Below are 111,254 nucleotides of genomic sequence, written 5' to 3'. Positions count from 1 at the left end.
TTGCGCCCAGATACTCGTCGAGATAGCGGCCCTTGCCGGTATTCCCATAAGCCGTCGACATCCGCGTGCCGTCGCTCTGGATGGTCAGACGCGGCGGCTGCGGGCTGGTATCGACGGTGTAGAGTACCAGATCGGGAAATTCGTCCTCGATCCGCGCCGGCTGGTATTCCGCCGTGCGTGGTATTGATTGGTCGCGGGCGTATAGCCGCAGCCAGGTGTTCAGCAGGTCGCGCTGCTTGATAGATTTGACGACCGACGGTCCCGCGCTTTTAAATTCCAAAACGGCAATTCCTACGCGATCTAAATCGCGAGATGATGCGCCTGAGGGGAAAATATTGTGTGAAAGCGCGCCGGATTGCAGCAAAACACCGTTAACGATGGCTTGCCGGGCGCGAGATTACGGTTGAGCGCGGCTCGTGGCCCGCCGAGCCGCGCCGGCGGCACCATTCGACTTATGGCGCATCCGGAACCGCAGCGCGCGGTTGGGCGTGGCAGCATTCCACCTTGCCTAATCCATCGCGTTGACGGCATATTCCGGCCGGAGGCGGCGGGTTCGGGACGGTTTCCAGGACGTCCAGGAGAGCCTGCCCGAACAGGGAAAAATTGGCCGCGCGCGAGTGACTTCGCGGAGACGGCTGAGGGGGAAATTTGTTTGGCTGAGTTCATTCTCGAGACCCACGGATTGACCAAGGAATTCGCGGGTTTCTTCGCCGTTCGCGATGTCGCCCTCAAGGTACGTCGCGGTAGTATTCATGCGTTGATCGGGCCGAACGGCGCCGGCAAGACGACGTGCTTCAACCTCTTGACCAAGTTCCTGAAGCCTTCTGCCGGGCAGATCCTGTACAAGGGACAGGACATTACCGCGATGGCGCCGGCCGATGTTGCCCGGCTCGGGCTGGTGCGTTCGTTCCAGATTTCGGCGGTGTTTCCGCACCTGACCGCGCTGGAGAACGTTCGTGTCGCGTTACAGCGCCAGCATGGCAGCTCGTTCGATTTCTGGCGCTCCAAGCGCGTGCTCGACCGATTCAACGGCCGCGCCCTCGACCTGCTGAACGACGTGGGCTTGAGCGAGTTCGCCAATACACCGGCGGTCGAGATGCCCTATGGACGCAAGCGCGCGCTGGAGATTGCAACGACGCTGGCGCTTGATCCCGAGATGATGCTGCTCGACGAGCCGATGGCGGGCATGGGTCATGAAGACATCGACAAGATCGCAGCCCTGATCAAGCGCATCTCGGCGAGGCACACCATCCTGATGGTCGAACATAATCTCTCCGTGGTCGCCAACCTGTCCGATATCATCACGGTGCTGACGCGCGGTCAGGTACTGGCGCAAGGCAATTACGCCGAATTGTCCAAGGACGAGCGCGTCAAGGAAGCCTATCTGGGGGCCGGTCATGCCTGAGTTGAAAATGGCCGAAGCCGCCGCCAAACCGGCGGGCGCGGAGATTCTTTCCGTGTCCGACCTGCAGGCCTGGTACGGCGAATCCCACATCCTTCACGGCATCAACTTCAATGTGAAGGCGGGCGAGGTGGTCACGCTGCTCGGCCGCAACGGCGCCGGCAAGACCACGACGCTGAAGTCGGTGATGGGAATTATCGGCAAGCGTACCGGTTCGATCCGTTTCAACGGTCAGGACATCACGCGCGCTTCGTCGGACAGGATCGCGCGCCTGGGCGTCGCATTCTGTCCTGAGGAGCGGGGCATTTTCGCAAGCCTCGACGTGCGCGAAAACCTGCTGCTGCCGCCGATCGTGCGCAGTGGCGGGCTGTCGCTCGACCAGATCTTCGAATTGTTTCCGAATCTGAAGGAGCGCCTCAACAGCCAGGGCACCAAGCTCTCGGGCGGCGAGCAGCAGATGCTGGCGATCGCCAGAATCCTGCGCACCGGGGCGCGCTTTCTGATGCTGGACGAGCCGACCGAAGGTCTGGCGCCCGTCATCATCCAGCAGATTGGTCACACCATCGCGCGGCTGAAGTCGCAAGGCTTCACCATCCTGCTCGTCGAGCAGAATTTCCGCTTCGCCTCGACGGTGGCCGACCGCTACTACATCGTCGAGCACGGCAAGGTTATCGACGGTTTTGCGAATTCGGAGCTGTCGGCCAATATGGACAAGCTCCACACCTATCTCGGCGTTTAATCAGTACTGCACTCTGGATTAATGGAGATACTATGAAACATCGGATTTCAGCTCTCTTCCTCGGCACCGCTCTGGCGCTGGCCGCAGGCGGCGGCGCCATGGCGCAAGACAAGACCGTCAAGATCGGCGTGCTCACCGACAATTCCGGCCTTTACTCCGACCTCGGCGGCGCCGGCTCCACGGTCGCCGCCCAGATGGCAGTTGAGGATTCCGGCCTCGCGGCCAAGGGTTGGAAGATCGACATCGTTTCCGCCGACCACCAGAACAAGCCCGACATCGGCACCACCATTGCGCGTCAATGGATCGACGTCGAGAAGGTCGATATCTTCGTGGATGTGCTGAACTCCGGCGTGGCGCTGGCGGTCAACAATCTGGTGAAGGAAAAGAACGCTGTCATGATCAATACCGGCGCAGCGACGTCGGACCTCACCAATGCACAGTGCTCGCCGAACACGATTCACTGGGTCTACGACACCTACATGCTCGCAAACAGCACGGGGCAGGCGCTGGTGAAGGCCGGTGGCGACACCTGGTACTTCCTGACCGCGGACTACGCTTTCGGCCACGCGCTGGAACGCGACACCGCCGCGGTCGTCGTGAAGTCGGGCGGCAAGGTAATCGGCACTGTCAGGCATCCCCTGAATTCGTCGGATTTCTCCTCGTTCCTGCTGCAGGCGCAGGCTTCCAAGGCGAAGATCATCGGCATGGCTAACGCCGGCGGCGATACCACCAACACGATCAAGCAGGCGTCGGAATTCGGCATCGTGGCGGGCGGACAGAAGCTGGCCGGGCTGTTGCTGTTCATCAATGACGTCCACTCCCTCGGGCTCAGAGTGGCGCAGGGACTGAACTTCACTGAGACGTTTTACTGGGACTTGAACGACGGCACCCGCGCGTTCTCCAAACGCTTCTCCGAGCGCATGAAGAACAAGGCGATGCCGTCCATGGTGCAGGCCGGCGTGTATTCGGGCCTGATCCACTATTTCAAGACGATCGATGCCATGGGCGGCAATCCGCATGACGGCGTCAAGGTGGTGGCGAAAATGAAGGAAACGCCGACCGATGATCCGCTGTTTGGCAAGGGCACGATCCGCCCCGACGGCCGCAAGCTTCATCCGGCCTACCTGTTTGAGGTCAAGAAGCCTTCCGAATCCAAGGGACCGTGGGACTATTACAAGCTGGTTGGAACGACCCCCGCAGATCAGGCATTCCGGCCACTGTCGGAAAGCGTCTGCCCACTGGTAAAGAAATAATACGATCGCCCGCCGGCACTCGTGCCGGCGGGCGCCTTCTCGCGTCACAACGCGATTTGCGTCACAACGAGATCGAGTGCGAAGCCGATGCAAGCTCTTTACGCCCAGCTTTTGGTGGGGTTGATCAACGGGTCGTTCTACGCGCTGCTCAGTCTCGGGCTGGCGGTGATCTTCGGCATGCTCAACATCATCAATTTCGCCCACGGTGCGCTCTACATGATGGGCGCGTTCTGCGCGTATTTTCTGTTGAACATCGCCGGCATCGGCTATTGGCCGGCGCTGATCATCGCGCCCATAGCGGTCGGCATTTTCGGCATGATCCTGGAACGGACCATGCTGCAATGGCTCGCCGGCCTCGATCATCTCTATGGGTTGCTGCTGACATTCGGATTGGCGCTGATTATCCAGGGCATCTTTCAGAATTATTTCGGTTCGTCGGGGCTGCCCTATGCGATTCCCAGCGAACTGCAGGGCGGCATGAACCTCGGATTCATGTTCCTGCCGATTTACCGCGGCTGGGTGGTTGTCTTCTCGCTCGTGGTCTGCCTTGCCACCTGGTTCCTGATCGAGAAGACCCGGCTCGGCGCCAATCTGCGTGCGGCGACGGAAAATCCGACCCTGGTGCGCGCGTTCGGCATCAACGTGCCCAGGATGATCACGCTGACCTATGGACTTGGCGTTGGCCTCGCGGCGCTGGCCGGCGTGTTGTCGGCTCCGATCAACCAGGTGCGGCCGTTGATGGGCGCGGACCTGATCATCGTAGTGTTCGCAGTGGTGGTGATCGGCGGCATGGGATCGATCATGGGATCGATCATCACCGGATTTGCGCTCGGCGTGATCGAGGGACTGACCAAGTATTTTTATCCCGAAGCTTCCAACACCGTGGTGTTCGTCCTGATGGTGCTGGTGTTGCTGTTGAAGCCAGCGGGACTGACGGGACGGGCAGCCTGACATGAGCGCATTGACTGACGATACACTGCCGGTAACGCCCCGTGCGATGCGCGACGAGATGCTTATGTTCGCGGCGATGGCGGTGCTGCTGGGTGTTGTGCCGCTGACGGGCATCTACCCGTTCTTCGTGATGCAGGCGCTGTGCTTCGCACTGCTCGCCTGCGCGTTCAACCTCTTGATCGGCTATGGCGGCCTGCTGTCGTTCGGCCATGCGATGTTCCTGGGAACCGCGGGCTACTGCTCAGCGCATGCGCTCAAGGTCTGGGGCGTTACGCCCGAGCTCGGCATTGTGATCGGCACCGCCGGTGCTGCCGCGCTCTCCGTCGTAACCGGCTTCATCTCCATTCGGCGGCAGGGTATCTACTTTGCGATGATCACACTGGCGCTCTCGCAGCTCCTGTATTTCATCTATCTGCAGGCGCCGTTCACGCATGGCGAGGACGGCATCCAAGGCATTCCGCAGGGCTACCTGTTTGGAATATTCAATCTCTCCAAGCCTACGGTGCTCTATTACGTGGTGCTCGCCGGATTCCTCGGCGGCTTCCTCCTGATCTATCGCACCATCAACTCGCCATTCGGCGAGGTCCTGAAGGCGATCCGCGAGAACGAGCCGCGCGCGATCTCGCTGGGCTACAAGACCGACCAGTACAAGCTGCTCGCTTTCATCCTCTCGGGGACCATCGCGGGCTTTGCCGGCTCGCTGAAGGTGTTCGTGGCGCAGAACGCCTCGCTCACCGACGTGCACTGGACGATGTCGGGCGAAATCGTGCTGATGACGCTGGTCGGCGGCCTCGGCACGGTGTTCGGCCCAGTCGTCGGGGCGTTCGTTATCATCGCCATGCAGCAATATCTGGCCGGTTTCGGCCAATGGGTGACGGTGATCCAGGGCGTCATCTTCGTGGCCTGTGTGTTGACGTTCCGCCGCGGCATCATCGGCGAGATCGCGCATTATTTCCGTCGATCTCTCTAAAAACGGCGGGTTTTAGCGCAGCTTTCAGCTCCACAAAGCGGTGGAGGACCCGGTTCCCGGGACACGCCGTCGCGCGCTTTTCCCTCGAATAGTCTATGACAGTTTTGTGACAGGTCGCTCCGCGGCTGTTTCTGAACGACGGAAAAAAACCCATGCTGCGCTGGTTTCGTGCCTTTTTGCCCAAAGAGGAGCGGTTTTTCGATTTATTTGCCAGCCACGCCCAGACGGTCGTGCAGGGCGCGCTGGCGTTGCAGGACATGATGCGCGGCGGCGAGGAGACGCCGGTATTCTGCCAGCGCGTCAATCAGTTCGAAAACGACGCCGACGGCATCACCCGCGAGGTCCTGACCGCGGTCCGCCGCACCTTCATTACACCGTTCGACCGCGGCGACATCAAGAACCTGATCACGTCGATGGACGACGCGATCGACCAGATGCAGCAGACCGCGAAGGCAGTGGTGCTGTTCGAGGTCCGAACGTTTGAGCCTCCGATGCGCGAGATAGCCACGCTGTTGGTCGAGTGCGCCAATCTGGTCAGCCGCGCGCTTCCCCTGATGAAGTCGATCGGGAGTAACGTCGCAATGCTGACCGCCATGACGGAGGAAATCGGAAAACTGGAGGGCCGTATCGACGATCTCCACGACATCGGGTTGAAGGAGCTGTTTCTAAAGCACCGCAACGGCAATTCGATGGATTTCGTCGTCGGCGCCGAGATCTACAAGCATCTCGAAAAGGTATCTGATCGCTTCGACGACGTCGCCAACGAGATCAACTCGATCGTGATCGAACAGGTATAGGGCAGGACCAATTCAGTGGATGCCACCCTGGCTTTTCCAATTCTGGTCTTCTTGATTGGCGTCGCGTTGTTGTTCGATTTCCTCAACGGCCTGCACGACGCTGCCAACTCGATCGCCACGATTGTATCGACCCGCGTGTTGCGGCCGCATTATGCGGTGTTCTGGGCGGCCTTCTTCAATTTCATCGCCTTCCTCTTCTTTGGGCTGCACGTCGCCAATACGATCGGCAAGGGAATCATCGAACCGGACGTCGTCGATGCGGCTGTGATCTTCGCTGCGCTAATCGGCGCGATCGTCTGGAACCTGATTACCTGGGGGCTCGGCATTCCATCGTCGAGTTCGCACGCGTTGATCGGCGGACTGGTCGGCGCCGGCGTGGCGAAGGCCGGGATTTCGGCCGCGGTCTGGAGCGGGCTGTCCAAGACGCTCTTGGCGATCGTGTTGTCGCCGCTGGTTGGATTCCTGTTGGCGCTGGTTCTGGTCGCAATCGTGTCGTGGCTGTCGGTGCGCTCGACACCGTTTGCGGTCGATCGCGCCTTCCGCATCCTGCAGTTCGTTTCGGCGTCGTTCTATTCGCTCGGCCATGGCGGCAACGATGCGCAGAAGACCATGGGCATCATCGCGGTGCTTTTGTATTCGCAGGGCTACCTCGGGGCGGATTTTGCCATCCCGTTCTGGGTCGTGATTTCCTGCCAGGCGGCGATGGGGCTCGGCACGTTGATGGGGGGCTGGCGGATCGTCCGCACCATGGGACTGCGGATCACCAAGCTGACACCGATGCAGGGCTTTTGCGCCGAAACCGGTGGAGCTGCGACCCTGTTCATGGCCACCTATCTCGGTGTTCCCGTATCAACGACTCACACCATTACCGGCTCGATCGTCGGGGTCGGCGCGGCGCGGCGCGTCTCGGCGGTCCGCTGGAACGTGGCGAGCTCGATCGTTTACGCCTGGGTAATCACCATTCCGGCGTCCGCGATTATCGCCGCGCTAACCTATTGGGCGGTGTTGTTGCTACGCTGATCCGGTGACCAGCTTGAGCCCGACAATACCGGCGACGATCAGTCCGATGCAGGCGAGGCGGGCGGCGGTCGCAGGCTCGCCGAACAGCGCGATGCCCAGGATTGCTGTTCCAACCGCGCCGATGCCGGTCCATACCGCGTAGGCGGTTCCGATCGGCAGAGCTTTCAAGGCAAGACCCAGCAGGAGGATACTGCCTGCCATGCAGGCGAGCGTCAGGACGGATGGAACGAGCCGTGTAAATCCCTCGGTATATTTGAGGCCGATCGCCCAACCCACTTCCATGAGACCGGCGACGAACAACACGATCCAAGCCATAACAACCCTCCGAACCAGGCAGGGTCGTCCCCGCGGATGAGCTGTGAAATCGGAAGGTCGTCCTTCCGCAGCCGATATGGGACTGGCCAGCAGCGTCCGCAACCACCAAATGAGGCTTGATTAGCCCGGTTTTCCCTGCCAAACGCTCGAGCCTCATGTCCGACATTGCCGTCACCGCCGAATCGCCGTCCCGCTCGCCGCTCTCAGATGAAGTGGCGCGGCGGCGCACGTTTGCGATCATCTCCCACCCGGATGCCGGCAAGACCACGCTGACCGAAAAGCTCCTGCTGTTCGGCGGCGCTATCAATCTGGCGGGGCAGGTCAAGGCCAAGGGCGAGCGGCGCAACACCCGTTCCGACTGGATGAAGATCGAGCGCGAGCGCGGCATTTCGGTCGTGACCTCGGTGATGACGTTCGAATTCGAAGGCCTCGTCTTCAACCTGCTGGACACGCCGGGCCACGAAGACTTCTCGGAAGACACCTACCGCACGCTGACCGCTGTCGATTCTGCCGTCATGGTGATCGACGCCGCCAAGGGCATCGAGGCGCGCACCCGAAAACTGTTCGAGGTGTGCCGGCTGCGCGACATTCCGATCATCACCTTTATCAACAAGATGGACCGCGAGAGCCGCGACACGTTCGAACTGCTGGATGAGATCGAGAAGACTCTGGCGCTCGACACCACGCCGATGACCTGGCCGGTCGGCCGCGGCCGCGATTTCCTCGGCACCTACGACGTCGTGAACGGCGGCGTGCGCCTGCTCGAAGGTGGCGGTGCCAAGACCGGCGCGACTGAGCAGATCGATATCGCCGATCTCGCCGGCCGCAACCCCAATCTCGACGTCGCCGAGATCAAGGATGAGCTCGCCCTGGTGTCGGAAGCCTGCAAGCCGTTCGAGCTGGAGGCGTTTCGCGAGGGCCACCTGACACCGGTCTATTTCGGCAGCGCGCTGCGCAATTTCGGCGTCGGCGACTTGCTGGAAGGTCTTGGCAAGTTCGCGCCAGCGCCCCGCGCGCAGGACAGCAATTTGCGCAAGGTCGAAGCCGCCGAACCGCGCATGAGCGCCTTCGTGTTCAAGATCCAGGCCAATATGGATCCGAACCACCGCGACCGTATCGCGTTCGCGCGGCTGTGCTCCGGCAAGCTCAGCCGCGGCATGAAGGCGAAGCTGGTGCGGACCGGCAAAAACATGTCGCTGTCCTCGCCGCAGTTCTTCTTCGCACAGGACCGCTCGGTGGCCGATGAAGCCTTTGCCGGCGATGTCGTCGGCATTCCGAACCACGGCACTTTGCGGATCGGCGACACGCTGACCGAAGGCGAGGACATCACCTTCGTTGGCGTCCCGAGTTTCGCGCCGGAAATCGTCCGCCGCGTGCGGCTGACGGATGCGATGAAGGCGAAGAAGCTGAAAGAGGCGCTGCAGCAGATGTCGGAGGAGGGCGTGGTGCAGGTGTTCCGGCCCCGCGACGGCGCACCGGCGCTGGTCGGCGTCGTCGGTCCGCTGCAGCTCGACGTGCTGAAGGCGCGGTTAGACGCGGAATATTCGCTGCCGGTGGAATTCGAGGTTTCGGAATTCCAGCTCGCTCGCTGGGTCTCGTCCGACGACCGCAAGAAGCTCGATGCTTTCATCGCGGCAAACGGTTCGGGCATCGCCGACGACGTCGACGGCGATCCCGTGTTCATGGCCAAGAATGAGTTTTACCTGGGCTATACCAGGGAGCGGGCCGAAGGCATCAACTTCTCCAACGTCAAGGACGTGAAGAAGAAGGCGTAGGCGGACTCGCTTTTGCGCCAGCCCTCCGCTGTCGTCCTCCGCGAAAGCGGGAGACCCAGTACGCCGCGGCCTCTTCGTCTATCGCTACCGTCTCTGGAATACTGGGTCACCCGCCTTCGCGGGTGACGACGGTAGGCTGTGGCTGATCCTCGCCCACATATGCATCCAGTGGATGCCTGCATGCATTCCGAGTCCGGAAAAATCGCTTGCGCCGCGATGTGGCCTGCAGAAGTATCCACTGGATGCTTATGAACAAGGGGAGACCGCCCATGTATGATCTCGCAACCTATTCCCGTTCCGGCCCGGTCGGCACCATCGTGATCGACGACGGCAAGGCCAATGTGATGTCGCTTGCCATGCTCAACGCCCTGCATGCGGCATTCGACCAGGCGGAAAAGGACAAGACCGTGGTGATCCTGAAGGCCCGCGGCAAGCATTTTTCAGGGGGATTCGACCTCAACGTCTTCGCCAAGGGCAGCGCCCAAGACCAGTATCTGATGGTGAAAGCGGGCGCGGAACTGGCCTTGCGCATCCTGTCGTTCCCGACGCCGGTGGTGGCGGCCTGCCAGGGCAACGCCTATCCGATGGGAGCCTTCCTCATCATGTCCAGCGACCACCGCATTGCCGCCGAGGGCGACTACCGGATCGGCATGAACGAGGTCGCGATCGGGCTCACGGTGCCGCGTTTCGCGATCGAGATCGCACGGCAGCGGCTGACGCCGGCCTATTTCAGCAGGGCGGTGATGACCGGGGAGATGTTCGGCCCTGCGGAAGCGGTGACCGCCGGCTTCTTTGACCGCGTCGTTCCGGCGGATGCGTTGGAGCACAGTGCCGCGGAGACCGCGCAGGCGCTCGCCACGATCAACATGGCCGCCCATACCGCCACCAAGGCGCGGGCGCGCGGGGCGGTGATCAAGATGATCCGCGATATGATCGACGAGGACATCACGCCGCAGTATGGCGAGGACCGTGTTGCCAGGCGGGCATCTGCCTGACGGAACGCTTCGGCCGCCCGGCATGGCGTTGCGTCTTACATCTTTGTATGAAGGGGACATGACCGCAAAGCCGCGCCGGGCGACCTACCGCCACGGCAATCTGAAATCCGCAGCGCTGAAGGCCGCCACCCGTATGGTGGCCAACGGCGGCCATGAGCAGTTGAGCCTGCGCGAGGTCGCGGAGGCCGTCGGCGTCGCGCATCGCTCGCTGTACAATCATTTCGCTGACCGCGAAGCGCTGCTCGACGCGGTCGCGGCCGAGGCCTACACGCGGCTCGCCGCCATCCTCGTCAAGGCGGAGACGCCACAGGACTACACCGCGAAATATGTCCGCTTCGCGCTCGCCAACCGCGCACTTTATGCCCTGATGGCCAGCCGCCCGCACGCCACCATGAAGCACAATCCGCCGCTGCAGGCCGCGGTTCATAAGGTCATCGCCCAGGCCATGCGGATATTCTGCCAGGACATCGAGAGCCCGGCCGAGCGTCGCCGCGCGGTGATGAAGGTCTACATTACGCTCTATGGCGGCATCTCGCTCTATACAGCCGGCGTGCTCGACCAGCCCAGCGAGAAAGCCCTGATTGCGGAACTATCCGCCATGAACGCAGGGATGTGAACACCGTCCGCCTTGATACGGGACGAAGCGCACATCAGTTTAGTCGGGTTGCCTTTCAGGACCTCGGGCCGCATGTTCCGGTGCATCATCGTCTGCCTGATCACCACATTCGTCGGGATGAGCGCCGCCGACGCCCAGTCGCGGCGCCAGATCGACGCCACGCCATTTTCCCACGCGCCCTGCAGCGTGCTCGACGGCCAGCCGTGCACGCCGTCATTTTGCAGCGTGTTTAACGAAGGTCCCTGTATTCCCGAGATCGATTATCCCTTCGGCCAGAATCTGCAACTCACGATCGAAAGCGTGCCGCCACAGGATCAGGCCGCGAAATACCGGAAGCCGGATCATGATCTCGATACGATCGGCGATCTCTTTGCGGCGTTGCGCTCCTGCTGGTCGCCGCCGCCAGCCGACATTGCGCGGCCGGGCATGCAGATGTCGGTTCGGTTCAGCTTCAAGCGCTCCGGCGAGATCATCGCGGCGCCCCGCGTGACCTATGCCACGGCAGGCGTCCCGGCAGATACCCGCGCCACCTATTTGAAAGCGATCAACGCTTCGCTTGCAGGCTGCACGCCGCTCAAGTTCACGTCCGGACTTGGCGGCGCGCTCGCCGGGCGGCCGATCGCGATCCGCTACGTCGACAACCGCGATCTAGGCAAACAGGCGGAGAAGCCGTGACGGCGGCCGCGTGGCGCATTGCGCACCAAGCCGTTAAAATGATACCCGGATAATCAGAGAAAACCAGCCGCGCAACGGGAGGCACGTCATGGGACTGCTGGTGTTGATCCTGGGCCTGATCCTGTTCTTAGGCGTCCATACGCTCACCACGCAGCGCAAGCTGCGCGCGCAGGTGATCTCCGCAACGGGCGAGGGCGGCTACAAGATCGGATACGCGCTGGCCTCGTTCCTTGGGCTTGCGCTGATCATCTGGGGCTTTGCGAAGTATCGTGCGACGGGCTGGATCGACGTCTGGTATCCGCCGGTGGCGCTCAAGCACATCGCGGTCGCCCTGATGTTGCCTGCGATCATCATGGTGGTCGCGTCCTACATCCGCGGCCGGATCTATACGACGCTGAAGCATCCGATGCTGACGGGCATCAAGCTGTGGGCAGCGTCGCATCTGCTCGCCAATGGCGACCTCGGTTCGATCATCCTGTTCGGCTCGTTTCTCGCATGGGCGGTGTATGACCGCATTTCGCTGAAATACCGTTCCGACGCCGGCGCCCCGCCGATTCCCGTCGGCGGTCCCGGCAACGATTTGATCGCGATCGCGGTCGGTCTCGTCGCCTATCTGGCGCTCGCCTTCGCGTTCCATCCGGTCGCGATCGGCGTCCCCGTGGTTGGAGCCTAATATGTCTGTGCAATCTGCCATCAAGCGCAAAACGGCGCCGGACATCCGTGCGCGCAAGAACGGCGAGCCGATCGTGATGCTGACGTCCTACCATGCGCATACCGCGGCGCTGGTCGATCGATACTGCGACGTCATCCTGGTCGGCGATTCCCTCGGCAACGTCATGCACGGTTTCGAGACCACGGTGCCGGTGACGCTCGATATGATGATCCTGCAGGGCCATGCGGTGATGCGCGGCTCGAAGCATGCCCTCGTGGTGGTAGACATGCCGTTCGGCTCCTATGAGGCCTCGAAGGAGCAGGCGTTTCATTCCGCGGCGCGGATATTGAAGGAAACCCACTGTGGCGCGGTGAAGCTCGAAGGCGGCGTGCGCATGGCGGAAACCGTCGCGTTCCTGTCCGAGCGCGGCGTGCCGGTCATGGGCCACATCGGACTGACGCCGCAGTCGATCAACACGCTCGGTTCGTTTCGCGCGCAGGGCCGCGACGAGGGCAGTTGGGAACCGATCCTGAAAGACGCCCAGGCGATCTCGGATGCCGGTGCGTTTTCGGTCGTGGTCGAAGCGGTCGCCGAGCCGCTCGCGCGCAAGATCACGGAAACCGTTGCCATTCCGACCATTGGCATCGGCGCCAGTGCGGCCTGCGACGGCCAGGTGCTGGTGCTCGAGGACATGCTGGGCCTGTCGCCGCGGACGCCGAAATTCGTGCGCCGCTATGGCAATCTCGGCCCCGCCATCGAAGCGGCGATCCAGGGCTACGCCAGCGACGTGCGCTCGCGCGCCTTCCCGGGACCCGAGCACGTTTACGAGATGAAGAAGAGCTGAGCGGGCCACGCCATGGACTGGTCGCAGCACTCCATTCCGGCGATGCGGTTCGAATCGCGCTTTGGCGATCGAATCGTCCCAGTCTTTTGTGAACGGCCCAAGAGCATTCCGGCGATGGTGGCCGAAGCGGTTGCGGCCAACCCGGACGGCGAGGCGCTGGTCTGCGGCGATACGCGAATGACATGGCGCGAAGTGGCGCAGCAGTCCGCGCAAATCGCAGCAGGGTTTCAAAAACTCGGCCTGCAGCGCGGCGACCGCGTCGCGCTACTGCTCGGCAACAGAATCGAATTCGTGCTGACGATGCTGGGTGCGGCCCATGCCGGGCTGGTGACAGTGCTGCTTTCGATCCGCCAGCAAAAGCCCGAGATAGCCTATGTGCTCACCGATTGCGGGGCAAAGCTCCTGATCCACGAGGCCTCGCTGGCCGACCGCGTGCCCGATGCGGGCGATATCCCTGAAGTCATGCATCGGATCGAAGTCGACGACGATCCGGCGCTCTCGCGTTTTTCCGAACTCGCTGACAACGCGCCGCTGGTCGCACCAATCGAGGTCGGCGAAGAGGACACTGCCATGATCCTCTATACGTCGGGTACCACGGGGCGGCCAAAGGGCGCGATGCTTGCCCATTGCACCATCATTCATTCGGCCATGGTGTTCGTCTCGTGCCTGAAGCTCACTGCGGCGGATCGATCGATCGCCGCAGTGCCGCTCGGGCATGTCACTGGCGTAGTCGCCAACGTCATGACCATGGTCCGTTGCGCCGGCGCGCTGATCATCATGGCGGAGTTCAAGGCCGCGGAATATTTGAAGCTCGCCGCGCGCGAGCGCGTCACCTACACCGTGATGGTGCCGGCGATGTACAATCTCTGCCTGTTGCAGCCGGATTTCGACAGCTACGATCTGTCGAGCTGGCGGATCGGCGGCTTTGGCGGCGCGCCGATGCCGATCGCCACGATTGAGAAGCTCGATGCCAAGATCCCCGACCTGAAGCTGATGAATTGCTACGGCGCGACAGAAACCACGTCGCCTTCGACCATGATGCCGGGCGAATTGACCGCAAGCCATATCGACAGTGTCGGCTTGCCTTGTCCCGGCGCGCAGATCGTCGTGATGGATGCCGAGGGCCGCGAATTGCCGCGCTGCGAGATCGGCGAAATCTGGATTCACGGCGGCTCCGTCATCAAGGGCTACTGGAACAATCCGAAGGCGACGGCGGAGAGTTTTACCGCCGGCTTCTGGCATTCCGGCGATCTCGGCTCGATCGACGAAGAGAATTTTGTCCGCGTGTTCGATCGGCAGAAGGACATGATCAACCGCGGCGGGCTCAAGATCTATTCCGCCGAGGTCGAGTCGGTGCTTTCAGGCCATCCCGATGTGGTCGAGAGCGCGATCATCGCAAAACCGTGCCCGGTGCTAGGCGAGCGCGTGCATGCCGTCATCGTGACGCGGAATGCCGTTAGCGGCGAAGCGCTGCGCGCCTGGTGCGCCGAACGGCTGTCGGACTACAAGGTGCCGGAAACCATGGATCTGCGGACCGACCCATTGCCTCGCAATGCCAACGGCAAGGTGATGAAGCGGCAGCTCCGCGAGGCTTTCACGGCGGCCTGAGCGGCGGCTTAGAGCTTCGGCGCGCTGCCTTTGGGCATCGCGCTCTCGCTATTACCGGCGGCGAGCGCGGCACTGTCGATCGCGGCGGCGCTGACGAGTTGCTTGACGTCCAGCAGAGTGAATTGCGCGATACCGACACGGTCGGCCAGCGTGCCCGGAACGAGCTGCACGCTCAACACGCCATCGCAATTCGCGCCCTTGGCCTCGGTCAGCATGGCGCCCGGTTCCTTGGCTTTGGCCTGCGCGCGCTTGACGACCGCCACGCAACTGCCGCGCACGGTGTCGCCGTTGAGCTTGACGGCGGCCCTTGGGTCGAGCGGCTTGCCGATCGCCTCGAGCGCGGTCGCTTCCTTGTACTTGCCGCCGACCGACATGATCGAGCCCTTGCGGTAGATGTAGTACAGATGCTGGTCACCGACGATGGTCGGCACGCCGTATTTGCCCATGATCTCCTTGATCATGTCCGCTTTCGACGGCTGCTGATCCGGTGCGAAGGTCAGGTTGCGGGCGACGAAATAGGCGCGGTTGGCGCTCGCGGGCGAGGAGAAGCTGGTTGAGAGCATCTCGCCGTTCTGTTTCGAACCGGCAGGGAGGCTGAAACTCAACGCCGAGACATAGCTGGCACCGCCGAACTTCTGCTGCTGGATATCGGTCTTGGTGTCGGTACGGCCTTTGAACAGGGAATCAAAGGTGGCGCGCGCGAATTCGGCGTTCGATTCGGTCGAGATGCCCAAAATGTCGGGGCGCAGCTTGCCCGAGAATGCCGTCTCCGGCGCCTTCGGCTTGAAGTCTTCGGCTAGTGACGCTGCGGCCAGGGATACCAGGCCGATGGCAAGCACCATCGAAACCAGCGCGTGGCGAGGCATGAAACACCTGAAAAATTCGGGTACGGATCGACAATTGAAAGCGGCCGGGATTACGCCAAACTTTGAACCGCGATGTCAACATTGGCAGCCGATTTCGGAGGCGGTTGGGAGTCGTTGTTAACGCTTTGATCCGCCTCGCTTTGCCTTGCCACCGCCATATCGATAGGCTACGCCCCGGCGATGCGGGGATCGGGCGCGCGATACTGCTGCCCAAGTTGCGGTTCCTCGGGGATGGGATACCTTTAAGTGTCTGAATTATTTGATGAAGTAGACGAGGAGGTTCGTCGCGAGCAGCTCAAAAGGCTGTGGGACCGGTATTCGCTTCTGATCATCGCCGGCCTGATTTTAATCATCGCCGCCGTGGGCGGCTGGCGCGGCTACCAGTATCTGGAGGCCAAGAAGGCGGCCGAGGCGGGGGCGGCGTTCGACAAGGCGGTCGAGCTTTCGGAAGCCAACAAGCACGCCGAGGCTGAAGCCGCGTTCGCCGATCTCGTTGCGAAGGCGCCGTTCGGCTATCGCGTGCTGGCGCGGTTGCGCCTGGCGGCAGAGGTTGCCAACCGCGATCCGCAGGCGGCGACAAAGATGTTCGACGAGATCGCGGCTGACCGCAGCGTCGGCGTTGCCGAGCAGGATCTAGCGCGGATTCGCGCGGCCCAGTTGTTGTTGGAAAGCACCAGCTATCCCAACATGAAAGAACGCCTCGAAGCCGCTGCTGCGCCGGGCTCGACCTTTCGCCATACCGCGCGCGAATTGCTGGCGCTGTCGGCCTGGCGTGCCAATGATGCCGCAGCGACGCGGCAATGGCTGGATATGATCGCCAATGACGGCGAAACGCCGCCGAGCCTGCGCTCGCGTGCCGAGGCCTTGCAAGCTCTGCTTCCGCCAGTCGCCAAGAGCTGACGGAGAACGAGTTGAGTGGGAAACCGACCATGCGCCGCCCGCAACGTTTGATCGCAGCCGCCATTCTCGTCGCGCTTTCCGGCGCACTGGCAGGCTGCGGCGGTGGCGGCTTGGGTAACTTCGATCCCACCGACATGCTCGACTTCCTCGACACCAAGAAGAAATTGCCCGGTGAGCGCAAGCCGGTGTTCCCCGAAGGTGTGCCGGGCCTTGAGCAGGGCGTGCCGAAGGATCTCTACAGGGGCGCCAACCAACAGGTTAATGACCCGAACGCGCAGGCTGCCGCTGCGGCGGCTCCTCCGCCGGAAGAACCGAAATCGAAGCGTGGCGCGAAATCCAAGGGCAAGCAGGCTGCCGCACCCGCCGCTGCGGACCCTGACGCCGCTCCCGAGGAAGAGGGCAGCACCGCCGCTGCGCCGCCGGCGCCCAAGCCGGCCAGGATCGCGCGCAAGCGCACCACGGCTCCGCCCGATCAATCGGCCGCGCCCGCGCAATCCTCGCAACAATCGGCTTTCCCGGCTCCAATGCCGAGCGGCAGCTTCTCGCGCTAATTTGTTGTTTTCGTTCGATTGACACGTCCTTCAAAAAGGGCGTTTGGATCAATTATGTCCTTTACGATCGCCATCATCGGCCGACCCAACGTTGGCAAGTCGACGCTGTTCAACCGGCTGGTCGGGCAGAAGCTCGCGCTGGTGGACGACGAGCCCGGCGTCACCCGCGACCGCCGCGAGGGAAGCGCGCGTCTCGGCGATCTCGAATTCACCGTGATCGACACCGCAGGCCTCGACGAGGGCGCCAAGGGCTCGCTCACGGCACGAATGCAGGAGCAGACCGAAACCGCGATCAGCCTGGCCGATGCGCTGATGTTCGTGATCGACGCCCGCGCGGGCCTGACGCCGAACGATCGCGCCTTTGCCGATTTCGCACGCCGCGCCAATAAGCCGGTGGTGCTGGTCGCCAACAAGAGCGAGGGCAAGCACGGCGAAATCGGCGCGATGGAATCCTACGCGTTGGGGCTCGGCGATCCCGTGCAGATTTCGGCCGAGCACGGCGAGGGCATGAGCGATCTCTACGACGCGCTCGCCGCACTGATGCCCGAGCCAGCGGAAGAGCGGGAAGAGTTCGACGACGACGATGTTATATCCGACGAGGATCTCGCCCTGCGTCCGATCCGCGTCGCCATCGTCGGCCGCCCCAACGCCGGCAAATCTACGCTAATCAATCATCTGCTCGGCGAGGAGAGGTTGTTGACCAGCGCCGAGGCGGGCACCACGCGCGATTCCATTTCGGTGGAGATCACCTGGCAGGGACGCGATTTTCGCGTGTTCGATACAGCGGGCTTAAGGCGGCGCTCGCGGATCGAGGAGAAGCTAGAGAAGCTGTCGGTGGCTGACGCACTGCGCGCGGTGCGCTTTGCCGAAGTCGTCGTGCTGACGATGGATGCGCAGAACCGGTTCGAGGAACAGGATTTGCGCATCGCCGATCTGATCGAACGCGAGGGGCGGGCGATCGTGCTCGCGGTCAACAAATGGGATTTGATGGAGCGCAAGCCGCATCTGATTTCGGCGCTGCGCAGCGATGCCGATCACTGGCTGCCGCAGGTGAAAGGTGTCCCCATCGTCGCAGTATCCGGCCTGATGGGCGAGGGCATCGATCGCCTGATGACGGCGATCCAGGACGCCTACGCAGTCTGGAACAAGCGCGTGCCCACGGCCGCGCTCAATCGCTGGTTCGAGCAGGCAGTCGATACCAACCCGCCGCCCGCAGTGTCGGGCCGCCGGCTGAAGCTGAACTATATCACGCAGACCAAGGGACGTCCGCCGAGCTTCGTGCTGTTCTGCTCGCGGGCGGATGCCGTGCCGCAATCCTATTTGCGCTACCTCACCAACAGCCTGCGCGAAGCGTTCGAGCTGCCGGGTACGCCGATCCGCATTACGCTGCGCGAAAAGGCCAATCCGTTCGCGCACAAGCGCAAGCGGCCCTCATGACCGAACAGGCGTCCACCGCTGCTGCCGACGATACGCCGCCGGTGCGCAGTGGCGCGGCAGCCTTTATCTTCGTCACCATCCTGCTCGACATGCTCGCGCTCGGCCTGATCCTGCCGATCCTGCCCAAGATCGTGGAGAGTTTTGTCGACAACGACACCGCGACGGCCGCGCAGATATTTGGCTTGTTCGGCACCGCCTGGGCGCTGATGCAGTTCCTGTTCTCGCCGATCCTTGGCGCGCTCTCCGACCGGTTCGGCCGTCGGCCGGTGATACTGCTATCGAATTTCGGGCTAGCGCTGGATTACGTGTTGATGGCGCTGGCGCCGTCGCTGACCTGGCTGTTTATCGGGCGAGTGATCTCAGGCATCACCTCGGCCAGCATCTCCACGGCCTTTGCCTATATCGCCGATGTGACGCCGCCCGAACGGCGCGCCGCGGTGTTCGGCAAGATCGGCGCCGCCTTCGGCGCCGGATTCATTCTCGGCCCCGCCATCGGCGGCCTGCTCGGCGGCATGGATCCGCGTCTGCCGTTCTGGGTCGCGGCGGGCCTGAGCTTTGCGAACGCGCTATACGGCTGGCTGATCCTCCCGGAGTCGCTGCCGCAGGATCGGCGCGCGCCGTTCCACTGGAAGCGCGCCAGTCCACTCGGCGCGCTGCACTTGCTGCGTTCTAACCGGATTCTCGCGGGATTGTCGCTGGCGAATTTCTTTGGCCAGGTCGCGCATGTGGTGCTGCCGTCCACCTTCGTGCTCTACGCCACCTATCGGTATGGTTGGGACACGACAACAGTGGGGCTCACGCTCGCGTTGGTGGGCGTCTGCGCCATGGTGGTGCAGGGTGCGGGCGTTGGGCCGATCGTCACGCGTCTTGGCGAACGCCGCGCGCTGCTGCTCGGGTTTGCCTGCGGCGGGCTGGGATTCTTCATCTATGGCGCGGCCCCGACCGGACCGTTGTTCTGGACTGGCATTCCCGTCATGGCGCTGTGGGGCGTGGCAGGCGCGGCGATCCAGGCCCTGACGACGCAGCTCGTTGCGCCGGATCAGCAGGGCCAGTTGCAGGGAGCGACCAACAGCGTCAACAGCATCGCCCAGATGGCGGGTCCGTTTCTGTTCACGCTGACCTTTGCCTATTTCATCAGCGATCAGGCGCCGGTGAAAATGCCGGGCGCGCCGTTCCTGGTCGCAGCGGCACTGTTGGGGCTTGCGCTTGCGATCGCGTGGCGAACGTTGGCGATGACGCCCAAGCGCTGAATTGTAGGGTGGGCAAAGCGTAGCGTGCCCACCACTTCTAGCACCAAACTGGAGAGATGGTGGGCACGGCGCTAACGCGCCTTTGCCCACCTTACGCGATCCGCTACGCCGTCACTTCTTCACCAGCGGACACTCGCTGGCTTCGAGCGGCTTGGCGGCATCTTCCGCCGAGATCGTGGCGATCTGCTTGTAGTAGTCCCACGGGCCCTTCGACTCTTCCGGCTTCTTCACCTCGAACAGATAGGCCGGAATGAGACGGCGGCCGTCGGCGCGCAGCGGGCCCTTGCCGAACAGCGGATCGTCGGTCGGCAATTCCTTCATCTTGGCGACGACCTTGGCGCCGTCACGCGGATTGCTGCCGAGCGCTTCCATCGCCTTCAGGTAATGCAAGATCTCTGCATAGAGGCCGGCGACGGTCATCGAGGGCATCGAGCCCTTCGGCGAGAGCTTCTGGAAGCGCTTCGACCATTCGCGGGTATTGTCGTTGAGATCCCAGTAGAAGGATTCCGTGAAGGTCAGGCCCTGCGCCGTCTTCAGGCCGAGCGCATGCACGTCGTTGATGAAGAGCAGCAGCGCGGCGAGCCTCTGGCCACCTGCGACGATGCCGAATTCGGAGGCTTGCTTGATCGAGTTGGTAGTGTCGCCACCGGCATTGGCTAGGCCGATGACCTTGGCCTTCGAGGACTGCGCTTGCAGCAGGAAGGAGGAGAAGTCCGAGGTGTTGAGCGGATGCCTGACCGCGCCCAAAACCTTGCCGCCGGTCTGGGTGACGACATTGCCGGTGTCACGCTCCAGCGCATGGCCGAAGGCGTAGTCGGCAGTTAGGAAGAACCAGGTGTCACCGCCGGCCTTGGTCAGCGCCTTGCCCGTGCCGTTGGCGAGCATGTAAGTATCGTAGGTGAAGGAGATGGTGTTGGGATTGCAGGCCTTGCCGGTGAGGTCGGCGGTGGCGGCGCCCGAGTTGAGCAGCACCGAGTTCTTTTCCTTCACCAGATTGCTCACGGCGAGCGCAACGCCTGAGTTCGGCGTATCCGCGATCGCGTCCACCTTGTCGGCGTCGATCCATTGCCGTGCGATATTCACGCCGATATCGGGCTTGTTCTGGTGATCGCCGCTCACCACCTCGATCTTCCAGCCCTTCTTGGTAAGGCCGGAATCCTCGACCGCCATCTTGACCGCCGCCACCGAATTGGGACCGCCGATGTCGGCATAGAGGCTCGACATGTCGTTCAACACGCCGATCTTGACGGTCTTGTCCTGGGCCAGTGCTGGCGTCGCGAGGGCGAGTGCGGCAAGCGCCACGGAAGCGGCGAAGCGCCGCGCAATGCTAGTCGTCATGGTATTCCTCCAGAAAGGTTGTTCGCCGGCTCTCTTTTCGGAACCTGCCAGCAGCTTTGCGATAGTCCTTCTCGGAACCGCACGCAATGCACCTAACGTTGAGCGTCTCCGACGTCAGCTTGAACTTCTCATTTCGTAAAACCATTCCTTAACGAAGGTTCCATCTTTCCTGAACACCTGGATGGGGTCATGCGATCGCAGACATAGGGCAACCGTCGTTAGCGAGCTTCACGCAATGCACGCTGTTGGCGATTCATGTCTGAACAAGCGGCTGAATGGATTGCCTTCCGCCTTCACTAAAGCTTGGCGGACAAGTCGCTCCGCTTACAATGCGAGAGTTCGTAAGATGCTCAAGCCGGCGGATGAAAACTCATCAGCGTGCGCGTCCTGTAGTCGTAGAGCTTGCCTGTCTCGGTCCACTCCGGCGCGCACATCGGCACGATGAATTCCGCCGCCTGCTCGGGCGTGTCCAGCGTCATCGGATCTTCGCCGGGAAACACGCTGGCGCGCATGCGGGTGCGGATCGGGCCGGGGCTGAACAGGTTGACGCGGAGTTTCGTGCTCGCGGTCTCGTTGGCCCAGGAGCGCACCAGCGTGTCCAGCGCCGCCTTCGAGGCCGCGTAGGGACCCAGATAGGCGTTCGCCTTGCTGGCGGCGCCGGAGGTCACGAACACGGCGCGGCCGGCGTCCGAAATCTTGAGCAGCGGATCCATGCAGCGGATGAGCTGGAAGTTAGCGGTCACGTTTACGGCGAATACATCGTTCCAGGGCTTCAGCTCGATATGACCAAGCGGCGAGGAAGGGCCTGCGACGCCGGCATTGCCGACGAGAATGTCGAGCTTGCCATGACGCTCATGCAGCGCCGCGCCGAGCCGCGCGATGCCGTCGAAATCGGTGAGACTGAGCGGCACCAGCGTGGCGCTGCCGCTCTCCTTCCTGATCTCGTCGTCGAGTTCCTCAAGGCCGCCTTGCGTACGTGCAACAGCGACGATATGCGCGCCGGCGCGGGCGAGCGCGCGCGCCGTGGCATAGCCGATGCCGCGGGAGGCGCCCGTGACGAGCGCAATGCGCGAGGCGAGGGGTTTGGTCATGTCGTGCCACTTTCGTCATGCCCGGACAAAAGCGCGGAGCGCGTCTTCGCGCTAGACGTCCCGGGCATCCACGTCTTTGCGGCGGGTTTTACAGACGTGGATGGCCGGGACAAGCCCGGCCATGACGGAAAAATGGATTATTGGCCGCGCCTCAGCTCGCTTCCGCCAGCAGCGACAACTGCCGGGGCTGGGGCTCGACCTGAGTCTGGTCGGTAAGGTGCGTCGGATAGGCACCGGTGAAGCAATGGTCCGAGAATTTCGGATTGGCCGGGTCGCGCCCCGGCTCGCCCATCGCGCGGTACAGGCCGTCGATCGACAGGAACGCCAGCGAATCCGCGCCGATGATGTCGCGCATCTCTTCCAGCGTATGGGTGGCCGCGAGAAGTCCGCCGCGGTCCGGCAGGTCGATGCCGTAATAGTCGGGATAGAGGATCGGCGGCGAGGCGAGCCGGAAATGCACTTCGCGCGCACCGGCGTCGCGCATCATGCGCACGATCTTCTTCGAGGTGGTGCCGCGCACCAGCGAGTCGTCGATCAGGATGATCCGCTTGCCTTCGATCGCGGCGCGGTTGGCCGAATGCTTCATGCGCACACCGAGCTCGCGCACGCTCTGGGTCGGCTGGATGAAGGTGCGGCCGACATAGTGGTTGCGGATGATGCCGAGTTCGAACGGAACGCCGGAATACTGGCTGTAGCCGACCGCCGCCGGTACGCCGGAGTCCGGCACCGGCACCACGACGTCGACCTCGACATGGCTTTCGCGGGCAAGCTGCGCGCCGAAGGCCTTTCTGACCTCATAGACCGAACGGCCGCCGACGATCGAATCCGGCCGTGAGAAGTAGATGTATTCGAAGATGCAGGGCCGGGGCGGCTTTGGCGGGAACGGCTTGTGGCTGTTGGCGCCCTTCTCGTCGAATACGATGATTTCGCCGGGCTCGATGTCGCGGACATATTTGGCGCCGATCATGTCGAGCGCACAGGTTTCCGAGGTCAGGATCGGACGACCGTCGAGATCGCCGAGCACCAGCGGTCGGATGCCGAGCGGATCGCGCGCGCCGATCAGCTTCTTGTTTGTCAGGGCCACCAGCGAATAGGCGCCCTCGATCGCGCGCAGCGCCTCGATGAAACGGTCGATGAAACGGTTGCGCTTGGACTGCGCAACCAGATGCAGGATGACCTCGGTATCGGTGGTCGACTGCATCATGGCGCCGCCCTTCACCAACTCGCGGCGCAGCGTCAGGCCATTGGTGAGGTTGCCGTTATGGCTGACCGCGAAACCACCGGCATTGAGCTCGGCGAATAGCGGCTGCACGTTGCGCAGGATGGTCGCGCCGGTGGTGGAATAGCGGACATGACCGACCGCCATGCTGCCGGGCAGGCGCTCGATCACCTCGCGGCGGGAGAAGGTATCGCCGACCAGGCCAAGGCGGCGTTCAGAGTGGAAGCGGCTGCCGTCGAAGGAGACGATGCCTGCGGCTTCCTGGCCGCGATGCTGGAGGGCGTGTAGTCCGAGCGCCGTGATGGCGGCGGCCTCCGGGTGGTCGAAAATGCCGAACACGCCGCATTCCTCGCGTAGCGTGTCGCCTTCGAGATCGTCCTGCAACTCGATGCCAAGATTTAGATCGAGTTGGCCGGCGGGATCGGAAGGGTTTTGCATCGCGTCCATCGCCTCTCTATTTTGGCCAGAAATTAGCGGCCCGCGGGTTTCTCGATCAGCTTTTTAAGGCTGTCGCGGGCAGGTTTACTGTAGCCATCGCCGGATGCAGGCGCTGCCTGGTCGGCGTCAGTTTGATCGTCTTCCGGTTTATTCTTCTTGAATCTCTTTAAGATGGTGTTCTCGGGGTCGTCAGGCAAGAGCGACATTAACCAATCCCCGGTTCCCTGCAGCACCACCCGGGATTTTGCACCGGTGATCCAGTCCGGCCGCTGCTTGTCCGGGACCAGCCAGCTAAAGAACAGAAAGGCGACCACCACGATCAAAAGGCCGCGACCCAACCCAAACAGGAATCCAAGCGTGCGATCAAGCGCGCCGATGCGAGAATCCAGGATCATGTCCGAAATCCGCACCGTGATGACGGAGACCACGATCAGGGTGCCGATGAAGGTGCCGGCAACGACCACCACGGCCGCGATCGTCTCGCTGCCGAAATAGTCCCTGGCAGATGGCATCAACTTCGAGAAGGCATACAGCGTCACCAGCGCCGCCGCGCCCCAGGCCGCGATCGACAGGATTTCGCGCATGAAGCCGCGCACCATGGCGAGCAGCCCCGAAATCAGCATCACTCCGAGCAGGACGAGATCGAGTATCGTTATCGGCATCGGCTGGTCAGGTCCGCTCGTAAGTCCTTAGGCAGCGAATCGGCGGCTTGGCGTTCACCCCAAGTGAGGGGCAGACGGCGCATCCCGCAAGGCCGGAAATCGTGCATCCCGCCCGCCTTTCGCGCGCGTTGTATAGCGGCGAGGGGCGGGCGCGTCACGCCGCTTTAGCTGTTTTCACGACGGAATCGCGCCGGTGTGGCATTTTTCTCTGCCGCACCCTCGCGACTGGCATCCCGGTTGCCGCCCCCGGTGTTTCTTGGGCTGCCGCGCGCCGCGATTTCGGCCACCAGGCTGGTTAGTCCGCCGATGCTGTTCAGCGCAAGCCCGCTATCGCCGCCGACCTCTCCGCGCGCCGATTCGGGCAGAACGGCGCGGCCAAAACCCAGTTTCGCGGCCTCCTTCAATCGGGCGGAGGTCTGCGCCACCGGCCGGACTGCGCCGGAGAGCGAAATCTCGCCGAAATAGACCGCATCAGTCGGTAACGGCGCGTTTACCAACGAGGATACCAGTGCGGCTGCTGCCGCGAGGTCGGCCGCGGGCTCCTGGATCCGCAAGCCCCCCGCCACGTTCAGATAGACGTCGTAGCCGGACAATTTAACCCCGCAATGGGCTTCCAGTACCGCCAGCACCATCGACAGCCGGCTCGGATCCCAACCCACCACGGCCCGCCTGGGGGTGCCGAGCGTGGTCGGCGCCACCAACGCCTGCAATTCCACCAGCACCGGCCGGGTGCCTTCGATGCCGGCAAAAACTGCCGTTCCCGGGCTGCCCAGATCGCGTTCAGAGAGGAACAATTCCGAGGGGTTGGAGACTTCGCGAAGGCCGAGGCCCGTCATCTCGAACACGCCGATTTCATCGGTCGGACCAAAGCGATTCTTCATCGCGCGCAGAATGCGGAAATGCTGCGAGCCTTCGCCCTCGAACGACAGCACGGCGTCGACCATGTGCTCGACCACGCGGGGGCCTGCGATCTGACCATCTTTGGTGACGTGGCCGACCAGAATGATCGCAGCACCGGTCTTCTTGGCGAAACGAATGAGCGCCTGTGCCGAGGCGCGGACCTGCGTCACCGTTCCCGGCGCCGACTCCACCGTGTCGGTCCACATGGTCTGGATCGAATCGATCACGATCAGCCGCGGCACCGCGCCTTCAGACAGAGTCGAGACGATGTCCTCGACGGAGGTTTCGGCGGCGAGTTGCACCGGCGCATCGGCCAATCCGAGCCGCTCGGCGCGCAGCCGCACCTGCGCCACGGCCTCTTCGCCCGAAATATAGACCGCGCGGTGGCCTGCGCGCGCCAGCATGCTGGTGGCCTGCGTGAGCAGCGTCGATTTGCCGATGCCGGGATCGCCGCCGACCAGAAGCACCGAGCCACGGACAAAGCCGCCGCCGGTGACACGATCAAGCTCGGTCATTCCGGAGGACAGGCGAGGGGCGTCGTTGCTTTTTCCGGTCAGCGATTCCAGCGCAAACGTCCGGCCCCGGCGCTTCGAACGGATCGATACCGGCACGCTTCCGGTCGTGTCCTCCTCGGCCAGCGTGTTCCACTCACCGCAGGACTCGCACTTGCCCTGCCAGCGATTATACGCCGCGCCGCAATTCTGGCAGACGAAGGAGAGGGTGGATTTGGCCATGGAGGGGAAATAGCAGTCTCGGTGGAACGGGCGGCGACTCATAGCATGAAAAGAAGCCGAGGGGCGCGATGAGTGCCAAGGCATCCATCGCGCGATTCAGGCCGTCATGGAGCGACATTCGCACACGTCCAGATGATGACCGGTTGCTCGAGACCACGAATGAGCTGTGCCGGCTGCTCGACAAGCAACGCGAAGTCGGCGCTCGAATGGCTCGATTCGGCCCGGGCCTGCCGCACCAGTACGTCGCTGACGACGATGGCGCATCCAAATTCGCGGGTAAGCGACTCAAGCCGGCTCGCCGCATTCACGGTGGTGCCGATCACGGCGAATTCGAGCCGGTTGAGGCCGATATCCCCCAGCACGACCTGGCCATAGTGCAATCCGACGCTGACCTGGATCGGCGGCTCGTTGCGATCGTGCCGTTCTCTGTTCAATTCGGCGATCGAGGTGATCATGCCCCGCGCGCAACGCAAGGCGTTCAGCGCGTCGGAATCGCCGGCGAACGGCGTGCCGAACGTCGCCATCAGGCCATCGCCGAGGTATTTGTCGAGCGTTCCGCCGTGCTGGAACACTTGCCTTTCCATTCGCTCATGAAATTGCCGCAGCGTGTCGATGACCTCTTTCGGGTCTCGTCCATCGGCGTAGGCGGTGAATCCCACGATATCGGCAAACAACACCGCGACGTCTTGGGTGCGAACCCGTGTCAGCGGCTCGTCATTGCCCGACAATTCATCGACGACATTGGGTGAAAAATAACGTGCCAGGTTGGCGCGCTCGCGTTCGATCCCGGCGTGGCTGATCAGCAGGGCGTTGGAGCGGCGTACCGCCAGCGCCAACGTCATGGCGACGATCAGGAATACCGTGATTTCCTGGAATCGCACGGGAATGCCGATCGCTGCGGGGTTGATGATGTCGAACATCCTGACGTCGGAGCCGACGGCGGCCCGCACGCGTTCCGAGAGCTCCGCATGGGTTTCGGGCTGCAGATAGGCCCAGCCGACGCCGATCGCCCATACGGCCGAGGTCCAGAATCCCATCGCGAATACCGTTCGCCACGAATAGGCAAGGGTCCCGGTTGCCAGGAAGACAAAGAAATAGATGAAAGTCTCGAAACGGAATTGCATGCCGACCGGCCAGTTCTCGGCACTGAACGGATTGGGCACGACGGTGAGGAAAGTAAGTAATGCAAGATCGCAAAAGATCAGGAAAAGCTCCGGCCGCGAACGGCCCACTTTGCCGACCTTGAGCTGGGCCCAGCCGATCACGGCAAAAAGGCCGAGCAGCACGATGTAGTAAATCACGTCCCAGTTCGGGTTGATGATCGGGAGGGTAACGGCAATTACCGCCAGCGCGATCCAGCGGGCCCGAACGGCGAGCAGCAGCCCTTGGCGCTTGCTATCGGCAATGGCGGCTTCGGCGAATTTTAGGGTGTCTTGCTGGGCATCGGTTCGCCCGGCGGCTTCGCTTCGGAGATTTGTGATATCGGCCGTTTCCACCAATGCGCTCAAGACACCCGTCCCCAAACTAAACGTATCGGATGATGCATCATGCCACGGCTCCCGGCGCCGTTCACGCCAGCATGATACTACCGGAGCGCGTGCGTCCTAGCCATTTGAAAAAATGAAGGGCGACGCTTCGACGTCCAACCAGGAATGCGCCCGCCACGCGATTCGGCTCTATTTCACCGACACGAACGGTACCGATGAGCCCGGCACCATCGTAGTCGGCAGCACGCCGTTCCAGCGTTCGGCCTGCACCAGCGTGACGAGGTTCGGGTTGGTGCCGAGCGCCTTGGCGCGGGCTTCGATGGCGGCGGCTTCGGCTTCGCCGGTGATCCTGATATTGGTGGCGCGGGCTTCGCCGTTCAGCCGCAGCGCGTCGGCCGCGGCCTGCGCCTCGGCGCGGACGGCGTTGGCCTTGGCGGTGGCCTGGGTGACGGTGATCTGTGCCTGCACCTTTTCGCGCTCGGCGTTCTGCTGCAGCTTCTGCACCTCGACCTCGGCCAGCATGCGCTGCTCGATCGAATGCAGATAGTTTGCGCTGAACTCGATATTTTCGAGCTGGACGCTTTCGATCGTGATCATCGGATCGTCCTTCAGCGAAGCGGTGATGGCGTCCTTGATCGCGGAGTTCAGCGGCCCGCGCTCCTGAATCGCTTTCACGGCCGTGTAGCGGCCGAACACGATTTTGACTTGCTGGTTGACGGCGGGGCTGACCACTTGCTTGACCGCGGTGTCCAGCCCACCAAACTTGGCATAGAGATCGGCCACCTTGTCCGGTGAGGCTCGCAAGGTGACGCTGATCTTGAGGTCGGCCGGCTGCTGGTCGTAGGAATACGAATTCATCTTGTCCCAGGTATAGGTGAAGGTCTTGACGCTGACCTTTTCGACGCTGTCGATCAGCGGGACCTTGAAGCCAAGGCCTGGCTGCGCGGTGCCGATGACCGCGCCATAGCGCAGCTTCGCGCCGCGCTCGGTCTGGTCGACGGTGTACCAGCTTCCCGCGGCGATGATGGCAATGACAATGACGGCGACGATGGCGCCGATGATTCCCCTGGGCATTTTAAGTCTCTCCAGACGTGGGTGATGCGAATCCATGTCCGGCATTGATCTGTGGTCACCTGCGGACTGGATGTGACACGCGTCACTTGGTCGGCCACTGATGGGGAATGGTTCAGGCGGTGCGCCGAATACTTACGAAAATGCCGTCCATAGCAGGGTGAGACCGGCGGCCAGCATGATGCCATCCATCAACAGCCGAAAGACGTCGGGCTGAAGACGCAGCACGAAGCGCTTGGCGATGAAGGCACCGAACATGAGGGAAGAGCCCGCAATCAGGCCCTTCAGAGCGACATCCGCCGTCAGCGCGCCGAAGCGTTCGAACGTGACCGACTTGCTCAGGTAAAGCCCGAGCGAGCTTGCGGCCTCGGTGGCGAGGAAGGCTCCCTTAGTTAGACCGTAAGACAGAAATAGTGGCACGCTGAGCGGCCCGGTCGAAACCACGATGCCCGTGAGATAGCCGATAACGGCGCCACCGGCCGCCAGATGCCAGAGCTGCGCTTTGAGCTGATGGCGGGCCAGCCAGTGCCGAACCGGCACCATCGCGATGAGAAACAGGCCGATCGCGACGTCGACGGCGTGCGAGGGCAGTGCGAGCAACGTCCGCGCGCCAAGCGCGGCGGCGGGAATCCCCGTGGCCGAATAGGCGAGGCAGGCGCGCCAGTCGACCTCGCGCCACCAGGCGAGGATGCGCGACAGGTTCGCCATGACGGCGGCGACCGCCATGATCGGAACGGCTTCCTTCGGCCCATATTGATAGACCAGCACGGGCATCAGCATGATCGACGAGCCGGTGCCGACGATGCCCGAGATGATGCCGGCGACAAGGCCGACTGTGAGGACGAAGAGGAAGCCCAAGCTGCAGTCTTTCGCGATTCCCTGATGCCGACATCATGGTGGCAGCAGGCTCGGGTAGCGAGGTCTAGATATTACTCGGAAAGGAGTCGATCGTGCCAATCGAGGGAAGCTGCTATCGCGGTGACCAGCAGAACCGCCAGCTCACGCTAGGCGGCGTAGAGCTCGATCGGGACGTCGAATCCCTTGAGCTGAAATGCCTTCGAAGGGCTGTCTTTCAAATCCGGTTGGGCGCGGTCAAACACCGCCTTTGTCACCAGGATCTGGTCGGCTTCGGCAACCGACTGGGCCCGGGAGGCGGTGTTGACGACGGTGCCGATCGCCGTCAGGTCCCGGTGAGATCGGCCGAACTCGCCAAAACTTAGTTCGCCGGAATGGATGCCGATGCCGATCCCCAGCTTGTCCGCGGTGAGGCCATGCGCTTCGACAAGCGTTTGACGCCGCTCGCGCCAGTTCGTCTGAATTTGCCGCGCCGCCAGCACGGCGTTTCTGGCATGCTCCTCCCTATGCAGGGGAAAGTTGAACACCGCCATGACAGCGTCGCCGATCGTCTTGTTGAGGAGCCCGTCGTGCTCCCAGATCGCGCTGGCGCATTCATCATAGAATGCGTCGAGCAGTCCTGAGACGGCATCGGCTGACTGCGATTGCGACAGACTGGTGTAGCCGCGCAGATCGGCAAACATGATGGTTGCGTCGATGGTGATCTTGCGGGCCCGCATCACCTTCGTGAACATCAGCTCGCAGATGGTGCACGTATTGGGATTCATCCGGCTCGGACGAATGCCGAACGCGCGAAATGGCGCGGAGATCACGCCGCGAAGCGGCACCGGAACATGCATCTGCTCCCAGCACCCCTTGCAGATTCTTGCCTGTTGCAGAGCCGCCATTTTTCATCCGTACATTGCGCGTTTGGCTGGCTGGTCGATCCTACAGTCGGCCGCAGGTGCGGGCAAGGACGCCGCAGCGCGCACCTGCTGGCTGGCGGCGAGAGGCAAAGCTGCTAGGATCGCGGCAAAACAAGCAGAACGGAGGATCGCCATGGACGCTGCGACGCCGGCAAATGCGCAGACTGCAGACACGCATTCCCATCTGGTTCGCCCCGACAGCATGGGGTGGCAGAAGACCCGCTTTCCCGGCTGCGAGGCCAAGACCCTGCTGTTCGATCGCAAAACCGGCCTGATGACCGCGCTGATGCGGTTCGCGCCCGGCGCGGTGTTGCCTGACCACGAGCACGTCAACATCGAGCAGACCTACGTGCTCGAAGGCTCTCTGGTCGACAAGGAAGGTCCGGCGAAGGGCATCGAATGCAAGGCCGGCGAATTCATCTGGCGCGAAGAGGGCAGCCGCCACGTCGCGTGGTGTCCACAGGGCGGGCTGATGCTCGCAATCTTCCAGGTGCCGAACAAGTTCTTCGAGGCCGACGGCCGCGTCATCGATGCTGCGGGCGAAGACTGGGACGCGGCGTGGGGTCACACGCGAAAGGGATGAGCGGGCTCGTCCTGCCCGGATCAAGGCGACGTTTACCATTGCGTCCGCCATTCCCGACCATCTTTTAAGCCTTGTTTAGGGGCGGCTCGATACCGTGCTGGCAATTGCCGGTGCCGGAGATATCGATGTCGCTCTTCCAAGCTTCGGACCGGGTATCGCCTGCAGTCGATCCGCAGGCTGCCAGCGTCCGGCTGATGCCGTTGCTCTACGGGCTGACGCTGTTCGTCTCGGCGCTGCTTCTCTTCTCGATCCAGCCGATGTTTGCAAAGATGGTGCTGCCGAAGCTCGGCGGCGCGCCGGCCGTGTGGTCGGTTGCGATGGTGTTCTTTCAAACCGTGCTGCTGGCGGGATATGCCTACGCCCATTTCCTGAACCGTCTGCTGCGGCCCGGCCGGGCGGCGATGGTCCATCTGCTGCTGGTCGGGATAACGGCGATGACCCTGCCGATCGCCGTCGCGCCAGGATGGTTAGCTCCGCCATCGGATGGAACGGCGCTGTGGCTGTTCGGATTATTTGCGGTCTCGATCGGGCTTCCGTTCTTTACGCTGTCGGCCAGTGCGCCACTGCTGCAAAGCTGGTTTGCCGCAAGCGGGCACAGGCGGGCGAGCAACCCCTACGTTCTTTACGCAGCTTCCAATCTCGGCTCGTTTGCCGCGCTGTTCGCCTATCCCGCTATTATCGAGCCGATCCTGACGCTGAAGACGCAGACCACGGCTTGGTCCGTCGGATTTGCAGTGTTTGCCGGGCTCTTGGTTATCGCCGGCTTGTTTACTTCGCGTACGGCGGCGATCGATGCGCAGGCCGGCCCGCTTGATGAAGGTAGCGCGAGCGCTGGCGAACGAATGCGTTGGGCCGCTCTGGCCGCGGTGCCTTCCGGCCTCGTCATCGCCGTCACCGCATATCTGACGACCGACATTGCCGCTGCGCCGTTCCTGTGGGTGGTCCCGCTGGCGATCTACCTGCTCACTTTCGTCGCCGTATTCCGCGAAAGGCCGTGGATCGCGCATGCCAATGTCGTCTGGCTTGTTCCGTTCGCAGTGGCGCCGCTTGCGGTGAGCCTGATCGGCGGCGATAAGGTGTTCTGGGTGACGATGATCATCCTCAATCTCGTCGCGTTCGCACTGCTGACGCTGATGTGCCACGGCGAACTCTACGCGCAGCGTCCGGCCCCGCAGCGGCTGACGGAATTTTACCTTTGCACCTCGTTCGGCGGGGTCATCGGTGGAGTGTTTGCGGGCCTGCTGGCGCCCCAGATATTCAACGGCAACTATGAGTACCCGATCCTGATTGCGCTGACGCTGTTGTGCATGCCCGGCGTCTTCACGAGCGGCATCAGCAAGGCGGTGGCTGAACTTTGGCCGTGGTTGCTGCTGAGCGCAGTCCTGGCGGCCGTCTCGTGTGTCACCGCCGTACAGCTGCCCGCGACGCTGGAATTGCCGTTTCAAGTTCTGCTCGCGCTGATGGCGGCAGCGATGCTGTTTCAACGGCAGCAGCCGATGCGCCTCTTCGGACTTGTCGTCCTGAGTTTTGCCATTACCGCTTTTTGGCGGCCGGGAATTGCGCCGATCGAGACGGCGCGCAGTTTCTTCGGTGTTCACAGGGTGGCCGAAATCGCCGACGGCAAGGCGCGCGTTCTCTATCATGGCACCACAATCCATGGCGCTCAACGCTTGCGCAACGAGGACGGCACGGCAGTCAACGGGGCGCCCACGCCATTGACTTATTATTATCCGGAAGGTGCGTTGGCCGAAGCGATCCGAGCCGCTCGCGCCGCCCATGGCGGCTTCGAGCACGTCGCCATCGTCGGGCTTGGCACGGGATCGCTGGCCTGCCACCGCAAGTCCAGAGAGCGCTGGGCGTTTTTCGAGATCGATCCGGAAGTGATCCGCATGGCTCGGGATCCAAATCTCTTCACTTTCCTGTCGAATTGCGCGCCGGACGCATCCGTCGTTGCCGGAGACGCGCGCCTGACGCTGGAAGCGTCACCCGATCGCTATGACTTGATCGTTCTGGACGCCTTTTCGTCTGACAGTATTCCGGTGCATCTGCTGACGCGCGAGGCGCTCGCGGGTTATCTCTCGAAGCTTTCCGACCGCGGCGTGATCATTGCGCATATTTCCAACCGCCACCTCGATCTCGCGCCCGTGGTGGCCAATGTCGCCTGGTCGCAGGGGTTGATTACCTTTCTCCGCGAGGATGACCGCGCCGGCGATTTCATGACGACGTTCGCGGCCAATGCCCGGGTCGTCGTGATGGCGCGCGACGCCGGCGATACCGGACGTGTTGCGGGTAGCTGGACGCCATTACCCCCTGACCAGACAAGCGCGCTATGGACCGACGACTATTCTAACATTCTCGGCATCATGTTGCGCAGGAAGTTCGGCGGGTAGGAGAACTGCGGCCGCGCTAACGCAGCACGATCCACGCTGGCGCGTGATCGCTGGCGCCTTCTTCTCCACGGATTTTCCGGTCCACGCCGGCCTCGGTCAGGCGCGGCGCTATTGACGGGCTCAGCAGCAGGTGATCGAGCCGCAATCCGGCGTCGCGCGGCCAGCGGTTGCGCTTGTAATCCCAGAACGTGAACATCGGTTTTGACGGATGCAGGGTCCGGATCGCATCGGTCCAGCCTTGATCCACCAGCGCCTTGAACGCGGCGCGGCTCTTCGGCTGGATCAGCGCGTCGTTGTCCCAGGACTTTGTCGGGTAGATGTCGAACTCAGTCGGCGCGACATTGTAATCGCCGGCCAGTACCACGGGGATGTCCTGCTTGAGCAGCTTGCCCGCGTGGGACCGCAGTCGTTTGAACCAGTCGAGTTTGTAATCGAATTTGGGCCCCGGCTGCGGATTGCCGTTCGGCAGATAGATGCTGGTGACGAGGATGCCTTTAATTGCGGCTTCGATATAGCGGGCCTCGACATCTCCGCCATCGCCGGGGAGCGCGGTCCGGGTCAATACCGGCTCGGCATTACGCGCCAGGATAGCGACGCCGTTCCAAGTTTTTTGTCCGCGCCAAACCGCGCCGTAGCCGGCTTTCTCGATTGTCCGAATCGGGAACTCGGCGTCGGTCGATTTCAATTCCTGCAAAGCAACGACGTCGGGCTTCGCCGTGCCCAGCCAGCGCAACAGGTTCGGCAGCCGTCGGTTGATATTATTAATGTTGAAGGTCGCAATCTTCATGTAGAGCTAGCTGGCATCACTGTGCTTCGCCTGACGCTTGGAGATTCCATGTCGAAACTACGCTTCGCCATTCTCGTGCTCGCCATTGGATGCTCCGGGTCCGAAGTTGCTCAAGCTGTCGAGCAGCGCGGCGCCTGCAAGACGGACTATGACAAATATTGCGCCGGTACGCTGCCCGGCGGCGGCCGTGTCGTCGCTTGTCTAAACAAGCAGCATCACCAGCTCAGCGACGCCTGCAAGCAAGTGTTGGCCAGCCGGAAGAAACAGTAGGACAGGGGACCACGCCAGCATTGGATTTGATTGTCGCGTCCTCGGCAACTTGCGGCTTGCAAGCCTGATTTCGACAAATCGTTCGGCGGCCGGGTGCTGTCCGCCGAACGCCGCTCTATGAGCGGTCAGCGAGGCCTAAGAAGACCGTGGACGGGGGCTCGACCGGAAGCGCCGCGACAGAACATTCGGAACGAAGACTTAAGTGGACGGAGCAGCCGGCTCCCCTGGAGGCGGAGCAGGGACTTCTGCAGTGGCATTGCCGCCCTTGTAAACCCGCGCGTAGCGCTTGCCGAGGCTGGTCAGCACTTCGTAGCCGATCGTGCCGAAATGATGCGCGAGTTCGTCGGCGGTGATGCCTTCGCCGATCAGCGTCGCCCAATGGCCGCGCCGCACCGCATTCTTGTCGAGATCGGTGACGTCGACCGCCGTCAGGTCCATCGAAATCCGTCCTGCGATCGGGCAGCGCTTGCCGGCGACTATCACCTCGGCGCCTCGGGTGCCGTCATTGGCGCTGGCCGCGCGGAAATAGCCGTCGGCATAGCCCGCGGAAACGACCGCTATTCTGGTCGGACGCCGCGCCGTCCAGGTGCCGCCATAGCCGACGGTATCGCCGCGCTCGACGTCGCGGATCTGCACGATGCGTGCCTTCAACTCGACGACCGGCTGCATCGGGTTGTCGGCTTCGGGCGTCGGGTTGATGCCATAGAGGGCGCAGCCCGGCCGCACCAGGTCGAACTGGAATTGGGCGCCCAGGAAGATGCCGGACGAATTTGCCAGCGAGGCCGGGACGCCTGAGAACAGGCTCGCGATCTCGCGGAAGGCCGCGAGCTGCCTGGCGTTGGCGGGATTGTTGAGCATTTCCGCGGAGGCGAGATGGCTCATCACCAGCGTGATGCCGTGATCTCCAGCATTGATGCGTGGGATGATGCCCTGCGCCTCGGTGACGGTGAGGCCAAGCCGGTTCATGCCGGTGTCGATGTGGATGGCGGCGCCGCCGGACCAGCCGGAACGGCGGCAGAACACGTCCCATTCGGCGAGTTCGTTGAGGTCGCCGATGACGGGCTTGCAGTCGAACTTGGCGTAGGCCTCGCCGGTGTTCTGGAAGAAGCCGCCGAGCACGTAGATGGCGGCCGCAGGCGCCGCGGCGCGAACCACGCGGGCCTCATCGAGGGTGGCGACGAAGAACGTCTTGCAGCCGGCGCCCGCGAGGGCGCGCGCGACCTGCTCGGCGCCGCAGCCATAGGCGTTCGCCTTGACCACGGCTGCGCATTCGGCCGGCACCGCCGTCTTCTCGAGCTTGCGCCAGTTGGCGACGATGGCGTCGAGATCGACCGTCAGCACGCCGGTTGCGGTCGCAAGCGCGGCCGCCTGGTTCGCCTCGGGCGAGAGCAGGGTGCCTTGGGGAATGGATTTGGGATCGGGGGCAATGTTCATGCCGCAGTTTTACGCGGCGGAACGCTGCGGTTCAACTGCGCCCGGCGCTCAATAGCCACGATCCGGCAGGCTGCCGTCCTGCGCCAGATCGCTGAACCGGGTGAACTGGCCCTCGAACTGCACTTCCACCGTTCCGGTGGGGCCGTGGCGCTGTTTGCCGATGATGATTTCGGCCTTGCCGTGTACCAGCGACATATCGAGCTGCCATTTTTCGTATTCGGGGGTGCCGATCCGCGGCTCCTTGTTAGCGAGGTAATACTCCTCGCGGTACACGAAGATCACGACGTCGGCGTCCTGCTCGATCGAACCGGATTCACGCAAGTCGGCCAGTTGCGGGCGCTTGTCGTCGCGGTTTTCCACCTGACGCGAGAGCTGCGACAATGCGATGATCGGAACGTTGAGTTCCTTGGCGAGCGCCTTGAGGCCCGTGGTGATTTCAGTCACTTCCTGCACGCGATTGTCCGAGCGCTTGCCCGAGCCCTGCAGCAACTGGATGTAATCGATCACGATCAGGTCGAGGCCCCTCTGCCGCTTCAGCCGGCGCGCACGCGCCGTGAGCTGCGAGATCGACAGACCGCCGGTCTCGTCGACATAGAGCGGCAGCGACTGCAGTTCGATCGAATAATCGCGGATCTTCTCGAAGTCGGCTTCGGTAATGCCGCCGCGTCGGATCATGCTGGAGGCGATGCTGGTCTGTTCGGCCAGGATACGGGTGGCGAGCTGTTCGCCGGACATTTCGCAGGAGAAGAAGCCGACGATGCCGCCGTTGACGGTCTTCATCTTGCCATCGGCCTGAACCTCGGCGCGGTACGCCTTGGCGATGTTGTAGGCAATGTTGGTGGCGAGCGACGTCTTGCCCATGCCGGGGCGGCCGGCGACGATGATCAAGTCGGACGCCTGCAGCCCGCCCATCTTGCTGTCGAGGTCGCGCAAGCCCGTGGCGATGCCCGACAGACTTCCGTCACGCTGGAAGGCTTTGGCCGCCATGTCGACGGCGGTCGTCAGCGCCTGCGAAAAGCGCTGGAAGCCGCCGTCATAACGGCCGGATTCGGCGAGTTCATAGAGCTGGCGCTCGGCGTCCTCGATCTGCGCGCGCGGGGCAAAATCCACCGGCGCATCGAAGGCGACATTGACCATATCCTCACCGATCCGGATCAGGTCGCGGCGCAGCGACATGTCGTAGACCGTGCGGCCATAGTCCTGCGCGTTGATAATCGTGGTGGCCTCGGCCGCGAGACGCGCGAGGTACTGACCAACCGTCATGCCGCCGATATCGGTATCGGCCGGCAGGAAGGTCTTCAATGTCACGGGCGTTGCGACCTTGCCCATCCGGATCAGGCTGCCGGCGGTCTCGAAAATGGTCTGATGGATCGGCTCGAAGAAGTGCTTCGGTTCCAGGAAGTCCGAAACGCGGTAGAACGCGTCGTTATTGACCAGGATGGCGCCCAGCAGGCTCTGTTCAGCCTCGATGTTATGCGGGGCGCTCCGATAGACCGGAGTTCCCGCGTCGGGAGCGAGCTTGAGAACGTTCGAATCAGTCAGAGCCATAGTTTGTAATGATCTTTAGGTTTTTGGTTTTTGTCAGGTCGCTTGCGGAAGTGGGGCAGCGATAAAGCGCCACGTGCAGGCGATCCGAAAGTCCGAGTAGGCCTTATGCCCGATTCACACAATGCCCCGTGTGAATCCTGAGCAGGCCCTTGACGGAGTTGGACCAGAAGCGGCGCCCGTCCGGCGCTGCCGGAGCGCTTTTGTAAAAATGCCAGGCAAGATCTTAGGGGAGTCTGAACCTTGGCGCGACTTGGGCCGACATATCCGAAGGCAGGAGGCGTTTCGAGCCCTGATCTTAAGCGTTGATCAAACCAGGATCAGATAGACGAACGCGAACAGAGCGGCAGCCACGCCGATGGCGATCAAAGCGTAGTCGATCCTGATGTCGGAATCGAACGGGGCTGGGTAGGTATGCCGGCTCATGGGCGGAGATGTACGACGGACCCGCCGAGGGACTCTGTGAAGTAGATCACATCGGGTGTGATTTTCTTCGCCGCAGAATGAATAGGTTACGAAATCGGGAACGGGCCGGCGATTTTCGAGTTGCCAGTTGCACCGACCAAAAGGAACAGGCGATGGGTCAGCAAGTTCAGGGATGGCGATCGGCAAGCGCCCAGCGTTTGTGGCTGTCGATGCTGATCGACGCCATGGAAGAGGTTTCGCGCGCGGAACGGCGTGACGAACCCTGTGATGCCCAGTTGCTTGCCGCGTTGCGAGCCCAGCTCGCGCGCCCGGCATTGGCCCGCACGCCTTACGCCTCCGCCTATAGCCTGAGAAACTGACCCACCGCCTTTGCGATGGCCTATTCGCCGGCCAACTGCAGCCGCGGCTGCTTTCCGATTTCCATCCCGCGCAGCTTTGCTTCTTCCCGGGCGATGTAGTCGCGCGTCATCGGCACAATTCCCTGACGCTTGGTGAGCTGGATCTGGAAATTCATCAGGTTCTGCTTCCGGAATGACATTTCCGACGCCGCCAGATAAAATTCCCACATCCGCGCAAAACGCTCGTCATAGAGGCGCACCGCCTCTTCGCGCCGCGCCATGAAGCGCTCCCGCCAGGCCTTCAGCGTTTCCGCATAATGCAGCCGCAGGATTTCGATGTCGCAGACCAGAAAGCCGGCTTTCTCGATCGCGGGGATGACCTCTGACAGGGCGGGGATATAGCCGCCCGGGAAGATGTATTTCATGATCCATGGGTTCGTCACATCGGGCCCCGTTGAGCGGCCGATGGAGTGCAGCACCATGATGCCGTTGTCGCTGAGAAGTTCGGCGCAGCGCCGGAAGTAGGTTTCATAGAAGTCGATGCCGACATGTTCGAACATCCCGACGGACACGATCCGATCGAACGGGCCGACAATATCGCGGTAGTCGCTCAGCAGGAATCTTGCCGACCCCGTCAGGTTCTTCTCAGCGGCGCGGGCATTCGAGGCCTGCAATTGTTCCGACGACAGCGTGATTCCGGTAACATTGGCGCCCGTCATTTCGGCCAGGTAGAGACCAAGGCCACCCCAGCCTGAGCCGATGTCGAGCACGCGATCGCCGGGCCCAACGAGAAGCTTGGCAGCAAGGTGACGCTTTTTGGCGAGCTGGGCGTCGTCGAGCGTCATATCCGGCGCTTCGAAATACGCGCAGCTATATTGCCGGTCGGCGTCGAGGAAGAGCGAGTAGAGCCGACCGTCCAGATCATAGTGGTGGGCGACATTGTTTTTCGCCCGGCCCCGCCAATTGAACTGTCTCGCGTGCCTGCTGAAATAGCGCAGCCACCATTGCAGCTTGGCCCAGCGTGGCAGCATGTCGGGCTGGCCGAGCAGGATTTCGAGTGCGTCGGCGATCGAGCCGTCCTCGACCACGAACGAGCCGTCCATATAGGCTTCGCCAAGCGCCAGTTCGGGATTGAGAAGAATGCGGAGTTGCGTCCGCTCACTCAGGAACCGCACAGACGCCGGGCGGCCGGTTCGATCCCCGCAGGTAAACTTTGCCCCGCTCGCGGACGTGAAATTCATCGTGCCGCGGCGAATGAACTGACTCAGGAAATAACGCAACAAACGATCCATCGATGCACCAATGGAACGACCGGCCCGTTACACCAATGCACCTCGGAAAGGACGGTTCCATGTGCACCAGGAACATCATAAGTATGGTGATGCCGCAGCGCTACTGCGTTGGAGTCAAAGCCGATATTCTCAAATGTGGCGATCACGCAGATGCGCAATAAGCCTGCTTCCATTCGCGTCATAATCGGCTAAAAGGTGACCCGCCGCTGGCCGGCGTTGTGCAACGCAGGCCGCGATTCCACGTCTGGAGAATGCAGGGAATGTTGAGCCGAGCGCTCAGTTTAGCGACGGTGATGCTCCTGATCGGCTGCTTCGCTGCAGGCGTGGTGCGGGCGCAAAATCTCGACGCCGGCAAGAGCCCCTCCCAGATATTCTCCGGTACTTGCAGCGCCTGCCACAAGAGCCCGCGCGGCCTGTTAAAGAACACGCCGGTTTCGTCGCTGCCGGGCTTTCTGCGCCAGCATTATACCACCGGTTCCGACATGGCCTCGGTGCTTTCCTCCTACTTGATAGCCAATGGGGCTGCCGACCCCCGATATCAAGCTAAGGATCAGCCCAGGCAGAAGGACGCCAAGCAGGACGGAAGGTCGGATCAGCCCGACCGATTCGGCCGCCGGCAGCCGTCCTCCGCACCGGCCCAGGAGGCTTCCCGGCCGGGTGCCGACGGAGCACCGCCGCAAGGCGAGAGCGCGCGTCCGGGCCGCGACGCGAAGCGGCTCGCACGGCCGCACACGGCGCCCGAGGCTGCTAGACCCGCAGATGGGCAGGCCACTACCGACAGCAAATCGGGTGTCAGACAGAAGCAGGGCAGGCGTGGCAGGCCGGCCGCCGAAGAACCGCCGAAAGCCGAGGAGGCCGCCCGCGGCGACGCCGCAAAGGAAGATGCGTCTCGGGATGCCGCCAAATCCGAAACTGCGAAGCCCGGAACTGCCAAGCCTGATCTGGCCGAGCCTGATCGTGCCAAGCCTGATCCCACCAAGACCGATTCTGGCGGGCCCGATCCGGCCAAGCCTGATGCCCACAGGGTCGACTCCGCCAAGGGTGAGGCCGACAAGCCGGCCCCGGAGGCCGCGAAGCCGGACGGCGAGTCGGACAAGCCGGCCAGCGAGAGCGGGTCCGAGACCGCCAAGATCAATGCTCCCAAGGAGAGCGCCGACAGCGAGCCGACCCCGCCCCGGCCTGACCCGGTGACGCCTGCGCCGCCAACTCCCGCCGCGAACGTCCCTGAGCCCCACGCGACGGCACCCGCGACGTCTCCGTTGGTAACAGCGCCCGCAACGCCGGCGGCCGTGCCCGTCGGCCCTCCCGCGCCACCCATCTCGCGATAGGATCTCAGATTTCCAGATGCCGACCGGCGCCGTCGCTTGACCGTCTCTAGAGTATCACTCTAGAGTAGCGATCTGGTGAATCGAAAGGCGGCGCAGAGTGGCTACGGCACGGGAGGATCTGCTGGCGGCGGGGTTGGCGGTGTTCGACCGCGATGGTTTCGAGGGCGCCACGGTCGCCGCCATCAGAACTCGCGCGGGAGCGTCCAACGGCAGCTTCTTCCATTTTTTCGGATCGAAGAAGGAGCTGGCCGGCACGCTGTTCCTGGAAATCCTCGCCCGTTATCACGCTGCCGTCGTAGCGGCGGTTGATGAATCCTGCGGCGCGCGGGAAGGCGTGGCGCGGCTGATCCGCGCACATCTGGACTGGGTCGTGAATTCCCGGCGCGAGGCGCGCTATCTCTTCGAGATTTCCCGCAGTGAATGGACCGAGGCGATCCGCGGCGCGCAGCGCGCGCAGAATTCGCGCCTCGCGGAAGCCGTCGAACGATGGCGCGCGCCGCTCGTCGCGCGCGGCGAATTGCTGCCGATGAGTTCGTCGGTTTTCTTCAGCCAGATCATCGGACCGGCGCAGATTTTTTGCCGCGCATGGCTGTCGGGCCGCGACCGCACCGATCCGCGAGAGCAGGCTGAAATCCTGATCGCCTGTGCCATTCGCGCGGTGGTCGCGGCCGATATGATCCACAAGCCCGGAGAGACAGTATGAGTGCGAATGACGATGCCGACTTCGCGCCGATCGCGACGCGCATCCGCGATAATGTCGGCCGCCAGGGTTTTATGACCCACGTCGGGGCGGAACTATCCGAGCTGACGCGTGGCACGTGCACGCTTGCGGTCGACCGCCGGCCCGAACTGCTGCAGCAGCATGGCCTGTTCCACGGTGGCGTTACGGCCTTCCTGGTCGACAACGCCACCACGATTGCGGCCGCGGCATCGCGCGGGCAATCGGCGCTGACGGCGGAATATAAACTGAATCTGCTGTCGCCGGCGATCGGCGATCGATTGATCTGTCGGGCGCGCGTCATCAAGCCCGGACGTCAGGTCGCCGTGGTTGCGGCCGACGTGTTTTGCGTAACCGATGGCGTCGAGAAGCATACCGCAACTGCGCTGGCCTCGATCGCAATGCTCGACGAGAAGGCGGCCGCCAGAATCTCAAGCCCGGCCTGATGCGGCCGGGCTTGAGGTCTTCACAAGGTTAGAGCGATACGCTTGTTACTTCTCGGTCGCAGCCGGCGCCGGCGCGACTTCCTCGTGCTGGGCTTCCGGATCGAAGAACTCGCCGGCGGCGGCGAGTGCCTCGGCGGCGGCGTCCTGGTCTTCCTGACGGGTCGAGATGTCCTCGCCGCGGTTGATGCGCTCGGCTTCATCGGCGCTGCGCGCCACGGTGACGCTGACGGTGGCTTCGACTTCCGGATGAACGGCAATCAAGACCTCGTGCTTGCCGATGGTCTTGATCGGGGCGTCGAGCAGGACCTGGCTGCGATTGATGGTGACGCCGTCGGCCTCGAAGGAGGCGATGATGTCGCGAATGCTCACCGATCCGAACAACTGGCCGGATTCCGAGGCCTGGCGCAGCACGATCACGTTGCGCCCGTTGATCTTCTCCGCGACCTTGGCTGCTTCGCCCTTGGCCTTGAGATTGTTGGCCTCGAGTTCGGCCTTCATACCGTCGAACTTGGCGCGATTGTCGGCGGTGGCGCGCAACGCCTTGCCGCGCTTGAGCAGAAAGTTGCGGGCAAATCCGTCTTTGACGCGGACGACCTCGCCCATCTGACCAAGCTTGACGACGCGTTCCAGCAAGATGACTTCCATTTTCGTTCTCCTTATTTCGTGTTCAGTCTCGAGTTTAGGGTGAATGGTTGGATTTTCAGGCTGCGGGCAAAGGCGGCGGCTTTCGGCGCAAGTAACGTTCGCGCAATCCGAAAATTGCTTCCGTAAGGCCGAGGGCGATCATCAGAACGACTGTCCATGGCAACAGCACCAGGATCCCGTAGGTGCAGCTCAGCAAAACGGCGCGGCTTTTCAGCGCCAGCGTTAACGTGTGAACGGCGGCGAGACCGACGAGCGCGTAAGCCATGAAGAGCGCGGCTGTCATGATTTGCGCTGCTATCGAAAATGCTCCGCCCGCGAAACAGAATGCCAATGTCCCGCAGAGTGCTACGAGCGTCATCGGCGGCAACGCTGTGCTCTTCAAGTCTGGCCAAGGGCGACGCAGCCGGCCCGACATCGCTGATATCTTTGCGGCGAGCCAAAGGTTAAGCGTAAGCGTCGTCACGACGAGCATCGTCGACAAGCCCCGGAAGATCGTTACAAGCGCGTCAGCCAACCGCTCGATGTCGCTCGACGATAACCCCTCACGGCCAGAAAGAACCTTCGTCAGCCCGCTTCGCAGGGCCGCGGCGATGGCATCGGCATCCTTGCCGAAGACCAGCCACGACGCGATGGAGGACAGGATGGCAAAGCCGACGATCCAAAGCAGGATCCGTCCGATCGGATACCACTCGAGATTTTCCGCCGTAGGATTCGTGCTGTTGCCGGTTCCGACAGCAGCCGTTTGCCGTCCCAGCAACGCGAGATGGCCAAGCCACCAGGCTGGCAGCGCCACCGCAACCGCGAAAGCGACGCAGAAGCGCAGACCGAAAATTGCACCGAAGCCGGACGCCGCAGCGATGCCGCCGATGGTCGCGCTGAGCGGTCCCCAACTGAGTGCCGTCACCATCAGCGGTAACGGCGCCAACAAAGAGAGCAGCAATGAGATCGGCGCGCCCGAGACGATCGAGACGAACATCAGCGCCGACGCGCAGCCGGCCGCAAGACCAATGAGGATAATCGCGATCATCAGCTGTCCCGCTCCTTTCGAGCGGTTAGATAGAGGTCAGCAAAAATGCCGCCTTTACCAACTAGTTGGAGATCCAAGGGGAGCCTGTCGGTATCTTGATACCGGAGCCCATCATACCCCTCAAACGTTCACGGCCCGCTGGGGCCGTGATGACCGGCCTTTTAGATCAGTAGCCTTGGTTGATCAAGGGTCCGTCACCGAAACCTGCCGGCAAGTCCCCGGCGTTCGTGCCTCTAGCGGCATGGTGTGTGATGTCCCGGGCCGATCCGGGCCTAGGCGTAGATCCGCAGAACGCCGAAGGCTACCGTGCCAATGATGAGCGCAGTAGCAATAAGCGTCAGCGCGGCCAACTGGGTGCGGGTCACGGGGTGGTTTCCGGCGCTATGTTTGGTCGTATCGTCCGTAGCTTTTGCACCAGCACGCCGATGCCAAGCAGGCCCAAGCCGATGACATCGGTGATGGCATTGGGGTCGATCAGCAGCAAGGCGGCGACAAAGAAAAGCGCCCGCTCGAACCAGGTTGCGCTACGCAGGAAGTAGCCTTCGAGACTGGCTGCGAGGGCAATGACGCCGATGGTGCCGGTCACCACCGCGCGAAGAATTTCCAGCCATGGCCCCTCGAACAGCAGCGCCGGGTTGTAGACGAAGAAGAACGGCACGATGAAGCCGGCGGCAGCGAACTTCATCGCCTGCAGGCCTGAGGCCCACAGGCCGGCCCCGCCGATTGACGCCGCAGCATACACGGCCAGCGCCACGGGCGGCGTCACTGCCGAGAGGCAGGAGAAGTAGAACGCGAACATGTGCGCCGCCATGGGCTCCACGCCGAGCTTCATGATCGCGGGCACGAGCAGCGCCGCCTGCATGATGTAGGCGGGAGTGGTCGGCATGCCCATGCCGAGAATGACGCCGGCGACCATCGTGATGAGCAGTGCAGGCAGCAGAGAGCCGTAGGTGAAGTCGATGAGAAAGGCCGTGAACCGGAGCGCCAGCCCGGTTTGCAGCACGATTCCGATCACGATGCCGGCGGACGCACAGGCCATCGCCACCGGCACGGTTTGCACCGCCCCGTCGCGCAAGCCCTCAAGGCACGCGCGCCAACCCAATGCCGTGGAAGGACGCAGCCACGAGATGGCGACCAGCGCGAAAGTGGCGATGATCGCGCCATAGGTGGGCGTGAAGCCGAATAGAAGCAGCGCCAAAAGCACGATGACCGGCAGGAACAGGTGCCCCTGGCGCAGCATGATGTAGCCCAGGACGGGCAGTTCCTCGCGTGGCAAGCCCTTGAGTCCCGAGCGCACGGCGTTGAAGTGGACAGCAGCGAACAGCGCCCCATAGTAGAAGAGCGCAGGTATCGCCGCCGCGATCATCACCTGCGTGTAGCTGACGCCCTGAAACTCGGCCATCACGAACGCCGCCGCGCCCATGATCGGCGGCATGATCTGCCCGCCGGTGGAGGCCACCGCCTCGATGGCGGCTGCCGCCTCTGGCTTGAAGCCGGTCTTCTTCATCATCGGAATGGTCAGCCAGCCGTCGACCATGACATTGGCGACGGCCGAGCCGGAGATCGTGCCGAACAGGCTGGAGGAGACGACCGAAACCTTGCCGGGCCCACCGCGCGCGCCACCGGCGATCGCATTTGCGAAGTTCATGAAGAACTGACCTGCCCCGGATTTCTCAAGAAATGTGCCGAAGATGATGAAAAGAATGACGTAGGTCGCGGCCACCGTCATCGGTACCCCGAAGATGCCCTCCGTGGTGAAATAGGTCTGATCGATGGTGAGCTCGAGGCTGAGACCTCTGTGATAAAGCCAGCCGTACAGCCAGGGGCCCGCGAACCCGTAGAGCAGGAATACGATTGCCACGATCGGCAGCGACGCGCCGATTGTGCGTCGCGTTGCCTCCAGAACCAGCAGGGTGGCGGTAATTCCAACCGCCATGTCCATTCGGGTGAGCGACTCGGCGGTGGGAAAACGGTTCACGATGTAGTCGTAGTTCGCGAACATGTAGCCAATGCACGCCAGCGAAAGACCTGCCAAAGCGAGATCCTCCCACGGCACGCGACCCAGTGTTGCGTTCTTGCTGCGAGGCCACAGCAGGAACGACAGCACCAGGCTGAAGGCCAGCGTTATGTAGAGCAGGGCCTGCTGATCGGGAGCGTATACCGTCAGTCGCGCGTAAACGTGGTACACGGACATTGTGACCGCAACCACTCCGACGACCAGGCCCGCGTAGCCGGAGAGTTTGCGCACGGCACGCCCTCTACTGCTTGAGCAATCCAGCTTCGCGGTAGTATTTCTCCGCGCCCGGGTGATATGGCATGCCCAGGCTCTCAGCCATGTCGGACGCTTTCACGCCCTTCATTTCGCTGGTGACGTTACCGAACTCGTCCCGCCCTTCGACAATGGCCTTGGTAATCTTGTAGATCACCTCAGGAGACGTCTTGGACGATGCAATCAACACGGTGGGCGACTGGAAGGTCTGAACGGCCTCGGTCACGCCCTGGTCCTTGTAGGTCCCGGCCTTGATGGTGTAGCGGACAAAGCCCGAATTGAGCTTGCGCAATGCAGCGAATTCCTCGTCGCTGACGGGAAGCACCCGCAGCGGCATCGCCGAGCCAAGGTCCAGGACGAAAGATGCCGGCACCACGGTGAACCATCCGGCCGCCATCGCCTGCCGGTTCTTCACCGCCTCTGCATTTGATGACACCGGGCCGTAGCTCTTCGCGCCCAGGTCGTTCAGCGTCATGCCGTTCACTTTAAGCAGGTACTCCCAGCCGGCCGCCAGGCTGGTGTTGCCGCGTGCCGGCAGCGCCACCGGCTGCCCCTTTAGATCCTTGACACTTTTGATGTCGCTGTTCGCGGGCACCACCAACTGCCAGACGTTAGGATAGAAATTGGCGACGAAAAGGCCTTTGTCGGTGGCCTTGCCGGCGAACTGACCCTCGCCCTTCTGCGCATCGGCCATGACGGTCGTCATGGACCAGCCGATATCGGCCTTGTCGTTGCGGATCTTCTCCATGTTGACGAGGGCCGCGCCCGGCTCGACCTGCACGTTCAACTCGGGATATCGCTTGTTCACGACCTGCGATGCAGCCGCCGCCATCGGCGTCCAACTGCCGCCGGTCGGACCGGCGCTGAAGATGACATCGGTTTTCTGTTGAGCTTCGGCTGCGCCTGCCGCAGCGATGGTCAGCGCCGAAATAGCGGCCAGGCGTACGACTTGCCGCAGACCACGGATGTGGACGGACATCGTTTGCACTCCCTTTGGCGGTTGCGCTCGTTGGCGCCGCTTATTGGGGCTCGTGTCCGCACGTGGTCGGCGGTGACTTCGACACCCGTAGCATGCGGGAATTTGCCATCCGCTCCTGCTGCCGGGCAGCGTACGTGCCCGCCGCAGCGATTGTCAACGAGGTGTGATTCCGGCTACCGCAGCGCGGCTGGCGGAACGCGATTCAGACCCGACGCCAACAGCCGGCGTAGGATGCATTCCAAGGCGGGGAAAAATTTGCGGGCCCGACGGGCGGTCAGAGGTCGTTTCGACCAACCATCGGCAGTCGGACCGCCTGGAAATGAAGAGTAGCGACCGGCGGCGCGAACGCCGCTGGCCGAAGTTGTCTTAGCGAATGACGTAGGGCAGCAGACCGAGGAAACGCGAGCGCTTGATGGCGCGTGCGAGCTCACGCTGCTTCTTGGCGGACACAGCGGTGATGCGGCTCGGCACGATCTTGCCGCGCTCGGAGACGTAACGCATCAACAGCTTGGAATCCTTGTAGTCGATCTTCGGCGCATTCGGACCCGTGAACGGACAGGTCTTGCGGCGACGGAAAAACGGACGGCGTGCACCAGCTTCAGCCATGATTCTTACTCCTCTACCGCTGCAGCTTCGTCTTCGCGCGGACGGCGCGGGCCACGGTCGCCGCGGAAGCCACCGCCTTCACGATCGCCACGGAAGCCGCCTTCGCGGTCGCCGCGGAAACCGCCGCCGCGATCGTCGCGCTCTCGGTCACGATCGGCCTTGCGCATCATTGCCGAGGGACCTTCCTCGTGCTCTTCGACGCGGACGGTGAGGTAGCGGATAACGTCTTCAGAGATCCGCTCCTGCCGCTCGATCTCGGTGACCGCGGCAGAGGGCGCATCGATGTTCATCAGCACGAAGTGCGCTTTGCGATTCTTGTTCATGCGGTAGGTGAGGGAGCGTACGCCCCAGTTCTCGGTCTTGGTAACCTTGCCGCCGAGCCCTTCGACGATGCCCGTCATCTGGGTGGTCAGCTCTTCGACCTGCTGGGTGCTCGCATCCTGGCGCGCGAGAAAAACATGCTCGTAAAGAGGCATGGGTGTCCTTTCCTAGTGTTGGCGCGGTCCCCGGCGGCAAGCCCTTCGAGGCCTTCGGAAAGGACTCGGGGATAAGCTCAGAAGGCGGAAGCACGGGACGACGGGCCGACTGGCCCTGCCACATCAATAACGCCTGCAAAGGTGAGATTGCTGAGACCGTCCGTTCAGCTCCCGGCCGGGATCCACGGATGCGCGGTTTATAAGGATTTTCGGCGTGCTGGCAAGGCTTCTTGAGCAGGCCAAGAGAGTCCTGGCGGCAGCACGGGAGGCGGTAGGCCCAATAGATGGTTGACGTATTTGTTTGTACATCATACAAATAACGGACCGGAAGGCAAACGATGGCTCCAAATTCCGTTCAGACAGCGCCAGAAGCGCCCAGCGATCCCAAGCACGCCGCCCGCGCCACGCGCACCGCCGGGCGCCAGATGCGCTCGCGGCTGCTCGACAGCGCCAGCCGGCTATTCAAGGAGCGGGGCCTCGCCGGAACGTCGATCTCGGACATCGCGGCGGCGGCCGACGCGTTTCCGAGCCAGATCACCTACTACTTCCGCACCAAGGAAGCTCTGTTCGTCGAAGCTGCCTGCCGCGACATGCTGTACGTGGCGCGCGCGGCCGAGGAGGCCGCGTTGCAGGCCCGTACGCCGCACGACTACACGCGCGCGCTGGTCGAGACGGTCACGGCAACGGATTCGGTCGCCTTCTTTACCGAAGCCCTGACACTCACCCGCCGCCGGCAGGATCTCGCGCCGCTGGTGGAACGCACCATCGAGCGGCTGCACGGCGAGGGGATGCGCGCCTATGCCGGCCAGATCGAGCGGCACGGCTGGAAAAGCCTGCGCGATCCCGACGCCAGCTCACGGCGATTCTGGGCGCTGGCCATCGGCGTGATGGTGGAGGGCTACGCCATGGGCCGTTCGGCCGAGGAATTGTGCAGCGAGATGCTGCGCGTGCTGGGCGATCAGGCCACGACAACATCAGCGAGCGACAGCGCCAGACTGCGCCTGGTTGGCGACAACGATGAACCCGACGGGGAGACATCAGCATGACCGCGCTTCGCATGCGTGCCCGCGACTTTCTGACCGAAGATCAACTGGTCGCCGTGCGCCAGCGCGTGACGTGGAAGGGTGCAGCCCTGATCGCGCATGCGTGGGCGCTGATATTGGGATCGATTGCGCTGGTCGCGTGGTGGCCCAATCCGCTGACCTTTCTGCTCGCGGTCGGCGTCATCGGCTCGCGTCAGCTCGGGCTCGCGATCCTGATGCATGACGGAGCGCATGGATGCCTGTCGGCAGATGAGAAAATCAACCTGACGCTCAGCCAGTGGTTCTGCGCCTATCCGATCTTCGCCGAGACCCGCGCCTATCGGCGCTACCATCTGCAACATCACGCGCGCACCCAGCAGGACGACGATCCCGATCTGATTTTGTCGGCGCCGTTCCCGATCACCAAGATGAGCTACCGCCGCAAATTCTTCCGCGATATCACTGGGCAGACCGGCTATCAGCAGCGCAAAGCCCAATTATTGAATGCGCTTGGCCCAAAGGAATGGCCGCTTGCGCAACGCGCCGCGCATTTCTGGGAAAAGCTCGGCCCGCAATGTGTTGTCAACGCCCTCATGTTCGCGGGCCTCGCCGCCGCGGGCGTATGGTGGGCCTATCCGTTACTGTGGCTGTTGCCGCTGCTCACCTGGCAGATGGTGATCACGCGCATCCGCAACATCGCCGAACATGCGGTCGTCCCCGACTCGAACGATCCTTTGCGCAATACCCGCACCACACACGCGAATTTCCTCGAGCGGCTGTTCATTGCGCCGTATTATGTCAACTACCACCTCGAGCATCACCTGCTGTTCTACGTGCCCTGTTATAACCTGCCGCGCGTACACCAGATTCTCTTTCAAAGCCGGTATGCGGATCGCGTGGAGGTGCAGCCGAGCTACGCTGCCGTGCTGCGGCTTGCGACCGCCAAGCCCAACCACGAGGACCGACCCGGCAAGTTGGTAAGCAGCGTACGCCGCGCGCGGGCCGGCGCCGAAGTCGGTGGCGACCAGGCGGCGGGCGGCTTCTAGTGCGCTGATCGATGGTGGTGTAGCTTCCGTCGGCGACCAAGCGGAGCCAACGAATGATCGATCCGACCACGTTGATTACATATGTCGCGGTCGTGCTTGGCTTTGTGTTCATTCCAGGCCCCGCGACGCTGCTCACGGTTGCACGGGCGACGGCTTCAGGCACGACGGTCGGCATTGCCACGGGCGCCGGGATCGCGGCCGGCGACATGATCCACACCTTTATGGCGATCGTCGGCATCTCGGCGATCATTGCCGCTTCGGCGACGCTGTTCAGCATCATCAAGTATCTCGGCGCAGCCTATCTCGTTTACCTCGGCGTTCGTGCCGTCCTCGAAAGGACGCCAGTAAATCTTGCGGCCGGCGCACTGCCGATTTCAGCAGGAAAGGCATTCAGGCAAGCGATCTTGGCCGAGGTGCTGAACCCGAAGACGGCGCTTTTCTTCCTCGCGTTTCTCCCCCAGTTAGTACGGCCCAAAAATGGTTCGGTCATGCTTCAGCTGACGATTCTGGGGATCATCTTTGTTTTGATGGGGTTTGTCAGTACAGCGGTTTTTGCGATAGGCGCCGGAAGTCTCGGGACCTTCCTCCGCCGCAATCCTGCGGTGCTGAAATGGCAGGGGAAAGCAATCGGCGGTCTCTATTGCGCTCTGGGTGTCCGGCTGGCGCTGCAAGAACGCTGACCCGCTCCGGTCCACTGACGAACTTCGGCAACGGCCCGGCGATACCGCACCGCGGCTTGACATCCCGGCCCGCGTCAGTGTCTTACGGCCCCAATCTTACGAGGGAGCGCCGATGACGGCTGCATTTACATTTCCGGGGCAGGGTTCCCAGGCGGTCGGTATGGGCAAGGCCCTGGCGGAAGCCTTTCCGGCCGCGCGGGCGGTGTTCGACGAGGTTGATTCGGCGCTCGGCGAAAAGCTAACCGCGATCATCTGGGATGGCCCGGCCGAAACCCTCCAGCTCACTGAAAATGCCCAGCCGGCTCTGATGGCGGTGTCGATTGCCACGCTACGCGTGCTGGAGACCGAGGCGGGCTTTTCCGTCGGACGGGATGCGGCCTTTGTTGCCGGCCATTCGCTCGGCGAATATTCTGCGCTGGCTGCTGCCGGCAGCCTCAGCATCAGCGACACCGCGCGCCTGCTGCGCACCCGTGGTCTTGCAATGCAAAAGGCCGTACCGGTCGGCGCCGGCGCGATGGCGGCACTGCTTGGGCTCGACTATGAGGCGGCGATGGCCGTCGCCACCGAAGCTGCCCAGGGGCAGGTCTGTCAGGCCGCCAACGACAATGGCGGCGGGCAGGTGGTGGTGTCCGGCGACAAGGCGGCAGTCGACCGCGCCGTGGAAATCGCCAAAACCAAAGGCGCCAAGCGGGCGATGCTGTTGCCGGTATCAGCGCCTTTCCATTGCAAGTTGATGCAGCCTGCCGCCGATGCGATGGCAGAGGCGCTTGCAGGTGTAACGATCAGGACGCCGGCCTCGCCGCTGGTGGCGAACGTGCTGGCCGCGCCGATTACCGATCCCGACGAGATTCGCCGTCGCCTGATCGAGCAGGTCACCGGCACCGTGCGCTGGCGCGAGTCGGTGGCCTATATGGCAGCGCATGGCGTCACCCGGTTCTTCGAAATCGGTGCCGGCAAGGTGTTGAGCGGGCTGGTTAAGCGGATCGCCGACGGCGCCGTCGGCGTGTCGATCGCGGGACCCAACGATATTGCCGCCGCGAAGGACGCATTGGCGGCGTCGGCCTAAAGCTCCCGGAAGGAGACATTGATGTTCGATTTGACTGGCAGGACGGCGCTGGTGACCGGCGCGACCGGCGGCATCGGCGGCGCGATCGCGCAAGCGTTACATGGGCGGGGCGCGACGGTGGCGATCTCCGGCACGCGCCGCGAGGTGCTGGATTCGTTTGCCGGCAAGCTTGGCGAACGCGTCCACGTGCTGCCGTGCAACCTTTCCGACAGCGCAGAGGTCGAGGCGCTGGTGCCGGCGGCGGAAGCCGCGATGGGGCAGGTCGATATCCTCATCGCCAATGCGGGCATCACGCGCGACAATCTTTTCGTCCAGTTGCGTGACGAGGATTGGGACGACGTCATCAACGTCAACCTGACTGCGACTTTCCGTCTTGCGCGCGCCGCAACCAAACTGATGATGCGCAAGCGCTTCGGCCGGATCATTGCGATCACCTCGATCGTCGGCGTGACCGGCAACCCCGGCCAGGCCAACTACACCGCGTCAAAGGCCGGAATCATCGGCCTGATCAAGACGCTGGGTGCGGAGTACGCCAAGCGCAATGTGACTGCCAATTGCATCGCGCCGGGATTCATCAAGACGCCGATGACCGACGCGCTCAACGACAAGCAGCGCGAGACCATCCTGGCGAAGGTTCCTGCGGCGCGGCTGGGGACACCGGAGGACATCGCGGCGGCAGCCGTCTATCTCGCCTCCAACGAGGCGGGCTACGTCACCGGCCAGACGATTCACGTCAACGGCGGGATGGCCATGATTTGAGCGAGTTATTGCCCCGATGTATGCGGCCAACGGCCGTTTTCCGGGGCGGGTGAGGCTTGTAGTCAAGGCTTGGGAAGTATGGTAACCGAACCCCCGACGGATGGGCAAACAAGGCCATTGCAGGATTTTGAAACCCTGTATATTGGCGTGGCGACGCCTGCCGTTCGCCGGGGCTTTGTCGGCTACCACCGGGCCGAATCAAGACTATGCGCGACAGCGAAGGAAGTTTAACGACCACGATAGCTCGCAGCGTCTCTGTAGCGTCTTGGGGTCGGGTCCAATGGAACAAGCACGAGGTTAAAGATGAGTGAGATTGGCGAGCGGGTTAAGAAGATTGTGGTCGAACACCTCGGTGTTGAACCCGATAAGGTTGTCGACAACGCAAGTTTTATCGACGACCTCGGCGCCGACAGCCTCGACACCGTCGAGCTTGTGATGGCATTTGAAGAAGAGTTCGGCTGCGAAATCCCCGATGATGCCGCCGAGACGATTTTGACGGTCGGCGACGCGACGAAGTTTCTCGAGAAGAACGCTAAAAGCTGACGTCCCGGGCGGGTAGAGACAGAGCCGGACGGGCCGTCATCAAACGGTCCCCCGGTTTCTTGTTTTGGGCCGTCGGTTTCGGGCTGGAGTTTTGACATGAGACGGGTTGTCGTCACGGGGCTGGGCATGGTTACGCCGCTCGGCTGCGGCGTTGACACAACGTGGGCGCGTATCATCAACGGTCAGAGCGGCGCCAAGAAGATCGACACGTTCGAAGTCGCCGATCTCGCCAGCCAGATCGCCTGCGTGATTCCTCGTGGTGACGGTTCTGATGGTACTTTCAATCCCGACCAGTGGATGGAGCCGAAGGAACAGCGCAAGGTCGACGACTTCATCATCTTTGCGATGGCTGCGGCACGCCAGGCGCTCGACGACGCCAACTGGCATCCCGCAACCGAAGAAGACAAGTGTGCCTCCGGTACCCTGATCGGCTCCGGGATCGGCGGCCTGTCCGGCATCGCCGAGACGTCGCTGCTGTTAAAGGAACGCGGGCCGCGCAGGGTATCGCCGTTCTTCATTCCGGGACGGCTGATCAATCTCGCTTCCGGTTATGTCTCGATCGAGCACGGCCTCAAGGGTCCCAATCATTCCGTTGTCACGGCCTGTTCGACCGGTGCGCATGCGATCGGCGACGGTGCCCGCCTCATTGCGCTGGGCGACGCCGACGTGATGGTCGCGGGCGGCACGGAATCGCCGATCTGCCGGCTGGCGATGGCTGGATTTTGCGCGGCGCGCGCGCTGTCGACGGGCTTCAACGAGGCGCCGCAAAAAGCCTCGCGCCCCTATGACAAGCACCGCGACGGATTCGTGATGGGCGAGGGCGCCGGTGTTGTGGTGCTCGAGGAATATGAGCACGCGAAAAAGCGCGGTGCGCGAATCTATTGCGAAGTGATCGGCTATGGCCTGTCGGGCGACGCCTATCACATCACCTCGCCGTCGCCGGATGGCGATGGCGGCTTCCGCAGCATGAGCGCGGCGATCAAGCGCGCCGGCATAGCGGTATCGGATATCGACTACATCAACGCCCACGGAACTTCGACCCAGATCGGTGACGAGATCGAACTCGGCGCGGTGGAGCGGCTGCTCGGCAACGCCACCTCCAAAGTGTCGATGTCGTCGACCAAGTCGTCGACCGGGCACCTGCTCGGCGCTGCCGGTGCAATCGAGGCCATTTTCAGTATCCTTGCGATTCGCGATAACATTGCTCCACCCACTATCAATTTGGAAAATCCGTCGGTGCAAACGGCGATCGATCTGGTGCCGCAGACCGCGCGGAAGCGCGAGATTAACGTCGCGCTGTCGAATTCCTTCGGTTTCGGGGGGACCAACGCCTCCGTGATTGTTCGGCGCGTGGCCGACTAGCAAGTGTTTCGAACGACTCCACCGTTTTGCCGTATTCGGCGATGACTTCTACATGCGGGCGTATGCTATCGGCTGGGCAAGGGATTGCCGAGTCGCGATTGAACCGACAGGATTCAGGTTGCATCGATGAGTGAGAGGCCGCCCATTTCGCCACGAAGTCCGCGCGCTGCGTTGGAGCCCGAGCAGGTGCCGCCGCCGCCGAAGCGGTCGGAGCGTGCCCGCAATCCATTTGTGGTGGTCGGCAATGCCATCTTCACCATCCTGATCATTCTGATGATCGGGGCGGGAGCGGTGTACTACTACGGCAGACAAATCCTGGAAACGCCCGGTCCGCTGAAGGAAGACAAGATCGTCAACATTCCCTCGCGTGCCGGAAAGCGCGACATCGCCGACGCGCTGCTGCGCGAAGGCGTGATCAACGTCAATCCCTGGGTGTTCATCGGCGGCGTGTTTGCCCTCAAGGCAAGCTCCGATCTCAAGCCCGGCGAATATTCCTTCCAGAAGAACGCCAGCCTGCGCGACGTCATCGCCACCATCGTCGAAGGCAAGGTGGTGCAGCACGCCGTCACCATTCCGGAAGGTCTGACCTCCGAACAGATCGTGGCGAGACTCCTCGACAACGACATCTTCGCCGGCTCGGTGCGGGAAATACCCCGCGAAGGCACATTGCTGCCCGAAACCTATAAATTCCCGCGCGGCACCACGCGCGAGCAGGTGATCCAGCGCATGCAGCAGACGCAAAAGCGGGTGCTCGCGGAAATCTGGGAGCGCCGCAATCCGGACGTCCCGGTCAGGTCGCTGGAGCAGCTCATCACGCTGGCCTCGATCATCGAGAAGGAAACCGGCCGGGCCGACGAGCGCAGCCGCGTGGCGGCGGTATTCGCCAATCGGCTGCGGCAGAGGATCAAGCTGCAATCGGACCCGACGATCATCTACGGCCTGGTTGGCGGCAAGGGAACGCTGGGCCGGCCGATCAAGCGCTCCGAGATTACGCAGCCGTCGCCCTACAACACCTATGTGATCGACGGTTTGCCGCCGGGACCAATCGCCAATCCGGGCCGCGCGTCGCTCGAGGCAGCCGCCAACCCGGCACGCACGCGCGACCTGTTCTTCGTGGCTGATGGAACGGGTGGGCACGCCTTTACCGAGACCTACGACCAGCACCAGAAAAACGTTGCCAAGCTGCGGGCGCTGGAAAAGCAGATTCAGAACGATACCGTCGAACCATCCGAGGATGCGCCGCCGCCGACGGCGGCCGGAGCACCGGCCGATACCAATCCGACCGCAACCACGCCACGGCCGGCAGCGCCGGCGAAAAAGCCGCCCGCCCGTCCTGCGGCACCCGCGACGGCGCCGGCCCGCCAGGGCGAGGCGCAGTCGACCACGACGCCGCCGGTGGTTCAGCGCTGACGCCGGCCGGTTCGAAGGCGTTCCTGGCTCGCAGCCGGAACGCAATTCCACTTTGGCGGAAATCGGCTTATGGTCCCGCCGTTCATTCCGAGTCTCGAAATCCCTGTCTTTTGGAGAGTGTTACGCGATGGCGCTATCGAGCATGACCGGTTTTGCCCGGAGTCACGGCGCCAGCGGGCCCTACACCTTCGAATGGGAACTGAAGTCCGTCAACGCCAAGGGCTTTGACTTGCGCTTGCGCCTGCCGCCCGGCTGGGACGAACTCGAGGCCTTTGCCAAAAAGCGCGCCGGCGAGGTGCTGTCGCGGGGCACGGTGTACGCCAACCTCAACGTCAAGCGCGCCAACGCGGTCTCGACCGTGCGCATCAATGAAGACGTTCTCGCCTCGATCGTGAAGGTCGCGGGCGTGCTCGCCGGCAAGATCGACGCGGTGGCGCCCAGCATTGACGGACTGCTCGGCATCAAGGGCGTCATCGAGGTCGTCGAGCCCGAAAGCGACGAGGCGGAGGACAAGGCGGCAAAGGATGCGGCGGCGGCCGCCTTCGAGCAGGCGCTCGGCCATCTCGTCGAGATGCGGCGCCGCGAAGGCGTGACGCTCGGGCAAATTCTGATCCAGCGCATGGATGAAATCGAGAGGTTGGCGAAAAAGGCCGAGGCCGCGCCCGGCCGCAAGCCGGAGGCGATCCGGGCGCGTCTGGCCGAGCAAGTGGCGGCGTTGCTGGAGACTTCCGAACGGTTCGATCCTGACAGGCTGAATCAGGAAGCGATCCTGATCGCAACTAAGGCCGACATTCGCGAAGAGCTCGACCGCATCGCCTCGCATGTCGCGCAGGCGCGCGAGATGATCGGCAAGGGCGGCCCGGTCGGGCGGCGGCTCGACTTCCTCGCCCAGGAATTCAACCGCGAGGTCAACACCTGCTGCTCCAAATCGAACGATCTGGAATTGACCCAGACCGGGCTCGAGATGAAAAACGTGGTCGAGCAATTCCGCGAGCAGGTTCAGAACCTGGAGTGACCAATGACGGCTGGTGGTTTCGACGGAGTTGAACGGCGCGGGCTGATGTTCGTGCTGTCCTCGCCCTCGGGCGCGGGCAAGACCACGTTGTCGCGCCTCCTGATCGAGCGGATGCCGGGTTTGAAAATGTCGGTGTCCGCCACCACGCGGCCGATGCGGCCGGGTGAAGTCGATGGCCGCGATTATTTCTTCGTCGACAAGCCCAGATTCGAAGCGATGGTCGCGCAGGGCGAATTGCTGGAATGGGCGACCGTGTTCGACAACCGCTATGGCACGCCGCGCGCACCGGTCGAGGCTGCCTTGTCGGCCGGGCAGGACGTGCTGTTCGACATCGACTGGCAGGGTACGCAGCAATTGCGGGAAAAGGCCCGCGCCGACGTCGTCAGCGTGTTCATCCTGCCGCCGTCGGCCGCCGATCTCGAGAAACGGCTGCACACGCGGGCGCAGGATTCCGACGAGGTCATTCGCGGGCGCATGAGCCGCGCCACCCATGAACTCAGTCACTGGGCGGAATACGACTATATCGTCGTCAACCACAACGTCGATGACGCGTTCGCCGAAGTGCAGTCGATCCTCAAGGCCGAGCGCCTCAAGCGCGAGCGCCGTACCGGCCTGACCGAGTTCGTTCGCAAGCTGCAGCGCCAGTTGGAAAAATAGCCGTCGCTTCGGTTAGTTCTGCGCGCTGCGGGCGAGCCGGGCCAGCATTTCCGTAACCTGCTGATCGCGCTCTCGCTCCTGAGGGACACGCACTCGTTCTTGCGGCACACGGACTCGTTCTTGCGGTACCCGCACTCGCTCCTGAGGCGCGCGCACTCGTTCCTGCGGTACGCGGGCGCGCTCCTGCGGCACGCGGGGCCGCTCCTTGGGCACGCGGGTATGCTGCACAGCGCCGGCGTCGGCGCGTCGCAGCCGGGCGTCTTCATCGTGGAACACCGGCGGCGAGGGCCGCTTGGTGCGGGCGGCATCCCACATCGCGCGCCGCTTGCTGCGCATGGCGCGGCGCGCCCGCATGCGGCCGATCCTGACGATCGCGCTGACCGTGAGGCCGGCGAGCGCCAGCGCGGCCACCATTACCAGGAGCAGCATCTGCAGTGATGCGGTCGGCTTTGCCGGCGCGGCGTCCGCTGCGGCGGGCGCAACCTGATCTGCTGCGGGCTGCTGCACTTCGTCAGCCTGCGGCTGGTTTGCGGGCGTGGCGGCGGCAGCGACCTGTTGATCGGGTGTGTTGGTCGAGGAGCTTGCGCCGGGAGCGTCGTTCCATCGCATGCTCGCCAGCGGCGCCGGTGCGAGCACGTTCGGCATGACAGCGCTTGGTCCGTTCTGAGCGGCGGGCGCGGGAACTGCGCCAGTCGTTCGCGGCTCGGCTTTGTCCAGCGAACTTGCCGCTGCGCGGTTTTGCTGGGCGACCCATTCAGCGCGCGCGTCGTCGAATGACTTGCGCGTCTCCGCTTGCGGCGGCGCTTCGGCCGAAGACAATGCCGGCGCCGACTCCGGCGGCGCGGCGCGCGCGAACTTGTCGTCAGCCTTCTCGCTCTCCTCGCGGAGATACCAGCATTTACGTTTCGTCGCGCGATCGATCCGATAGTACCAATGGCTGCCCGAGGGTGTCGCGCCCTTCGGCGCCGGCAGGCAACTGTCTGCTGCGGCCTGGTTCGCTTGCTTACCGGCCTCCGCACCTTGCTCAGTCGACTGCGCCCGGAGATCCGTCACGGTGGCCAGATTTGCACCTGCCACGATACCTGCAAGGAGGGCCGGGACGAATTTCACGGAACGGTACGACATCTGCATCCCCGGCAACGCTACGCTATGCGACGCTTGATGCCCGCAATCTGGTCAGAGACTTGGGTCGCAATGAGCCGCAATTTCGGAGCGGATGGGGTATAATTGCGGCTCGCGCGCCGCCTCATATGTGGCGGGCTAAGCCATTGAAAACCCGACCGAAAACAGAGGTGTTTCTGCGGGTCGAAAGCGCTATTGTTTGGAAGCGTTCTAGCGTTCGGAACAGCGGTTCAATCGCGCGAATGAACCGGGAGCCGATGCGCTCGATAGATGCGATCGGCGCTGGATACAACATAGCGATCTCGCGGCGCGGGTAGCGCCCGAAGTTATGCATCGACGAAGCCCTCAGGAAACAGAGGGCGCAGGGAAAGCCGGGTGCCCATGACACCCGCAGTCGTGCGCAAGAATGCACACGGTGGACCGCAGGTGCGCCGGATCACCCGGCTTTCCCTGCGCAGTGGTTTTAACGGCTTATGCCGCGTTCTCCCCGGAGCCGAATTCCTTTGGCCTCCGTCGCCGACGGATTGGCGACTGATCGAAAGCCCGGTTGGGCCCGACAATCTCCATCGGCTTGACACCAGCAACGGGTGCCAGGACCGCGCGGTTTTGCCGTCCACGGCTTCCCCGGACCAAAGCGCTTCGACCGGCCCGTATGCTGCCGGAAGAAGTTTTGGCCGAGGCGTTTAAGCGCCGGTCGTCTGCGCAGGCCGTGTTCGCTCACGGAAAGACCCCCCTGCGAACACCACTCGCGCCCGACGCTGCCGCGTCCACCGCAACCCGTCCCAACGTCAGTGACGCTGGCCAACGCCCCTCTTCTCGGGACAGGATAGCGGGAGTTGTAGGTTTGATTTGGGTGACGCGTTAAGCGAAAAATCTTGAGCGGGAGTGAAATAAGTTTCTTGCCATGTGGGGCAAATCAGTGGAAGGGCGGCGGAGAAAATCGGTGCAGCATAAAGCGGCGGTTAACTGCATTATCATTCGGGCAGCTTTTCCATAACGTCAGGTTTTGAACCAACGCGAACTGCGGCAAGGGGCTGGCCATTGGGTGGCTATGTTCAAGCTTGCGAAGCTTTAAAAGTGGACATTCATCCCCGGATACAGGCGCAGAGCGGCGGAAATGGCGGATCAGCTTGAACTTGCTACACTTCATCGGGTCGGCAGCACTAGTCCTTTGAAACAGGAGAGGTATACATTCGACTTTGTCGTCAATGGAGCATCCCTCTTCAAGCTACTGAGGCGTCCAGCCTTGATATGTGTGGGTGCCTTTCGGACCCGCGCTTCGAGCCTGAGGTCGCCGATCGCTTCAACGGCGGAATAGCAAGCATGTTGACCTCGGATGTCCCCGTCGGGGGAGGTCACCGTGCGTCTCTGTTTGTTTGCTCCAAGTGTGGCGATCTCGCTTGTGGAGCTATCACCGTTCTTGTCGCGCGAAACGACCTTGTCGTGCAATGGTCTGATTTCGCATATGATAACGGATACGAGGCCGGAACCAAGCTTGCGCATGTGGGCCCCTTTGAGTTTGAGTGGGCCGCGTACTTGGCAGCAATCAGACGGGCAGATGCCGATTGAGGTGGCTCTTGGCCGACGCTGAAGCGCTGCCTCGAATTATAACCTCCGATTTGCAGGTTAGATCGGACCAGCTTATCGGGAGGAAGCGCGCGCTTTGAATTCCTCCCAATGACGGGACATCCACTCATCCTGTTCGCTCACCGTGCCGACCGCGGTGACATCTTCGACGGGATCGAACGTTTCAATCAGTTGATCCCTCGATGCCGGTTCTCCGAACTTGTGTGCCCAGCACTTTCAAGCGCCAGCGGCACGCGACATCGGGGATGGGCAGACATTCGGTCGTGCTCCCTGACAAAGAGCGCGAAAATCCCTCAGGTTAGATGACACGTCGAAACGCACGAAGGCACTCATACAAATCCGGTGCGTCGAAGTCGCGTTCCAGGCCGCCGACAGGCCAGACAACCGCGAGCCGGGCAAATATCTCGGTCTAGCTCTGTCAGCTTCAGCCAAACGCCGATCTTGTCACTTCCGGGCCGCTGAATGTTCAGCAGTATGATCTCTGGATCCATTTGCTTCGGTGCACTCAATTGAGACGTTATGGCTTCGTTGGCGTCGTTAGCAAATTCAGTGCACTGTCACCGCGATTTCGCGGTGAAATCGGGCATCAGGTGATGGAACTGAAAGACGAAGCCCCGCGGCCGACCGGCCTGGGGAAGAACCCGAACGACTGACGCCTCATCTCCCCACCTCATGGTAATCTGGCTTTGCTAAAGGGAAAATAGCGCCCAGCATTTGGTGTCGCGGTCGCACGGAGCGGCGCTGAATCTCGTCGGAAGAGGATAGCGAGATGACTGAACGAATTTCGCTGGAGGGGAAGGCCGCGGTTGTGACCGGGGCAGGCCGCGGGCTCGGGCGGGCATACGTCGAACTTCTCGCCGAACGCGGTGCCCGGGTCGTGGTGAACGACCTGGGGACCGAGGTATCGGGGTTCGGCAAGGACTCGACGATCGCGGACCAGGTGGCCGACCTCATTCGGTCACGTGGAGGCGAGGCAATCGCGAATGACAGCGATGTTTCCACCCCTGAAGGTGGCAGTGACCTGATCGCGACGACCGTCGAACATTTCGGGAGAATAGACCTTCTCGTGAACAACGCAGGTATCTGCGGAAGCCAGCTATTCGAGGACGCCACCCTTGACGATTTCGATCACTATTGGCGCGTGCACCTCGGCGGGCCGGTTAATACGGTGAAGGCTGCCTGGCCGTATATGGTCGCACAGCGCTATGGGAAGATCATCCTCACGACGTCAGTCAGCGGTCTGTTCGGACTGCGTGGCCAAGCCACTTATGCGGCGGCCAAGTGCGCAGTAGTCGGATTGATGCGCATTCTTGCAATTGAAGGTGCTGAGCATGGAATTCTGGTGAACGCCATCTCGCCAGTCGGGTACACGAGGATGCACCCAGCCGCGGGATCCCGCTTGGCTGAAGCAGATGGAAGAGCCAGCATGCCGGTTGAGGCTGTTGCGCCCACGATCGTCTGGCTGGCAAGCGATAGTTGTTCGGAGACGAACCGCATCTACAACGTGGCAGCCGGAGCAATCCAACGTATCGCTATCGTCATGGGACCCGGCTTCTACGATCCACATCTGACACCCGAGAGCATCGCCGAGAACTACGCAAAGGTCGAATCGATCGAGGGCTTCTCCGAACCGGGTGCGTTCGAGCCCAGCGGTGCGTAGATACGGATTCCTGGAACGGCGAAGTCTTGAGGAATTACGTTAGGTCATGGAGACGTCGACTGGTAGCAGACACGGCTCCAAAGACTTTGTCGCGCAGCGCCGTCGGGTCGCTCGCCGGGCACTTCAGTTCTCGGGATTACGGTGACAGTGCACTTAATGGACGTTACGGCTTCTTCGGCAGTTAAGTGCACTGCCACCGTATTTAATTGTCGTGCCGCCGACGGCGATGCCGCCGGCGTCACACCCAATTCATTGCAACGATGTGAGACGCGTCGCTTCAGTCTTCAGCACGATATGCCCGACAATGAAGACTGTTTCATCGGAGGGACGACGGCATCACCGTACTGAAACCTATAGCGATCGCTTGCCTCCGGCTAGGCGATCTCGCCGTGGCGCGCTATTCTTCTTCTTCCACCCCACGTTGTCGCGGCTTCGAACAAACTGGTGACCCATGGACAGCGATCCCTCACGGATCCCGGTTGAGCCAATTCCATTCGAGCACGGCCTGACCCACTTTGCGGAGAGTCTCGCCCGAGGACAGGCCAAGATCGTCGCGATAGGCTCGTCGACGACGGCGGGTAGAGGCGATATCACGGCCTATCCGGGGCGCCTGCTGTCGTTCCTCCAGAACGGATATCCGAAGGCCAACATCGCCATGGTCAACAAGGGAATCGGCGGCCAGGAAACGCCGATCGAACTTCAGCGGTTCGATACCGACGTCATCGCCGAGAAGCCCGATCTGGTGATCTGGCAGGTCGGAACGAATGCAGTCTGGCAAAGCCCGGACCAGCGTCCTCCCTCCTTCGACGAAACCACCAGCGCCATCCGCGAAGGACTCGTCAAGCTACGTGAGGAAACGCGGGCTGACGTTATCCTGATGGACCTCCAATATGTCCCGGCCGTGCTGACACCGGCCAAGAAGGATAAAGCGATCGCGATGGTCGACGCGATCAGCGAACTGGCGCGGGACGGCGGCGTCAATGTGTTCCGACGCTTCGCATTTATGAAGGGCTTGTATCAGGTTGAGCAGGTCTCGTTCGACCGGATGGTCGACCCGACGGATCAGCACAGGCTGCACGACAGCGACTGGGTCACGCACCGTGTGGCGTGGGCGATAAAGCGATCGTCGGCGGCGTCGATAAGGCAACACCATGACGAAGATTTTCGCCAGCGGGTGTGATGCTGATCCCGACTGACGGCATCCAAGAACGCGAGAAGAGCCCCAGCGCTTACCCTGAGGCCCTTCTTTCGCGGGAACGATGTCACCGGGGGAGTGCGACATCGCACCAATTTCTGACCTACCGGTCGGTCCAGCATCCCAGCCGGACCCTACTGCCGTCGAGCGCGTGCTTAGTCGCAGATGCGCTCGCGAATCCTGACGCGTTCACCAAAGCGGTTGGTGCGTTCACGGATCACGATTCGGCAGTCATCTCTGTAATCACGGTAGTAGGGGCGATCATAGCCGGGACCAACGTAGACGCCGCCGGGACCGACGCCGAACTCGATAGCGTTGGCCGAGGCGATGGTTCCGACCGTAAGCAGTGTCGCAATCGTCAAGGCAGATAGCTTCATAGATACCTCCTCTTGTCGATCAGAATCAAAGGCTTCGGAAAGCATTCGTTCCGCTTGGCGGAGATTTTGATGGCGTTGTCATCTTCGGTTCCGCCAAGGAAACATTGCAGCGAACCGTCTCGGTTTCGATCGCAATCGGCCATCGCGGTACCGGCAGAGCCCGTCGCTATTGTCGTACTCGATGCAGGTTTCACGCCTGTGGTTGCGAGCGGAGGGACTTGACGCCGATCTGAATGGTTGATCGATTTGTCTTCCGCACCCCTCCCGCTCCGTATTCGGACGAGGACACCATGACTTCACTTGCGAAACTTCTCACTCAGAAGCAGCAACTGCTGGCCAGGTTGGAGGAAGACCCGGGGCCCAATGAGCGCGCCGAACTGGAACGCATTTTGGAGAAAGTCGACACAGCGTTGAATTCACTGGAGCCTGCGCCCAGCGACATCGCCGAGGATCATGACAGCCGTTCCAGGCCCGGCTGCTAAATAACAAGGCGACTTCGCTTTCCGCGGCCTCCAAGCCGATCCGGTGACAGCACTAGACTGCAATTTAGGATCGTCGCCTGCCGCGCGGACAAGGCCGCCGCCTGAACTAGAGCATGATGAAATTGGGTTTGATTGCGACCACGAAGAAGGTGCGCTCCCTCTCCCGCTTGCGGGGGAGGGCTGGGGTGGGGGTGTCTCCGCGGGCGGCGACACTGCCCGAATGGAGAGAGCCCCACCCGGTGCTTTGCGCCGACCTCCCCCGCAAGCGGGAGAGGTGAAGCGCGTCTGCGGCCAAATCGATCTAACCAAAAATCATCATGCTCTAGACTAGCCGTTTCGAACAAATCGGAATTGCTCGGTGCCACGTTCCTGAGGATCGGAGCTACGCTCAATCATACGGTAGCCTTCGTGCGCGGCGAGGAACGCCTGCGCCGGTATCCAATTTCGTTCGTACTTCACCAGCTTGTCGCTGGCGGTGGGCAGCCGTCCTGGGCCGTTATCGCTGAGGAATGACGTCTGCACCTCTCGCTTTTGCGCCTCACCGTCGCTGGTTGGAACGCGCTTACACAGCATGACTGCGGGCCCTGTCGCGCAGAGAGATCTGACGGTCTCGATGGCATCGGGAACATACTGGATCGCACCATCTGAGTGCATTAGCTCGACATCTCCGAGCCAATCGGCAGCCTGTTCGATGTCGCTGAAGAACATCAGCCTGTTCGTTGCCAGTTCGAGAGCGCGGCGAGCCATAGCCTGAGTTTCCACGACCGCCCAGCGGATGTCGGGGTTCTGCAGACGAGCGAGCTTGTAATGCAGGCCCGCGCCACCGCCGAAATCAAGCACCGTCCTTATGTCAGACACGAGCGGCCAATCGCCTCTCGGCTCGTAGGCTACTGTCTTCCGGAAGATCGTATCGACCAGCTCTTCATTCTGATAGCCTTCGATCACTTGGTCCGGCGGAAAGAGCTTTCGCCTGAGACGTCCTATCAGGCTCATACGCGTTTCCTTTTGATAGCTGGTGGCACACCGAAGACTCCTGGACATGCTTTTTGAAGGGGAATTCACCCCTGTCGCGGCTTCATTCCGAGTCTTGCGCCGCACATGCTGCCATAAGTGCACTGGCACCGTAAGTCCTCACCGTAAGTCAGTACTCGTTCATCTAAATGGAGGCCTCAGCTCGCCCGCGCGGCGCGGCACGTTTCGGCAGATCGGCAATGCGTGCCTTGAGGCGTGGTAGCGCGAAGTCCAGGAAGGCGCGCAACTTGACCGGCATGAAGCGATTGGGCGGATACACAAAGCTGACGGGTATCGGCGGCGGCTCGAAATCCCGCAGCAGCAGCGCAAGCTCTCCGGATTTGACCGATTCGACAACCTGATAGGAGAACACGGTTGCGATCCCAATGCCGCTGCGCGCGGCCTCGTAAGTCGATTCAAGGTTGTTCAATACCAGGCGCGACCTCACCGGCACGACATGTTCAATTTCATTCCGATCTCCTTTGAATGTCCATGTAGTCGGTGACTGCAACGGCACGAAACTGATGCAGTCGTGTTTGGAAAGGTCGTCAGGAGATCTGGGCGTGCCGCGGGCTTTCAGATACGCGGCGGATTTCTCCGATCCGGATGGCGATCAGGCTGCTGTCGGCCAGCCCGATCTTTTCTGCAGCAGGCGGTCTTCTCTCGGCCGGTCTCTTCGTCACCACCGTCAGCTTCATGATCTCGACGCCAGGCGTCGTGGTGCCGGAGCTCGGGCTGCCCGCGATCACGGTCGCGCCGGGTCAGTTTCTTCTGAAGGATGTCGGCCTGTTCGCCGCTTCGTTCTGGGTATTCGTCGACTCGCTGAAGGCGGTGGTTCGCAGGTGAGCAGGCGCGCAGCGTCCTGGGAAGAAAGGGACTACTTCCGTTGAGCAACATTCGTCATCAAGGAGAAAGCAATGAGCAAACGTCTCGATTACAACCAGATCGCGCCGGCAGGCGTGAAGGCACTGGGCGGCGTCTACGGCTACGTCATGCAGAGCGGCCTTTCTCCAGCGCTGGTCGAACTGGTTTACCTGCGAATTTCCCAGATCAACAACTGCGCCTACTGCCTCGACATGCACACGCGCGACCTGCTCAAGAAGGGAGAGAAGATCGAAAAACTCGCGCTGCTGCAAGCGTGGGCGGAAGCCGGCAATCTCTTCGACGAGCGCGAACGCGCCGCGCTTGCATGGGCCGAAACGGTGACGCGCGTCGCCGATACCGGCGTGCCGGATGACGCGTATCAGGCCGCGCGCGCCGTGTTCGAGGAGCGCGAGCTCGTGGACCTCACGATCGCGATCGGCCTGATGAACGCCTACAACCGCATGGCAATCAGTTTTCGCAATACGCCACAGGCGGCGCTCGGGAAGTAGGACCAGGCGCCGCATGCCATCCAGTGGCCATGATCGTCCCGGGAAGTTTGCAGGGATGGCACAACGCCTCGGCGAGGTGCCATCCTCTATTCCGCTTTTTCCCGAAAGTGCTATCATTCAACGGTCGTTGTACTCGCAAGGGATGTCGGTTGGCTTTGAGCACCCGGAGAGGTGGTGTCGTGGCTAAATTGGATGATCGCACGATTGCAAACATGGAAGTTGCGTTGGAAAAGGCCTGCCGCCGCTTTCCCAACGGCGGCGATCATGAAAGCCGCAAGTACATCGCCCGAAAGCTGATGCAGAGTGCGGAGGAGGGAAACACCACCCTGGGCGGATTGGACGTTGTCGCGCACCGGGCCGTTCAAGAACTGTCGAAGCCAAAGTCGGCATAACGATCCATCGCGCAAATGATCGCTGGCTTAGTGGCTCTTTGGAACGGGAAGCGTGGCCCGGATGAGCGAAGCGACATCCGGGGCCTTTACCGTCCAGCGGTCCCGCATATCGTATGCGCTCATGCGGGCTACTTGCTTCGTGGCTCTTAGCTGGCGCCTACACAATCCGCTTGCCCGGCGCGCCCGCTGATCCTCTGGGATTGACGAACGGAGCGAGCAGGTTCTGCGGGTCCGATATCAGATCGGGATGACCCCGCAGATGCTCGAGCATGAAATTCACGAAAGCCTTGACGCGAGCGGCAAGATGTTTGCGGCTGGCATAGTGAATGAAGATGCGCGCGGGTTGTGACACGGATTCGGGCAATACCGGCCTTAAGGCCCCGGTGCGAAACAAGGGAAGGACAAACGGAAGGGGAGCGAACACCAAGCCCTGACCGTGCACTGCTGCCGTGACCAGTGCGGGGATATCGTTTGCCAGGAAATTGCCGGTGATTGGCGGCGCTTCAGAGAGGTGTCCCGGGCCTAGTCTCCAGGGCACAGGTTGAGAGTCACGGCCGCGCAGCCGCAGACAATTGTGCCGCGACAAGTCGCTCACCGAGAGCGGAATGCCGCGCTCGGCAAGATAGGAGGGGGCTCCGCACACGACAAAGTGCAGCGGCGCGACCTCGCGCATCACCATTGTGCCGTCGCGTGCCTCGCCGGCGCGGATGCCAACGTCGAAGCCTCCGGCGATCATATCGGTGACTGCATCGTCGAGATGCAGCTCCAGTTCGATGGCCGGGTAGCGGCGACTAAAGTCGGGAATAAGGGGCAACACGTAGACTCGCCCGAAGGGCGACAGGCACGTCACTTTGAGGGCACCTGTCGGAGACTTTCCTCTTTCCGCGATGACCGACTGCGCATTTTCCAATTCGCGCAGCGGACCGCAGCAGCGCTCGTAGTAAGCCCGCCCTTCCTGTGTCAACGAGAGCTTGCGCGTGGATCGCTGCAGCAGACGCACGCCAAGTTGCCGCTCCAGCCGCTGCACGTTCTTGCTTACGGCAACTGGCGTAACGCCCAACTTCTTGGCCGCGCCAGCGAAGCTTCCCGCCTCGACGGCACGCACGAAACCGACCACACCGCGGATGCTCTTCACGATCAGCCAATCCCAAACTTTTGGTTAGCAATGATAGGAGCCCGGCTGATCTAATCAAGCGTGCGTTTTGCTGCCAGTGTCCGCGCAGCGCCAACCGCAATCGAGCAAAGGTCCAACGGCATGAAGGCTGTTTTGCTGGCCGCCACGATGGCTTGTGCAGGGCTGCTCCTCGGCATGCCGTTTCACCTAACGACTGGGCTTGCAGGTGACAGCGTCGTCGGGACCGCGACGCTCGAACTGCAGAACGCGGCAGCCGGCCGCAAGGTCATTACCGAGCTTTGGTTCAAGGCCGCTCCCGACGCAACGATCGAATGGTTCTCCCCGCGCGTGCCGCTGCGTCCAATCCCCATCGCCCGCAAGGCGGAGCCACAGCCACCTCCAGAGAAGCGCCCGCTGATCGTGGTTTCGCACGGCAACTGGGGATCGCGATTCTCGCAGGGCTGGCTCGCGCTTGAACTGGTCAAGGCTGGCTACGTGGTCCTCTCCACCTCGCATCCGGGAACGGTCGGCGACGATCAGACCGTCGCAGGCCGCTACCGCCTGTGGGACCGCCCTCGCGATGTGTCATTTGCCCTGGACGAGGTCTTCAAGAACCCAAAATGGGCCGCGCTTGTCGATGCTGACCGTATCGGCTTCGTGGGCCACTCGTTCGGCGGTTGGACGGGCGTCAGCCTGGCCGGTGGCAGGTATGACCCCGCTCAACAAAGAGCCTTCTGTCAGGCAGCCGAGAACAAGGACTTCTATTGCCAGGGCACACTCAAGGACGACATCGCAGGGGTGCCGGCGCAGGACGCGGGACAATCGTTCAAGGACGCGCGGATCAAGGCCTTCTACATCATGGGCACGGGGCCGGGGCAGGGCTTCATGCCCGACTCGCTCTACTCGATCAGCGTGCCGTTTGTGGTCGATACGGCGCAATTCGACGAGATCCTGGACCCGGTGTCGAATTCCACCAATCTGGCCCGGCAGATTCCGGGCGCTCGGGAGGTGGTGCGCGCGGTCGGGCACTTCGCCTACGTGCCCGAGTGCCGCTCGTTCATAGGCCCGATACTCACGCGCTTGGCGGGTCTGCCGCTGTGCGATGACCCCAAAGGCGTGGATCGCAGGCTCGCGCAGGATGCGGTGGCACGCGAAGTCGTTACCTTCTTTGATAGGACTTTGGCGCGAGCACCTTAACGCCGGGGCGGAGGCGTTGCGGCAGCTTTGGTCATTGCACCGCCTCAGTTCTTCAGCACGATACGTCCCACGACCTTGCCGGCGCGCAGTTCGTCGATCCATTTCTGGACATCGGCCATCGGTTCTTCCTTCATCGGCGTCGGCTTGATCTTGCCGGCGCGGGCGAGTGCCATCAATTCCTTTGCCTCGGCGAGGGTGCCGACCATGAAACCTTCGATGGTCATGCGCTTGTAGACCCATTGCACCATCGGCAGGCTGAAATTGCCGCCCATCAGGCCGGACACCACGATCTTGCCGCCGCGTGCGACCGTCGCAACGGCGAATGCCATCGATTTCTCGTTGCCCGCGAAATCAACGACGCCGTCGAAGCCGCCTTCGGTCTCTTTCAGGATGCGCCTGACGATTTCGGGTTCGGCCGGATCGTAGGCGACCGCGGCGCCGTTCTGCAGCGCAGTCTCGCGCGCGGCGGGACTGAGATCGGCGACCGTAATGTTCTGCTTGAACATCGCCTGCGCGAACGAAAGCCCCATCATGCCGACGCCGCCGAGCCCGATCAGCAAAAGGTTGCGCTGTCGCGGACGGTCGACCAGCCGCTTGAGCGCGCCATAGGCGGTGACGCCCGAGCACATCAGCGTTGCGGCCTGATTGACCGGCAGCGGATCGTAATCCAGCAGATATTTGGCGTCGGGCACCAGCACGTGAGTGGCGAAGCCGCCATCGATCGAGACGCCGAGGAAGCGCTGCTTGACGCAGAGGTTTTCATCGCCATTGGCGCAGTCGCGGCACTGGCCGCAGCCGATCCAGGGGAATACCGCCTGCTTCTTTCCGATCAGCTCTTTCGAAACATCGGGACCGACTTCATCGACGACGCCGGCGATCTCGTGCCCGAGCGTGAACGGCAGCGTCATGCCGCGCGTGGTGTCGAGCCGCTTGCCGCCGCCGAGATCGGCGTAGCCGTCCTGGATGTGCAGGTCGGAATGGCAGAGCCCACAACGCTCGATGCGGACGAGGACTTCGCGTCCTTGCGGCTTTGGCGTGTCGACGATGGTTTCGCACAAGGGTGCATCGAACTTGACCAGCGACTGGCGACGCATCAGCGCCATGGCATCATCTCCTCGAGCAGTTTCTTGAGGGCGCGTTTAGGTTTTTATGCTTCGTATATCGGTCAATTCGCGGGCCATGGCAACAAAGCCCGAAATCGGAATGGTTTCGGCGCGCCTTGTCGCATCGATATGCGCGGCCTCGGCCAACCGGGCCGGATCGACCGAGAGCGATTTCAGGCTCTGCCGGAGCATTTTCCGGCGCTGGCCGAAGGCCGCAGCCGCCACCTGCTCGAGGGCGCGGCGGTCGCATGGCTCGGGTGCCTCACGCGGCACCAGCCGCACCACCGAGGAGGTGACTTTTGGCTGCGGCACAAACGCGGCGGGGGAGATGTCGAACAGGATCTTGGTTTCAGTGCGCCAGTTGGCGAGCACCGCGAGCCGGCCGTAGGCCTCGTCGTTCTCTCTTGCGACGATCCGCTCGGCGACTTCGCGCTGAAACATCAGCACCATCAAGTCGTACCAGGGCGGCCATGGCTCGATCGAGAGCCAGTCCACCAGAAGCGCGGTCGCGATATTGTAGGGCAGGTTGGCGACGATTTTTGCCCGCTCGCCGCCGAGCATCGGACGGGGATCGAAGCGCTGCGCGTCGGCGTGCACGATCTCGAGTCGGCCGGGATAGCGCTTGGCGATGTAATCGAGCGGGGCCAGCGCGCGCTCGTCGCGCTCGACCGCGATGACGCGTTTGGCGCCGAGCGCCAGCAGCGCGCGCGTGAGGCCGCCAGGGCCGGGGCCGACCTCGATGATGGTTGAGCCTTCGAGCGGGCCGGCGGCGCGTGCAATCCGCGCGGTGAGGTTGAGGTCGAGCAGAAAATTCTGGCCGAGCGATTTGCGGGCCGACAGGGAATGTTCGCGGATGACCTCGCGCAGCGGCGGCAGATCGTCGATCGCGCTCATGAAGGTTTGGTCGTCGCCATGCGTGCGGCTAGCCGCAGCGCCGCGGCGAGACTCGACGGGTTGGCCTTGCCGGTGCCGGCAATATCGAAGGCGGTGCCGTGGTCCGGCGACGTCCGGATGAACGGCAATCCCAGCGTGACGTTGACGGCGTCGTCGAACGCAATCGTCTTGATCGGGATCAGCGCCTGGTCGTGATACATGCAGATCGCGCAGTCATAGGTCTTGCGCGCCGCGGCGTGGAACATGGTGTCCGCGGGCAGGGGGCCCCTGGCGTCGATGCCTTCTGTGCGCAGCGTTTCGACAGCGGGTGCTACGATGTCGATGTCTTCGCTGCCGAGCGAGCCGTCTTCGCCGGCATGCGGGTTGAGGCCCGATATTGCAAGGCGCGGCTGGGCAAGGCCGAAATGGGCCTTCAGATCCGCAACCGCAATCCGGGCCGTCGTGACGATCAGCTCGGCCGACAGCCGGGCCAGCGCCTCGCGCAACGAAAGATGGATGGTCACGGGAACGACCGCGAGCGCCGGCGACCACAGCATCATCACCGGCTGCGGCACGCGGCCGCCATCGGCGGCGAGCTCGGCGAGAAACTCGGTGTGGCCGGGATGGCGGAATCCGGCGCGGTAGAGCACACCCTTGGCGATCGGGTTGGTGACGACGGCGCCGGCGCGTCCGGCCCTGACGTGGTCGACCGCATGGCGAATCGAGGCAAGTGCCGCGGTCGCGCTGGTCTCGTCGGGCTGCCCGGGACGCGCGGTCGCGATTTCGCCGGTTGCGACCACAGGCAGGGCTTTCGGAAATGCCGCGCTCGCTTCCTCGGGCACGGCGTCGGCGAGATCGACCGACAATCCCAGGATTTTCGCCCGCTCGGCGAAGAATGCGCGGTCGCCGAGCAGATAGAACGGCGGAAGGTCCAGCTCACCGCGCCGCCGCCACGCTTCAAGGGCGATGTCGGGACCGATGCCCGCAGGCTCGCCGGATGTCAGCGCGAGCGCCTTGGCTGGAGCCTCCGGCTTCGGATCCTCGGCCATCAACGATATTCGATCATCGCGGCTTTGCGGATGTCGGCCAGGTAAGCCTTCGACTTTGCCTCGTATTTCTGCGTGTACATCTTTTCCCGGATTTCTCGCTTCTTCGGCGTGTCGATTTTGGTCGGCTTGCGTTCGCACAATGCCACCATCTCGACTCCCTGTTTGGTGATTTCGGGCGGGGTCAGGCGACCGACCGGCGTCTTGTCCAGGAGCTCGCGAAGCGGGCCGGGAATGTCGGCCGAAGTCTTGGTGACGATGCCGCGGATCGCAGCATTCTGCATCGACTTGAAGTAGGAGTTGGCCTGCTCGCAGCTCTGGACGCGCTCGCGCAAGGACTCCGCCTCCTTGCGCCGCAAGTCGATCGCGCCTTGCGCCGAGCCGCGCGGCACGATCAGCACGATCGGCTGCAGCCTGTATTCGAACGCGTCCGCCTGGGTAGGTTCGCCGCTTTGCTGGGCGGCGTCGGCAACGTCTTTCTCGCCGACCTGGAGGCTCTCCTTGAAACGGCCGCGCACCAGGCTGCCCCAGACCATCTCGGCCTTGAGGCGGGCCTTCAGCGTTTCCGGCCGGACACCAGCGCTCTCCAGGGATTTGGTGAGCTGCTCGGGCGACAGCCGCATCCGCTGGCTCATGCCCGCATAGGCCTGATCGATATCGCTCGCCGTAGGGTCGACGCCGAACCGCTTGGCTTCCTTGACCTTCACCTTTTCGTCGATCAGTTCCTCGATCACCTCCTGCCGCGGCATCTGCTTCCGAGTCGTCAGGAAGTTGAGCTTGGTGCGCTGCTCGATATCGAGACTGGTGATGGGCTCGCCGTTCACCATCACCACCACGGACTGCGCTTGCAGCGGTGAAGCGCCGCCGGCCAGCACGGCAAGCGCGACGGCACCGCCGGCGATCAGAGACCAAAATCGGCGAGGAAGGAGCTTAATGGTCGTCATGGTCATGTCAGTCGTATCAACCAATTCGTACCGCGCGGCGCTGGGTACTCTCCGGCAAGATCGGGCCTCACGCTACTGAATGCCGCTGCTGCCCGAGGACGAGGACGTATTCGCAATAGTCCGCAGGCCGATCTGCACCATGAAAGCGTGATTGAGCACCGGCGGCGTCGTCCCGGCGGAGTAGGTATAGGACGTGACGTAGTTGGCGGCCAGCACGAAGCAATCGTCCACATAGCCGGCGCCGATGATGTACTGGTTCAGCTTGTTGGCTTCAAGATCCCAGCGCGCGGCTCCCGAAACGACCCAGTTCGACGCCACCTTGATGGATGCGCTGCCGAGCAGGCCTTCGCGCCGGGTTAGATACCCGAGTTCCGGCTGGGCGGCATAGTTGCCGTACATCATGCTGACTGACCAGCGGTCGAACGAGGCGCGTCCTTCGGCTTCGAATCGATTGACGTTCATCGTCGCTTCATCCATGCGCGAGCGCACGCTGAACGTATAGGTCCGGTTCGGCGAATAGTTGACGCGGGCGACGTAGTCGGAGCGGGTGTTCTGCAGGCCGGAATTCAGCGCCGTGTTGGTGGCGTCCGCCACGGCGAACGAGTTCAGGCCGAACAACTGGTAGGATTGGCCGAACAGCACATTGACGCTGCCGCCGCGATCGAACTGCGTGGTCGCCTGCACGCCGACATTAGCGCGGCCGCCGCCCTCGACGCGGTCGTAGCCGGAGAACTTGTCGATCGCGAACAGGTTGCTGGCGTCGAACACCATGCTCTGCGCGTCTTCGTTCGGCAGCCGGCCGGCGAAGGTCTCGTTCGGGCGAGCGATGATCTGCGCGATCGGCTCGATCGTGGTGGTGCCCCAAGGCTGAACGTTGATGAAGGGGTAGCGATATTCGAGGCCGACCGTCGGCATCAGGCGGACCGCCTGCGTGTCGCCCACGGGGAGGAAATTCGAAACGCCGGGCTGGTTCGAGATCGAGGCGTCGATGGCGTCGGCGCGCATGATCGCAAACGGCGTCCAGATCTGACCGATCGGATCGGTGTACGAGCGCCGCCACTGCGCTTCGGCCGTCAGCCGCGTGTAGGTGCCGGGCATGCCGCGCAGCAGGCACTGCGAGGGAATCCGGGCCAGCGGATCGGCCGATGCGGTGAGGCACAAGCCGTTGGTGTTGGCCAGCGTCGTGATCGGGTCGAAGGCCGCGGTCGTGCGCGAGAGACTGGTGAAATTCGTCTTGTAGCTGACCTCACCGCCGAGGATCGGGTGGTTGATCACGTTGGAATAGTCGACGACCGGATGGATCACCGGCACCTTGTCTTGGTTCCCGGAGAAGGAGAGGTAATGGATCGTGCGCGCATCGAAGAAGCTGCGATTGCCAACACCGGTCAGATAGAGCTGCGAAATCGCTTCCGTCGGCAGGCTCAGGAACGAGCCCAGCGGATCCCTGTATTGGGCCAGCCGGTAGTCCGAGAAGAAATAATAGTCCGACAGCAGGACACCGTCCCAGCCCCAGACCCATTTGTCGTTGATGGCGAACTGGCCCTTGGTGTCGATGCCGCCGCGGAAGTCACGGTCGCCGGGCTGACCGGCGAACGCGCCGGGATCGAGCTGATTAATGCCGTAGCCGCGGATCTGGTACGAGCCGTTGATCAGCCGCTGACGGAACTCGCCCTGGAACAGCACGCCTTGCCGCGTCGTGAAGCGTGGATTGAACGTTGCGTCATAGTCCGGCGCGATCGCCCAGTAGAACGGGGTTTCGACGGCGTAGCCATAGGTCGAGTTGGAGCTGTAGGCGGGCATCAGGAAGCCCGTCTTGCGCTTGACGGTCGGATCGGGCGTCGAAAAATACGGCAGATACGCCATCGGCACGCCGAAGAATTCGAGCTGCGCGTTCTCGAAGTACAGCATCTTCTCGGTCTGGTCATGGATGATGCGCGCACCCTTGACTTGCCACAGCGGAGGCTTCTTCGGATTGTCCTTGCACGGCGCGCAGGCGGTATAGACGCCGTTTTCGAACACGGTGTAATTGCCGGCGGAACGATCGGCGCGCGTCGCCGCCATGCGCGTTTCGTCAGCCGTATCGACGCGCAGCGAGTCGACGAAACCGTCACGGTAGTCGTCGCTCAGATCCATGATGTTGGCGTAGGTGACTTTGCCTTCCGCATCCGTCAGACGGATGTTGCCTTCCGCATGCAGCCGCTTCGTCTTCTGGTCGTAAATGACCTTGTCGGCCTCCACGCTGGTGCCGTTATAGAACATCTGCACGTCGCCGACTGCCGACACGCGCTGGTTGTTATAGTCGTAGTCGACCTCGACGGCTTGCACGAGCATTTTGCCGTCGTTGTTGACAGGGCGCGGCGGCGGCTTGGGCGGGCGCGGATTGTAGGTGAAGCTTTGCGCCGCGGCGGGAGCCGTCAGGGCGAGCTCGACCGTGCCGCCGAAAACCAGTCCGGCGAGCAGGGCAATCATGGGGGCGCCAACGGCGGCCAAGCGGGCTCGATAGCGGCGCACGGTAGTGCGCCGCCTGAACGCAGGCGACCTCAACTGGCGGGCGGCGACAACGGCCACTACCCGTCCTCCTGGTACAACAAGGCCAAAAAGCCGGTGAGGCCACCCACACAGACGGGCAACCACGCCGCAGCGATGGGATGCATCAACTCAGCCTTGCTCAAATCCTCAGTAACTTTCGATAGAACGTAGAGCAGAAAGCCCGCGCCCACGCCACTCAAAACCATCTTTTGCACGCCGCCCATCCGGAAGAAGCGAAGGCTGACGGAAGCCGCCAACATCACCATTGCAGCCAGCAAAAACGGCTGTGCGATGAGCTTATGGTACTGCAGACGGTAGCCTGCGGTCGCGAAGCCGGAGCTTTCGGACGAGCGGATATAGCCGGGCAGTTGCCAAAAAGACACGGTTTCGGGGGTGGAGAAACTGTTGCGAACCTGGGCCGGGGTCAGGGTGGTTGAGAGGTAATAGTTCTCTTGATCAACCGGAGGTTTATCAAGGGAGTATCTTCGTACCGATTTGAAGGCCCAGCGACCTTCTTCGAGCGAGGCTTCGCGCGCCTCGATTCGCTCCTTGAACTGGAGATCGGTATCGAACCGGAACACGGTCAGCCCTGTCAGCCGGACACCCTGCTGCTCGCTGCGGGCTGCATTGATGATCGACTGGCCGTCGCTGTTGATCTGGTTGAGCCAGAAGCCGGATGCATCCTGAATGCCGCCGCCGGGCGCCGAGCCGAACAGTTCGGCTTCCATCCGCTTGGATAGTTCGCGCAGGTTTGCCGACATCGGGTTGTAGGCAACCGTTGCCAGGGTACCGAGGATGATCGAGCTTGCCAGCGCCGGCGAAATGAACTGCCAGGCGGATACGCCGGCCGCACGCGCCACCACCAGCTCCAGCCGCCGCGATAGCGCGAGGTAGCAGGTCATCGCGCCGATCAGTACACAGAACGGCATCAGCTTTTCGAGCAATTGCGGCACCCGGTACAACGACGTCTGCGCCACCGTGATCGCCGATGCCGACACCAGCCCGGAGGTCTTGCGGACCATTTCGATGTAATCGACCAGCACGAGCAGCACGAAAATGCTCGCAAACACGCCCACCGCCGAGACCAGGAAGCGGCCGGCAAAATATCGCCCGAGCGTGTTGGTGACCATGCTCATGCGGTGGCGGGCCGTCCAAAGAGCCGAGCAAGGCGTGCGTTCGACCTGTTGATGGCCTCCATCAGCGCGGCCGGTGGCTCCACCACGATGCCGCTGATGATCATCCACAGCCCGACACCGATCGCGCCGAACAGCATCGAATACTGCACGAGAGCCATGCTTGGCGTCTTCACCGTCATCACCGAGCAGGCGAATCCCGCCATGCGCAGGCCAAACACCGCCACGATGGAGCCGCCGATCGAAAAATTGCGGCTCTGGCGCGTGGTGCGAGGCGTGCCGAGGAAAGCAAACGTCAGCACGGCGAAGGCGAAGGGATAGACCGGCGCCAAAAAGCGGTCATGCAGTTCGGCGTGAACCTGTCCGGACAATTGCTTGAAAACCGGATCATCCTCCGGGGGCGAGATCAGCTCCCAGAGATAGCGTTCGCGAATCCCCAGTGCGACGTCGCGGCCGCGATTGGAGAATTTCGACATGTCGAACGCGTAACGAACGAACGCCACAAAGGCCGGATCGCGCTTTCCGGTCTCGAAACGTTCGAGATTGCCGTCTTCGAGCACCAGATAGGAGCCGCTCTCGTTCTTCAGCACCGTGCCGTGGTCGGCAATGATGGTGACGCGCTCCTTGGGATCGCGGCGGTCGTCGACGAAAATGCCGGCGAGCACGCCGCCCGGCTGGCGCTCGCGGATCCGAATCGTCAGGTTCTGGTCGAGCTGTGCGAAGCGGCCGGGCTGCAGGATATTCGTCAGCACGTCGGCCGTGATTTCGGCATCCCATTGCTTGATCCGGCGCATGCCGTCGGGCGCGAGATAAGATCCGATGAAGGCAACCATCAGCGCCACCACGCAGGTGGCATAGAAAAATGGGCGGAACAGCCGGAAAGGCGAGAAGCCGGCGGCGTTCATCACGATGATTTCAGAATCGGTAGCGAGCTTGTTCAGCGTGTGGGAGATCGCGATCATCAACGCGATCGGGGCGATGATCAAAACCAGCGCCGGGATCACCAGGCTGGTGATGCCGAGAAAGGTGATGATGGTCTGGCCTTGGCTGGTCATCAGGTCGATGCCGCGCAATGCCTGCGTAATCCAGATCACGCCGGTGAGGCTGACCAGAACCAGCGCAAACGACGCGAGCGTCGTGCGGAAAATGTACCTGTCGATCGACCCCATCGTTACCGCACAATCCCACCCTTGCACGCCCAAAGGGCAGCTTCCGACCAATCCCTCTTTGGGGGTTCCCCATTGGTCGGGCCGCCAATCGTCAGCCGTCTACATTCTGACTACCATCCCTTTGATCCGTCAACAAAATGGCCGGGCCGTGGCGTGCCCTCGATACGGTTAATAATTCGCCTCATGTGGCGTTGCGGCCACTGCAACGCTTGGCAGTGGCGCGGCAGACAGGCCATAGTGCCGAAAACATCAGGTCCCGAGCGATTTGGGCCGTTACCGAAGAGAACATTCCATAATGCGGGTCGATTCCGGCCCCGCAAGACAGCCCTGAATTCTGGAGGATTTTACCCATGACCGACGCCGTCAAGGTCGGCTTTGTCGCTTTTTCCGCTCCGCCCCGCGGCGTTCTCGTGGTGTTTTGCGATGAGGCATTGAAGTTCGGCGAGGCGACGCGGAAGGTGCTGGGGAAGGCGGCCGATACGGTCAAGCGGGCGGCGGCTGCCAACCAGTTCAAGGGTAAGAGTGGATCGACGCTCGACATCCCGGCGCCGGATGGAATCAAGGCAGAGCGCCTGATCATCGTCGGCGTCGGCAAGGCGGCCGATATCAAGGAGAAGGATTTTCTCAAGTTCGGTGGGGTGACGGCGGGCAAACTCAACACCGCCAGCACAGCGGTCACTGTGATCGCCGAACTGCCTGAGGGGGCGATGCAGCCCGATTCGGCCGCCGCGATCGCGTCGGGCATCCGGCTGCGCGCGTATAAGTTCGACCGTTACAAGACGAAGAAGAAGGACGGCGAGAACGGCGCGATTCGCGCCGACGTTTCGATTGCCGTCGAGGATGTTGCCGCCGCGCGAAGGGCGCTTGCGCCCGCGTCCCATGTCGTCGACGGCGTGATCATTGCGCGCGAACTCGTCAACGAGCCGCCGAACGTACTCTACCCCGTAGAATTTTCGCGCCGTGCGAGCCAGCTCAAGAAGCTGGGTGTCGATGTCGAGGTGCTCGACGTCAAGGCGATGAAGAAGCTCGGTATGGGCGCCTTGCTCGGCGTCGCACAGGGCTCGACCCAGCCCGGCCGCACCGTGATCATGCGATGGAACGGCGGCAAAAAGGGCGATCAGCCCGTTGCTTTCGTCGGCAAGGGCGTCTGCTTCGATACCGGCGGCATCTCCATCAAGGGCGCCGCCAGCATGGAGGACATGAAGGGCGACATGGGAGGCGCGGCCTGCGTGGTTGGGCTGATGCATGCGTTGGCGGCGCGAAAAGCGAAGGTCAACGCGGTCGGCGCCATCGGCCTGGTCGAGAACATGCCCGACGGCAACGCCCAGCGCCCCGGCGATATCGTCACCTCGATGTCGGGGCAGACCATCGAAATCATCAACACTGATGCCGAAGGCCGGCTCGTGCTGGCCGACGTGCTCTGGTACGTCGCGAAGAAGTTCAAACCAAAATTCATGATCGACCTCGCAACACTCACCGGCGCGATCATGGTCGCGCTGGGTACCGAATATTCAGGCATGTTCTCCAACAATGACGAACTGGCTGATAGGCTGAGCAAGATCGGAAATGAAACCGGCGAGCGCGTCTGGCGCATGCCGCTCGGTCCCGAATACGACAAGCTGATCGATTCGCAGTTTGCCGACATGAAGAATACCGGCGGGCGCCACGGCGGCTCGATCACCGCCGCACAGTTCCTGCAGCGATTCGTCGACAACACGCCGTGGGCGCATCTCGACATCGCGGGAACCGCGATGGGCGCGCCGAAAAGCGACATCAACCACAGTTGGGGATCCGGCTACGGCGTTCGTCTGCTGGACCGCCTGGTCGCAGAATATTACGAAGCCACGAAATAACTCGGTTGCAGGCGATGACGGAAGTCCTGTTCTATCATTTGCAGGCCATGTCGCTCGAAAGCGTATTGCCGCCGATGTTGGAAAAGTCGCTGGAGCGCGGCTGGCGCGTGGTGGTGCAATCGACCTCGCCGGAGCGCACCGAGGCGCTCGATGCGCATTTATGGACATACAGCGATGATTCGTTCCTGCCGCACGCCACATGGCGCGCCGGCGATGCCCAGGACCAGCCCATCATTCTCTCGATCGAGGAGAGCAATCCGAACGGGGCCAACGTCAGGTTCCTGATTGACAACGCGGCGTTGCCGGCCGACTGCGACAGCTACAAACGTGTAGTATTGGTCTTCAACGGTGACGATGCCGATGCGCTGACGGCTGCGCGCGGGGCCTGGGCCGATTGCAAAGCGCGCGGATTCGAGGTGACCTACTGGCAGGCGGACGAGCGGGGCCGGTGGCAGCGGCGGCAATAGCGATGCTTGGAAAATTAGCGGCGCTGGCAATTGCCGATCCTTGGAAATTGGCGATACTTGGAAGTTAGCGATCCTTGGGAATTAATGATAACCTGCGTTTCTGCGCCGGACCTTGCGAGCAGCCATGGTCGTGCCGCAAAGTGATGGTCGGACAAGTGGTTACAGTAAGGGGTGGGGGCCTGGGTTTAGCGTGCGACGCGGAACAATCGATCGAAAGCCACTGCTGACGTTGTTGCTGCTCGGGCCTGCACTTGCGGGCTGCTCGGGTGCAGACCTGCTGTCGAAGGATGCGGACTGGTTTTCGCGCTCCGGACGCGTGTTCATCCGCAACGTTTCGATCGAAACGCCCCCGCTCACTCCGACCAAACCGGTCACGCCGGATGAACTCGTCAGTGCCGAGGGCGCTTGTCCCGGCATGGCAGCGCCGGGCACCGACGCCACCGCGCTGGCGAATGGCGCTGCGGGCAACCCGCCTCCATCGACGACGGGAACGGTGGCGCTCGGCCATACCGAATGCGACGTCGTGCGCGGCATCGGTGCGCCCGACAATGTCAGCCTTTCCAACAACCCGCGCGGCGACCGCGTGGCAGTCGTCAGCTATTCGCGCGGCCAGCGGGCTGGCATCTACACCTTCACCGCCGGACGCCTGACGTCGATCGAGCGTGCACCGGAGCCGGCGGCACCGGCAAAAGGCGCAAAGCCGAAGAAGAAGTCGGCTGCGACGTAAGCTCTGCGCGCTTGCGTGCCTCGCGTTGGCTATAGCGTTTTCGAGCGAACTAGATGCCGGTTAGCGTTAAGAAAACGCGTCAAAGCCCGCCAGACCAATGCTCTGAACCTAACTTCCGCTTTCGGCGGTATAGCGAACTGGCCGGACTTGCCACTGGTTCGTCTCGATTGCTAATGACGCAAAGTGGACGCGCGATTGCAAAGGACTTGGCCATAGACGTTATTTCTTTGTCCTATCGGAAAGATGCAGAGTGATCATTTCTATTATGCGATCGGCCGCGGTGCCTGACGGAAAGAAGCCGATATAATTCCCGCCTTTGTCGACCAAGTACACGAACGAAGAATGGTCGATGACGTAATTCGGGCCATCAGGCGGATGTTTGGCGTAGTAGACCTTGTAAGCGAGCGCCACGCGCCGAATCTGCTCCGCGTCGCCGGTTAGGCCGATTAGCCGCGGGTGGAACAGCGGCACGTACTCGGCGAGGTGCGCAGCGGTGTCGCGTTCGGGATCAAGGGTGATGAAGATCGGCTGGACCGCGTCCGCTCCGGCGCCTAATCCATCGACCGCCAGACCGATCTGCTGCAGATCGGTTGGGCACACGTCCGGGCAATAGCTGTAACCGAAGTAGATCAGCAGAAGTTTGCCGCGAAAATCCTCGTCCGTACGCGGTTTGCCGGTGTGGTCGATCAAAGCGAACGGCCCGCCGATCGGGCCGCGGTTCCACATCAGGTCGTCCATCAGCCGCGCGGCCGAAGTCGCCTCGGACGATTGCACTCGCGACGACCGTCCTGGGCCGGCCAGCAGGAGACCGGCCGCGAGGCCGAGAAGGCGCCGCCGGGTCGCAATCACGCCACGCCGAAATTGAGCCGCGCCGCCGCCGAGGCCAGCAGCAGCTTGTCCGGCATGATCTTGCGCACGGAATCGACGAAGGTCAGGCCGCTACAGTGCATCGGCACTACCACGTCCGGCTCGAACGTCTTGAGTTCGCTGACGACCTGATCCGCATAGTCCGGCGTTGCGGGCCCTAGATGGAAGCCGCCGATCAGGGCGTGCAGCTTCTTGATGCCGGATACCTCCTGCGCCTGCCGGATGATGTTGAGAATGCCGACGTGGCCGCACGAGGTGATGACGACGAGGCCGCGGTCCTTCACGTTGAAGCAGGTCGCGTGCTCGTGGGTATGCTCGTCCGGGACGATCTTGCCCTGCAGCTCCGCCGCGGTGAAATGGGTGTACTGGGTGGCATCGCAGCCGAGCCCGTCCTTGATCCCGTACTCCACCATGGTGTTGGGCAAGACCTTCTCGATGCCGGAACGCCTGATCTGCCCGGTGGTGAAGGCGTGGCCGGCAATCACGGTCGGGTGCTCGCATAGAACAGTCGCAACCTTCTGAGCAGCTAGAGCGCGCCGGTCGAGCGTGCCGTAGTCGGTCAATTGGCCCGGCGCCCCGGCCAGGCGATGGCAGAAATTGTCCTCGCCGCCGGCGTAGAGCTTCACGTCCGCCGGCAGTGCGCCACGGTACTTATCGAGGAATCCCATCAGGCCGCCGAAATGATCGAAATGGCCGTGGCTGAGGATCAAGGCGTCGACCTTCTTCACGTCGACGCCCATGATGCCCATGTTGGTGATAAGCACGTCCGGCGTGTAGCCGTAATCGAGCATCAGGGTGCGGAGCTCGTTGCCGCGCTGGGATTCGAGCCAGAGCGACAGGCCCCATTGGGTGTGAATCACATTCGGAAACCCCGTCTGGAGGGGAGTCGGCTGCACGCTCACGCCGTTGACCGTGCGGGGGCGCAGGAAAAGATCGTGGGTGGAGTCGACGAGCACCCTGATTGACAGCTTTTCGACCATCGGCACCTCGATCGGTGCCGCCGAAGCGAATTCGACGCACATGAAGCCGCTACCCACCGCCGCCCCAGCGAGCGCCGCAGAGCCTGCGAGGAGGTCACGCCGTCCCAATATACGGGTCATACGGGTCATGTCGGCCTCCGTACTATGCTTTGAGGCCCCCCGACTGGCGCGCAGCATAACAAACTTCGCGACTGCCCGGAAGTCAGGCCCCGCGCTGGGGCGGCCAAACGCTAACTTCCGGTTTTGGCACATCGCGTAATTTCGCTGCGCCGCTGAATTTGGTCGCTATCGGGGCGTAGCGGACTCACGCAAGCCGTCCACGGCGAGTTACGGGTTCATGGCCTAGCCCGCCGCTTCGTCAAATTCCGAACTAGCTTCCAGCCAATCTTCCTCGGCCCGCCGCAGCGCGCTTTCGGCGCCGGCGCGCGCCTTGCTTAGTTGGGCGGCCTGCTTGGGATCGCGGGTGAACAGATCCGGCAACGCGAGGGCGGTGTCGATCTTGGCGATGATGCCGCTGATCCGCTCGATTTCGGCCTCGGCTTCGGCGATCCGCTGCTTCAGCGGTGATCGCCTTTCGTTCCTGGCGCGCTCCGGACTTGCGGTCTCTTTGGATCGCTCACGCGAGAGGCTACGCTTATCCCCGATCGACAATACCATTCGCCTGTAATCGTCGAGGTCGCCGTCATAGGCTGTCACCGTCTGATTGGCGACGACCCACAATTGATCGGCGCAGGATTCGATCAAATAGCGGTCGTGCGAAACCATGATGACGGCGCCGGGGAAATCGTTGATCGCTTCGGCCAGCGCCGCACGGCTGTCGATGTCGAGGTGGTTGGTGGGCTCGTCGAGGATGATCATGTTCGGGCCGAAGAAGGTGGCGAGCCCGAGCAACAGCCGCGCCTTCTCGCCGCCCGAAAGGCTCTTGACCAGCGTATCGCCGGCCTTTCCGGAAAATCCGATCGCGCCGGTGCGCCCGCGCACCTTGGTTTCCGGCGCATCGGGCATCAGCCTGCGAACGTGGTCGTAGGGCGAGGCATCGAGGTTGAGCTCGTCGACCTGATGCTGCGCGAAATAGCCGACCGAGAGTTTTTCCGCCCGCGTGATCCGGCCGGAGAACGGTTGCAGCTTGCCCGCCAACAGCTTGACCAGCGTCGACTTGCCGTTGCCGTTGGAGCCGAGCAGGGCGATGCGGTCGTCGGTGTCGATGCGCAGCGTGACGCGGTTGAGCACCGGCTTTTTCGGGTCGTAGCCGACCGAGACGTCGTCGACGGCGATGATCGGCGGCGATAGCATTTTCTCCGGCATCGGGAACGTGATTTCACGGACATCCTGCGTCACCAGCGCGGTGACGGGCTTCATCCGTTCCAGCATCTTGACGCGGGATTGCGCCTGTCGGGCTTTCGAGGCTTTTGCCTTGAAGCGATCGACAAAGGCCTGCAGCCGCTTGCGCTCGTCGGCCTGGCGCTTGGCATGCTTGGCGTCCAGCATCTCGCGCATGGCGCGCTGTTCCTCGAACGAGGAATAGGTGCCCTTGTAGAGGGTCAGGTTGCCGCGATCGAGGTGCAGGATCTGGTCGACCGAGGTGTCGAGCAGGTCACGGTCGTGGCTGATGACGATGACGGTGCGTGGATAGTTCGCAAGATGGTCTTCCAGCCACAGCGTGCCTTCGAGGTCGAGATAGTTGGTCGGTTCGTCCAGCAGCAACAAATCCGGCGCCGAGAACAGCGTCGCCGCCAGCGCCACCCGCATGCGCCAGCCGCCGGAGAACTCCAAGCACGGCCGTGCCTGGTCCGCGGCGGAAAATCCGAGGCCGCTCAGGATTGCCGCGGCGCGCGCCGGCGCGGAGTGCGCGTCGATATCGACCAGCCGGATCTGGATTTCGGCGATGCGGTGCGGATCGGTGGCGGTTTCGGCCTCACGGAGCAGCGCATCGCGCTCCAGATCGGCCTTCAGTACGACATTGATGAGACTCTCCGGGCCGTCCGGCGCCTCTTGCGCCAGGCTGCCGACGCGCCAGCGCGGCGGTAGTGTAATGCTGCCGGACTCGACCGGCAGGTTGCCCCGGATCGCGTGAAACAGCGTCGATTTGCCGACACCGTTGCGCCCGACGAAGCCGACGCGAGCGCCCGGCACGATCTGCACCGTGCTGCTGTCGATCAGGAGCCGCCCGGCAATCCGGATCGAAATATCTGTGATGGAAAGCATGCGGGGTTGTCACCGGAGCCGGTGCCAAACGCAACTCATTTATCGGTCAAATCAGCTACCCAGCGGCCCTCAATGCAGCTCGTTGTCGCGGCGGCGCAGCTCGTCGACGAGTTCTCGTAGACGCGGTGGCAGTTCAGTTTCGGGGCGCAAGTTTTGCTGAAGCCGTTCGCCGATGGCGTCGCAGATCGATACGCGTGTCTTGTGATCGATTAGTTCGAACTCTCTGATGATTCGGCCATCCATCGGCGGTCTCTTGGCGAGTTCCACCTCGCGTCCTCGCAAGGCTTGATGATGATGGATCAAGTCACAGCCGCGAAATTGGTTTCCGTGCAGAGCCATGCACTTGCGTGCAAGTGGTCGAATCACGGGTGGTGTTCGGTTCCGCACAAAAATGCCCGGCGCGGCGGCCGGGGCCTCAGTCAGGGGGAAGCTCAAACCAGCTCAGTAGCAGCGGTTCACCAGCCGCCAGCGCGGGCCCCAGGGGGTCGGAACAAGACGCCGCACGTAACAGCCGCCATAGCCACCGAAATAGGCAGGGCCGCCGATGATGACGCGCGGGCGCCAGCCGTGATGGTGATGATGCCAGCCGTGATGGTGATGATGATGGTGCCAGCCGTGACGCCAGCCGCCGGCCGAGGCCGATGTCGGCGCCAGCGCAGCCGCGCCCAGCGAAGCCGCGGCCACTGCAACGAGCGAGAGTTTGCGTAACATGATCGTCTCCTCAAGGTTTAGGCGCGGGGTGCGCGCCATCGGTGAGATCGCCTCCCGTAACGCGCCGGGCCTCGCGGATGCGGGCCCGGTGTCCGATCGTCGGAAAGTCTACGGGCGCCGAGCTGAATGGCGGCGTGACGCAGGTTACAGAGTGGGTTCACCTTCCTGAAATTGCCGCAATCTTCGCCCCCACGGGGTGATGTGCCGCACGAAAGGGCGCCCAAAAGCGGTGGCAGACGCGTCACCGGGTGGCTTGCCGTCGCGAGGTGGCGCCGATATAAGCCCCGCAACTCTCCAACTGGCGTGTTTTGCAAGGACGTAAACAATGGCGATTGAACGCACTTTCTCGATCATCAAGCCGGACGCGACCGCGCGCAATCTGACCGGCGCCGTCAACGCGTTGATCGAGAAGGCCGGCTTGCGGATCGTCGCCCAGAAGCGCATTCGTATGACCCGCGAACAGGCGGAAACCTTCTATGCCGTTCACAAGGCGCGTCCGTTCTTCGGCGAACTGGTAGACTTCATGACCTCGGGCCCGGTCGTGGTGCAGGTGCTGGAAGGCGAGGGCGCTATCGCCAAATACCGCGACGTCATGGGCGCCACCGACCCGGCGAAGGCGGCGGAAGGCACGATCCGCAAGCTGCATGCGAAGTCGATCGGCGAGAACTCGGTGCATGGTTCGGACGCGCCGGAAACCGCCGCGATCGAAATCGCGCAGTTCTTTTCCGGTAACGAAATCGTCGGCTAATCGATTGGAAGAGCGGCAGCAGTAAGGCAAAGAGTTGCGATCTCGCAGCGCACGTTGCGCCGCGGCGGCGGCTTGTCCGATAGATCATCTCGCAGGATTCCAGCTCGTGGCAATGCCATCGAGGTTGCGCCAGGCATGGCTTAGGGGTTTCACTTCCCCCGCCATTGCCGTACCGCCTCGTTGACCTTGTCACGATCGCACCGCTCGTCCGGCGTCAGCCGCATGATGGGCTCGTGGATCGCAGCCGGGATTGTGAGCTTGCTGTCAGGCGGTTTCTCGGCCCACTCCCACCATTGGTCGAAGGCGTCCCTGGGCATCACAGGTCCTCGCGCAGACCCTTGAAGAACGGATGCCGGACTTTGCCCTCGGCCGATTTGGCCCGGTATTCGATCTCCACCAGCAGCTCTGGCTCCACCCAGATGCCCTTGTGCGCGATCCTCTTGGTGTAAGGCTGGCTCTTGCGGATCAGCGGCGTGAGACGCTTGCGCAATTCGCCGGCCGAGGTCTTGTCGAACCCGTGGTCGCACTTGCCGGCATAGACCAGGTCGTTGCCGCTGCGGCGGCCGAGATAGATGCCGTCCCAGTCATTGCCGTCGAGTGCAAAGCCCGCGATGATCAGCGTCTCGCGTTGCGCGCAGGTCTTCTTGACCCAATCGCTGATGCGGCCGGAGATATAGCGGCTATCGCGCACCTTGGAGACGACGCCTTCCAGCCCGACCTTGCAGGCGTGCGCGTACATCTCGCTGCCGTCGATCTCAAAACTTTCGCTGAAGTGGAGATCAGTGCCGTCGATGGTTTTTCTCAGCAGGGCCTTGCGCTCCTGCAGCGGCAGCATCCGCAGGTCGTGGCCGTTCAGATAAAGCAAGTCGAAGGCAACCAGCACAATCCGGTCGGATTTTCCCTTCAGTTCGTTCTGCAGCACGGAAAAATCGGTGGTGCCGTCCTTGGAGGGAACGACGACCTCGCCGTCGATGATCGCGCTGCCGGCGGCGACATGCCAAGCGTCATCGGCGATCTTGCGCAATCGCCTGGTCCAGTCGTTACCGCGGCGGGTGAAAACTTTGACGGCGCCTTTGGCGAGATGGACCTGTACCCGGTAACCGTCGAACTTGATCTCGTGAATCCAGCGATCGCCGCCCGGCACTCTCTCGGTCGAAGCGGCTAGGGCTCGATGAAGCCCGGATAGGGCGCCTTGGTCCCGACCGCCGCCGGCTTATTACGCTGAAACGCCACAACAAAACTCCGCGCCACAATGCGGATTCAAATCGATTTAAAACCACTGGTTCATTTCGATTGCTATTTTTTCCTGGCCAATCACGGCCGGAACTCAGCAGTGCCAACCGGAATGGATCGCGGAAGGAAATGGAAGCGGGAATGTAACGGCAACGGCTATCGGAGACCATCGCGGCCCCGGGGCTAGTTGTGGTACGCGGGCGTCAGTTAAATCGCGACCTTTATGCCGATCTATTGGCCGGACTGATATTCGACTGGAGTACCGTTGAGATGTCCGCTCACGACAATTCCGGCCATAGACGTGACTGCGAAGGTTACGATCGCCAGAAGTAAGCCGATCCTTTTCAAAGCATGTGCATCCGCCATCGTACGTCCTCCTCCCGTAGGCAACGCGGTGGCCGCTGTCGGGTTGCCGGCATTGCCGGTCCTTCCCGATTCATCGATAGAAAGATCGACGCTTCACAAAACGCATCGCCGAGTGGACATTGGACGAAGTGACGCGCGGATTGGCCGCCGCCGGGATTCGGAAACTTGAGCAGCAAAAGAACGCAGTTGACCCGGAACGGCCGAGCTAAAAGCGGCCGCCAGTGAACTCAGTTCCCGGAACATCGTCTTCTTTCGTCCGTTTTATACATGTTAGAAGGAGGAGGAGACTATGCCAGTACTACTGCTCTGGGCCGTCCCCACCGTCATCGTAGTCGGTGGTCTCGGCTATTATTTTCTTCGTGTTGTCCAGTAGTGGATTGCGGCGGCCCGCGCCGGGAAACCGGCCGGGCCTTTCGCTATGTCGGAGGCGGTTCTAATGAAATGCGCTATCGCGGGAATTGCTGTGCTCGCCACGTTGGCCGGGCCGGCTCTAGCAGATCCATGGAAAGACGAGAGCGGCAATGGCCGGTGGAGGCACGATCGTGGCGCCTACCGCGCCTACAATTACGATCGCGATTACAAGCAGGAGTTCTCCCGAGGCCCCTGCAAGATCGAGCGCAAGTGGGAGCGCAATGGCGAATACAAAGAAGAAGTGAAGTGCAAAGGTTACCGCTAGATTAGTCGAGCAGGCCCTTTAGGGTCGCTCTAACTGTGCCCCGACATTGGGGCGGCTTCAGCCGCACTGCGCGCCCCTGCTCGTTGACCAAGGCGAGAAATCTCACTCTACAATCACGAGCGTCAGTTAAGAGCCCCGCTTCTCCCGCGCGTAAAGGTCTTTCGTAGCCTGTTCGGTGATCTGCTTTTCAGCGCGAGTCCTGCGTCTGTTGCGCATGATGCCGTAAGCCAGCACCAGACCAAGCACACCTGCGCCGATGAACCACAGTGCCACTGGAAGATGGGAGGCAGTTTCGACGGGCTGTCCTTGCGCCGCGAGCTCGCCCGGGAAGAGGGTGAGGGCGGCCAGCATGGCTGCGAGTTTAGCAGTCGTTCGTTCGCCAGATGAAATCGAAAACATCTCATGATCCTCCGCGTGGAAAAGGATCAATTTCGGCCATCAGCCAATGTTCCTGAAAGGCCCGGATTCGATCTCAGAACACATAAGCAAGGTCTTCGGTGTTTCGCCGAAGCAAGGTCGAGAAGCTCCATAGGGCAAGACTGGGCCAGCCCGCTTGTTGAGTGGCGATGGCCAGCTTGTGGGGGAGGAGGCTTCGATCTCACAGGCCTGGCTGCGCCGCCTAGGAGTCCGGACCTCGTGACCTCAACGGGCCGCTGCTCCGGGTCGCTCGGTGTGCACAACAATCTAAGTGGGGACCCGCCTGTTCCAGGTTGATCTTGCTCAACCCAGACATTCTTCCGGCTCAGGTTGGCGCTTGCAGTCCTGGCGATGCAAGCCACTCTTGAATGTGTACGGCTGTCTCAGCCTGCCTGGCTCTCCGTATTAGCTGCTCCCGCGCGAGCCCCGGCGGGGTACCTCGCGCTTCCTTTCGAAGGCGTTTCGCCTCTTCGGTCAATCGCTCGGCTAGTGATGTCGTTTGTTTGAAACGGCGGCGCTGTTGCATGCGCTGTTCCTTTCCTTGCAGAGAAGGCGGGAGCGCAACTGGCGTTCTCGTCTCGATAACTGCCGGGTACCTTGCGGTGATGCGCAACAGCTTACGCTTCCTACCGCCGCTGTCGGTGCACTAGTGCACAATTGGCAAATAGGAACGAGCTTGCCTGCAGGCCGTTAGCAGTCTGTGCCGACCAGAGCCCCCGGTCGGTACGGTTTCGAGAAGGGCCCCAGCTTTCCCCCGGGCTGGGGCCGTCCTCATGGTGCGACATCCTCCGTCTCCACGCGCAACAGTTTCCCACATCACCCGCTCGCAGTCGGTGCGAGCCTTCCATCGTACGCATCGAGCCATCGCCCTCCTTGCCGGGGATTGCCTAACCTGCGGCGGCCATTTTCCGATTGCGAACGAGCAGCGCAGGAACGAAGTTCATCCTCCCGGTTTGAGTCGGCGCTGGCTGAGGCGCGTAACATGAACACCCCGGATGAAGACGTCGTACTGAGGGCCATTGAAGATGCCCGGCGCATCCTTGGGGAATACATCGCGCCGGAGCCGCCCGGGGACGTAACGCGGACGATAGAGCGGCTGTTAGCCGTTCTCGATCGAGATGAGGTTGTGCATGCTCTCGATCGTATGACAAGGCGCCGAACGCAGCGGCTCGTGGAACGAAACGGCCCCAGCGCCCAGCGGAAGAGCGTCGAGGCCGCGTTCCATGCTTCAGATGACCGGGGATGAAACCGGAAGCCTCATATCTGACGCATGGGGGACCGATGGTTCCTGTGGGACGGTGCCGCGCCCTCACTGCTTGCATTCGCCGTGGCTGATCAGACTTAAGTTCAGTTCTGAGCTCTTGTAGGAACAGAAACAGATCGCGCGTTCTTAGTCCTGCTCAGCGCCCCAATGGCGCGTGGCGCGCGGGAGACGGGCGTGCGGAACGAACCGATCGTGATCCTGGTCGTCGAGGATGATCAGTCGATCCAAAGTGTGATCGAAGAGGCTCTTTCGGACGGCGGTTTTGAAGTAGCGATTGCGGCCACCGGCGAGGAGGCAGTCACGCTTCTGCAAAATCGACAAGACGAGTACCGCGCCCTGGTGACAGATATCAATCTCACAGGCCGGTTCAACGGCTGGGAGGTGGCCAAGCGCGCCAGAGAGATGCATCCGCAGATGCCTATTATCTACATCACCGGCGCGGCCGCCGATCAGTGGGCATCAAACGGGGTGCCTGACAGCATCCTTTTGAACAAGCCCTTTGCTCCCGCGCAGATCGCGACAGCCGTCGCTCAGCTTTTGAATCAAGCCCCTCCTGCTGCGCAGCAATAAATCGATCACCTCATGACTTTTGTTATGGCGACTTGGCTACATCAGCCGCACGCTTTGAGCGTCACCGTCAGATCCCCCGGGAGTTATCGGTGATGAGAACGCCAGTTGCGCTCCTGCCAATCCTCGAAGGAGAGCGTCTGGTGCGAAAAGTCCGTCAAATCGAAGCGGCGTCCCGTGTGATCGAATGGCTTTGGTCGCCGGTTGCGAGCGCCGTCAGCCCGCTTCGCCGGGAGGAATCACGCCATGAATGACATGGAGGCGCAACTCGAAAGGCTGCGCACCGATGCGGAGGATTGCGCATTGATCAGCAAGTTGGCGACCAATCCTCACAAACGTGAGTTGTTCGCAAGACTAGCCGATCACCTGGCCGTCCTAGCCGACGAGGTCAAGCGCGCGATTGGTGAGCGAGGTGGAAAACGCGAAGCTCAGGGAAGACGGACAGCATCAATGTCAACGTCGGCTGGGCAATTGTCAGAATAGAATCCGTCGAGTGAGGTACGGAATGATCAGGCTGGATCAGCGAACGGCTGCGAAGATGGGCGTCGCCCTGGAAGAGGTGTGCGGGGGTCTGCCGTATGGCGGTGACCACGAGACTCGCAAGCATATCGCCAGCCAACTCGTCAAAGCCGTAAGGCGAGGCAACGATACGCTGGAAGGATTGAAATCTGTTGCCGAGCGTGCGCTGCAGGAGTTGTCGAGCTGCAAGTCTGCCTAACGCTGGCTAGCCGATGGGCCGGCATCCAGTGAGCGTGCATCCGCCGATAGATGCGGGTGCAGTGGTGGGCTAGCGATTTGCCTTTTCCGCCGGCTGGCTCCATACAGCTTCACATGACCAAGCTGTTATTGGGGCGTAGCCTCGACCGCCTTGAAGATGTGCGCTTCGTGCAGGGGCGCGGCCGTTACGTCGCCGATCTCGCGGCGCCGGATGCGCTTCATGGCGTCCTCGTTCGCTCGCCGCACGCGCATGCACGCATCACCGCGATCAGCATCGAGGCGGCGCGCAGCATGCCTGGCGTCGCGGCCGTGCTCACGGGAGCCGAATTGGCATCCGACGATATCGGTCCACTGCCGTGCGCGGTGACCAGCATCCCGATGACCACGCCGCTCGTGGTGCCGCCCTATCATGCGCTGGCGCGCGGCGTCGTACGCCATGTCGGCGAGCCGGTCGCGTTCGTGGTTGCAGAAACAGCCGAAGCCGCGCGCGATGCCGCCGAGGCCGTCGTGGTCGACTATGAGCCGCTGCCGCCGGTCGTCTCGATCGCAGCGGCGATTCTGCCGGACGCGCCGTCGATCTGGCCGGAGGCTGCGGGCAACATCGCGTTTCAGTTCAACCGCGGCGAGATCAGCCCGGTGGAAGCGGCGATCCGCGCCGCCGCCCACGTCGTGGAATGCGAGCTGGTCAACAACCGCGTCGTCGCCGCGCCGCTGGAGACCCGCGGTGCGATAGGGGAGTTCGATGCCGCAAGCGGCCGGCTGCACCTGACCGCCTCGGCCGCCGGCGCCCACGCCATCCGCGATCTGCTCGCCGACCGTGTTTTTCGCATCGGCCGGGAAAAGCTTCGCGTCAGCATTCCCGATGTCGGCGGCGGCTTCGGGATGAAGAACGTGCTCTATCCGGAATGGGTGCTGGTGCTGTGGGCGGCGCGCCGGCTCGGCCGTCCCGTCAAGTGGATCGGCGATCGCAGCGAGGATTTCACCGGCTCCGCGCATGGCCGCGACAGCATCATTAGGGCCCGTCTGGCCCTCGATCGCGATGGACGTTTCCTGGCGCTCGACACCAAGGTGTTCGCCAATCTCGGCGCCTACGTCTCGACGGTGGCGCCGGCCGTGCCAACCATGGCGATGGCAAGCGCGATGGGCGGCGTCTACGACATTCCGCTGATCGCATTCGAGACCAAGGGCGTGTTCACCAATACGACACCGGTCGATGCCTATCGCGGCGCCGGCAAGCCGGAAGCGAACTATCTGATCGAGCGCTGCATCGATACCGCAGCCGCCGAGCTCGGGATGGATGCGCTGAAGCTGCGGCGCAAGAACATCATGCGTCACTTTCCCTACAGCAGCGCGATGGGACTTTCGGTCGAGCAGGGCAGCTTTGCCCACGCGATCGATCACGCCGCCGGTGCCGCAGAGGGCTTCAAGGCGCGCCAGAGAAGTTCGCGCAAGCTGGGCCGGCTGCGTGGTCTCGGGATTGCCTGCTTTCTCGAAACAGCGCGCGGCCAGCCCAATGAAGTGGCGGAGGTGAGTTTCGGTGAGGACGGCCTGATCGACCTGAAGGTCGGCACGCATTCCAATGGCCAAGGCCATGAGACCACCTACGCCCGGATCGCGGCCGACGCGCTCGGCCTGCCGCTGGAGCGCTTCCGGTTTCGGCAGGGCGATACGGACGATCTTGATTCCGGCGGCGGCCATGGCGGGGCGCGCTCGATGCACCAGGGCGGCACAGCGTTGTTGATGGCGGCGGAAGGCCTGATCGAAAACGCGCGGCGGCTTGCCGCGCGCCTGCTGCAGGCCGGCGTGGATGCGGTTCAGTATGAAGCGGGCCAGTTGCGCGTGGCTTCGACCGCGCAGGAGATCAGCCTCGATGAGGTGGCGCGCGTTTCCTATCAGCTAGCCGGCGACGACGTCGCGCCCGGCCTGGCGCACCGGGCGACCCATCTCTGCGATCGCTACACTTTTCCCAACGGCTGCCATGTCGCGGAGGTCGAGATCGATCCTGCGACCGGCGAGGTGAGGCTCGACCGCTACGTCATCTTTGACGATTACGGCCGCCTGCTCGATCCCCGCCAGACGCTGGGGCAGGTGCATGGCGGCGTAGCGCAAGGCATCGGCCAGGCGTTGTTGGAGCACGCGCTGTTCGATGCGGAAACCGGGCAGATTCTGTCGGGCTCGCTGATGGATTATGCGCTGCCGCGCGCAGGCGATCTTCCGTCGTTCGAGGGCGATCTCACGACTGACTTTCCGAGCCGTGCCAACCGGCTCGGCGTCAAGGGAAGCGGTCAGGCCGGCGCCATCGCAGCACCGGCCACGATCATGAATGCCGTGATGAACGCGCTCGCGCCGCTCGGCGTGCGCCATCTCGACATGCCCGCGACGCCCTCGCGCATCTGGCACGCGATCCAGGCGGCAGAAGTGCGATCGCGTCAGCGCACGGACACGACGTCCGCTGATCCATAGTCCCAGTACACAGCCAGACTTGGAATCCACAGCCAACCGCTGATGCTTGCTGCGATGGCCCATGGAAGCGTGGCCGCAACAGCCGTATCCGGTCGCGATCCGTTGCCAGTCCTGATCGACCGTCCCTCATCACAGCAAGGTGACGAATGAACTGATGGCGGGTTTGCCCGCTTGCTTGACATGCAGGTATTTACCTGCATATTGTGTTCTTCATAGAGTGAGACCGATGCAGGCCGACAAGGTTTTCAAAGCGCTGGGCGACCCGACACGCAGAAAGCTGCTTGATCTTCTTTGTCAGAAGAACGGGCAGACGCTCGGTCAGCTTTGCGAAAACTTGGACATGGCCCGGCAATCCGCGACGCAGCACCTCGAAATCCTGGAGGCGGCCAATCTGGTGAGCACGGTCAGGCGCGGCCGCGAAAAGCTGCATTTCATCAACCCTGTGCCGCTTCACGAGGTCTACGAGCGGTGGGTACGGAAATTCGAACGACAGCGGCTCAGCCTGCTGCACGATCTTAAGAAAGAACTCGAAGGAGAGTAACGATGACCAGAGAGACGACCAGCTTTGTCTACGTGACCTATATTCGCTCGACGCCGGAAAAGGTGTTCGAGGCCATCACAAAGCCCGACATCGCGCGGCGCTACTGGGGCCACGAGAATGTCTCCGACTGGAACCCCGGATCCAAATGGCAGCACGTCCGTGCCAATGATCAGCGGACTGTCGAACTGGTCGGCAAGGTCATCGAGGTCTCGCCGCCGACCCATCTCGTCATCACTTGGGCGAATGCGTCGCAGGCCTCCGATCCTTCAGCCTACAGCCGGGTGACGTTCGAGATCGAGGAATACGAGGAGATGGTCCGGCTGACGGTCACCCATGACGAACTCGAAGCCGGCAGCGGGATGGCGAATGGCATCAAGAAAGGTTGGCCGGTTGTCCTCGCCAGCCTGAAATCCTTGCTGGAAACCGGCCACGGCCTCGACGTCTTCGCCAAGCCGAAATCGGCCTGATCCCTTCAAGAGTCTGCCAGCGGGAGAATGACAATGACCAAGTCCTATGCCGGCGGATGCGCGTGCGGCGCGATCCGCTATGAAATGAGCAGCGAACCGATCTTCGAGAACCACTGCCAATGCCGCGATTGCCAGAAACGAAGTGGCACGGGGCATGGATCCTATCTGACCTTCCCCCAGCGAGCCAATGTGACGATTGCGGGCGAAGCGAAAGAATGGCGGGTGGCGGACGACAACGGGAATGAAAAGGTCCACGCCTTCTGCCCGACCTGTGGAACGCCGGTCTACCTCACATTCGTCGCCAAGCCGGAGCCGATAGCGGTCCACGCGACCAGCCTGGACGACCCTGGCCAATTCAACCCGCAGGTGGTCACATACACCATCCGCGGCCATGCGTGGGACACGATTGATTCCTCGTTGCAGAAATTCGAGCGAATGCCGCCCGGATAATTTCGCGGGCAGTCATCTGAAGCTCCGGGCAATGTCACATAGGTCCGCACCGGGCTTGTGTTGCGGGGCTCCTGTTGCAGGATCCTGCATCTAAATCGCGGCGCGTTTGCTCCGCCGGCTGTTTCCCAACCTCGCCGGCGGGCCCCCTGAGCTGCGGCTTGCGCGGAACGGTGATGGAGGAAGAACGGCGACGGCTTCCGCGCTGATCGGGGCCCTGGCTAGTACAGCCGCATCGGCAGCGGCAACTGGATGTCCTGATAGCGGCCCTCGTAGCGATCGACAAAATCCTGCAGGAAAAACGGAATATCGCGCAGCTGGAGGTCGCAGCGTCGCCGCAACTCGTGTGCGACCTCCGCAGAGGCGTCACGACACCACCCCCCGGCGACATTGAAAGCAACCACCCGGATCGGGTTGGTGTACTGGCCGGTGAGCAGGTCCATTACAACCGGCTCAAATCCCGTAGCCGCGGAACTGACCTCTGCCCAGACCTGGCCGTGTTCCACGGACAAATGCTCGACGATATAAACGTCGTGCTCGTCACTGTGGGGCACAATCGACGGACCCGAGCCGGCGTTACGCATCAACAACTCCCGGACTGCAGAACCGCGAATCAAGCTGGTTTTTTTCAATTCGTTCCAAATTCGGCAGAGAGGCGAACGGCCGCATAGCGCGCCGCTGTCTTTGCTCGATCGCTATCGTACATCGCGCGGCGGCGGCTCCGTTCTGGCGCAGGAACATTTGGCGAGGTCATGACTTCCTTACTGTGTCATGCAACCGACACAGGAGACGGACATGGCGGTGAGGCAACCGTCCCGAAAAAAGCGGCCGCGAAGTTGAAGGGCGTACGGATCGAAAAGAGCGCCTCACATTAAGGAACAGTCCGCATGCCGCGTTACTTCTTCAACGTGTATCACGAGAGGGCTGAACTGGACGAGGAAGGCGAAGAACTGCCCGACCTGCAAGCCGCCTGGCGGGAGGCGACCGTGACGGCGGGGCAGATCATTCAGGATCTCGATGGAAGGCTGCGTCCGGGAAAGGATTGGCGGATGGAAGTCACCGACGAGTTTGCAAATCCGCTGTATGTCATTCACGTCTGCGCCGGCGAACCGAAATAGCGTCGGAAGACCTCAGGGCTATTTCGGGCGCTGCAATCCAGGTGACGTCAGCCAGCGTTCGAGGGCCGCTGCCGACTCGGTTGCGACCGCCGCCCGTATCAGGCGATCACGCTCCTGTCCTGGAGGTGAGCCCTCGGCCTTTTCGCGGGCGCGAAAGGCAATTTGTTTGAGGCGCTCCTGAAGCGGAAGTGCCGGGCGGCTGCGATTGCGCTTTTTCTTCATGGACGGATCTCCTTGCTGGCTCCGACCCTTCCACGTTCCGGCACCCGTATCCTTAACCTTTGTTTGGAACCGGCATCGGGCAAGTTTTGTTTTCATCAGAGGCAGGAGATCATTCAATCGAACAGGACAGGCGCGTGGATCGGGATTCGGTGTTGGCAAGCTTGTTGCGGCGGCTCGATACCGTCTCGAAACTCGATCCGGCTGATATTGCTGCGATCCGTTCGCTTCCGATTGCCGTTCGCCACTGGGAAGGCGGAAGAGCCATCGTATCCGACGGCGAACGTCCGTCGGAATGCTGCCTGATCATCGAAGGCTTTTGTATTCGCTCCAAAACGACGGAGGCCGGCCAGCGGCAGATTCTCTCGATTCACATCCCCGGCGAGATTCCCGACCTTCAGAGCTTGCACCTGCACAGGATGGATCACGATCTCTCCACGCTGGTACCCTCGACGCTCGGGTTCATCAGCCATGCTTCGCTGCTAACCCTGACGCATACGAGACCGAACGTTGCTGATGCGCTCTGGCGCGACACCTTGATCGATGCCGCGATATTTCGGGAGTGGATCGTCAATGTCGGACAGCGGCCGGCGCCAGCCCGGCTTGCCCATATCGTGCTTGAACTTCGCGAGCGTCTCCTCGCAATCAGGGGAGGCGCGCAGCCTGCCACGTTCGAATTCCCGCTTACCCAGGAGCAGATCGGCGAGGCGCTGGGCATCACGCCGGTGCATGCGAACCGCATCATCAGGCAACTGCGCGAGGATAGGATCCTCGACGTCAGCCGGGGGCAAGTGCGCGTGCTCGAGGAAACAAGGCTCGCGGAATTGGCACAGTTCGACGACCGTTACCTGCACCAGGACCCGGCCGCCTGAAGCGTCAGATCGTACGGCGTCCGGCGGTTCAGCCGCGCTTGGGTCGATCGGACGCAGCGATTTTGCTCACGTCATTGGAACGATTCAAGTTCGGGAAAATTATGCAATTTGTGTCAGGGATAGACACATGAACTCGAGCGGCTGCCGATGCCGCGCCGGTTGCGCGGCGCATTGGCAACCGCTTCCTTTTAGCAGCCGCCATGAAGGATTTTGCAAACGCGTCGTTCCCGCCCGAGGTGATCTCGGTGATGGAGCAGGCGCTTGATGCCGCCGTCGCTACACTTCCTGAGCCCGTCCATTCCCACCACGTTCAATTCATCGCGGAAGCGATCCTGCGCGCCGCTCACAGCGGAGAGCGTGACCCGGTTGTCCTGCAACGGCTCGCATTGCTGGAACTGCAGCTTCTTCCCCGGTAGGAGCGAGCGCCTTCGTCTGCTCAAGCGCTCTTTGATTTCCGAGCACCGGCGGGACGAGCGGCTGCTCGTTTCGACGTGTTCAGCGCCACGGCCTCGCGAATGAGCGCTTTCAACGCCTTTTCGTCGATCTTGTCGCCCTCGCGAAAGTCGATGGCGCGCCTAGTGCCCTCCAAGCTGGAGTTGAAGAGGCCTGACGGGTCCTCCAGCGAGGCGCCCTTGGCGAAGGTCATCTTCACGACCGCCTTGTAGGTCTCTCCGGTACAGATGATGCCGTCGTGCTCCCACACCGGAACCCCGCGCCACTTCCACTCCTCGGCCACTTCGGGGTCGGCCTGCTTGATGATGCTTCGGATGCGCGCGAGCATCTCGCCGCGCCAATCGCCCAATTCCTTGATTCGTGTATCGATGTGCTGAGAAGGAGAGCTTCCGCCTTTTCTTTCGCTTGCGCCGCTCTTCTTCACTGTTGCTTTCTTCATGGCTGTTGTCATTCGCTTACAATCGTTCGCCGGGCAATTGGCTGGCTTGCCTTATCCAAGCGGCGAGTTGGGCTTCATTAAGGTCGTCCTCATGGATGTCGAGATAGCGCACTTCCTTGTGCTTGGACTCGCCGGGCGGGAGCGGGCGCAGCGATGTGCCGCGGAAGAAAGTCACTTTGACGTACTTCGTGAAGCAATGAAAGCTGAGGAACCAGCCGCCCTGGTCCTCGACGCCATAAAAGGGCGAATTCCATTTGACCGCCTTGTGCACGTCGGGGACGGTGCGTACGATGAGCGCGTCGAGGAGGCGCCCTACGTCGCGTTTCCAACCCGGCATGGCCGCGATATAGGCCTGCACGGGAGCGTCGCCGTCCCCCTTTGCGATCTGAGGATTGCCGCCTGAGAGCAGGACGGGCTTTGCGGTAGCCTGCTTGGCGGCGGCCTTCTTTGCGATCTTCGCCGGCCTTCTCGACGTCGTTTGCGCCATTGTGTTCGCTCCTGTCGCCGGTACGTCAGCCACTGCGCCATTTGGTGGCGTAGGGCAGCACGAACATGTACAGGCCGGTAAACATCAGTAAAAAGAGCGGCGGCAATGGGGAGTATACCACCCACGGGGAAGGCTCCCCCAGTCCCATGGCAATGAAATTGGCGACGACGGTCACGATGAAGGCAATCGACAGCCAGCGGTGAATCTGCCGAATCCACATGTTCCAGTTAAATGAGACCTCCTTTTGCAGACTTTGCAGACGAGCCGGAGCGTAACGCGGCGGCTCAATCCGTCCGCGCCACGAGCTCTTCCAGCTTGGCGAAGAATTGCTGCCATCCAGCGTGGGCGCCGCCATAGGCCTGCTTCTGATCCGGCCGGAAACCGGTCTGCTCCATGCGCAGGAGGGTGCCTGTGGGCGTTGGCGTCAGCGTGAAAGTCACGACACTTTCTAGATTGAAGGCCGCATCGTCGTGCTTGAAATTCCAAGTGTACGACAGCGCCTTGTTCGGCTCGATGGCAAGGACCTCGCAGTCCAGCACGCCACCCCAATCGCCGCGAAGATTGAAATGGTGACCCACGACGGGCTTGAAGTCGTTCTTCATCAGCCACTCCTCCATCAAGGGGGGTTGCGTGAGCGCGCGCCAGAGCTTTTCCGGCGGATGCGACATTTCGCGTTCGACGACGACGGTGCGCGTTTCGGGGGCGGTATTTGTCATTGGTCCATCCGTTTGAGCAGGTCTTCGAGGTTATCGAACCGGTTCTGCCAGAAGCCGTGCATCTGGCTCGCCCAGTCGATCAGCGGGGCGAGAGCGCCGAGCTGCGCGCTATAATGCGTCTGGCGGCCTTCGTGGCGGTCACGCACCAGCCCCGCCTGTTTCAGAACGCCAAGATGCTTCGAGACGGCCGGTTGCGAGATCCCGGCCCGGGCCGTCAGCGCCCCGACCGTCTGCTCTCCTTCACGGCACAGCCGCTCGAAGATCGCCCGACGGCTCGGGTCGGCGAGTGTTCGAAACAGCACATCATGAGCGTTGGGCATTCGAAATCGATAACCCGTTAGTTATTGATGATACATAACCGCCGGGATATGTGTTAGTCAAGCGGGAATGCAGAGCGGCGTGGGCGATCTTCCGCGCCGCAAACAATGCAATTCGACGACAGTAAGCTACCGCTGAACGCATGCTGTGCAGGTTATGCATTATCGCTGGCCGGGTGCCCCTTCGTTGCGAAGCAGAGCTGCGGGTGCGAGCGCCCACGGCATGGTCGCTCGTTGTCGAGGACGAAAGCGATGACCACATATTCAGCTCATATACAGCGAGGGGAGGGTCCTATGGGAGACGCCAGCCGGCAGGCCCATTGGGAGAACGTCTACACGACAAAGGGCGAGAACGAGGTTAGCTGGTTTCAGCAAAGCCCGGCTCCTTCGCTCGACTTGATCGTGCAGGCAGGGGCTACGAGCAAGTCGGCCATCATCGACATCGGTGGCGGGGCCTCGCGGCTGGTCGACAGTCTCGTCGAGCAGGGATTTGAGGATGTCACCGTGCTCGATCTGTCCGCCGCGGCGTTGGCCGCTGCCAAGAGCCGCCTCAAGAGCCGCTTTGGCACCAGCGCCGAGCGAGTTGGCTGGATCGTCGCGGACGCGACGACCTGGGAGCCGGTCAAGCCCTACGACGTCTGGCACGATCGGGCGGCGTTTCACTTTCTCACCGACCCAGGCGATCGCGCCGCCTACATTGCGCGCCTCAAGCGGGGCCTGGAGATCGGCGGGCATGCCATCATCGCCACCTTCGCGCCCGACGGCCCTGAAAAGTGCAGCGGCCTGCCGGTCGCGCGCTACGATAGCCAGAGTCTCGGACGGACGCTCGGCGCGGCGTTCAAGCTGATCCACGCGCAGGGGCACGAGCACGCGACGCCGTGGGATTCCCGGCAGGCTTTTCAGTTCAGCGTGTTCCGGCGCGAGGCCTGATCTGGACCCGCACTCGCCGTGCTAATGCGCCATGCTGCGTGAGACCTCCTGGCAAGCTTCCATGCAGCGGCGGCAGCTTTCTGCACAGATGCGGCAATGTTCGTGCATGGCTGCGTGCCTCTGGCATTCCTCCGCGCAAAGCCGGCAGGCGGCGGCGCAGACGCTGAGCATGCGGCGCATCACCTCGTCATCGAAACCCGTCCTGCGGGTCATGATGCGTCCGGTGATGTTGCAGATATCGGCGCAATCCAGGTCAAGCCGGATGCACTGGGTCAGCTCCTGTACCATGCGCTCCGACAAGCAGGCGTCGGCGCAGGAGGTGCAGGTCTGGGCGCAGGAGTAGCACTCCTCGATGCAACGGATCACGGCGTCGCTGATCTGGCCCTGGACGGCCGGGTGGGTGCCAATCATTTCGCGGGCGTACATGGCTGGGCTCCTTGCTGAGGAAGACCACCGCCGGGGGCGGTCGCTAGCTCAAGTCGCAGCGTTGAAAAATGTTCTGGGCTGCCCGCTAGAATGAATTCGGGGTCGCGGGGGTTGATTCAATGCGGTCTTCGTCCGCCGGCATATGTTAAGCAAACCCGCGGTTTCGTGATGGAACTCCGCTTCCCATCAGGGGCCCGGCTGTGCGAGACTGGACCCGTGAAATACTCGATTCACCTTTGCCGGCTGCTGGCGATTTTTGTGATCGTCGGCCTCGTTCTCGCCCCGCTCACGGCGCGGGCGAATAGGGGCGCCATGGCACCAATGGCCATGGCGGCGATGTCCGATGATGCAGCCGCCATGTCGGACGACATGCCGTGTTGCCCGGAGAAATCCGCGCCAGTCGATTGCGACCAGTGCCCGTTGATGGCGCTTTGCGTATCGACGTTGCAGGCGCCGCTGCCGGCCGGCATTGCCGAAATCCAGCCCGTGACCCTTCGCACGCTGCTGCCCGGCAGCGATCCGGAAGTGGAAAGCCTCGGGTACTCACCTCTGCCAAAACCTCCCCGGTCCCTGGTCCTTTCGGCGTAACGCCGGAGTCCCGCGGCGCCTTGTGGCGTCCGCGCCATGCCGCCATGGCGGCTGACCAGTAAATCGAGGACACCATGATGAAGGCTATTCAGTTTTCGCGCGGCCTGCGGGTTGTGCTGACCGGCGCTGCCCTGACATGCGCCGAGACCGTCGCACTCGCCGATATCAAGAACTACGAGTTCAAGCTCGTCGAGCCGGCCGTGAAGACCGGCCCCGACCAGACCATCGCCGTGAAGCTCATCGATAAGACGACCGGCAAAGCCATACCGGACGCAGTCATCTTCGCCACGCGGCTCGATATGGCGCCCGACGGCATGCAGGAGATGGTGACCAAACTCACCCCGCTACCGGCATCGGAGCCCGGCACCTACCGGTTCAAGGCAAATTTCAGCATGGCCGGCCGCTGGCAATTGTCGCTCGGCGCCAAGGTGCAGGGTGAAACCGGGACGGTCGAAAACAAACTCATTATTCAGGCCGACAAATGAAACGGTCGGTCGTGATCGCCATCGTAACTGCCGCCATTGGGGCGGCGGCGGTGGCCGGAATTGTCGCGCGTCCATTCATCATGTCGGGTGGAGAGACCAAGCACGCCCACATCGTGGCACGGGCCGAACCGGCTTCTGCTGCAATCTACTATCAGGACCCCGACAGCAAGCCGTTCTATTCGCTGACGCCGAAAAAGACGCCTGATGGCCGCGACTACCGCGCCGTCCCGCCGGGCGCCGACATCAGTTTTGACGATCCGCCGCAGGAAAGCGCGGCGGCTCCGCCGGCCGACCGAAAAATCAAGTACTACCGCAATCCGATGGGCCTGCCGGACGTTTCGCCGACGCCCAAGAAGGATTCGATGGGGATGGACTACATCCCTGTCTATGAGGGCGAGGACAGCGACGACGGATCGGTCAAGGTCTCGCCGGGAAAGATTCAGCGCACCGGCGTCAAATCGGAGCCGGCCGCCGCCCGCCCGATCCGGACGGTCGTGCGTGCGCCAGGCACGATCCAACTCGACGAGCGTCGAGTCTCAGTTATCGCGATGCGCGCGGAAACCTACCTGCAATCAGTTGCCGATGTCACGACTGGCACTTTTGTCAAGAAGGGCCAGCCGTTGATGCAGGTCTACAGTCCGGCAGTTTCCAGCGCGGCCGCGGAGTATGTGACGACATTGACGTCCAGGACTACGGCGGGCGAACCGTCCTACGGACGCGGTTCACGGCAGCGGTTGATGAACCTTGATGTGCCCGAAGCGGTAATCAGCGAGGTCGAGAGAACGAAGGTCGTCCCGGTGACTGTCGCCTGGTCGGCCCCACGGGACGGCATCGTGCTGGAACGCAACGCCGTCGAGGGTATGCGAGCTCAACCGGGCGATGTGCTCTTCCGCGTCGCGGATACCTCGGTGGTCTGGGCGATAATTGACATAGCCGAGCGCGATCTCGGCTCGCTTGCGGTCGGGCAAGGCGTAACCGTGCGCGCGCGCAGCTTCCCGGGGCGGGACTTCTCCGGAAAGATCTCGGTCATCTATCCCCAGGTCAACCGCGAGACACGGACAGCCCGCGTTCGGATCGAACTCGCAAATCCCGACCTCGCATTGCTGCCGGACATGTATGTGGACGCGGACGTCGAGATTGGCGGCGCGGAGCCTGTTTTGGCCGTTCCCGACAGCTCGGTGCTCGATACGGGAGCGCGCCAGGTCGTTCTGGTCGACAAGGGCGTGGGACGATTCGAACCCCGCGACGTCAAGATCGGCCGTCGGGGAGACGGACTGGTCGAAATCCGCAGCGGGCTGAAAGACGGCGAGCGGGTTGTGGTTGCGGCCAATTTTCTCATCGATGCGGAAAGCAACCTGAAGGCGGCACTCAAGGGCTTTGCCGAGGGAGCTCAGCCATGATTGCCCGCTTGATTGCTTGGTCGGCTCGTAACCTCCTGCTGGTGCTGTTCGGCACCGGCTTCGCTGCCGCGGCCGGCCTCTATGCGCTCGTCCATCTGCCGTTGGACGCCATCCCCGACCTCTCTGACACGCAAGTCATCGTTTACACGGAGTACCCCGGTCAGGCGCCGCAGGTCATTGAGGACCAGGTCACCTATCCACTGACGACCGCGATGCTAACGGTACCGAAGTCGAAAGTCGTTCGCGGCTTCTCGTTCTTCGGCGTGTCGTTCGTCTATGTCATTTTCGAAGACGGCACGGACATTTATTGGGCGCGCTCGCGGGTGCTCGAATTCCTGAACGCCGCGATCTCACGCATTCCCGCCGGCGTGACGCCGACCATCGGCCCGGATGCGACCGGCGTCGGCTGGGTTTACCAATATGCTATCGTGTCGAAGGAGCTGAACCTTTCCGACACGCGCACGATCCAGGACTGGAATCTGAAGTTCGCGCTCGCCAAGGCCGAAGGTGTCGCCGAAGTGGCGAGCGTCGGCGGCTTCGTCAAGCAGTACAATGTGATCCTCGATCCGCAGCGCATGCGCGACCGCGGCATCACCATGCAGAAGATGCGCGAGGCGATCCGCGCCAGCAATGCCGATGTCGGCGGCCGCACTGTCGAACTGTCCGAATTCGAATACGTCATCCGTGGCAAGGGCTACCTGAAGAGCATCAACGACCTCGGCAATGTCGTGCTGAAGGTGAGCAATGGCACGCCGGTGCTCCTTCGCGACGTGGCCCGGGTGGAGCTCGGCCCCGACGAGCGGCGCGGCATCACCGAACTGAACGGGGAGGGCGAGGTCGCAAGCGGCATCGTGCTGCAGCGCTTCGGCGTCAACGCGCTCGATGTGATCCAGAACGTCAAGAAGCGTTTCCAGGAGATCGCCAGTAGCCTGCCGAAATCGGTCGAGATCGTGCCGGTTTACGACCGCTCGAACCTGATCTACGCGGCCATCGACACGCTCAAGCACACGCTGTTCGAGGAAAGTGTCGTCGTTGCGCTGGTCTGCATCGTGTTCCTGCTGCACGTCCGCAGTGCGCTGGTTGCGATTCTGATGCTGCCGGTCGGCATATTGATGGCGTTCGGCGCCATGAAGCTGCTGGGGCTCGGCTCCAACATCATGAGCCTTGGCGGCATTGCGATCGCGATCGGCGCCATGGTGGATGCAGCAATCGTCATGATCGAGAATGCCCACAAGCACCTCGAACGAGCGGAGCCCGGAAAGTCCCGGGTGGCCATCCTGATCGAGGCGGCCGTGCAGGTCGGTCCGGCGCTGTTCTTCAGCCTCTTGATCATCACCGTGTCGTTCATGCCGATCTTCACGCTGGAGCAGCAGGAGGGGCGGCTGTTCAGCCCGCTGGCGTTCACCAAGACATTCGCGATGGCCGCCGCCGCGCTGCTTTCGGTGACGCTGGTGCCGGCGCTGATGGTGATCTTCATCCGCGGCAGAATCATTCCCGAGCACAGGAACCCGATCAACCGTTTCCTGATCTGGATCTACCGTCCTGTTATCAACGGTGTGTTGCGCGCCAAAATGTTGGTCGTCCTGCTCGCACTCGCGATTCTGGCCGTGAGCGTCTGGCCGGCCCGTCAGCTCGGTACCGAGTTCATGCCGAACCTGAACGAGGGCACGCTGCTCTACATGCCGACGACATTGCCGGGCATCTCGATCACCAAATCCGCTGAACTGATGCAGACCCAGGATCGGATCATCCGGTCGTTTCCGGAAGTCGAGTCCGTCTACGGCAAGGCAGGCCGCGCCGCGACCGCAACCGATCCGGCGCCATCGGAAATGTACGAGACCGTCGTCAATCTCAAGCCGAAGCAGGAGTGGCGGGCGGGCGTAACGATCGACAGCCTGATCGCGGAAATGGACAAGGCCCTGCAGTTTCCTGGCGTCTCCAACGCCTGGACCATGCCGATCAAAGCCCGCATCGACATGCTGTCGACCGGCATCCGCACCCCGATCGGCGTCAAGGTGATCGGCACCGATCTGGTCGAGATCGACAAGCTCGCGAAACAGATCGAGCAGGTCCTGAAAGCGGTGCCCGGCACCTCGTCCGCCTACGCCGAGCGTGGCATCGGCGGCTACTATTTGGAGATCACGCCGGACCGCGAAGCGATGGCGCGGTACGGCATCATGGTTCAGGATGTCCAGGACACCATCGCTACTGCGCTTGGCGGACAGACGGTCACGACGACAGTCGAGGGCCGCCAGCGCTTCTCCGTCAACATGCGCTACCCGCGGGATCTGCGCGACAATCCGAAGGCGATTGCAAGCGACGTGCTGGTGCCGATGCCGGCCGGCGGCGCCGTCCCGCTCGGCGAAGTCGCAAAGGTCGCGCCGGCGAGGGGACCGTCATCGATCCGCACCGAGAATGGCCAGTTGGCGACCTATATCTACGTCGACATCCGCGACCGCGATCTCGGCGGCTACGTCGCAGAGGCGCAGCGCGCCGTGCAAGCCAGCATCCAGTTTCCTCCGGGCTACTATGTGATGTGGAGCGGCCAGTACGAGTACCTCGAGCGCGCCACCGCAAGGCTCAAAATCGTCGTTCCCGCAACGCTGCTAATCATCTTCCTGCTGTTGTATCTCAATTTCCGGTCCATCACCGAGACGCTGATCGTGATGTTGTCGCTGCCGTTTGCGCTGGTCGGCGGGTTCTGGCTGATGTGGTGGCTCGGCTTCAACCTTTCGGTGGCGGTCGCGGTCGGCTTCATCGCGCTCGCCGGCGTTGCCGCGGAGACCGGCGTTGTAATGCTGATCTACCTGAACCAGGCGCTCGCCGAAATCAGGACCCGCCGCGACGCTGAAAACCGGCCGCTGACGAAGCGCGATCTCTACGACGCCATCATGGAAGGCGCCGTGGAGCGCGTGCGGCCGAAAATGATGACGGTGGTAGCCATCATGGCCGGGCTGCTGCCGATCATGTGGAGCAGCGGCACCGGCTCGGAGATCATGCAGCGTATCGCAGTGCCGATGATTGGCGGCATGATCTCGTCCACGCTGCTGACGCTGATCGTGATCCCGGCGGTCTTCGGACTCGTGAAGGGCGTTGGGTTGAAGACCGATGATGATTCCGTGGCAGGGCCTCCGCATTCGGCGTCGCCGCCCAGCCAGCGGAAGAGGCCGATTCTGGAGCCGGCCCAATGAGGGGTACGAGAATTTTTCGGGGCCGGTGCGGAAACGAGGAGGTTGGCAATGAACAGACCCTTTGTCATCGCGCTTTCGATGCTCGCGTGGTTGTCTCCCGCCGTTGCCGAGCCGGGCGACGCCGCGCGAGGTCAGCGGAATTTCCGCATGTGCGCGCCATGTCATTCGCTTGAGCCGGACCGACACATGACGGGGCCAAGCCTCGCCGGTGTGTGGGAGCGGAAGGCCGGATCGTTGCCGAGCTTCGAACGCTATTCCGATGCTCTCAAATCGTCCGGCATCATCTGGGACGACCGTTCGCTGGACGCCTGGCTAACCGATCCCGATCGCATGGTGCCGGACAATGAAATGCCGTTTAATGGCATCAAGGACCCGCAGCACCGCGCAGACCTGCTCGCGTTTCTGAAGGAAGCAACAAAACCGGGGGCCGCGCCGCATATGAGCGCTCAAGGCCAGATGGGAGGCATGGGCGGAATGATGGGCGGCGGCCGCGTTCCCAATTTGAAAAACCTGGAGTCGAACGCGCAAGTGAAAACGATCACTTACTGTCGAGACACCTATCGAGTGACCACGGCTGATGGCAAGACCCGCGCCTTTTGGGAACGCAATCTGCGCCTGAAAACTGATTCCGGAACAGATGGTCCGCACAGCGGCGCGCCAGCCCTCGTGCCCGCTGGAATGATGGGTGACCGGGCAGACGTGATTTTTGCCGCACCGGAAGAGATCAGCAAGATAATCGAAGCGCGCTGCTGAGAGGCCTCGTATTGGCGGCCGACGGCCTCCACATACCATGGTCTTGCGGGTGTGTATCGTAGCCTTTGATTTTATAGTGTCTCATTCTGCCAAGGCCCTGCGATCTCGCGATGCGCGCAAGCGCCTCTGCTGGCGCTGATCGTGATCCCGGCGATCTGCGCGCTGGTGAAGGGGGCGGGGCTTGGAAAGGTATCTGTGACGAAAGGGGAGCCCGGACAAGCGAGAGCCAGTGTAATCTAGGCGCTGTTTGCAACCGGGTTGGGCTGACCTCCTCGAGGTAGGTTCCCACCCCCAGTTTGTGACGCCTTTCACCATCGCCCAGAAAAAGATCAGATAAGCTTGGTTTACCCCAAGGCAACTTGCGCGGGGCGTATGTGTCCGTCGATCCGTTTTAGATCCCATTTGACATACTCCGTCCCAGGAGGAACAGATGCCAGATCTTGCAAGAAGTCATGCCGTAGTTATTGGCGCCGGCATGGCCGGCCTTACGGCTGCTCAGGCTATCTCCAGGCATTTCCGGAAAGTCATGATCATCGAGCGGGACGCGCTTCCCGCCGAGCCCGCGCCGCGAAGCGGAACGCCGCAGGCCCAACATGCCCATATGCTGCTCGCGGGCGGGCTGAAGGCCCTGCAGACCTTGTTTCCGGGATTTGAGAATGATCTGGCGGAAGCCGGCGCCGTGAAGATCCGCACCGGCAAGGATATCCGGTGGGAGCGCCCCGGGTTTGATCCTTTTCCGATCCGCGATCTCGGCTTCGACATTTTCAGCATGTCGCGTCCACTGCTCGAAGCCGTTACGCGAAGACGCGTTCTCGAAACCCCGAATATCGGCATTTGCATGCGTTCCCGCGCGACCAAGCTTGTCGCATCGCGCGATACGATGCGGCTCGAGGCGGTCCGCTATGAGAGCGAGGATGGTCCTGCTGTCACGGTGGAAGCCGAGCTGGTTGTTGAAGCCTCCGGCCGCTGCGGCCTGACGCTGCAACTGCTCGAAGAGCTTTCTTTGCAGAAGCCCGAAGAAACCGAGATCGGCATTGATCAGGCCTATGCGAGCACCATCGTCGAGCGATCAATTGATCACGATGCCGACTGGCTGGGCAATATTGTCCTGCCGTCCGCACCCGCCAGCAGCCGCGGAGCGTTCCTGTTTCCGATCGAGAAACAGCAATGGCTGCTTTCCATCGGAGGCAATCATGGGGATGCGCCTCCGGGCGACCGCGCGGCATTCATGGACTTCGTCAAGAGCCTGCGCACCCCAACTATCTATGACGCGGTCAGGGACGCCCGACCGGTGACCGATATCGTCCGCTACCAGTTGCCTTGCAGCACACGACGACATTTCGAGCGCCTGGAGGCTTTCCCGGCGGGGCTGCTCGCGATAGGCGATGCCCTCTGCCGCTTCAATCCAGTATTCGGCCAGGGCATGAGCGTGGCAGCACAGGAGGCCGTGATCCTGGACCGCTTGCTGGCGGAAGATGTTCTGGTCGAGCGTCTGGCGCGCGACTTCTTTGCTGCCCTCCAGGACACCATCGCGACGCCGTGGGGCGTTGCCGTTACCGACTTCGTTTACCCCGCTACGCGCGGCGTTCGGCCTGCCGACCTCGCGCAGCGCCTGCAATACGGTGCAGCCTTGACCAGGCTCGCCGCTGAGGATCCCGAGGTGCATCGGCTGACTGCGGAAGTCTCGCAACTGCTCAAGCCGCAGGCCGCGCTGCGCGACCCAGCGCTCGCAGCGCGCGTGATGTCGCTGATATGACAGGCAATGCGGGGGAGGCCGCAGTGGACTTGTTACCATCATTGCCGCTCGGCTCGAAAAGTGACAGGTTGCGCCCGAAGGAAATGGAGCCATGGGCTTCTACAACGATGTCATCCTGCCGAGGGTTTGCGATCTCGCGATGCGAAACAAGCAGCTTCGGCCGTATCGCGAGCGGGTGATCGGCGCGGCCGGAGGTCGCGTGCTCGAAATCGGGATCGGTTCGGGCCGGAACTTGCCGTTCTATCGGCCGCCGGTGAGGGAGCTCTTGGCGCTGGAGCCGGCCCCGAAGCTGATCGCAATGGCCCGCGACGCTCTACATCCGGGTACGCCGGTCAACTTCATCGAAGCTTCGGCGGAGGCCATTCCGCTCGATGACCGCAGCGTTGATACCGTTGTGACCACCTGGACCTTGTGCAGCATTCCGGATGCCGCCATGGCGCTCACCGAAATGCGTCGCGTGCTTCGCCCTGGCGGCAAGCTTTTGTTCGTGGAGCACGGCATGGCGCCGGACAGGAATGTGAGACGATGGCAGGACTGGCTGACGCCTGCCTGGAAATGCATCAGCGGCGGCTGTCACCTCAATCGACCCATTAGCACGATGATCGAAGCCGCGGGTTTCAGGATCGATCGGGTGGAGACCGGCTATATGCCAGGACCCAAGGCGATGACCTTCATGTACGAAGGCAGCGCGCGGCCGAACTAGCCAGGCTATGCCGCGCGCACCTGGCCAAGAAACGCGTCAACCTGCTCGCGCAATTGCTGCGACTGCCGCGACAGGTTGCCGGCGGCGGCCTCGACCTGGCTTGCCGCCGCGCCGGTTGCTGCCGCACCCTCGGTGACACCGCCGACATTGGCGGACACTTCCTGGGTGCCGGCCGCAGCCTGTTGCACATTGCGCGCGATCTCCTGGGTCGCCGCGCCCTGTTGCTCGATGGCAGAGGCGATGGTTGTTGCGATCTCGCTGATTTCGCCGATGGTCTTGCCGATCGCCTCGATCGAGACGACGGATTTCTGCGTGGCTCCCTGGATCGCGGCAATCTGGGAGGCGATCTCCTCGGTGGCCTTCGAAGTTTGCTCGGCCAGGCTCTTCACCTCGGCCGCGACGACGGCAAAACCCCTGCCGCTGTCGCCGGCACGGGCCGCTTCGATGGTGGCATTGAGCGCGAGCAGATTGGTCTGCGAGGCGATGTTGTTGATCAGCTTGACGATGTCGCCGATCCGCTGCGCCATCGCTGCGAGGCCCTGAATCTCGGTGTTGGTTCCGTGCGCTTCCTGCACGGCCTTTGCCGCGATCGCCGCAGACTGGCTCACCTGCCGGCTGATCTCGGTGACGGAAGCGGACAGTTCCTCCGTGGCGGTGGCCACCGTCTGCACGTTGCTCGACGTTTCCTGCGCGCCCGACGCCACGGCGGAGGCCTTGTTGGTATTTTCGGTTGCGACCGCTGCCATCCTTTCGGCGGTGGCGCGCATTTCGACGATCGATGTCGCGACGGCATCGAGCACGCGGGTGGCGCTCTGGTCGAAACCTGAAGTCAACGTCTCCATCACCTGTTGACGTTGCTCTTTCTTCTGTTGTTCCGCTCGCTGTTCGGCAGCCAGTGCGTTCGCCCTGACGGCATTGTCGCGGAAGACCGCGACCGATCGCG

The 111,254-nt window shown here is 62.4% G+C and carries 115 protein-coding genes and 1 pseudogene (2 of these 116 cut by a window edge); 65 read left to right on the top strand and 51 right to left on the bottom strand.

The annotated features are described in order from the left end of the window. On the bottom strand, positions 1–280 hold the 5' portion of the coding sequence (locus RX328_RS28475; protein ID WP_213249945.1) for a PAS domain-containing protein. 323 nt of this gene lie to the left of the window's left edge; the window shows 280 of its 603 coding nt (coding positions 1–280); it begins with the start codon at positions 278–280; its stop codon lies beyond the left edge, outside the window. A gap of 402 nt (positions 281–682) precedes the next feature. On the opposite strand from RX328_RS28475, the gene RX328_RS28470 reads away from it, so the two are divergent. The 7 genes from RX328_RS28470 to RX328_RS28440 all read left to right on the top strand — a co-directional run bounded on the left by RX328_RS28470 (position 683) and on the right by RX328_RS28440 (position 7,132). Beyond that, the gene (locus tag RX328_RS28470) at positions 683–1,405 is read left to right on the top strand and encodes an ABC transporter ATP-binding protein (protein WP_213250080.1); all 723 of its coding nucleotides are present in this window, start codon (positions 683–685) and stop codon (positions 1,403–1,405) included. After that, positions 1,398–2,141: an ABC transporter ATP-binding protein gene (locus tag RX328_RS28465; protein ID WP_213249947.1), complete on the top strand. Its 744-nt coding sequence runs from the start codon at positions 1,398–1,400 to the stop codon at positions 2,139–2,141. The genes RX328_RS28470 and RX328_RS28465 overlap by 8 nt, the downstream gene beginning before the upstream one ends. Before the next feature lie 32 nt (positions 2,142–2,173). Continuing rightward, complete coding sequence (locus tag RX328_RS28460) at positions 2,174–3,394, top strand: ABC transporter substrate-binding protein (RefSeq protein WP_213249949.1); 1,221 nt, start codon at positions 2,174–2,176, stop codon at positions 3,392–3,394. Between the two features lie 87 nt (positions 3,395–3,481). Then, positions 3,482–4,345, top strand: coding sequence for a branched-chain amino acid ABC transporter permease (locus RX328_RS28455; RefSeq protein ID WP_213249951.1), 864 nt, complete (start codon positions 3,482–3,484; stop codon positions 4,343–4,345). Position 4,346: 1 nt separating this feature from the next. After that, positions 4,347–5,315, top strand: coding sequence for a branched-chain amino acid ABC transporter permease (locus RX328_RS28450; protein WP_057846370.1), 969 nt, complete (start codon positions 4,347–4,349; stop codon positions 5,313–5,315). A 152-nt stretch (positions 5,316–5,467) separates the two neighbouring features. Further along, positions 5,468–6,112 (top strand): DUF47 domain-containing protein, encoded by a 645-nt coding sequence (locus RX328_RS28445; protein WP_213249953.1) that lies wholly within the window; start codon positions 5,468–5,470, stop codon positions 6,110–6,112. A 15-nt stretch (positions 6,113–6,127) separates the two neighbouring features. After that, positions 6,128–7,132 carry an inorganic phosphate transporter gene (locus RX328_RS28440; protein WP_213249954.1) on the top strand — a complete coding sequence of 335 codons (1,005 nt, stop codon included), beginning with the start codon at positions 6,128–6,130 and terminating at the stop codon, positions 7,130–7,132. Here the strand turns inward: RX328_RS28440 and sugE are convergent. Then, positions 7,124–7,447 (bottom strand): quaternary ammonium compound efflux SMR transporter SugE, encoded by a 324-nt coding sequence (gene sugE, locus RX328_RS28435; protein ID WP_213249957.1) that lies wholly within the window; start codon positions 7,445–7,447, stop codon positions 7,124–7,126. The two genes, RX328_RS28440 and sugE, sit on opposite strands and share 9 nt — an antisense overlap. Before the next feature lie 155 nt (positions 7,448–7,602). On the opposite strand from sugE, the gene RX328_RS28430 reads away from it, so the two are divergent. The 7 genes from RX328_RS28430 (at position 7,603) to RX328_RS28400 (ending at position 14,612) form a co-directional block, all read left to right on the top strand. Continuing rightward, the gene (locus RX328_RS28430) at positions 7,603–9,222 is read left to right on the top strand and encodes a peptide chain release factor 3 (RefSeq protein WP_213249959.1); all 1,620 of its coding nucleotides are present in this window, start codon (positions 7,603–7,605) and stop codon (positions 9,220–9,222) included. Between the two features lie 269 nt (positions 9,223–9,491). Then, positions 9,492–10,217, top strand: a complete 726-nt coding sequence (locus tag RX328_RS28425; protein ID WP_213249961.1) for a crotonase/enoyl-CoA hydratase family protein — start codon at positions 9,492–9,494, stop codon at positions 10,215–10,217. A 58-nt stretch (positions 10,218–10,275) separates the two neighbouring features. Next, a complete protein-coding gene (locus RX328_RS28420) occupies positions 10,276–10,833 on the top strand; it encodes a TetR/AcrR family transcriptional regulator (protein WP_213249963.1) in 558 nt (185 codons plus the stop codon). A gap of 72 nt (positions 10,834–10,905) precedes the next feature. Next, positions 10,906–11,508: a hypothetical protein gene (locus tag RX328_RS28415; protein ID WP_213249965.1), complete on the top strand. Its 603-nt coding sequence runs from the start codon at positions 10,906–10,908 to the stop codon at positions 11,506–11,508. A gap of 88 nt (positions 11,509–11,596) precedes the next feature. Next, positions 11,597–12,181 (top strand): NnrU family protein, encoded by a 585-nt coding sequence (locus RX328_RS28410; RefSeq protein ID WP_213249967.1) that lies wholly within the window; start codon positions 11,597–11,599, stop codon positions 12,179–12,181. A gap of 1 nt (position 12,182) precedes the next feature. Then, positions 12,183–13,004, top strand: a complete 822-nt coding sequence (gene panB, locus RX328_RS28405; RefSeq protein WP_213249969.1) for a 3-methyl-2-oxobutanoate hydroxymethyltransferase — start codon at positions 12,183–12,185, stop codon at positions 13,002–13,004. A gap of 12 nt (positions 13,005–13,016) precedes the next feature. Continuing rightward, the gene (locus tag RX328_RS28400; protein WP_213249971.1) at positions 13,017–14,612 is read left to right on the top strand and encodes a class I adenylate-forming enzyme family protein; all 1,596 of its coding nucleotides are present in this window, start codon (positions 13,017–13,019) and stop codon (positions 14,610–14,612) included. Positions 14,613–14,620: 8 nt separating this feature from the next. Here the strand turns inward: RX328_RS28400 and RX328_RS28395 are convergent, their stop codons facing one another. Further along, on the bottom strand, positions 14,621–15,478 hold the full coding sequence (locus tag RX328_RS28395; RefSeq protein ID WP_213249972.1) for a hypothetical protein: 858 nt from the start codon (positions 15,476–15,478) through the stop codon (positions 14,621–14,623). 246 nt (positions 15,479–15,724) lie between these two features. Between RX328_RS28395 and RX328_RS28390 the strand changes: the two genes are divergently transcribed. From RX328_RS28390 to RX328_RS28375, 4 genes are read left to right on the top strand one after another with little or no spacing between them, the layout of a single operon-like run. Then, positions 15,725–16,378 carry a tetratricopeptide repeat protein gene (locus RX328_RS28390; protein ID WP_213249974.1) on the top strand — a complete coding sequence of 218 codons (654 nt, stop codon included), beginning with the start codon at positions 15,725–15,727 and terminating at the stop codon, positions 16,376–16,378. Between the two features lie 29 nt (positions 16,379–16,407). After that, positions 16,408–16,929, top strand: coding sequence for a hypothetical protein (locus tag RX328_RS28385; protein ID WP_213250081.1), 522 nt, complete (start codon positions 16,408–16,410; stop codon positions 16,927–16,929). Positions 16,930–16,983: 54 nt separating this feature from the next. Then, positions 16,984–18,366: a ribosome biogenesis GTPase Der gene (der, locus tag RX328_RS28380; RefSeq protein ID WP_213249975.1), complete on the top strand. Its 1,383-nt coding sequence runs from the start codon at positions 16,984–16,986 to the stop codon at positions 18,364–18,366. Next, positions 18,363–19,616 carry a TCR/Tet family MFS transporter gene (locus RX328_RS28375; RefSeq protein ID WP_213249976.1) on the top strand — a complete coding sequence of 418 codons (1,254 nt, stop codon included), beginning with the start codon at positions 18,363–18,365 and terminating at the stop codon, positions 19,614–19,616. The genes der and RX328_RS28375 overlap by 4 nt, the downstream gene beginning before the upstream one ends. A 111-nt stretch (positions 19,617–19,727) precedes the next feature. Here RX328_RS28375 and RX328_RS28370 read toward each other — a convergent pair whose 3' ends face one another. The 9 genes from RX328_RS28370 to RX328_RS28330 form a co-directional block, all read right to left on the bottom strand. Beyond that, positions 19,728–20,954 carry an ABC transporter substrate-binding protein gene (locus RX328_RS28370; protein ID WP_213249977.1) on the bottom strand — a complete coding sequence of 409 codons (1,227 nt, stop codon included), beginning with the start codon at positions 20,952–20,954 and terminating at the stop codon, positions 19,728–19,730. A 350-nt stretch (positions 20,955–21,304) separates the two neighbouring features. Beyond that, positions 21,305–22,045, bottom strand: a complete 741-nt coding sequence (locus tag RX328_RS28365; RefSeq protein WP_213249978.1) for an SDR family NAD(P)-dependent oxidoreductase — start codon at positions 22,043–22,045, stop codon at positions 21,305–21,307. 151 nt (positions 22,046–22,196) lie between these two features. Beyond that, on the bottom strand, positions 22,197–23,702 hold the full coding sequence (gene purF, locus RX328_RS28360) for an amidophosphoribosyltransferase (protein ID WP_213250083.1): 1,506 nt from the start codon (positions 23,700–23,702) through the stop codon (positions 22,197–22,199). 32 nt (positions 23,703–23,734) lie between these two features. Continuing rightward, a complete protein-coding gene (locus RX328_RS28355; protein ID WP_213249979.1) occupies positions 23,735–24,364 on the bottom strand; it encodes a CvpA family protein in 630 nt (209 codons plus the stop codon). A gap of 164 nt (positions 24,365–24,528) precedes the next feature. Continuing rightward, complete coding sequence (gene radA / locus RX328_RS28350; protein WP_213249981.1) at positions 24,529–25,998, bottom strand: DNA repair protein RadA; 1,470 nt, start codon at positions 25,996–25,998, stop codon at positions 24,529–24,531. Between the two features lie 104 nt (positions 25,999–26,102). Then, entirely contained in the window at positions 26,103–27,506 is a 1,404-nt protein-coding gene (locus RX328_RS28345; protein WP_213249983.1) for an adenylate/guanylate cyclase domain-containing protein, read from the bottom strand. A gap of 168 nt (positions 27,507–27,674) precedes the next feature. Beyond that, the gene (locus RX328_RS28340) at positions 27,675–28,559 is read right to left on the bottom strand and encodes a prohibitin family protein (protein ID WP_213249985.1); all 885 of its coding nucleotides are present in this window, start codon (positions 28,557–28,559) and stop codon (positions 27,675–27,677) included. 132 nt (positions 28,560–28,691) lie between these two features. Beyond that, a complete protein-coding gene (locus tag RX328_RS28335; protein ID WP_213249987.1) occupies positions 28,692–29,414 on the bottom strand; it encodes a sulfite exporter TauE/SafE family protein in 723 nt (240 codons plus the stop codon). A gap of 146 nt (positions 29,415–29,560) precedes the next feature. Then, positions 29,561–30,289 (bottom strand): adenylate/guanylate cyclase domain-containing protein, encoded by a 729-nt coding sequence (locus tag RX328_RS28330; RefSeq protein ID WP_213250085.1) that lies wholly within the window; start codon positions 30,287–30,289, stop codon positions 29,561–29,563. 160 nt (positions 30,290–30,449) lie between these two features. On the opposite strand from RX328_RS28330, the gene RX328_RS28325 reads away from it, so the two are divergent. Further along, positions 30,450–30,899, top strand: coding sequence for a cupin domain-containing protein (locus RX328_RS28325; protein ID WP_213249989.1), 450 nt, complete (start codon positions 30,450–30,452; stop codon positions 30,897–30,899). Between the two features lie 125 nt (positions 30,900–31,024). Next, entirely contained in the window at positions 31,025–33,289 is a 2,265-nt protein-coding gene (locus RX328_RS28320; protein ID WP_213249991.1) for a spermidine synthase, read from the top strand. A gap of 16 nt (positions 33,290–33,305) precedes the next feature. On the opposite strand, the gene RX328_RS28315 is transcribed toward RX328_RS28320, so the two are convergent. Then, entirely contained in the window at positions 33,306–34,076 is a 771-nt protein-coding gene (locus tag RX328_RS28315) for an exodeoxyribonuclease III (RefSeq protein WP_213249993.1), read from the bottom strand. Between the two features lie 48 nt (positions 34,077–34,124). Between RX328_RS28315 and RX328_RS28310 the strand changes: the two genes are divergently transcribed. Beyond that, positions 34,125–34,346 carry a hypothetical protein gene (locus RX328_RS28310; RefSeq protein ID WP_213249994.1) on the top strand — a complete coding sequence of 74 codons (222 nt, stop codon included), beginning with the start codon at positions 34,125–34,127 and terminating at the stop codon, positions 34,344–34,346. Positions 34,347–34,544: 198 nt separating this feature from the next. On the opposite strand, the gene alr is transcribed toward RX328_RS28310, so the two are convergent. Next, positions 34,545–35,780, bottom strand: a complete 1,236-nt coding sequence (alr, locus tag RX328_RS28305) for an alanine racemase (protein WP_213249996.1) — start codon at positions 35,778–35,780, stop codon at positions 34,545–34,547. A gap of 48 nt (positions 35,781–35,828) precedes the next feature. Beyond that, complete coding sequence (locus tag RX328_RS28300; RefSeq protein ID WP_213249998.1) at positions 35,829–37,328, bottom strand: replicative DNA helicase; 1,500 nt, start codon at positions 37,326–37,328, stop codon at positions 35,829–35,831. 575 nt (positions 37,329–37,903) lie between these two features. Between RX328_RS28300 and RX328_RS28295 the strand changes: the two genes are divergently transcribed. Beyond that, positions 37,904–38,110 (top strand): transcriptional regulator, encoded by a 207-nt coding sequence (locus RX328_RS28295; protein ID WP_213250000.1) that lies wholly within the window; start codon positions 37,904–37,906, stop codon positions 38,108–38,110. 20 nt (positions 38,111–38,130) lie between these two features. Here the strand turns inward: RX328_RS28295 and RX328_RS28290 are convergent, their stop codons facing one another. Continuing rightward, a complete protein-coding gene (locus RX328_RS28290) occupies positions 38,131–39,381 on the bottom strand; it encodes an SAM-dependent methyltransferase (protein ID WP_213250002.1) in 1,251 nt (416 codons plus the stop codon). A 260-nt stretch (positions 39,382–39,641) separates the two neighbouring features. Here RX328_RS28290 and RX328_RS28285 point away from each other — a divergent pair, with 260 nt between their 5' ends. From RX328_RS28285 to RX328_RS28275, 3 genes are all read left to right on the top strand, one after another. Further along, a complete protein-coding gene (locus RX328_RS28285) occupies positions 39,642–40,709 on the top strand; it encodes a hypothetical protein (RefSeq protein WP_249726250.1) in 1,068 nt (355 codons plus the stop codon). 97 nt (positions 40,710–40,806) lie between these two features. Then, positions 40,807–41,412 (top strand): TetR/AcrR family transcriptional regulator, encoded by a 606-nt coding sequence (locus RX328_RS28280; RefSeq protein WP_213250006.1) that lies wholly within the window; start codon positions 40,807–40,809, stop codon positions 41,410–41,412. Beyond that, positions 41,409–41,873: a PaaI family thioesterase gene (locus RX328_RS28275; protein WP_213250008.1), complete on the top strand. Its 465-nt coding sequence runs from the start codon at positions 41,409–41,411 to the stop codon at positions 41,871–41,873. Before RX328_RS28280 ends, RX328_RS28275 begins: the two co-directional genes overlap by 4 nt. A gap of 45 nt (positions 41,874–41,918) precedes the next feature. Here RX328_RS28275 and rplI read toward each other — a convergent pair whose 3' ends face one another. The 6 genes from rplI to rpsF form a co-directional block, all read right to left on the bottom strand. Then, on the bottom strand, positions 41,919–42,518 hold the full coding sequence (rplI, locus tag RX328_RS28270) for a 50S ribosomal protein L9 (RefSeq protein WP_213250010.1): 600 nt from the start codon (positions 42,516–42,518) through the stop codon (positions 41,919–41,921). Positions 42,519–42,573: 55 nt separating this feature from the next. After that, positions 42,574–43,545, bottom strand: a complete 972-nt coding sequence (locus RX328_RS28265; RefSeq protein ID WP_213250012.1) for a hypothetical protein — start codon at positions 43,543–43,545, stop codon at positions 42,574–42,576. A gap of 361 nt (positions 43,546–43,906) precedes the next feature. Then, positions 43,907–45,793 carry a TRAP transporter permease gene (locus RX328_RS28260; protein ID WP_213250014.1) on the bottom strand — a complete coding sequence of 629 codons (1,887 nt, stop codon included), beginning with the start codon at positions 45,791–45,793 and terminating at the stop codon, positions 43,907–43,909. A 10-nt stretch (positions 45,794–45,803) separates the two neighbouring features. Beyond that, positions 45,804–46,793, bottom strand: a complete 990-nt coding sequence (locus tag RX328_RS28255; protein WP_213250016.1) for a TAXI family TRAP transporter solute-binding subunit — start codon at positions 46,791–46,793, stop codon at positions 45,804–45,806. A 366-nt stretch (positions 46,794–47,159) separates the two neighbouring features. Then, positions 47,160–47,399, bottom strand: a complete 240-nt coding sequence (gene rpsR / locus RX328_RS28250; protein WP_002711478.1) for a 30S ribosomal protein S18 — start codon at positions 47,397–47,399, stop codon at positions 47,160–47,162. A gap of 5 nt (positions 47,400–47,404) precedes the next feature. Further along, positions 47,405–47,875, bottom strand: a complete 471-nt coding sequence (gene rpsF / locus RX328_RS28245; protein WP_028346501.1) for a 30S ribosomal protein S6 — start codon at positions 47,873–47,875, stop codon at positions 47,405–47,407. Positions 47,876–48,213: 338 nt separating this feature from the next. Here rpsF and RX328_RS28240 point away from each other — a divergent pair, with 338 nt between their 5' ends. From RX328_RS28240 to gmk, 10 genes are all read left to right on the top strand, one after another. Next, complete coding sequence (locus RX328_RS28240) at positions 48,214–48,921, top strand: TetR/AcrR family transcriptional regulator C-terminal domain-containing protein (RefSeq protein ID WP_213250018.1); 708 nt, start codon at positions 48,214–48,216, stop codon at positions 48,919–48,921. Then, a complete protein-coding gene (locus RX328_RS28235; RefSeq protein WP_213250020.1) occupies positions 48,918–49,943 on the top strand; it encodes a fatty acid desaturase family protein in 1,026 nt (341 codons plus the stop codon). The genes RX328_RS28240 and RX328_RS28235 overlap by 4 nt, the downstream gene beginning before the upstream one ends. Before the next feature lie 53 nt (positions 49,944–49,996). Beyond that, a complete protein-coding gene (locus RX328_RS28230; RefSeq protein WP_213250022.1) occupies positions 49,997–50,623 on the top strand; it encodes a LysE family translocator in 627 nt (208 codons plus the stop codon). 112 nt (positions 50,624–50,735) lie between these two features. Then, positions 50,736–51,689, top strand: coding sequence for an ACP S-malonyltransferase (fabD, locus tag RX328_RS28225; protein WP_213250024.1), 954 nt, complete (start codon positions 50,736–50,738; stop codon positions 51,687–51,689). A 21-nt stretch (positions 51,690–51,710) separates the two neighbouring features. Next, a complete protein-coding gene (gene fabG, locus RX328_RS28220; protein WP_213250026.1) occupies positions 51,711–52,448 on the top strand; it encodes a 3-oxoacyl-[acyl-carrier-protein] reductase in 738 nt (245 codons plus the stop codon). Between the two features lie 303 nt (positions 52,449–52,751). Continuing rightward, positions 52,752–52,991 carry an acyl carrier protein gene (locus tag RX328_RS28215; RefSeq protein ID WP_008969609.1) on the top strand — a complete coding sequence of 80 codons (240 nt, stop codon included), beginning with the start codon at positions 52,752–52,754 and terminating at the stop codon, positions 52,989–52,991. A gap of 96 nt (positions 52,992–53,087) precedes the next feature. Further along, positions 53,088–54,353, top strand: a complete 1,266-nt coding sequence (gene fabF / locus RX328_RS28210) for a beta-ketoacyl-ACP synthase II (RefSeq protein WP_213250028.1) — start codon at positions 53,088–53,090, stop codon at positions 54,351–54,353. A 126-nt stretch (positions 54,354–54,479) separates the two neighbouring features. Then, positions 54,480–55,763 (top strand): endolytic transglycosylase MltG, encoded by a 1,284-nt coding sequence (gene mltG / locus RX328_RS28205; protein WP_213250030.1) that lies wholly within the window; start codon positions 54,480–54,482, stop codon positions 55,761–55,763. Positions 55,764–55,890: 127 nt separating this feature from the next. Further along, on the top strand, positions 55,891–56,778 hold the full coding sequence (locus RX328_RS28200; RefSeq protein ID WP_213250032.1) for a YicC/YloC family endoribonuclease: 888 nt from the start codon (positions 55,891–55,893) through the stop codon (positions 56,776–56,778). A gap of 3 nt (positions 56,779–56,781) precedes the next feature. Further along, complete coding sequence (gmk, locus tag RX328_RS28195; RefSeq protein WP_213250034.1) at positions 56,782–57,435, top strand: guanylate kinase; 654 nt, start codon at positions 56,782–56,784, stop codon at positions 57,433–57,435. A 12-nt stretch (positions 57,436–57,447) separates the two neighbouring features. Here the strand turns inward: gmk and RX328_RS28190 are convergent, their stop codons facing one another. After that, positions 57,448–58,560: a hypothetical protein gene (locus RX328_RS28190; RefSeq protein ID WP_213250036.1), complete on the bottom strand. Its 1,113-nt coding sequence runs from the start codon at positions 58,558–58,560 to the stop codon at positions 57,448–57,450. Positions 58,561–60,913: 2,353 nt separating this feature from the next. On the opposite strand from RX328_RS28190, the gene RX328_RS28185 reads away from it, so the two are divergent. Together RX328_RS28185 and RX328_RS28180 are read left to right on the top strand one after the other, a co-directional pair. Then, positions 60,914–61,804, top strand: a complete 891-nt coding sequence (locus tag RX328_RS28185) for an SDR family NAD(P)-dependent oxidoreductase (protein WP_213250037.1) — start codon at positions 60,914–60,916, stop codon at positions 61,802–61,804. A 451-nt stretch (positions 61,805–62,255) separates the two neighbouring features. Next, on the top strand, positions 62,256–62,984 hold the full coding sequence (locus tag RX328_RS28180) for an SGNH/GDSL hydrolase family protein (RefSeq protein ID WP_213250039.1): 729 nt from the start codon (positions 62,256–62,258) through the stop codon (positions 62,982–62,984). Between the two features lie 170 nt (positions 62,985–63,154). Here the strand turns inward: RX328_RS28180 and RX328_RS28175 are convergent, their stop codons facing one another. Then, positions 63,155–63,376 carry a hypothetical protein gene (locus tag RX328_RS28175; RefSeq protein ID WP_213250041.1) on the bottom strand — a complete coding sequence of 74 codons (222 nt, stop codon included), beginning with the start codon at positions 63,374–63,376 and terminating at the stop codon, positions 63,155–63,157. 290 nt (positions 63,377–63,666) lie between these two features. Here RX328_RS28175 and RX328_RS28170 point away from each other — a divergent pair, with 290 nt between their 5' ends. Continuing rightward, positions 63,667–63,858, top strand: coding sequence for a hypothetical protein (locus RX328_RS28170; RefSeq protein WP_213250043.1), 192 nt, complete (start codon positions 63,667–63,669; stop codon positions 63,856–63,858). A 327-nt stretch (positions 63,859–64,185) separates the two neighbouring features. On the opposite strand, the gene RX328_RS28165 is transcribed toward RX328_RS28170, so the two are convergent. Together RX328_RS28165 and RX328_RS28160 are read right to left on the bottom strand one after the other, a co-directional pair. Further along, the gene (locus RX328_RS28165) at positions 64,186–64,851 is read right to left on the bottom strand and encodes a hypothetical protein (protein WP_213250044.1); all 666 of its coding nucleotides are present in this window, start codon (positions 64,849–64,851) and stop codon (positions 64,186–64,188) included. Positions 64,852–65,014: 163 nt separating this feature from the next. Next, a complete protein-coding gene (locus RX328_RS28160; protein ID WP_317258517.1) occupies positions 65,015–65,386 on the bottom strand; it encodes a LysR substrate-binding domain-containing protein in 372 nt (123 codons plus the stop codon). Positions 65,387–65,475: 89 nt separating this feature from the next. Between RX328_RS28160 and RX328_RS28155 the strand changes: the two genes are divergently transcribed. From RX328_RS28155 to RX328_RS28145, 3 genes are all read left to right on the top strand, one after another. Next, the gene (locus tag RX328_RS28155; RefSeq protein WP_213250046.1) at positions 65,476–65,715 is read left to right on the top strand and encodes a DUF417 family protein; all 240 of its coding nucleotides are present in this window, start codon (positions 65,476–65,478) and stop codon (positions 65,713–65,715) included. Between the two features lie 71 nt (positions 65,716–65,786). After that, a complete protein-coding gene (locus tag RX328_RS28150; protein ID WP_213250048.1) occupies positions 65,787–66,242 on the top strand; it encodes a carboxymuconolactone decarboxylase family protein in 456 nt (151 codons plus the stop codon). A 179-nt stretch (positions 66,243–66,421) separates the two neighbouring features. Then, entirely contained in the window at positions 66,422–66,634 is a 213-nt protein-coding gene (locus RX328_RS28145) for a hypothetical protein (RefSeq protein ID WP_312017979.1), read from the top strand. A 157-nt stretch (positions 66,635–66,791) separates the two neighbouring features. On the opposite strand, the gene RX328_RS28140 is transcribed toward RX328_RS28145, so the two are convergent. Then, a complete protein-coding gene (locus RX328_RS28140) occupies positions 66,792–67,769 on the bottom strand; it encodes a LysR family transcriptional regulator (RefSeq protein WP_213250053.1) in 978 nt (325 codons plus the stop codon). A 120-nt stretch (positions 67,770–67,889) separates the two neighbouring features. On the opposite strand from RX328_RS28140, the gene RX328_RS28135 reads away from it, so the two are divergent. After that, complete coding sequence (locus RX328_RS28135) at positions 67,890–68,945, top strand: alpha/beta hydrolase family protein (RefSeq protein ID WP_213250054.1); 1,056 nt, start codon at positions 67,890–67,892, stop codon at positions 68,943–68,945. A gap of 44 nt (positions 68,946–68,989) precedes the next feature. Here the strand turns inward: RX328_RS28135 and RX328_RS28130 are convergent, their stop codons facing one another. The 7 genes from RX328_RS28130 to lptF form a co-directional block, all read right to left on the bottom strand. Beyond that, positions 68,990–70,048 (bottom strand): alcohol dehydrogenase, encoded by a 1,059-nt coding sequence (locus RX328_RS28130; RefSeq protein WP_213250055.1) that lies wholly within the window; start codon positions 70,046–70,048, stop codon positions 68,990–68,992. A gap of 36 nt (positions 70,049–70,084) precedes the next feature. Then, positions 70,085–70,942, bottom strand: coding sequence for a 16S rRNA (adenine(1518)-N(6)/adenine(1519)-N(6))-dimethyltransferase RsmA (rsmA, locus tag RX328_RS28125; protein WP_213250056.1), 858 nt, complete (start codon positions 70,940–70,942; stop codon positions 70,085–70,087). After that, positions 70,939–71,970 carry a 4-hydroxythreonine-4-phosphate dehydrogenase PdxA gene (pdxA, locus tag RX328_RS28120; protein WP_213250057.1) on the bottom strand — a complete coding sequence of 344 codons (1,032 nt, stop codon included), beginning with the start codon at positions 71,968–71,970 and terminating at the stop codon, positions 70,939–70,941. The genes rsmA and pdxA overlap by 4 nt, the downstream gene beginning before the upstream one ends. After that, a complete protein-coding gene (locus RX328_RS28115; protein ID WP_213250058.1) occupies positions 71,970–72,911 on the bottom strand; it encodes a SurA N-terminal domain-containing protein in 942 nt (313 codons plus the stop codon). Before RX328_RS28115 ends, pdxA begins: the two co-directional genes overlap by 1 nt. 72 nt (positions 72,912–72,983) lie before the next feature. Next, complete coding sequence (locus RX328_RS28110; protein WP_213250090.1) at positions 72,984–75,380, bottom strand: LPS-assembly protein LptD; 2,397 nt, start codon at positions 75,378–75,380, stop codon at positions 72,984–72,986. 98 nt (positions 75,381–75,478) lie between these two features. After that, complete coding sequence (lptG, locus tag RX328_RS28105) at positions 75,479–76,576, bottom strand: LPS export ABC transporter permease LptG (protein WP_213250089.1); 1,098 nt, start codon at positions 76,574–76,576, stop codon at positions 75,479–75,481. Next, the gene (gene lptF, locus RX328_RS28100; protein WP_213250059.1) at positions 76,573–77,742 is read right to left on the bottom strand and encodes an LPS export ABC transporter permease LptF; all 1,170 of its coding nucleotides are present in this window, start codon (positions 77,740–77,742) and stop codon (positions 76,573–76,575) included. Before lptF ends, lptG begins: the two co-directional genes overlap by 4 nt. Positions 77,743–78,092: 350 nt before the next feature. On the opposite strand from lptF, the gene RX328_RS28095 reads away from it, so the two are divergent. From RX328_RS28095 to RX328_RS28085, 3 genes are all read left to right on the top strand, one after another. Continuing rightward, a complete protein-coding gene (locus tag RX328_RS28095; protein ID WP_213250061.1) occupies positions 78,093–79,595 on the top strand; it encodes a leucyl aminopeptidase in 1,503 nt (500 codons plus the stop codon). 14 nt (positions 79,596–79,609) lie between these two features. Beyond that, complete coding sequence (locus tag RX328_RS28090; protein ID WP_213250092.1) at positions 79,610–80,062, top strand: DNA polymerase III subunit chi; 453 nt, start codon at positions 79,610–79,612, stop codon at positions 80,060–80,062. Between the two features lie 190 nt (positions 80,063–80,252). Beyond that, complete coding sequence (locus RX328_RS28085; RefSeq protein ID WP_312017980.1) at positions 80,253–80,789, top strand: hypothetical protein; 537 nt, start codon at positions 80,253–80,255, stop codon at positions 80,787–80,789. 219 nt (positions 80,790–81,008) lie between these two features. Here the strand turns inward: RX328_RS28085 and RX328_RS28080 are convergent, their stop codons facing one another. From RX328_RS28080 to RX328_RS28060, 5 genes are all read right to left on the bottom strand, one after another. Next, entirely contained in the window at positions 81,009–81,563 is a 555-nt protein-coding gene (locus RX328_RS28080; protein ID WP_410733917.1) for an SCO family protein, read from the bottom strand. Between the two features lie 71 nt (positions 81,564–81,634). Continuing rightward, positions 81,635–82,756 (bottom strand): MBL fold metallo-hydrolase, encoded by a 1,122-nt coding sequence (locus RX328_RS28075; RefSeq protein ID WP_317258808.1) that lies wholly within the window; start codon positions 82,754–82,756, stop codon positions 81,635–81,637. A 222-nt stretch (positions 82,757–82,978) separates the two neighbouring features. Continuing rightward, the gene (locus RX328_RS28070; RefSeq protein ID WP_213247736.1) at positions 82,979–84,841 is read right to left on the bottom strand and encodes an ABC-F family ATP-binding cassette domain-containing protein; all 1,863 of its coding nucleotides are present in this window, start codon (positions 84,839–84,841) and stop codon (positions 82,979–82,981) included. 69 nt (positions 84,842–84,910) lie between these two features. Continuing rightward, entirely contained in the window at positions 84,911–85,108 is a 198-nt protein-coding gene (locus tag RX328_RS28065; RefSeq protein WP_213247810.1) for a hypothetical protein, read from the bottom strand. A gap of 174 nt (positions 85,109–85,282) precedes the next feature. Further along, a complete protein-coding gene (locus RX328_RS28060; protein WP_213247734.1) occupies positions 85,283–85,552 on the bottom strand; it encodes a sulfur globule protein precursor in 270 nt (89 codons plus the stop codon). 325 nt (positions 85,553–85,877) lie between these two features. On the opposite strand from RX328_RS28060, the gene ndk reads away from it, so the two are divergent. Then, on the top strand, positions 85,878–86,300 hold the full coding sequence (gene ndk, locus RX328_RS28055; protein WP_213247732.1) for a nucleoside-diphosphate kinase: 423 nt from the start codon (positions 85,878–85,880) through the stop codon (positions 86,298–86,300). A gap of 149 nt (positions 86,301–86,449) precedes the next feature. Here ndk and RX328_RS28050 read toward each other — a convergent pair whose 3' ends face one another. Together RX328_RS28050 and ligD are read right to left on the bottom strand one after the other, a co-directional pair. Continuing rightward, positions 86,450–86,617 carry a hypothetical protein gene (locus RX328_RS28050; protein WP_213247730.1) on the bottom strand — a complete coding sequence of 56 codons (168 nt, stop codon included), beginning with the start codon at positions 86,615–86,617 and terminating at the stop codon, positions 86,450–86,452. Then, a pseudogene (ligD, locus tag RX328_RS28045) lies at positions 86,617–87,533 on the bottom strand (non-homologous end-joining DNA ligase). The gene RX328_RS28050 and the pseudogene ligD overlap by 1 nt, the downstream one beginning before the upstream one ends. A gap of 802 nt (positions 87,534–88,335) precedes the next feature. Between ligD and RX328_RS28040 the strand changes: the two are divergent. Next, positions 88,336–88,575, top strand: coding sequence for a hypothetical protein (locus tag RX328_RS28040; RefSeq protein ID WP_213247728.1), 240 nt, complete (start codon positions 88,336–88,338; stop codon positions 88,573–88,575). Between the two features lie 126 nt (positions 88,576–88,701). Here the strand turns inward: RX328_RS28040 and RX328_RS28035 are convergent, their stop codons facing one another. Next, positions 88,702–88,974, bottom strand: a complete 273-nt coding sequence (locus RX328_RS28035; protein ID WP_213247808.1) for a hypothetical protein — start codon at positions 88,972–88,974, stop codon at positions 88,702–88,704. A gap of 1,429 nt (positions 88,975–90,403) precedes the next feature. Here RX328_RS28035 and RX328_RS28030 point away from each other — a divergent pair. The 7 genes from RX328_RS28030 (at position 90,404) to RX328_RS28000 (ending at position 95,461) form a co-directional block, all read left to right on the top strand. Further along, positions 90,404–90,826 carry a response regulator gene (locus tag RX328_RS28030; protein ID WP_213247726.1) on the top strand — a complete coding sequence of 141 codons (423 nt, stop codon included), beginning with the start codon at positions 90,404–90,406 and terminating at the stop codon, positions 90,824–90,826. 243 nt (positions 90,827–91,069) lie between these two features. Then, complete coding sequence (locus RX328_RS28025; RefSeq protein ID WP_213247724.1) at positions 91,070–91,306, top strand: hypothetical protein; 237 nt, start codon at positions 91,070–91,072, stop codon at positions 91,304–91,306. A gap of 22 nt (positions 91,307–91,328) precedes the next feature. Further along, a complete protein-coding gene (locus tag RX328_RS28020; RefSeq protein ID WP_213247722.1) occupies positions 91,329–91,541 on the top strand; it encodes a hypothetical protein in 213 nt (70 codons plus the stop codon). Between the two features lie 113 nt (positions 91,542–91,654). Further along, entirely contained in the window at positions 91,655–94,003 is a 2,349-nt protein-coding gene (locus RX328_RS28015) for a xanthine dehydrogenase family protein molybdopterin-binding subunit (protein ID WP_213247720.1), read from the top strand. Between the two features lie 226 nt (positions 94,004–94,229). Further along, on the top strand, positions 94,230–94,544 hold the full coding sequence (locus RX328_RS28010; protein ID WP_213247718.1) for an ArsR/SmtB family transcription factor: 315 nt from the start codon (positions 94,230–94,232) through the stop codon (positions 94,542–94,544). 2 nt (positions 94,545–94,546) lie between these two features. After that, the gene (locus RX328_RS28005) at positions 94,547–95,011 is read left to right on the top strand and encodes an SRPBCC family protein (protein ID WP_213247716.1); all 465 of its coding nucleotides are present in this window, start codon (positions 94,547–94,549) and stop codon (positions 95,009–95,011) included. Between the two features lie 33 nt (positions 95,012–95,044). Then, positions 95,045–95,461, top strand: coding sequence for a GFA family protein (locus tag RX328_RS28000; protein ID WP_213247714.1), 417 nt, complete (start codon positions 95,045–95,047; stop codon positions 95,459–95,461). A 218-nt stretch (positions 95,462–95,679) separates the two neighbouring features. Here RX328_RS28000 and RX328_RS27995 read toward each other — a convergent pair whose 3' ends face one another. Then, complete coding sequence (locus RX328_RS27995) at positions 95,680–96,042, bottom strand: hypothetical protein (protein WP_213247712.1); 363 nt, start codon at positions 96,040–96,042, stop codon at positions 95,680–95,682. Between the two features lie 303 nt (positions 96,043–96,345). Here RX328_RS27995 and RX328_RS27990 point away from each other — a divergent pair, with 303 nt between their 5' ends. Then, complete coding sequence (locus tag RX328_RS27990) at positions 96,346–96,576, top strand: DUF6894 family protein (protein WP_213247710.1); 231 nt, start codon at positions 96,346–96,348, stop codon at positions 96,574–96,576. A gap of 18 nt (positions 96,577–96,594) precedes the next feature. Here RX328_RS27990 and RX328_RS27985 read toward each other — a convergent pair whose 3' ends face one another. Further along, positions 96,595–96,798, bottom strand: a complete 204-nt coding sequence (locus RX328_RS27985; protein ID WP_213247709.1) for a hypothetical protein — start codon at positions 96,796–96,798, stop codon at positions 96,595–96,597. 134 nt (positions 96,799–96,932) lie between these two features. On the opposite strand from RX328_RS27985, the gene RX328_RS27980 reads away from it, so the two are divergent. Both RX328_RS27980 and RX328_RS27975 read left to right on the top strand, forming a co-directional pair. Beyond that, positions 96,933–97,667 (top strand): Crp/Fnr family transcriptional regulator, encoded by a 735-nt coding sequence (locus RX328_RS27980; protein ID WP_213247707.1) that lies wholly within the window; start codon positions 96,933–96,935, stop codon positions 97,665–97,667. Positions 97,668–97,867: 200 nt separating this feature from the next. Next, a complete protein-coding gene (locus RX328_RS27975) occupies positions 97,868–98,083 on the top strand; it encodes a hypothetical protein (RefSeq protein ID WP_213247706.1) in 216 nt (71 codons plus the stop codon). Between the two features lie 20 nt (positions 98,084–98,103). On the opposite strand, the gene RX328_RS27970 is transcribed toward RX328_RS27975, so the two are convergent. The 5 genes from RX328_RS27970 to RX328_RS27950 form a co-directional block, all read right to left on the bottom strand. Further along, positions 98,104–98,559 carry a DUF1801 domain-containing protein gene (locus RX328_RS27970; protein WP_213247705.1) on the bottom strand — a complete coding sequence of 152 codons (456 nt, stop codon included), beginning with the start codon at positions 98,557–98,559 and terminating at the stop codon, positions 98,104–98,106. 16 nt (positions 98,560–98,575) lie between these two features. Further along, entirely contained in the window at positions 98,576–99,046 is a 471-nt protein-coding gene (locus RX328_RS27965; protein ID WP_213247704.1) for a DUF1801 domain-containing protein, read from the bottom strand. A gap of 25 nt (positions 99,047–99,071) precedes the next feature. After that, positions 99,072–99,266, bottom strand: a complete 195-nt coding sequence (locus RX328_RS27960; RefSeq protein WP_213247703.1) for a hypothetical protein — start codon at positions 99,264–99,266, stop codon at positions 99,072–99,074. A gap of 64 nt (positions 99,267–99,330) precedes the next feature. Next, complete coding sequence (locus RX328_RS27955; protein WP_213247702.1) at positions 99,331–99,762, bottom strand: SRPBCC domain-containing protein; 432 nt, start codon at positions 99,760–99,762, stop codon at positions 99,331–99,333. Next, a complete protein-coding gene (locus RX328_RS27950; protein WP_213247700.1) occupies positions 99,759–100,082 on the bottom strand; it encodes an ArsR/SmtB family transcription factor in 324 nt (107 codons plus the stop codon). Before RX328_RS27950 ends, RX328_RS27955 begins: the two co-directional genes overlap by 4 nt. A gap of 291 nt (positions 100,083–100,373) precedes the next feature. On the opposite strand from RX328_RS27950, the gene RX328_RS27945 reads away from it, so the two are divergent. After that, on the top strand, positions 100,374–101,009 hold the full coding sequence (locus tag RX328_RS27945) for a class I SAM-dependent methyltransferase (protein ID WP_213247698.1): 636 nt from the start codon (positions 100,374–100,376) through the stop codon (positions 101,007–101,009). 21 nt (positions 101,010–101,030) lie between these two features. On the opposite strand, the gene RX328_RS27940 is transcribed toward RX328_RS27945, so the two are convergent. Further along, on the bottom strand, positions 101,031–101,435 hold the full coding sequence (locus RX328_RS27940; RefSeq protein ID WP_213247696.1) for a four-helix bundle copper-binding protein: 405 nt from the start codon (positions 101,433–101,435) through the stop codon (positions 101,031–101,033). Positions 101,436–101,651: 216 nt separating this feature from the next. Here RX328_RS27940 and RX328_RS27935 point away from each other — a divergent pair, with 216 nt between their 5' ends. The 7 genes from RX328_RS27935 to RX328_RS27905 all read left to right on the top strand — a co-directional run bounded on the left by RX328_RS27935 (position 101,652) and on the right by RX328_RS27905 (position 110,311). Beyond that, positions 101,652–102,023 carry a hypothetical protein gene (locus RX328_RS27935; RefSeq protein ID WP_213247694.1) on the top strand — a complete coding sequence of 124 codons (372 nt, stop codon included), beginning with the start codon at positions 101,652–101,654 and terminating at the stop codon, positions 102,021–102,023. 77 nt (positions 102,024–102,100) lie between these two features. Next, positions 102,101–102,508 (top strand): FixH family protein, encoded by a 408-nt coding sequence (locus RX328_RS27930; RefSeq protein WP_213247798.1) that lies wholly within the window; start codon positions 102,101–102,103, stop codon positions 102,506–102,508. Next, positions 102,505–103,908 (top strand): efflux RND transporter periplasmic adaptor subunit, encoded by a 1,404-nt coding sequence (locus RX328_RS27925; protein ID WP_213247692.1) that lies wholly within the window; start codon positions 102,505–102,507, stop codon positions 103,906–103,908. Before RX328_RS27930 ends, RX328_RS27925 begins: the two co-directional genes overlap by 4 nt. Then, entirely contained in the window at positions 103,905–107,099 is a 3,195-nt protein-coding gene (locus RX328_RS27920; protein ID WP_213247690.1) for an efflux RND transporter permease subunit, read from the top strand. The genes RX328_RS27925 and RX328_RS27920 overlap by 4 nt, the downstream gene beginning before the upstream one ends. A gap of 48 nt (positions 107,100–107,147) precedes the next feature. Next, positions 107,148–107,852, top strand: coding sequence for a c-type cytochrome (locus RX328_RS27915; protein WP_213247688.1), 705 nt, complete (start codon positions 107,148–107,150; stop codon positions 107,850–107,852). 430 nt (positions 107,853–108,282) lie between these two features. Continuing rightward, positions 108,283–109,608 (top strand): FAD-dependent oxidoreductase, encoded by a 1,326-nt coding sequence (locus RX328_RS27910; protein ID WP_213247686.1) that lies wholly within the window; start codon positions 108,283–108,285, stop codon positions 109,606–109,608. Positions 109,609–109,699: 91 nt separating this feature from the next. Continuing rightward, on the top strand, positions 109,700–110,311 hold the full coding sequence (locus tag RX328_RS27905; RefSeq protein ID WP_213247684.1) for a class I SAM-dependent methyltransferase: 612 nt from the start codon (positions 109,700–109,702) through the stop codon (positions 110,309–110,311). Between the two features lie 5 nt (positions 110,312–110,316). Here the strand turns inward: RX328_RS27905 and RX328_RS27900 are convergent, their stop codons facing one another. Continuing rightward, positions 110,317–111,254 carry the final stretch of a methyl-accepting chemotaxis protein gene (locus tag RX328_RS27900; protein WP_213247682.1) on the bottom strand. The gene runs 1,171 nt beyond the window's last position, so only the last 938 of its 2,109 coding nucleotides appear in the window; its start codon lies beyond the right edge, outside the window — the gene reads right to left on this strand; its stop codon occupies positions 110,317–110,319.

It is taken from the genome of Bradyrhizobium sp. sBnM-33 (assembly GCF_032917945.1).
Classification (GTDB): Bacteria; Pseudomonadota; Alphaproteobacteria; order Rhizobiales; family Xanthobacteraceae; genus Bradyrhizobium.
The sequence above is the reverse complement of the archived record's forward strand: the minus strand, read 5'-3'. Positions and strand labels throughout refer to the sequence as shown.

Excerpts from the sequence above, each read along its gene's own strand:
- RX328_RS28465 (WP_213249947.1), top strand. The coding sequence starts at position 1,398 with ATGCCTGAGTTGAAAATGGCCGAAGCCGCCGCCAAACCGGCGGGCGCG.
- RX328_RS28460 (WP_213249949.1), top strand. The coding sequence starts at position 2,174 with ATGAAACATCGGATTTCAGCTCTCTTCCTCGGCACCGCTCTGGCGCTG.
- RX328_RS28455 (WP_213249951.1), top strand. The coding sequence starts at position 3,482 with ATGCAAGCTCTTTACGCCCAGCTTTTGGTGGGGTTGATCAACGGGTCG.
- RX328_RS28450 (WP_057846370.1), top strand. The coding sequence starts at position 4,347 with ATGAGCGCATTGACTGACGATACACTGCCGGTAACGCCCCGTGCGATG.
- RX328_RS28445 (WP_213249953.1), top strand. The coding sequence starts at position 5,468 with ATGCTGCGCTGGTTTCGTGCCTTTTTGCCCAAAGAGGAGCGGTTTTTC.
- sugE (WP_213249957.1), bottom strand. The coding sequence starts at position 7,447 with ATGGCTTGGATCGTGTTGTTCGTCGCCGGTCTCATGGAAGTGGGTTGG.
- RX328_RS28430 (WP_213249959.1), top strand. The coding sequence starts at position 7,603 with ATGTCCGACATTGCCGTCACCGCCGAATCGCCGTCCCGCTCGCCGCTC.
- RX328_RS28425 (WP_213249961.1), top strand. The coding sequence starts at position 9,492 with ATGTATGATCTCGCAACCTATTCCCGTTCCGGCCCGGTCGGCACCATC.
- RX328_RS28420 (WP_213249963.1), top strand. The coding sequence starts at position 10,276 with ATGACCGCAAAGCCGCGCCGGGCGACCTACCGCCACGGCAATCTGAAA.
- RX328_RS28415 (WP_213249965.1), top strand. The coding sequence starts at position 10,906 with ATGTTCCGGTGCATCATCGTCTGCCTGATCACCACATTCGTCGGGATG.
- RX328_RS28410 (WP_213249967.1), top strand. The coding sequence starts at position 11,597 with ATGGGACTGCTGGTGTTGATCCTGGGCCTGATCCTGTTCTTAGGCGTC.
- panB (WP_213249969.1), top strand. The coding sequence starts at position 12,183 with ATGTCTGTGCAATCTGCCATCAAGCGCAAAACGGCGCCGGACATCCGT.
- RX328_RS28400 (WP_213249971.1), top strand. The coding sequence starts at position 13,017 with ATGGACTGGTCGCAGCACTCCATTCCGGCGATGCGGTTCGAATCGCGC.
- RX328_RS28395 (WP_213249972.1), bottom strand. The coding sequence starts at position 15,478 with ATGCCTCGCCACGCGCTGGTTTCGATGGTGCTTGCCATCGGCCTGGTA.
- RX328_RS28385 (WP_213250081.1), top strand. The coding sequence starts at position 16,408 with ATGCGCCGCCCGCAACGTTTGATCGCAGCCGCCATTCTCGTCGCGCTT.
- der (WP_213249975.1), top strand. The coding sequence starts at position 16,984 with ATGTCCTTTACGATCGCCATCATCGGCCGACCCAACGTTGGCAAGTCG.
- RX328_RS28375 (WP_213249976.1), top strand. The coding sequence starts at position 18,363 with ATGACCGAACAGGCGTCCACCGCTGCTGCCGACGATACGCCGCCGGTG.
- RX328_RS28370 (WP_213249977.1), bottom strand. The coding sequence starts at position 20,954 with ATGACGACTAGCATTGCGCGGCGCTTCGCCGCTTCCGTGGCGCTTGCC.
- RX328_RS28365 (WP_213249978.1), bottom strand. The coding sequence starts at position 22,045 with ATGACCAAACCCCTCGCCTCGCGCATTGCGCTCGTCACGGGCGCCTCC.
- purF (WP_213250083.1), bottom strand. The coding sequence starts at position 23,702 with ATGCAAAACCCTTCCGATCCCGCCGGCCAACTCGATCTAAATCTTGGC.
- RX328_RS28355 (WP_213249979.1), bottom strand. The coding sequence starts at position 24,364 with ATGCCGATAACGATACTCGATCTCGTCCTGCTCGGAGTGATGCTGATT.
- radA (WP_213249981.1), bottom strand. The coding sequence starts at position 25,998 with ATGGCCAAATCCACCCTCTCCTTCGTCTGCCAGAATTGCGGCGCGGCG.
- RX328_RS28340 (WP_213249985.1), bottom strand. The coding sequence starts at position 28,559 with ATGCCCAGGGGAATCATCGGCGCCATCGTCGCCGTCATTGTCATTGCC.
- RX328_RS28325 (WP_213249989.1), top strand. The coding sequence starts at position 30,450 with ATGGACGCTGCGACGCCGGCAAATGCGCAGACTGCAGACACGCATTCC.
- RX328_RS28320 (WP_213249991.1), top strand. The coding sequence starts at position 31,025 with ATGTCGCTCTTCCAAGCTTCGGACCGGGTATCGCCTGCAGTCGATCCG.
- RX328_RS28315 (WP_213249993.1), bottom strand. The coding sequence starts at position 34,076 with ATGAAGATTGCGACCTTCAACATTAATAATATCAACCGACGGCTGCCG.
- RX328_RS28310 (WP_213249994.1), top strand. The coding sequence starts at position 34,125 with ATGTCGAAACTACGCTTCGCCATTCTCGTGCTCGCCATTGGATGCTCC.
- alr (WP_213249996.1), bottom strand. The coding sequence starts at position 35,780 with ATGAACATTGCCCCCGATCCCAAATCCATTCCCCAAGGCACCCTGCTC.
- RX328_RS28300 (WP_213249998.1), bottom strand. The coding sequence starts at position 37,328 with ATGGCTCTGACTGATTCGAACGTTCTCAAGCTCGCTCCCGACGCGGGA.
- RX328_RS28295 (WP_213250000.1), top strand. The coding sequence starts at position 37,904 with ATGGGTCAGCAAGTTCAGGGATGGCGATCGGCAAGCGCCCAGCGTTTG.
- RX328_RS28290 (WP_213250002.1), bottom strand. The coding sequence starts at position 39,381 with ATGGATCGTTTGTTGCGTTATTTCCTGAGTCAGTTCATTCGCCGCGGC.
- RX328_RS28285 (WP_249726250.1), top strand. The coding sequence starts at position 39,642 with ATGTTGAGCCGAGCGCTCAGTTTAGCGACGGTGATGCTCCTGATCGGC.
- RX328_RS28275 (WP_213250008.1), top strand. The coding sequence starts at position 41,409 with ATGAGTGCGAATGACGATGCCGACTTCGCGCCGATCGCGACGCGCATC.
- rplI (WP_213250010.1), bottom strand. The coding sequence starts at position 42,518 with ATGGAAGTCATCTTGCTGGAACGCGTCGTCAAGCTTGGTCAGATGGGC.
- RX328_RS28265 (WP_213250012.1), bottom strand. The coding sequence starts at position 43,545 with ATGATCGCGATTATCCTCATTGGTCTTGCGGCCGGCTGCGCGTCGGCG.
- RX328_RS28255 (WP_213250016.1), bottom strand. The coding sequence starts at position 46,793 with ATGTCCGTCCACATCCGTGGTCTGCGGCAAGTCGTACGCCTGGCCGCT.
- rpsR (WP_002711478.1), bottom strand. The coding sequence starts at position 47,399 with ATGGCTGAAGCTGGTGCACGCCGTCCGTTTTTCCGTCGCCGCAAGACC.
- rpsF (WP_028346501.1), bottom strand. The coding sequence starts at position 47,875 with ATGCCTCTTTACGAGCATGTTTTTCTCGCGCGCCAGGATGCGAGCACC.
- RX328_RS28240 (WP_213250018.1), top strand. The coding sequence starts at position 48,214 with ATGGCTCCAAATTCCGTTCAGACAGCGCCAGAAGCGCCCAGCGATCCC.
- RX328_RS28235 (WP_213250020.1), top strand. The coding sequence starts at position 48,918 with ATGACCGCGCTTCGCATGCGTGCCCGCGACTTTCTGACCGAAGATCAA.
- RX328_RS28230 (WP_213250022.1), top strand. The coding sequence starts at position 49,997 with ATGATCGATCCGACCACGTTGATTACATATGTCGCGGTCGTGCTTGGC.
- fabD (WP_213250024.1), top strand. The coding sequence starts at position 50,736 with ATGACGGCTGCATTTACATTTCCGGGGCAGGGTTCCCAGGCGGTCGGT.
- fabG (WP_213250026.1), top strand. The coding sequence starts at position 51,711 with ATGTTCGATTTGACTGGCAGGACGGCGCTGGTGACCGGCGCGACCGGC.
- RX328_RS28215 (WP_008969609.1), top strand. The coding sequence starts at position 52,752 with ATGAGTGAGATTGGCGAGCGGGTTAAGAAGATTGTGGTCGAACACCTC.
- fabF (WP_213250028.1), top strand. The coding sequence starts at position 53,088 with ATGAGACGGGTTGTCGTCACGGGGCTGGGCATGGTTACGCCGCTCGGC.
- mltG (WP_213250030.1), top strand. The coding sequence starts at position 54,480 with ATGAGTGAGAGGCCGCCCATTTCGCCACGAAGTCCGCGCGCTGCGTTG.
- RX328_RS28200 (WP_213250032.1), top strand. The coding sequence starts at position 55,891 with ATGGCGCTATCGAGCATGACCGGTTTTGCCCGGAGTCACGGCGCCAGC.
- gmk (WP_213250034.1), top strand. The coding sequence starts at position 56,782 with ATGACGGCTGGTGGTTTCGACGGAGTTGAACGGCGCGGGCTGATGTTC.
- RX328_RS28190 (WP_213250036.1), bottom strand. The coding sequence starts at position 58,560 with ATGTCGTACCGTTCCGTGAAATTCGTCCCGGCCCTCCTTGCAGGTATC.
- RX328_RS28185 (WP_213250037.1), top strand. The coding sequence starts at position 60,914 with ATGACTGAACGAATTTCGCTGGAGGGGAAGGCCGCGGTTGTGACCGGG.
- RX328_RS28180 (WP_213250039.1), top strand. The coding sequence starts at position 62,256 with ATGGACAGCGATCCCTCACGGATCCCGGTTGAGCCAATTCCATTCGAG.
- RX328_RS28175 (WP_213250041.1), bottom strand. The coding sequence starts at position 63,376 with ATGAAGCTATCTGCCTTGACGATTGCGACACTGCTTACGGTCGGAACC.
- RX328_RS28170 (WP_213250043.1), top strand. The coding sequence starts at position 63,667 with ATGACTTCACTTGCGAAACTTCTCACTCAGAAGCAGCAACTGCTGGCC.
- RX328_RS28165 (WP_213250044.1), bottom strand. The coding sequence starts at position 64,851 with ATGAGCCTGATAGGACGTCTCAGGCGAAAGCTCTTTCCGCCGGACCAA.
- RX328_RS28155 (WP_213250046.1), top strand. The coding sequence starts at position 65,476 with ATGGCGATCAGGCTGCTGTCGGCCAGCCCGATCTTTTCTGCAGCAGGC.
- RX328_RS28150 (WP_213250048.1), top strand. The coding sequence starts at position 65,787 with ATGAGCAAACGTCTCGATTACAACCAGATCGCGCCGGCAGGCGTGAAG.
- RX328_RS28135 (WP_213250054.1), top strand. The coding sequence starts at position 67,890 with ATGAAGGCTGTTTTGCTGGCCGCCACGATGGCTTGTGCAGGGCTGCTC.
- RX328_RS28130 (WP_213250055.1), bottom strand. The coding sequence starts at position 70,048 with ATGGCGCTGATGCGTCGCCAGTCGCTGGTCAAGTTCGATGCACCCTTG.
- rsmA (WP_213250056.1), bottom strand. The coding sequence starts at position 70,942 with ATGAGCGCGATCGACGATCTGCCGCCGCTGCGCGAGGTCATCCGCGAA.
- pdxA (WP_213250057.1), bottom strand. The coding sequence starts at position 71,970 with ATGGCCGAGGATCCGAAGCCGGAGGCTCCAGCCAAGGCGCTCGCGCTG.
- RX328_RS28115 (WP_213250058.1), bottom strand. The coding sequence starts at position 72,911 with ATGACGACCATTAAGCTCCTTCCTCGCCGATTTTGGTCTCTGATCGCC.
- RX328_RS28110 (WP_213250090.1), bottom strand. The coding sequence starts at position 75,380 with ATGATTGCCCTGCTCGCCGGACTGGTTTTCGGCGGCACGGTCGAGCTC.
- lptG (WP_213250089.1), bottom strand. The coding sequence starts at position 76,576 with ATGAGCATGGTCACCAACACGCTCGGGCGATATTTTGCCGGCCGCTTC.
- lptF (WP_213250059.1), bottom strand. The coding sequence starts at position 77,742 with ATGGGGTCGATCGACAGGTACATTTTCCGCACGACGCTCGCGTCGTTT.
- RX328_RS28095 (WP_213250061.1), top strand. The coding sequence starts at position 78,093 with ATGACCGACGCCGTCAAGGTCGGCTTTGTCGCTTTTTCCGCTCCGCCC.
- RX328_RS28090 (WP_213250092.1), top strand. The coding sequence starts at position 79,610 with ATGACGGAAGTCCTGTTCTATCATTTGCAGGCCATGTCGCTCGAAAGC.
- RX328_RS28075 (WP_317258808.1), bottom strand. The coding sequence starts at position 82,756 with ATGACCCGTATATTGGGACGGCGTGACCTCCTCGCAGGCTCTGCGGCG.
- RX328_RS28070 (WP_213247736.1), bottom strand. The coding sequence starts at position 84,841 with ATGCTTTCCATCACAGATATTTCGATCCGGATTGCCGGGCGGCTCCTG.
- RX328_RS28060 (WP_213247734.1), bottom strand. The coding sequence starts at position 85,552 with ATGTTACGCAAACTCTCGCTCGTTGCAGTGGCCGCGGCTTCGCTGGGC.
- ndk (WP_213247732.1), top strand. The coding sequence starts at position 85,878 with ATGGCGATTGAACGCACTTTCTCGATCATCAAGCCGGACGCGACCGCG.
- RX328_RS28050 (WP_213247730.1), bottom strand. The coding sequence starts at position 86,617 with ATGCCCAGGGACGCCTTCGACCAATGGTGGGAGTGGGCCGAGAAACCG.
- RX328_RS28040 (WP_213247728.1), top strand. The coding sequence starts at position 88,336 with ATGAAATGCGCTATCGCGGGAATTGCTGTGCTCGCCACGTTGGCCGGG.
- RX328_RS28035 (WP_213247808.1), bottom strand. The coding sequence starts at position 88,974 with ATGTTTTCGATTTCATCTGGCGAACGAACGACTGCTAAACTCGCAGCC.
- RX328_RS28030 (WP_213247726.1), top strand. The coding sequence starts at position 90,404 with ATGGCGCGTGGCGCGCGGGAGACGGGCGTGCGGAACGAACCGATCGTG.
- RX328_RS28025 (WP_213247724.1), top strand. The coding sequence starts at position 91,070 with ATGAATGACATGGAGGCGCAACTCGAAAGGCTGCGCACCGATGCGGAG.
- RX328_RS28020 (WP_213247722.1), top strand. The coding sequence starts at position 91,329 with ATGATCAGGCTGGATCAGCGAACGGCTGCGAAGATGGGCGTCGCCCTG.
- RX328_RS28015 (WP_213247720.1), top strand. The coding sequence starts at position 91,655 with ATGACCAAGCTGTTATTGGGGCGTAGCCTCGACCGCCTTGAAGATGTG.
- RX328_RS28010 (WP_213247718.1), top strand. The coding sequence starts at position 94,230 with ATGCAGGCCGACAAGGTTTTCAAAGCGCTGGGCGACCCGACACGCAGA.
- RX328_RS28005 (WP_213247716.1), top strand. The coding sequence starts at position 94,547 with ATGACCAGAGAGACGACCAGCTTTGTCTACGTGACCTATATTCGCTCG.
- RX328_RS28000 (WP_213247714.1), top strand. The coding sequence starts at position 95,045 with ATGACCAAGTCCTATGCCGGCGGATGCGCGTGCGGCGCGATCCGCTAT.
- RX328_RS27995 (WP_213247712.1), bottom strand. The coding sequence starts at position 96,042 with ATGCGTAACGCCGGCTCGGGTCCGTCGATTGTGCCCCACAGTGACGAG.
- RX328_RS27990 (WP_213247710.1), top strand. The coding sequence starts at position 96,346 with ATGCCGCGTTACTTCTTCAACGTGTATCACGAGAGGGCTGAACTGGAC.
- RX328_RS27985 (WP_213247709.1), bottom strand. The coding sequence starts at position 96,798 with ATGAAGAAAAAGCGCAATCGCAGCCGCCCGGCACTTCCGCTTCAGGAG.
- RX328_RS27975 (WP_213247706.1), top strand. The coding sequence starts at position 97,868 with ATGAAGGATTTTGCAAACGCGTCGTTCCCGCCCGAGGTGATCTCGGTG.
- RX328_RS27970 (WP_213247705.1), bottom strand. The coding sequence starts at position 98,559 with ATGAAGAAAGCAACAGTGAAGAAGAGCGGCGCAAGCGAAAGAAAAGGC.
- RX328_RS27965 (WP_213247704.1), bottom strand. The coding sequence starts at position 99,046 with ATGGCGCAAACGACGTCGAGAAGGCCGGCGAAGATCGCAAAGAAGGCC.
- RX328_RS27960 (WP_213247703.1), bottom strand. The coding sequence starts at position 99,266 with ATGTGGATTCGGCAGATTCACCGCTGGCTGTCGATTGCCTTCATCGTG.
- RX328_RS27955 (WP_213247702.1), bottom strand. The coding sequence starts at position 99,762 with ATGACAAATACCGCCCCCGAAACGCGCACCGTCGTCGTCGAACGCGAA.
- RX328_RS27950 (WP_213247700.1), bottom strand. The coding sequence starts at position 100,082 with ATGCCCAACGCTCATGATGTGCTGTTTCGAACACTCGCCGACCCGAGC.
- RX328_RS27945 (WP_213247698.1), top strand. The coding sequence starts at position 100,374 with ATGGGAGACGCCAGCCGGCAGGCCCATTGGGAGAACGTCTACACGACA.
- RX328_RS27940 (WP_213247696.1), bottom strand. The coding sequence starts at position 101,435 with ATGTACGCCCGCGAAATGATTGGCACCCACCCGGCCGTCCAGGGCCAG.
- RX328_RS27930 (WP_213247798.1), top strand. The coding sequence starts at position 102,101 with ATGAAGGCTATTCAGTTTTCGCGCGGCCTGCGGGTTGTGCTGACCGGC.
- RX328_RS27925 (WP_213247692.1), top strand. The coding sequence starts at position 102,505 with ATGAAACGGTCGGTCGTGATCGCCATCGTAACTGCCGCCATTGGGGCG.
- RX328_RS27920 (WP_213247690.1), top strand. The coding sequence starts at position 103,905 with ATGATTGCCCGCTTGATTGCTTGGTCGGCTCGTAACCTCCTGCTGGTG.
- RX328_RS27915 (WP_213247688.1), top strand. The coding sequence starts at position 107,148 with ATGAACAGACCCTTTGTCATCGCGCTTTCGATGCTCGCGTGGTTGTCT.
- RX328_RS27910 (WP_213247686.1), top strand. The coding sequence starts at position 108,283 with ATGCCAGATCTTGCAAGAAGTCATGCCGTAGTTATTGGCGCCGGCATG.
- RX328_RS27905 (WP_213247684.1), top strand. The coding sequence starts at position 109,700 with ATGGGCTTCTACAACGATGTCATCCTGCCGAGGGTTTGCGATCTCGCG.